Genomic DNA, 115343 nt, shown 5'->3' with positions numbered 1-115343 from the left:
AGGCTTGAAAAGACCTTGTCGCCAGGGGCGCAAAGGAGTGCTGCACATCGCAAGGGAAGCCAGTACAAGGCTTTTCATTAGCGGACCTTTACGCAACTCTGCGTCCTTTGCCGTAAACAGAACCCGTGCTTGCCCCGACTTCCCTTATGCAAGAGTACTTCTCGCTTTTCGGATTGCCTGAGCGTTTTGCCATCGACCCGGCTCAGCTGGAAGTCGCTTACCGGAACGTACAGGCACAGGTCCATCCTGATCGCTTTGCTCATCGCCCAGAGGCAGAACGCCGTGTAGCCATGCAATGGGCTACGCTGGCCAATGAGGCTTTCCGTACCCTGAAAAATCCACTGGCACGTGCCCGCTATCTGCTGAGTCGGCGTGGCGTCGAGATCGACGCCGAGCGCAACAATGGCATGTCGCACGCTTTCCTGATGCAGCAGATGGAGTGGCGCGAATCGGTCGAAGAGGCCGCTGACGACGCCGAGGCCTTGCAGCGTCTGGAGCGGGATCTGGCACGCGACGAACGCGTCATGCTGGACGACGTGAAGCATGCGATCGATGAAGAAGTCGATTTGGTTCAGGCTTCGGAGCTGGTACGTCGCCTCATGTTCATGGAAAAATTGCGTCGCGAAATCGACGAAGCACTGGCTTTACTGGAAAACTGATGGCTCTTCTGCAGCTCTCCGAACCGGGAGAATCCCCTGATCCGCATCAGCAACGGCTGGCGGTAGGTATCGATCTGGGTACGACCAATTCACTGGTGGCGACCATCCGTCATGCCGTGCCGGAATGCCTGGCCGGTGATGGTTGCGGCATCATTCTGCCCTCCGTGGTGCGTTATCAGAAAGATGGCTCAACCATCGTCGGGCAGGCCGCCCTGGCTGCCCAGACAATTGATCCGCGCAACACGATTGCCTCCGTGAAGCGCCTGATGGGGCGTGGTCTGGCGGATGCGGATGCGGGGATGCGTGGGCGCTATGACCTGGTCGATACCGGCGACATGGTGCGCATCAATACCGTCGCGGGGCAGCGCACGCCGGTAGAGGTGTCGTCTGAGATTCTCAGGGTATTGCGTGAGCGGGCAGAAGCTTCGCTGGGGGATGAGCTGGTGGGCGCCGTGATCACGGTGCCAGCGTATTTCGATGATGCCCAGCGCCAGGCGACCAAGGATGCGGCGCGTCTGGCTGGCCTTAATGTGCTGCGTCTGCTCAATGAGCCGACTGCGGCAGCCATTGCATACGGTCTGGATGAAGGCGCAGAGGGCATCTACGCAGTCTATGATCTGGGCGGAGGAACCTTCGATTTCTCGATTCTGCGTCTGTCGCGTGGGGTCTTCGAAGTCATGGCGACCAGTGGCGACTCCTCGCTTGGCGGGGATGATTTCGATGAGGCACTGGCCGCCTGGCTGCACAAAAAAGCCAGCGGTGTGGATCTGGATTGCTCCAAATCGCGCGCCTTGCTAGTTGAGGCACGCCGCGTCAAGGAGGCGCTGACGCTCTCGGCAGAATGCGTGGCACGCGTACCGGTGGCTGCCGATGGCATCAAGGATGTCACGATTACGCTTGGCGAATTTCATGAACTGACGCAGGCACTGGTCGAACGGACCCTCCAGCCGGTGCGCAAAGCCCTGCGCGATGCCGCGCTCAAGGTCGCAGACATCCAGGCTGTGGTGCTGGTTGGCGGCGCCACGCGCATGCCGCATGTACGCAGCGCGGTGGCAAAGATGTTCGGGCGCGAGCCCTACACGGATATAGACCCGGACAAGGTCGTGGCGATTGGAGCCGCAATCCAGGCCAATGTGCTGGCCGGCAACCGTCGCCCCGGCGAGGACTGGCTGCTGCTGGATGTGATCCCCTTGTCGCTGGGCCTGGAGATGATGGGCGGACTGACCGAAAAGATCATCCCGCGCAATTCCACCATCCCGGTTTCGAAGGCGCAGGATTTCACGACCTACAAGGACGGCCAGAGCGCCATGGCCATTCATGTGGTACAGGGCGAACGCGAACTGGTGCAGGACTGCCGCTCGCTGGCGCGCTTCGAGCTGCGCGGCATTCCGCCCATGCCGGCAGGCGGCGCACGCATTCGTGTGACCTTTCAGGTTGATGCGGATGGATTGCTGTCGGTTTCGGCCCGTGAACAGACTACCGGCGTGGAATCCCACGTTACGGTGAAGCCCAGCTATGGTTTATCGGATGATGAAATCACCGGCATGCTCAAAGCCGGTTTCGAACACGCCGCGGAAGACATGCAGGCCCGTGCCCTGCGCGAGCAACAGGTTGAAGCCGAGCGTCTGATTGAAGCGGCCCGCCAGGCACTTATTGAAGATGCCGGGCTGCTGAGCTCCAATGAGCAGGCCGGCATTGAAGCCGCCATCAAGCGGCTTGGCGAGTTGAATCTGGGTAACGATCACCTTGCCATCAAGGCGGGGATTGATGCCTTGTCTGCCAGCACCGGAGAGCTTGCTGCGCGCCGCATGGACAAGGCGATCCGCCAGGCACTGACGGGTAACCGCATTGATGCCTTGCCATTGTAGGAGAGTACCCATATGACCCAGATTGTCGTTCTGCCCAATGTCGATCTCTGCCCCGATGGCGCGGTGATTCAGGCCGAGCCGGGCCAGACCGTATGTGACGCCTTGCTGGCCAACGATATCGAGATCGAGCACGCCTGCGAAAAATCTTGCGCCTGCACCACCTGCCACGTCATCGTGCGCGAAGGCTTCAATTCGCTGGAGTCCGCCGACGAGCTGGAAGAAGACATGCTCGACAAGGCCTGGGGCCTTGAGCCGCAATCCCGCCTGTCCTGTCAGGCCGTGGTGACGGACACCGATCTGGTGGTCGAGATTCCGCGTTACACCATCAACATGGTCAGCGAGGGCAAAAAATGAAGTGGACCGATACGCTGGAAATAGCCATTGCGCTGGTCGATACGCATCCCGATGTCGATCCGGCACGCATCAATTTTGTCGACCTGATGAACTGGGTGAAAGCCTTGCCCGGATTTGACGACAAACCCGAGCATTGCGGCGAACGCATCCTGGAGGCGATTCAGGGCGCGTGGATCGAAGAGCTTGAATAAGTCATTCGCCGCTGCGTGAGGGCATCCCTTCGGGAAGCCGCTACTGGCATGGATTTCAGGGCGCTCCCATCGAAGACGCGCGTGAAACAAGCCTCCCGAAGCATGCTCCTCGCAAAGCAAGTGTGCATGCGGCTTTTCGGGCCTAGCCGAATCAGTCCGGGCGGGAGTCAGCCAGCTCGTTGAGGCTGAGCCAGTACAGCCCGAGTTGCCCGACCGTAAACAGGAAGCGCTCGAAATCCACCGGTTTGCGGATATAGCTGTTGGCGCCGAGGCTATAGGCCTCCTGAATATCCTGCAACTCACGCGAAGTTGTCAGGACGACCACCGGGAGCAGGGCGGTGCGTGAGTCGGCGCGGATACGGCGCAGCACTTCGAGACCGTCGATGCGCGGCAGCTTCAAATCGAGAAATACCACCGCGGGCTGTACGGAGGTGTCGCGGCCAGCGTGCCGCCCCATCCCAAACAGATACTCGACAGCATCAATCCCGTCGCGCGCCACGACAACCTGATTGGTGATCTTGTTCTTGCTGAAGGCCCGCAGGGTCAGCGCTTCATCATCCGGATTGTCTTCAACCAGCAGGATCGGTCTATCGGTAGCCATGTCATTTCACACGTGTTTGTGTCAGTCCTCAACTCTTATCGGCAGAAGAACGCCCAAATAAAGGTTTGCTACATCGCTGCGCTTGCCGCCAGTCAGGATTGTTCAGCGGATGAACAATCCTGACTGGCGGATTCTACGCGATTTCACGAAGCAGGCTGCCGGGGCAGTCCTCAAGCCTCGATTAGTTGATCCGCGCGCAAAAGGAAAACTTTTTCCTCTTCGCTGGCGTTGGTGAGCCAGACGAATTCGAGTTGCGGGAAGGCCGCTTCAACCAAATCACGGTTGTGCCCGACTTCAACGACCAGAATCCCTTCACTGCTCAGATGACGCCGTGCACCGCCAATGATGCGCCGCACGATGTCCATGCCATCGTCACCGGCGGCCAGGGCCATGCGTGGCTCGTGCAGATACTCATCCGGCAGGGCTTGCATGGATTCTTCAGTCACGTAGGGCGGATTGCTCAGGATCAGGTCGTAGCGCTCATCACCCAGCGCGTCAAACACATCGGATTTGATCAGGCGTACCACGTCCTGCAATCCGTAATCCGCTACGTTCTGGCTGGCTACGTCCAGTGCATCATCGGAAAGGTCGATCGCATCAATCTGCGCATTCGGGAAGTGATGCGCGAGCAGGATCGCCAGGCAGCCGCTCCCGGTGCACAGATCCAGTGCGCGGGTAACTGCCGCTGGTTCGCGAATCCAGGGCTCGAATCCTTCTTCGAGCAGTTCGAAGCAGAAGGAGCGTGGCACGATCACCCGTTCGTCCACGTAGAAGCGGAAGTCGCCCAGCCAGGCTTCCTTGGTCAGGTAAGCGGCCGGGATGCGCTCATTGACCCGGCGTTCAATGATCTCCAGTACCTCGGCGCGTTCGGCCGTCGGAATACAGGCGTCAAAGAAGGGCTCCAGCCTGTCGATCGGCAGGTGCAGGGTATGCAGAACGAGATAGACCGCTTCGTCAAAGGCATCGGTTGTTCCGTGCCCGAAGAAAAGATGGGCCCGGTTGAACTGGCTGGTGGCGTAGCGGATCAGATCGCGTACGGTGACAAGCTCCTCAAGCGGGGAGTGTTCGTGATGATCATGATCACAATTTTCGTTACAGTCGTGCTCGTGCATGCAGGGCTTTCAAATGCGCGCGGCGCCCGGGGCGCCGCAAAAGTCAGTGACAGGAAGGCGTTTCAGCCCGCTTCATCCATGTGCAGGGTGAATGAACTGAAGGAGGCTCCATCATCTTCGGCAGGTTCAAACTCGACGATGCTGTCCAGTTGTGAGGGCGCTTTGGGAGCAGTGCTCTCACCTTCAGCGGGTGCGTTGTTGACCAGCCATGAGAAGTTTGTGGGCGAATCCGAGTTGGCCAGCGCCTCTTCCAGGGTAATGACCCCGGATCGGTACAGACGGAAAAGATCCTGCTCAAAGGTCTGCGAGCCCGGTGCCAGCGATTTTTCCATGGCCTCGCGCACATCGCCGAACTCGCCGCGCTCAATCAGCTCGGCAATATGCCGGGTGTTCATCAGGATCTCGGCTGCCGGCACGCGCGCACCGTCGGGCTTCTTAACCAGGCGCTGCGAGACGACGCTGCGCAGGGACACGGCGAGGTCAAGGAAGAGCAGGGGGCGGTTCTCCAGCGGAAAGAAGCTGGTGATCCGGTTCAGGGCATGGTGTGCATTGTTGGCGTGCAGCGTGGCCAGCACAAGGTGACCCGACTGCGCATATGAAATGGCGGCTTTCATGGTTTCCAGATCGCGGATTTCGCCGATCAGGATGCAGTCCGGCGCCTGACGCATGGCGTTTTTCAGCGCGTCATTCCAGGAGTGGGTGTCAAAACCGACTTCGCGCTGATTGATCACCGAGCGTTTGTGGCGGAACAGATACTCGATCGGATCTTCCACGGTCAGGATATGACCCGATACGTGTGAGTTCCGGTAGTCCAGCATCGACGCGATGGTTGTCGACTTGCCGGAACCGGTGGCACCTACAACCAGCACCAATCCGCGTTTCTCCATGATGATATCGTAGAGAACCGGCGGCAGACTGAGGGACTCCAGTGCCGGGATCTCGCCCTGGATGTAACGCACTACGATACTGACGCTGTTGCGCTGCCAGAAAAAGTTGATCCGGAAATTTCCCAAACCACGACGGCTGAAGGAAATGTTGAGTTCCCGGGCGCGTTCAAAAATCGCGATCTGCTCGGGATTCATGATCTCGTAAGCCATGCGCTGGATTACGGCGGGATCCATGACCTGCTGATTGATTGGCAGAACAACACCGTCGATCTTGATGTGGATCGGCGCACCTGCGGACACGAAAATGTCCGAAGCGCGACGCTCGGCCATCAACTGGAACAGCTTGTCGAAAATCATGAAGCGTCTCCCGGATTCAAGAGGGGGCCTCTCGGGCCCCCTTCATTCTTAAGCTTAGTCGCGCAGCAATTCGTTGATGGAGGTCTTCGAACGTGTCTGAGCGTCGACCTTCTTGACGATCACGGCACAATACAGCGAATACTTGCCATCTGCCGAGGGCAGATTGCCAGAGACCACAACCGAGCCTGCCGGGATACGGCCATAGCTGACTTCACCGGTGGCGCGATCGTAGATCTTGGTGCTCTTGCCGATGTAGACGCCCATCGAGATCACGCAGTTGTCTTCCACAATCACGCCTTCCACCACTTCGGAGCGGGCGCCGACGAAGCAGTTGTCGCCGATGATGGTCGGATTGGCCTGCAAGGGTTCCAGCACGCCGCCGATACCGACGCCGCCAGAAAGATGCACGTTCTTGCCGATCTGGGCGCAGGAGCCTACGGTGGCCCAAGTGTCGACCATGGCTCCGTCATCCACATAAGCACCGATATTCACGTAGGAAGGCATCAGGACCACGTTCTTGCCGATGTAGCTGCCTTTGCGGGCGACGGCATTTGGTACCACACGGAAGCCGCCGGCGCGGAAGTCAGCCTCGGAGTAATCGGCAAACTTGGTCGGCACCTTATCGAAGTAGCGCACCGAACCGCCTTCCATCACTGCATTGTCATGCGTACGGAAATACAGCAGCACGGCTTTTTTCAGCCACTGATGGGTCACCCATTCGCCATTGATCTTTTCGGCAACACGCAGACGGCCAGAATCCAGCTCGGCAATGACTTCCTCGATGGCTTTGCCCAGAACCGGGTCAAAGGAGGTCGGAGTAATGTCAGCACGACGTTCAAAAGCTTCTTCGATAAGGGGCTGCAGCGGGTGTTGGGACATGTTGATTCCTGATGAAATTAACGAACTGGAAAAATCACTTCAGATGACCGACGATTCGCTGGGCTGCAGTCAGGCATTCCTGCCTGGAAGCAACCAGCGCTATACGGATGAAACCCTGCCCAGGGTTGCGCCCATGCGCTTCGCGCGCCAGATACTGGCCGGGCAACACGGTGACATGGGTTGCGGCCAGAAGATCACGGGCAAAGGCGGTGTCGTCCCCGGCAGTCTTTGCCCACAGATAAAAGCCTGCGTCCGGTCGCGAAACGCCCAGCACGGGCGAGAGCATCGGCACCAGTGCGTCGAATTTTTCGCGGTACATGGCACGATTGGCTTGTACGTGCGTCTCATCCTTCCACGCTGCGATACTGGCGGCCTGCACCGTCACACTCATCGCACAGCCGTGGTAGGTGCGGTATTTGAGGAAGCCGGCGAGCACCTTCGCATCCCCCGCCACGAAGCCCGAGCGCAGGCCCGGCACGTTGGAACGTTTGGACAGGCTGGAAAACACCACCAGTCGCGGGAAGCCCTTGCGCCCTAGCTTGTGGGCTGCTTCCAGCGCGCCCAGCGGAGGATTCGCTTCGTCGAAATAGATTTCCGAATAACACTCATCCGAAGCAATCACGAAGCCGTACTTGTCGGAAAGCGCAAACAGTTCGCGCCATTCATCCAGACTCATGACCCGGCCGGTCGGATTGCCTGGCGAGCAGACAAAGAGCAGTTGCACCCGGGCCCATTCGGCTTCGGAGAGCGACTCCCAATCGAAGCCGAAGTTGTTTTCCGGCGTCTGGTTCAGGAATACCGGCTGTGCACCACCGAGAAAGGCTGCGCCTTCGTAGATCTGGTAGAAAGGGTTGGGGCAGACCACCAAGGGCGCCGGGCGGCTGGCGTCCAGCACGGCCTGGGCAAAGCTGAACAAGGCTTCGCGCGAACCATTCACCGGCAATACTTGAGTAGCCCAATCGATTTCCGGCAGCGCATAACGACGCGCAATCCAGCCGGCAATGGTTTGACGCAACTCGTCCGAACCTGCTGTGGTCGGATACACCGCCAGCCCGGAAAAAGCTTCAGTCATCGCCTTGAATATCAGATCTGGCGTGGCGTGCTGTGGCTCCCCTATGGACAGGCGAATGGCCGGCAAATCCGGCGTTTTTACGCCTGAAAACAGGGCGCGCAGCTTCTCGAAAGGGTAGGGCTGAAGACGGTCAAGCAACGGGTTCAAGATCAGTTTCGCTTTATCGTTGTGTTGCCGCTGCTGCGCTTGGTTGCGGGCAATGACGGCCGGATCAGGGGTGGTATTATAGCCCGCCCTTAGCCGGGCTGTCCTTTCGCCCTGAACCCTGTTTCCGTTTCGCAACGTGCGCCTTTCCAAGCTCAAACTCGCCGGATTCAAATCCTTTGTCGACCCGACCACGGTGCTTACGCCGGGTCAACTCGTGGGCATCGTCGGCCCGAATGGCTGCGGCAAATCCAATGTGATCGACGCCGTTCGCTGGGTGCTGGGCGAGTCGCGCGCCTCAGCCTTGCGTGGCGAATCGATGGCGGACGTGATCTTCAACGGCTCCACCACGCGCAAGCCGGTATCGCGCGCCAGCGTCGAGATGATCTTCGACAACGCCGAAGGGCGCGCTGCCGGGCAGTGGTCGCAGTACGCCGAGATTTCGGTGAAGCGTCAGGTCGACCGCAACGGAGGTTCGGACTACTTCATCAACAACGTGTCGGTGCGCCGCAAGGACGTGATCGACCTCTTTCTCGGCACCGGCTTGGGCCCCAAGGCCTACGCCATCATCGAGCAGGGCATGATTTCGCGGGTCATCGAAGCCCGCCCGGAAGAGGTCCGCGCCTTTCTCGAAGAGGCCGCCGGCATCACCAAATACAAAGAGCGCCGGCGCGAGACGGAAGGGCGCCTGTCGGACGCACGTGACAATCTGGCCCGCGTCGAAGATATCCGTGCCGAGCTCGGTCAGCAGATCGATAAACTCGCGGCACAGGCAGAGATTGCCTTGCGTTACAAGGATCTGTCCTCGCAGCTCTCGCAGAAACAGGTGCTGCTCTGGCGTTATAAGCACACGGCAGCACAACGCGAACAGACTCAGCTGCGCGAAGCCATCGCCCAGACCCAGACTGCGCTGGAAGAGAACAACCACAAACTCATCGAAGCCGAAACGCACATCACCCTGGCGCGTGAGGCGCATGTGGTGCACACCGAAGCGGTCAGTGCGGCGCAGGGCGACGTGTTCACGATCGCCAACGAAGTTACGCGCATCGAAAGCGAGTTGCGCAGCCTGCGCGACACGCACGCCCGCATCACCCAGCGCGGCAGTCAACTGCTGGCCGATGAAACGCTGTGGCAGGAACGCCTGAATCGCTCGCTGGCCGAGCAGGAAGCTCGCATCGAACAGGGGGCGATCGCCCATGAAAAGCTGGAATTGAGCCTGCTGCAGGTGGCGGAAGCTGAAGAGCGTCTGCCCGAAGCCGAGGACGCCTGGCGCGACGCGCTGGCCGCCCTGGAAGAGACGCGCCGGTCGCTGAGCCAGATAGAGCAGCACGTTCGCGTGGAAGACACCAAGCGCATCGCAAGCGAACGTGCGCTGGAAGCGCTGGCCCAGCGCCGCAGCCGCATGGAAGCCGAGCGTGCTGGCCTGCGCCCGGAAGATGAAGCCGCCCTTGCCGCGCTCGAACTCGAAGTTGCCGAGCTCGTTGCCCAGCAACAGGAAGCCGAACTCCTGCTGGGCAGCCAGCAAGAGCAGCTCGAAGAAGCGCAAGCAGCCTTGCTCTCCGGGCAGGCTGCCCTGCAAGCCGCGTCCAGTGCGCTTACGCAGCAACGTGCCCGGCTCGATGCCCTGCGCGGGCTGCAATCCAGCTTGCGCGACCAGGGCGACCTGGCCGGCTGGTTGCGTGCCGCCGGGCTGGCCGATGAAGCCCGGGTCTGGCAATCCCTGCAGGTTGATGCTGGCTGGGAGCTGGCGGTAGAGGCTGTTTTGCGCGAACGCATTGCCGCGATCGGTCCGCTGACAGGCGATCTCGCTGCCGTGACGGCGCAGGCCGCGCCGTCGAGCATTGTGCTGCTGCGCAAAGGTCAGCCGCCCGCGCCACGGGGAACGCCATTCACCGCTAGCTTGCTGGAAGAACATGTCCGCTGCCAGCGCGCAGAGCTTGCGCCACACCTCGCGCACTGGCTGGATGGCGTGTATGCCGTGGATGACATTACGCCCTGGCTGGACGGCGAACGTGAATTGCCTTCGGGCGTGCTGCTGGTCAGCCGCAGCGGCCAGATTCTCGGCGCCAGTTCCCTGAGCCTGTTTGCGCCGGACGCCGGCACGCACGGCGCGATCGAGCGTCAGCGCGAGATCGAAACCCTGGAGCATGCCATCCTGCCTGCGGAAGCGGCGCTGGAAGAGCTCCACAGCCGCGTTGCTGACGATGAGGAAGACGTGAAGACGCTACAGGCCGCGCTGGGTGACACACGCCGCGTGCAGCAGCAACTCCAGTCCCGTCTGCATGAACGTCAGCTGGCTTTCGTCAAGGTTCAGCAGGAGCAGGCACGTCACGTCGAGCGTATCGAGCAGCTGGCGCGCGAAGCCGCCGAACTGTTGCGCCTTGAAGGCGTGGAACATGCCCACCTCGAAGAGGCTGAACTGGCGCGCCTCTCCGCGGAGGAGCGGCTGGAAGCCTTGCAGGACGCCGCTCTTCAGGCATCGGCCCGTACAGCCAATACAGAAGCGGCTCTGCGGACTGCTCGCGAGGCATTGGCAAGCTGTCAGCACGCCCGCCATGAGGCCGAACTTGCCGTCCGGGAAGGCAACGCCAAGCTCGACGAACTGAATCGTACGGCAGCGCTGGCGCAGGCTCAGCTCGAAAAATTAGCCGTCGAACGCAGCCAGCTCAGCGAGGAGCAGGGCGCGCTGGATGACTCAGCCTTGCAGACCTCGCTACAAACCGCGCTGGACCTGCGCCGGACGCGTGAAGCTGTTGTTGCCCAGCGGCGCGAAGAACTGGAAGCAATCGGCCAGCAGCTCAAGGCCCTGGAGGCCAGTCGGCATGCCAGCGAGCAGACGCTGGCGCCAATGCGTGATCAGCTCGCCGACCTGCGCCTGAAACTCCAGGCCGCCGAGCTGGGCAGCGCCCAGGCCGCCGAGCGCCTGGGCGAACTGGGGGCTGAAGTGCTTGCGCTGGATGAGGCGGTGATGGCCGAGATCCGCGAACTGGCACTGTCCCGCGAGGTCAGTCGTTTGGGCCGTGAGATCGCCGAAATGGGCGCGGTTAACCTTGCCGCACTTGCCGAGCTGGACTCCGCCAAGGAGCGCAAGAACTTCCTCGACATGCAGTTCGATGATCTGATGCGCGCCATCGACACGTTGGAAAACGCCATCCGCCGCATCGACAAGGACACGCGCGAGCAGCTCAATGAAACCTACGCCACGGTGAACCGCCATTTCAGCGAACTGTTCCCGCGCCTCTTCGGTGGCGGCCGGGCCGAGCTGGTGCTGACCGGCGACGACTTGCTGGATGCGGGCGTGCAGATTGTCGCGCAGCCGCCGGGCAAGAAAAACAGCTCGATCCATTTGCTCTCCGGTGGTGAAAAGGCCCTCACCGCCATCGCGCTGGTGTTCGCGATGTTCCAGCTCAACCCGGCTCCTTTCTGCATGCTGGACGAAGTCGACGCCCCGCTGGACGACACCAATACCGAGCGTTACTGCGAGATGGTCAAGCACATGTCGGCCGTCACCCAGTTCATCTTCATCAGTCACAGCAAGATCACCATGGAAATGGGCCAGCAGCTGATCGGCGTGACCATGCAGGAGCAGGGGGTTTCCCGTGTGGTTGAAGTGGATATTGAAGCTGCCCTTAAGCTGGCACAGCCCGAAGCGGCTTGATGCCATAATGCGCTGCCTTCCTTTGCGAACTCATACTGACGACCACACATGATGTCCGGAAACGAATTGCAATACAGCCTGATCGGTCTGGGAATTCTCGCCATCCTCGGGCTGGTGATCTACAACCTGTGGCAGGAGCGCAAGGCACGCAAGCATGCCGAACAAGCCTTCCGCTCAAATCATCATGACGTGTTGCTCGACGGTGATGTAGAACCCGTCATTCCTCCCGCGCCGGGAGGGCGCATGGAACCCGGCTTGCGTCCGCTCCAGAGCGATCCGGCTCCGGCCATTCCACTGCCCGTCAAGCCGGTACGCAGCAGCCAGAGCTCCCAGCGGGTGCAGGAACCCGTTCTTGGTTTCGAGGATCAGGCCATTGACTGTGCCGTGAGTATCGAAGCTCCTGCCGGCGTGTCTGCGGCAGCCTTGTTTTCCGCCGCACAAGAGGTCTTGGCCGGGGTGACTCGTCGCCTGCAGTGGTATGGCTGGAGTGACCTTGACAGCAACTGGTTCCTGATCGATGCACGCACGCCCGGCAGCATCAACCGCGCTTGCGTCACGCTACAGCTGGTCGACCGGCGCGGCTCCGTCAGCGAAAGCGAACTGGATCGCTTCTATCAGCAATTGCAGCGGGTCTGCGAACAGTTTCTGGCCGTACCGCGATTGCCTGCACGCACGGAGGTTCTCGGGCATGCCGAGGAAATTGACCGGTTTTGCTCTGAAGTGGATGTGCAGATCGCGGTTAATGTCATTGCCCAGAAGACCAGTTTTGCCGGAACCAAACTGCGCGGCCTGGCAGAAGCTGCTGGCTTGCAGCTAGGTACCGACGGGACTTATCACGCACTGGATGAAGCGGGGAAAACCCTGTTCGTTCTCGCCAATCAGGAATCAGTGCCGTTTTCCGGCGAGCAACTGCGGCATTTGCAGACGCACGGCTTGAGTCTGGTGCTCGACATGCCTCGCGTTGCCGCCCCGGTACTTGCTTTCGATCGCATGGTGACCCTGGCGCAGCATCTCGCCGATTCGCTTGACGGTGCTGTGGTGGACGATAACCGTTCCGCACTGTCAGATCGCTCCATCGGTCTGATCCGCAGTCAGCTTGCCCAGTTCGAGCTGCAGATGGAGCGCCAATCAATGCCGGCGGGTGGCGAAATCGCGCTGCGGCTATTTGCCTGACAGGCTCTGGTATGGATCTTTTTTCGCAGGCGGATGACGTGGCTCGCACCAATGAGTTGCGGGCTACGCTGAATCATTACGCACATGCCTATTACGTGCTTGATGCACCCCTGGTCCCGGATGCTGAATACGACCGGTTGTTTCGTGAGCTTCAAGCACTCGAAATAGCGCATCCCGAGCTGATCAGTCATGACTCACCAACCCAGCGAATTGGTGGCGAACCACTTGCAGGTTTTAATCAGCTGACGCATGTGGTGCCAATGCTGTCGTTGAATAATGCATTTGAAGAAGAAGATCTGATCGCTTTCGACCGGCGCTGTCGCGAAGGGCTGGGCGCGGTCGAGCCGCTGGCCTACGCCGTGGAGCCGAAGTTCGACGGGCTGGCGATCACCCTGATCTACCGCGACGGCGTGTTCGTGCAGGGCGCGACGCGCGGCGATGGCGTGAGCGGCGAGGACGTGACGCAGAACCTGCGCACCATCGGCTGCATCCCGTTGCGCCTGCAGGGCGAAAATGTGCCGAGCCTGTTGGAGGTGCGCGGCGAGGTGCTGATGTTCCGCGCGGATTTTGATGCCATGAACGCACGGCAGCTAGAGGCGGGCGAGAAGACCTTCGCCAACCCGCGCAACGCGGCGGCTGGCAGCCTGCGCCAGCTCGATTCGCGCATCACGGCCCGCAGGCCGCTGCGCTTCTTTGCCTACGCGGTGGTGCGGCTGGAAGGCGCGCCAGCATTGGCTTCCCACGGGGCCACGATGGAGATGCTTGCTGCGTGCGGCTTTCCGGTGTGCGAGCTGCGCGATGTGGTGCGCGGCGCCGAGGGGCTGCTGGCCTATTACCGCCGTATCGAGGCGGCGCGTGACAGTCTGGCCTTCGACATCGATGGCGTGGTCTACAAGCTCGACAACTTTGCGCAGCAGGAGGAACTCGGCTTCGTGTCGCGTGCGCCGCGCTGGGCCATCGCCCACAAATATCCGGCGCAGGAAATGCTGACCGAGCTGCTCGACATCGAGATTCAGGTAGGCCGCACCGGTGCGCTGACGCCCGTGGCGCGGCTCAAGCCAGTGTTCGTGGGCGGCGTGACGGTCACCAACGCGACCCTGCACAACGAGGATGAAATTCGCCGCAAGGATCTGAAGATCGGATGCTCCGTTGTCGTGAGAAGAGCAGGGGATGTCATACCCGAGGTTGTTGGGCGCGTTATTACGCTCGACAGCATTGGCAAAGAGTTCCCTGATTTTGTGATGCCAACCGTGTGCCCGGTGTGCGGCAGCCACGTGGTGCGCGAGGAAGGCGAAGCCGTGGCGCGCTGCTCCGGCGGGCTGGCCTGTCAGGCGCAGCGCGTGCAGGCGCTGATCCACTTCGCCGGGCGCCGGATGATGGACATCGACGGTCTGGGCGACCGCTACATCGAATCGCTGGCCGAGTTCGACTACCTGAAGAGTCCGGCCGATCTGTACCGCCTCAAACTGGACGATCTGCTGGAAATGAAGCGCCGCGCCGACGAGCGCGATGGCGTGGTGCCGGAGACCGTGCAGCAGGGCAAGATCGCCACCAAGTGGGCGGAGAACCTGCTCGACGCGATTGCCGCCAGCAAGCGCCCGCCGCTGGCGCGCCTCTTGTTCGCGCTGGGCATCCGCCACGTCGGCGAATCCACGGCGAAGATGCTGGCGGACTGGCTGGGCAGGCTGGACTTCATCCGCCGCGCGCCGCTGGCGCTGTTCGCCGCGCTGCCGGATGTGGGCGCGGTGGTGGCCGAGTCGCTGCATGAATTCTTCGCCGAGCCGAACAACGAAAAGGTGCTCGACGATCTGCTCACCGCCGGCGTGACACCGGCCGATGAACACGCTCCTGTCGCGCGGCTGGCCGAACGCCTGAGCCCGGCCGCGTTGCTGGTGGGCCTGCGCATTCCGAAGCTCACCCAGATCCGCGCCCAGCAACTGGTGGAGCAGGGGCTCGACCTCGCCGCGCTGGCCGAGTTGCCAGCCGATCAGGCCGCCGCGCGCGGCCTGCCGGCGGAAGTCGGCGCGAGCCTGTCTGCCTGGCTGGCGGAGGAGCAGAACCGCGCGCAGTTGCGGGCGCTCGCTGCCTTCCGCGCCGAACTGCTGGCCGCGACGCCGGCGGCTGAAGCCGGCGCCGCGCTGCCGTTTGCTGACAAGACATTCGTGCTCACCGGTACGCTGCCGACGATGAGCCGTGACGAGGCCAAGGAACTGATCGAGCGCCACGGCGGCAAGGTCAGCGGATCGGTGTCGAAAAAGACGCACTACGTGGTGGCGGGCGCTGATGCCGGCTCCAAGCTGGCAAAGGCTGAAGAACTTGGCGTGACGGTGCTCGATGAGGTTGGGCTGCTGGCGCTGCTTGGCGGGTAGGCTGACTCTCAAGGAACGCAAACGAAAATCTGGAATGCCCGCTTGAAGAGCTTCTGTAGGCGGGCATCTCTAGATGGGCATACCCAGAAACAAGGATGGCGGCAGATATTCAGCCAAGCGTGCTGGAAAGCAAGGATGGGCGCAGATCTTCGGCTAATACGGTTTGTGCCATGTGAGCTCAGGATTCAGTGAGGCGCACTAAACAGTAGTCCGTACTGAATCTTGAACTGTTCTCTTTTCCTAAGCGACTGATTCCTGAGACCCGTTTTCAAAGCGAGCATGTTTCAGTGCATGAGCATGCTCGATTCTGCACGCATTCAGATTCACGTCGGTACTGAAAAGTAAACTTTGTGCGCGAGCCAAACAGGGGCTTTGCACTAAAAATGTACTTTGTCAGCAGAGCCAAGCCTACTAAGACAAAAAGCTAGCAGCGAGAGTTACGCATATGAACTCTCACGGAAAGCTATAGGCAGGCTAAAAGTTCAACTGCGCAAAGTGCGTCTGTGGGGCGTGCATTAGCGATCGAGCCCCTCTCTTGCTTGCGAGACGACGCAGCAATACATCAACAAAAACGGCATCACCCTTTGCGGATGATGCCGAAACAATACTTTTAATCAGCTTACGGCGCACGGGCCCTGGAAGTTCGGACGCCAGCTGTGCTCCCAAGCGAAGACCACGAGGGGCAGGCAGAAGCTGAAGACGCTAGGACGTATCTGTGACAGCAGACCGACGAGCTTCGTCTGTTGTCTTTATGGGGCTAAGTTGATAGCCATTTCGCCTCGAAAGTTTCCCGCCTCTCGACGCTTCTTTGATTTTCATCCAAAAAACATTAAAAGGCAAAATTGGCATCCACGCCTAGTTTCACGTCACGACGACAAAAACGCTACGGTGCGGTTTGTGTTCGCCATTCCGAAGTCTGTAAGGTCGTGAGAGTTCATATGCGTAAGGTGCGGGTTGTTATGCGGGGCGTGCATGGAGACCCCAAATATGCCTCAACCCTGCGCCTGCTGCGGAAATCCTTTCGAACCCCGTCCGCAAATTCCGGATCAAACGTACTGCTCTGCGCCCGACTGTCAGCGCGCCCGAAAGCGCCAATGGCAGCGGGCCAAACTCCAGTCTGATCCCGATTACCTGGCAAACCAGCGTGCCGCTCAGCAGGCGTGGTCGCAGCGTAATCAAGATTACTGGCGCAACTACCGGAATGATCAGCCCGACTATGCGCTGCGCAACCGCGAGCAGCAGCATCGGCGTGACGCCAATCGGGCACGCATCAATCTTGCAAAGATGGACGTGTGCGCACTGCCAACCGGGCTGTACCGCATCAAGCTAAACCCAGCGTTTCCAAGGAGGAGCGCCGATTCCTGGATCGTCGAGATCGCGCCGGTCTGTGTGACGTGTCCGTGCAAGATGGACGTGTCAAGAGAGGACTTGATCGACAACCCGGCGACCCGTTCCTAATTTCAATTTCGAACTGGCTCTCGCATGTTCTGCATGACAATGATTCCGGCTGTGTGTTCCGCCTCCGTGGCGTGGCTCCGCGTTCATTGAAAAGCGTGACGGACCTGAGAGCTCCAATTACAGAGTGACCGGGCCTATGCAAACGAGCGAACCTTCTCCATACCCGCCGGGGGCTGGCTCGGTGTTCCGGGCCGCACAGTACGTGCGGATGTCGACCGAGCACCAGCAGTATTCAACGGAAAATCAAGGCGACAAAATTCGAGAGTATGCGGCACGGCGCAACATCGAAATCGTTCGCACCTACGCCGACGAAGGCAAGAGCGGTCTGAGCATCGATGGTCGGCTGGCTATCCAGCAGCTGATATCGGATGTTCAGTCCGGCAAGGCCGACTTTCAGATCATCCTCGTCTATGACGTGAGCCGGTGGGGGCGCTTTCAGGACGCGGACGAAAGCGCCTATTACGAATATATCTGTCGCCGTGCCGGGATTCAGGTCGCCTACTGCGCCGAGCAATTCGAGAACGACGGCTCTCCTGTGTCCACCATCGTCAAGGGAGTCAAGCGTGCGATGGCCGGCGAGTACAGCCGCGAATTGTCGGCAAAGGTTTTCGCGGGGCAGTGTCGCCTGATCGAACTGGGTTTCCGCCAGGGTGGGCCGGCAGGCTATGGCCTGCGCCGCGTACTCATTGATCAGTCTGGCTCCGTGAAGGGGTTTCTTGCGCGTGGCGAGCAGAAAAGCCTGCAAACCGATCGAGTGATCTTGCAGCCTGGTCCTGACGAAGAGATCGCCGTCGTCAATCAGATCTACCGCTGGTTCGTCGAGGATGGTCTGTTCGAGTCGGAGATTGCGGACAGGCTCAACACCACGGGCATTGCCACTGATCTGGGTCGGGCATGGACACGGGCCACGGTGCGCGAAGTACTCTCCAACGAAAAATACATCGGCAACAACGTCTACAACTGGCGTTCATTCAAACTCAAGAAAACAAGGGTTGTGAACGACCCGGAAATGTGGATCAAGAAGGAAGGCGCGTTCGAAGGCATTGTCCTGCCAGGCCTGTTCTACACGGCGCAGGGCATCTTGCGCGAACGGGCCCACCGATTTAGCAATGAGGAGCTAATCGAGAAGTTACGGCGCCTCTTTCAGCAGCACGGCTACCTTTCTGGCCTGATCATCAATGAGGCTGAGGGCATGCCCTCGGCGGCAGCCTATGCTCATCGACTCGGCAGCCTGATTCGTGCCTACCAGACAGTGGGATTTACGCCGGATCGGGACTATCAGTATCTCGAGGTCAATCAGTTCTTGCGTCGCCTGCATCCGGAGATCGTCAGCCAAACAGAAAGGATGATTGCTGAGGTGGGTGGCTCGGTCGTACGTGACCCGGCAACTGACCTGATCACCGTCAATCGCGAGTTCACCGTCTCGCTGGTGCTCTCCCGATGCCAGTTGCTGGAGAACGGCCGGCGCCGATGGAAAGTGCGCTTTGACACCAGCCTGACGCCCGACATCACGGTAGCGGTTCGACTCGACGAGACCAACCAGGCCGGACTCGACTATTACTTGCTGCCTCGTCTGGACTTTGGCCAGGCCGGCATCCACTTGGCCGATCACAATGGCCTCGAATTCGAGAGCTACCGCTTCGATAGCCTGGATTACCTTTACAGCATGGCTGCCGTTGCAAAAATCCATCGAGATGGGGGCGTGCCTTGGTTCGGCCACGTTGGTCGCTCCAATAACGGTGGAGCTAAGCCAACCACCACTTCGAATAATGCAAAGGAGAGAGAATGCTTCCCTGGCAGAGAGCTGCCAAGGCGAGACGTTTTGCTCTGAGTACTCCCATCTTTGCAAACAAAACGCTTTGACAGCCTCACTTCGTTTCTTGACTGCAAGTTGGCGGAGAGCATCTCGGCGTTCAACGCAGTGGATGCAGGCGCAGTCATTGGCATTCAGATGTGCGCAATTTCTGCATCGAACTATTGGCTTTCGATAGCGGGATCCCGTAGATCGCCCTTGAAACTGCTCGACCAGCAGATATCCGCATGCTGGGCAGGTTTTTCCTGTGGATCTGGGCGGTAAAAGCCTCCAAAGCTGTCCTGGCCGGCAGCTTATTCTGTATTCACAGATGAAGGATGTTGCGCGCTGGCTGGCTGAACAGCAACGAGCGGCCGTCGTCAATCTGGACGGCATAAATTCTGATGCATCAGAAACGAAAGGGGATGCGTAGTTTCCGGAGTTGAAAAGGAAAAGGCCTGCGAGCGCCAACTCACAGGCCTTTTGAAATTGAGCGAACGATCTCCCATCCGCTTGGCTCAAGCTTCGTCTTTTCACTCCTCGATGTCAACTGACTTCAGGAGCTATCTAACTCGTCTGAACACCTTGTTCTGACCGGTTGTGACTGCACCTGTGAAGTCTTGTCGCTGATCGAAACAATACTCGATTTCGACTAACACATGAGCGGAGCAGAAGATGAAAGTCCAGACTGAAAGAACAGTAGCAAAGTCACTTACGCTGAGACAGCTAGTAGGGGTATGACCGGGATGAAGCCGAAATTCCACCATTCAGCCACCTAAGTGATTGATTGGATTGGAATTGCAGTCACCGTGCTGGCGGCTTTATGATGTCGCTTCCACCCGTCCAGTGAGAAGCGGAAATGGCACAAATTGAGCGAACAGCTTATCCGACGTTTGCCAGCAACTATGGCACTGCAGAGCTTCTTCGCTATTTCACGCCAACCGAGGCCGAGATAGCTTGGGGTGCAACGCGTGCCAGAAGCGCGCAATTGCGGCTTGGGCTAATGGTGCTTCTTAAAGTTTTTCAGCATCTACGCTATTTCCCTGCCCTCTCGGCAATCCCTCCGGAGGTTGTTGCACACATTCGGGCCTCGCTTGGCATGGTTGAGCGGGTGTTGATCGATTACAGCGCCAAGCACACCATCTATCGACACATGGCCGCTGTTCGCGAATATGAACGTGTCACGCCAGTCTATGGCGAGGACGGCCTGAGAATCGCTGAACAGCTTGCTTCTGAGGCGGCACTCCTGCTTGACCAACGCGTAGATATCATTAACGCGGTCATAGAAGACCTGGTTCTCAAACGTTTTGAGCTTCCTGCCTTTCGTACCCTAGATGAGATAGCCGAACGTGCCCATGCAGATGTGCAGGCAAAATTGTTTGCAGTCGTGACAGAACGATTGACCGTTGCACAACGGCAGGCAATTACAACGCTGTTAGATACAGACTTGGAACATCGTCAGAGCGAATTCAACGACCTCAAGAAATCGGCTCGCCGCCCTACACGCAAACATTTGGAAATCCTGGTCGATCATCTCGAGTGGCTAGAATCCATTGGCGACATGGATGTTGTGCTTGCAGGATTTTCGGATACAAAAATCCGTTTTTTCTGCGAACAGGCCATGAACTACGATGTTTCTGAGCTCAAAGAGTGCGCAGAGCCGAAGCGCTATACCTTGATTGTCGCCCTTATCCACCGCATGCAGGTTCGGGCGCGTGACCAGCTCGCCGAAATGTTCCTTCGGCGTGTGGCAACGATTCATAAGCGCGCTAAAGACGACCTCGAACAGATTCGCTTCAATCAGCGTGAGGAGGTCGAGCGCCTGATTTGTACGCTTGACGACGTTCTGACCATTCTGGAGTTGGAGCCAGACAATGCCGCAGCGGGAGGGAGGATACGTGACTACCTTTTGCCTGAAGGTGGTACCGAACCAATCCGGCAAAGCTGCGCCAAGGTACAAGCCACGAGCGGCAACAACTACTTACCCCTTGTCTGGAAGCAGTTCAAAAGCCACCGCTCCATCCTTTTCCGCTTGGTGCATTTGCTGGACATCCAGCCGACCAGCCAGGATCGCACGCTTATTGACGCGCTGGATGTCATCAAGAGCTATCAGGACAAACATCGCATCGAGTGGATTGATGAACCCCTCAACCTCACCTTTGCGTCTGATCGTTGGCGCAAATTGCTGCGTGATGGGAATGATGCCGAAAGCTTTGGCCTGGGGGTCAGTCGGCGAAATCTGGAAATCTGTGTATTTTCTTATTTGGCTGAAGAGTTGCGGTCGGGAGATCTCTGCATCGAAGGCTCCGAGGAGTTTGCTGATTATCGCAAGCAACTCCTGTCATGGGAGGAGTGCCAAGCGTTACTGCCGGCCTACTGTGAAAAAGTTGGCTTGCCGGACACTGCAGCGCAGTTTGTGGAGACCCTGCGCAATGATCTGACAAAAACAGCTGAGCATTTGGATGCAAAATTTCCAGAGTGCCATGGAGATATTGCGCTTAATGCGCATGGGGAGCCCGTATTGCGCAAGCCTATTGCGCGGGAAATCCCAACCCATGTCATTGCGCTTCAAAACGCACTCAGTCAGCGCATGCCCAGCAGGCATGTACTCGATGTGCTGACCAACATTGAGCACTGGATGCGTTTTAGTCGGCATTTTGGCCCACTGTCTGGGAATGAGACAAAGCTCAAGCAACCTGTCGAACGCTATCTCATGACGATTTTTGCTATGGGCTGCAATCTAGGCCCCAGTCAGGCCGCTCGGCATCTTGCAAAGAGTAAAAACAGCGCCGCTGAGGTCAGTGCGCACATGCTCTCCTTCGTGAATCGGCGCCATTTTTCATTGGACAGTCTAGAGACCGCCCTGCGGGAACTGAATGAGGTTTATCTGCGACTTGATTTGCCGAAGGTCTGGGGGGATGGCAAGACCGTTGCGGCAGATGGTACGCAGTACGACTTCTATGATGAAAATCTACTGGCGGGTTATCACTTCCGTTACAAAAAGATGGGCGCTGTCGCCTATCGTCACGTGGCCAACAACTACATCGCTCACTTTCGCCATTTCATTCCACCTGGCGTATGGGAGGCCATCTATGTCATTGAAGGTCTCCTCAAGGCTGGATTGTCGGTAGATGTGGATACCGTACATGCCGACACGCAGGGGCAGTCTGCAACGGTTTTTGCCTTTACGCATCTGCTGGGCATCAAACTGATGCCGCGCATTCGCAACTGGAAGAATCTGATTCTTTACAAGCCGGACAAATCGGTGAAGTACGAGCACATCAATCGACTGTTTGGCGATAGTGTGGATTGGAAGCTGATCGAGCGGCATTGGCAGGATCTGATGCAGGTGGCGTTATCCATCTACGCCGGCAAAATTTCGTCAGCCACGCTATTGCGCAAGCTGGGCTCCTATAGTCGCAAGAACCGTCTGTACTTCGCTGCCCATGAATTGGGGAATGTCATCCGCACCGGCTTCTTGCTGGAGTGGGTAGGCAGCCGTGAATTGCGCCAGGAGATTACCGCCAACACCAACAAGATCGAGTCCTATAACGGCTTTGCCAAGTGGCTGTCGTTTGGCGGCGATGTGATTGCGGTGAACGAACCCGACGAACAGCAGAAACGTCTGCGCTATAACGATCTGGTCGCTTCATCCCTGATCTTGCAGAACACAGTCGACATGATGCGCACGCTCGGCAATTTGCAAAAGGAAGGCTGGAAAATCACCGAAGAGGATGTGTCTTTCCTGAGTCCCTATCAGGTCGCCCACGTGAAGCGTTTTGGTGAGTACAACCTGAAGCTCAAAGACAAGCCTGAAGCGTGGATCAAGGATGAAACCTTTCAGCAAGCCGCCGCGTCGGTGCAAGACATGCAGCGACCGACACGGAAGGCATGAGCATGGAGATTCCGACGCCTGATTTTGCCGTCACGCCTTATGGTGATGTCGATGCCGCAGCGCTCACGCGTCTGCGGCAGGATTTCGATACGGCGCTGTTGCTGGAGCTCGTCGAACGACTGACGCCTGTTGCACAACGCTTCAAGGCGCATGGCGGACTCAGGGATGACATACTCCGCTTGCATCGCATGGCTCACACAGTCATCAATGGCGCCAATTTGAGCGAGCCGACGTCTGAAGATTTGTGGGAGGTTGCTGCGGAACTCATTGACGAGCTGCGGCAAACGGCCGAGACCTGTCTGGAGATCGCTTCAGCGCTGCAACCCTTGGCCGACCTGCAGCCGAATCAGGACTGAGGTGTCCGCAATGTAGGTGATCGGAACCCTGGATTACCAGTTAATCTCGGATGCATGTTTTTCAAACCTGACAGAGAAAGCCATCATTTCCTTTCTGTTGTCTTGTGGGCGCAGGCAGGCACGAGCACAGGAAGCAACGATGTCCTGATAGATGTGAGTCGGAACCTCTTGTGATCCCCTGAAGTTCATGAAGCTGGTTTTGTCCATTCTGGACGCAATGGCGCTCCCACGCGGCACCATGATGATGCTGATTTGTTGGCCATGCGCACCAAAAACCAGATATCGCCAGCTTGGGTCAGCCAGCCCCTTGCATGGAAGGGCTTCGAAAGAAAATTTTAAATCACCGCCGCATGAAAGATCTTCATAGGCCTCCGTGACCGACGGACTTTTGGCGACCAATACGCAAGGCCCGACACAATCATAATAAGCGTGAAAATTTCTCCTTTCGACGCCCAGCATGGACAACAGCCGGGTCCGCTCACTCTGCGCAAGCGGCGCTTCGGCGCCTGCAAACCAGTTCAACTCACGCAAGGTAATGCCTAGCGCCTTGGCTATTTCGACCGGTGGATTCGGCCAGTTCGCGACAAGAAGCTTGACCTTCTTCGCTGCATCGTAGAAATCCTGAGGAAGAAACTCATCCTCATCGAGGATTGGTTCTTCATCATGGATCATGAACTTGACGCCATTGGAATCAAGCATTTTCAAAGCGGGCGCAGGCGGCAAATCGTTTTCCCATGCGTGTAACCATTTCCCGCTTAACCAAGGGACATCATGAGGCAACGTGGTTGTGAGCGGACGTACGGGCAATGCCATCCACGCCTGCGCCTGTTCAGCAGCTTCGTGGCCTGAGCGATGTCGTCCTTGAGAGCGATACAGCGCATCGCTTGCGGCGTGGCTCGATGCGGCAGCATCCAGGTCGGCCATAGAGGTCAGAATCGTTCCTTTGGATAAGCTGACCGACCAGAAAATCTCCAGCACAGTTTGGTGCGTGTATCGCAGAACGGCTGCAAATTGCTTGTCCTTTCCGTCAGCCACGGCCAGTTGAACGCCGAGCTTTTTTATGTTGTCGACAAGCTCAGGGCATGCGCGATCAACATTGCGACTGATCTTCAGCACATCAGGCCTGCCTCTCAGTACCGGAGATGTGCGCCACAGATTCTGCAGCATGGTCAAAAATGATAAAGGCTCGTTGGCCGGCGCAAAGACCAGATGACGGAGCCCGGCGCCGGCCACCGTAACGCCGTAAACGACAATCGGCCGCAAACCATAACGCGCAGCAGTCGTCAGATCGAAAGTGTCACGTGCGAACACAATCCCGAAATCAGGGTGTTCAAACACATGTCTTGCAATGGCAACAGAGAACCAGTGTTCCCTTAATGCAGACCCTGCAGGGGTGGCATTTGGCATCAGATCATCTTTTTTAAATGCAGAAGGCGTGGGCGCATCAATCCGCTCAAGACCTATGGGCGCCATTGCTTCCCATTCTTTCAGAATTTCAGGTGCAGCACTGCCGTATTCAGCCAAGATCTGTTTACGCATTCGCCTTCTGGTTTCAGGCGAGGATGGCTTTGGAGCTGAATCCTCATCTCTGTCTCGGTCGTTCATTGCAACCTTTCCCTACCGAGATCCCGACTCGCAAGCGTCTGACAGTGCCTGCTCGATACGCTGCTGTCCAAAGGAGTCTGCCGTATCGATGTAACGCATGGCTGACTTCATATCCCTCCAGCCAACATACTCCATCAGGCTTCTCACATCCCAGCCGTTGTCATTGGCCCAGGTTGCGAAGCCTCGGCGTAAGGAATGGCTGCTGAACTCTCCTGAGGACAACAATCCAGCCTGCTCCAGAATGCTGCGTAGCAGTGGCGTAATACTGTTGGCGTGCAGGCCCTGGGTACTGATGTGGCCCCAGCGATTCACCCCACGAAAAACCGGTCCATCCTCAATCTCGGCCAAGTCTGTCCATGCTGTGTAGGCCGTGACGGGGCACAGACGGGACAAGGCGGGGACTTTGAAGTGCTGCCCGACCAACTGACGATCCGCCTTCGTACGTGGCAAAAAACAGATCATGCCCTGGCCAGAAACGAGCTCGACATTTTGCGCTTCCAGGCTGATCAGTTCATCGCTGCGGAACCCTCGCCAGAACCCCAGCAGCAACAAAGCCTTGTTTCGCGTGAAACGTAATCGTTCCGCTGGATCGCACGTAAGCATGGCCGTATCTAGCCAGGCTACGGCGTGGGTCAATTGGTCAATCTGCAGTGGCACGGCCTGCTGTGGCTTTGCAGGATGCAGTGCCGAAATTCCCTTCAAGGTCTTGCGTACCAGAGGAGCCTTGGTCGGATCAGCAAACCCCTGATCCTGATGCCAGTGTGACAAGGCCGCCAGACGATGACGTAACGTGGCAATAGACAACTGTTCGGCATGCTGGGCCAAATAACGGGCAACGCTATCCGTCGTGGCCGGCAGAAACCCACCCCATTCCACCTCGAAATGACGCAAGGCCGATGCGTAACTGCGACGCGTGTTGGCACGCGTTGCTGCCAGCACATAGACATCGACATCGTTCATGGGGCTCTCGTAATAAAGACACGCTCAGCGTAACTTTGGCACGAATTTATTTCGAGAGCCACCAACCCAAACGAATGCAGGCGATAAGCACTTCGTGACAGCTCAAAATCGCTGACCCGCATGAAACTTGGCGGAGTAGCCAGAGCTGAGAAAGCACTCCTCATAAGAGGTTATCTCGGGCTTTCTTTCCGCAAGCCATATTGCTTGACCAAGCCATAGATTGCCGGAATCACGCACAGCGTCAGCAGGGTCGAGGAGATCATGCCGCCAACCATAGGTGCTGCAATGCGACTCATGACCTCTGATCCGGTGCCCGTGCTCCACATGATCGGGAGCAAGCCCGCCATGATGGCCACCACAGTCATCATCTTCGGACGAACGCGCTCTACCGCACCTTCCATGATGGCGTTGTAGAGGTCAGGCAGTGTGGGCGTTTGTCCTTGAGCCAGGCGCTTGGCGCGGACATCTTCCCAAGCATGGTCAAGGTAGATCAGCATGATCACGCCAGTTTCAGCGGCCACGCCAGCCAGCGCAATGAACCCTACGGCCACGGCTACGCTCATGTTGTAGTCCAGCGCCCACATCAGCCACACGCCGCCTACCAGGGCGAAAGGCACCGAGAGCATCACGATCAATGTTTCGGTCAGGCGTTTAAAGTTCAGATAGAGCAGCAAGAAAATAAGCAGTAGCGTCACCGGCACGACCACTTTCATCTTGGCGATGGCGCGCTCCATCGATTCGAACTGACCGCTCCAGGTGGCGTAGTAGCCGGCAGGGAACTGAACCTGTTCGGCTACCGCCTTGCGGGCTTCATTGACATAGGAGCCGATGTCCCGGTCACGGATATCGACATAGATGTAGGCGGAAAGCAGTGCGTTTTCGGTACGAATGCCGGGTGCGCCTTTGGCCACCTCCACCTTGGCCAGTTGCCCCAAAGGAATCATGGCGCCGTCCATGGTGGGAACCAGTACGTTGGTGGCAATCGATTGCGGATCGGATCGCAACTCGCGCGGATAGCGTACGGTAACCCCGAAGCGCTCACGCCCTTCCACCGTCGTGGTCACCATTTCTCCGCCCAGGGCCGTTGCGATAACATCCTGCACCGCGCCCACACTCAAACCATAACGTGCCAGCTGCTGCCGGTCAGGTTCGATGTTCAGGTAGAAGCCGCCGGTAATTCGCTCAGCAAAGGCGCTGGTTGTACCGGGAACGGTTTTCACGACTGCCTCAATTTCCTTGGCCAGGCGTTCCATCTCATTCAGATCTTTGCCGAAGACCTTGATCCCGATGGGGGTGCGGATACCCGTTGAGAGCATGTCGATGCGTGCCTTGATCGGCATGGTCCAGGCATTTGAAACCCCAGGGAATTGCAAAGCCTTGTCCAGTTCGGCGATCAGTTTGTCCGTCGTCATGCCGTCGCGCCACTCTGCTTCCGGTTTGAGGTTGATGACGGTTTCAAACATCTCGGTGGGCGCCGGATCGGTTGCGGTGTTGGCGCGTCCCGCCTTGCCATACACCGAAGCAACTTCCGGGAAGCTCTTGATGATCTTGTTCTGTGTCTGCATCAACTCGGCAGCTTTGGTGATCGACATGCCTGGCAAAGAGGCCGGCATGTACAGCAAGGTGCCTTCGTTGAGGGTGGGCATGAATTCACTGCCCAGCTTTGAGGCGGGCCAGATGGTTGCCAGGAGCGCCAGGGTAGCGATGGCGATGGTTGTTTTCTTCCAGCGCATCACCAGGGCGATGACGGGGCGATAGATCCAGATCAGGAAGCGATTCACTGGATTCTTTGACTCCGGCATGATGTGCCCACGGACGAACAGCATCATCAGCACAGGCACCAAGGTCACGGAAAGAAAGGCAGCGCCCGCCATGGCAAAGGTCTTGGTGTAGGCCAGCGGCGAGAACAGGCGTCCTTCCTGAGACTCCAGCGTGAACACGGGCAGGAACGAGACTGTGATGATCAGGAGCGAAAAAAACAAAGCAGGGCCGACCTCCTTGCACGCGGCAATCAAGGCCTCCGCACGAGACTCGCCGGGCTTGAGGCGCTCGATATGCTTGTGCGCGTTTTCGATCATCACGATGGCTGCATCGATCATCGCGCCGATGGCAATCGCGATTCCGCCAAGGCTCATGATGTTGGAGTTCATGCCCAGCAATCGCATCGCCAGGAACGCAATCAGAACGCCCACCGGCAGCATGAAAATAGCGACAAGTGCCGAGCGAACATGGAGCAGGAACACGATGCACACCAGCGCAACAATGATGCTCTCCTCAACCAGTGTTGCTTTGAGCGTTTCAATGGCACGATGGATCAGGTCTGAGCGGTCATAGACGCTTTGCACGCTGACCCCTTCCGGCAGCCCGCTGGAGACCTCTGAAATCTTCTCCTTGATGTTGTGAATGACCTCCAGGGCGTTCTGCCCATACCGGGACATGGCGATGCCGGACACGACCTCACCTTCACCGTTGAGTTCGGCAACGCCCCGGCGCTCGTCAGGCACCAACTCGACGCGCGCGATGTCGCGGATAAGGACCGGCGTTCCCTTTTCACTTTTGACGACCAGGTTCTCGATGTCGGAAATACCGCGCAGGTAGCCCTTGCCCCGGATCATGTATTCGGTTTCGGCCATTTCAACTACCCGGCCGCCCACATCCCGGTTGGATTCGCGGATCACCTTGGTAATGGTGTCCAGCGGAATCCCGTATGAACGCAGCCGGACTGGATCTACGGTGACCTGATAGGTCTGGACGAAACCACCAATGGAGGCGACTTCCGCCACGCCGGGCGCTTTGGCGAGCTGGTAACGCAAATACCAGTCCTGAATCGTGCGCAGCTCGGCCAGGGACTTGTTCTTCCCTTCAAGCACATACTGATATACCCAGCCCACGCCTGTGGCGTCAGGTCCGAGTTGCGGAGAGACATCCTTGGGCAGACGGCCGGATGCGAAGTTGAGATACTCCAGAACGCGGGAGCGTGCCCAGTAGATATCAGTGCCATCTTCGAAGATGACGTAAACGAAGGATGCTCCGAAGAAGGAGAAGCCTCGCACCACCTTGGATTTCGGCACTGACAGCATCGCACTGGTCAGCGGATAGGTCACCTGGTCTTCGACGACCTGAGGTGCCTGACCAGGGTATTCGGTATAAACGATGACCTGAACGTCTGAGAGGTCAGGCAAGGCATCCAGCGGGGTTTTGAGAACCGCCCAGGCGCCCGCCACGATGATGAACAAAGTGCCCAGCAGCACCAGAAAACGATTGCGTGCCGACCAGTCAATAATGGATGAAAGCATGCTTGCCTCGCCTTAGTGAGCGCTATGGGAATTGCCGGGGGCTGTCTGAGGACGCTTTGCTTGCGCCTTCATCCCGGTAATGACGTACTCCCCTGGAGCACGCTCCACGAACTCGAAATCCACGCCTTGGCCGGTCTTCAAGCCTTGGACGAGCGCTGGATTGGCAAGCTTGAACTCCATGCTCATGGCGGGCCACTTGAGCGAAGCAATGGCTTCATGCTTAAGCATCACAGTCATATTCGCCGGGTCCATCGACTCGATTTCGCCGATAGCTTGATGCACAACGGCTTTGGCTTGCCCGGTCTGCTTGGTCGCGTCAGCGGGGGCTGTTGTCGCGCCGGGTGCTGCAGCTCCATGCGCTGCGTGGCCAAAACCACCAATCGCCGCCTTGAGGTTGCTTTCTGCATCGATCAAGAAGTTCGCTGCTACCACGACCTCTTCGTTCGCTTGCACGCCTTCCAGCACCTGAGTGTATTGCTCGCCTCTAAGCCCAAGCTTCACTTCGCGGGGCTCAAAGCGCCCTTCAGCACGCTGTACAAGTATGAGCGCTCGCTTCCCGCTGTCGATCACAGCGCTGTTGGGCACCGTCAGCACAGGCGTACCTGCGCCCGTACTGACTTCTACCTGGGCAAACATTGCGGGCTTGAGCAGCAACTGTGGGTTGCTCAGCTCCACCCGGACCGGGATGGTGCGGGTTTCTGCATTCAAGCTGGGATAGATGTAGGACACCGTCCCCTGGAAACGTTTGTCCGGGTAAGCCGGGATACTCACGGACGCCTTGCTGCCAAGCTTGAGCTGGCCGATATCCTGCTCAAACACATCGGCAATGACCCATACCGAAGACAGGTCGGTAATCTGGTAGAGCGACTCACCCGGCTCGAAGCGCATGCCCTGGATGGCCTTCTTCTCCGAAACGATGCCCGACACCGGGGAGCGGAAGGTCAAGGTGCGGCGGCTCTCTTGCTGACTGGCCAGTGATTTGATCTGCTCTTGCGAAATATCCCAGTTCTTCAGGCGTGCGAGGCTGGCATCAGCCAGTGACTGCATCCCGCGTCGGGTTTCTTCGTTTCCGTCCTTGAGGGCCTGCACGCCTTGCGCGGCAATCGCGTATTCACGCTGTGCCGATACCAACTCAGGGCTATACACCTCAAACAAGGGCTGTCCTCGGCTGACCGCTTGCCCTGTCACATTGACATGCAGTTTTTCGACGTAGCCCTCGAACTTGGGGGAAATGGAGAAAGTCTTGCGTTCATCCGCTTCCACCCGGCCTGCCGCGCGTAGCTGTCGATCCAGCGCACGCATCGCAGCCGCTTCGGTGCGCACGCCCAATTTCTGGACTTTCTCTGTGCTGATCTTCAGTTCAGTGGAAGATCCCGCCGGCTCTTCCCCGTCATAAACCGGGATGTAATCCATACCCATAGGGTCTTTTTTGGGGACGGGAGACGTATCCGGCAGCCCCATGGGGTTGCGGTAATACAGGATCTTGCGCTGAGCCGTGGCGGACGAGCCTGCGGCAGTCTGGCCGATTTCTGCTGCGGGTTGCCCGTGTCCGGCAGGGCGAGCCCCCAGCCAATACCCCGCCCCCAAGGCGGCGAGCGTCAAAGTGGCAAGACCAAACGTAAGCGTGCGATTCATAGTGCTTCCCCAATCAGTTTCTCGATATTGGTCAGTCTGAGGTGTTGCTCTGCCTGTGCTTTCAGCATCGAAACGCGGGCTTGTGTGATCTGGCGCTGTGCCTCCAGCAGGGTGGCGAAATCGACTTTCCCGTTTTCATAGCCAGCCAGTGCAGATTTGAAGGAGAGTTCGGACTGCGGTAATACGCTGCCGCGCACCAACTCTTCTGACTGCTGGGCTGTTTCATAAGCGCTCAGGTTTTCCGCCAATTCGCCAAACAGGCGCTGGGTGGCTGCTTCCTGTCGCGCCCGCGCTGCGGCCAACATTGCGTTTGCTTCGCGCTCCTGGCTGCGACGTGCGCCTTGTTGCAACGGAATATTGACCTGCAGCATCAGCTCCCATTCATTGATCCGGTTGCCGGACTGAATGGGTGAAACCCCGAGACTTATGTCGGGGTAACGGTTCTTGTAAGTCAGCTCCCGATTTTGCTCAGCGGCTGTGATGCGATGACTTTCGACAACAACCTGCGGGTTGTTGCTGCGTAGTCGCTCGATCAACTCGCCCATGTTGAGCTTCTCTCGGTTTGGCGTGGCGGGCAGTTCCCCCGGGGCTTCCAGAGGGGCTGCCGTTGGCCGGTTGAGTACAGCGTTGAGCTTGGCGCCAAGTGCACGCCGCTCCCCGCTGACGCCAATGAGTTCGGCCCGCATGGCGTTCTGTTCAAGCTGAGCGCGAATCACATCCTGCTGCGGCGTCAGCCCTCCGGCGTAACGCGCCTGGGCGATCTTCTCCAGTTGCGCCATCTGTGCCAGCTGCTCTTGCACCAAGCGTTCGTTGCGGTCCAGGAAATAGCGTTGGAGAAAGGTCTGCCGGATCAGCGCGGAAAGCTCGGTCCAGTTGCTTTGCACCAAGCCCTCGGCCGCACGCGCCTCAGCCGTTGCCACACCCGTGCGCAGATCACGCTTGCCGTACCAGGGGAAGTCCTGCATGAGCAGGTAGCGCGTACTGCCAACCCGAGAAGGATCGAGCGTCGGATTCTGCTCACCCATCTTGGTAATGTCGCGCAACTCGACTTGAAGTTTTGGGTCAGGCAAGGCCCCTGCGGAGCCTATCCGTTCTGCGGCAGCCTCCGCCTCATGACGCATGGCGGAATATTCAACGTTGTGGGCTTTTGCGTACTCAAGCAAACCGTTCAGATCCGCTCCGACCGGTTTCTCTTGTGCTTGCGCATTGAATGCCATCGCTTGCCAGAACAGCACAATCAGCAAGGCCAGGGGGCGAACAGGAAATGAGTGTTTCACGCCATGCTCCACTTGATTCAGTGCTTGGCAAAAACGGAGGTGCTGCCATCCGCTTTGACCAGCAGTGAGTTATAGGGAATGGATTGAGGCCCATCCATGCCGGGCGAACCCGGCGGCATGGAGGGAACGGCTAAACCGAGTGCAGCGGGTTTTTCTGCCAGCAAACGCTTGATATCCTCAGCCGGTATATGGCCTTCAAGCACATATTTGCCCACTTGGGCGGTATGGCATGAAGCCACCGAAGTGGGCATGCGCAGGCGCTCTCTTTGCGCGATGACATCCTTGACTTCCGTGACCTTCATCTTGAATCCTGCCTGGCGCATGTGTTCGACCCATTTGCCACAGCAGCCACAGGATGGGCTCTTGAAAACCTCAACCGTTTCGCCGGCAGCCTGGGCAGGCAAACTTCCGATCAAACTCATCATGGCCATTGCGGCAAGCAGCAATTTGCGAGCGCTTGTGTTTCTGACAGCGTTTCTCATGGCGGACTTTCTTTAAAAGTGATGGGCTCATCATGCGCGGTGCTCTCTGTCAGCAAGCTGTCCTGAAGATTACGAACTTGTAAGGAAGTAACTGAATGAGTCGGAGTTGACGAACATCAAACCGAAGGAGTTGCGACAGAGAGGAAGAATGCAAAAAGGCCTGCGAAATATTTCACAGGCCTTCATCAGCTTATTTCCGCAATGCGCGTGTTTTAGGTGTTGCCGGAGCCTGCGCGTTGATAAAGCATCGCGCGGCTCACTTTTCCATCCGCGCCGAAATCCACGTCGAAACGCTGCGTCCAGTTGTCCGTATCGTAGGTCCAGGTTGTCGTGCCATTGAGCCAGACCGGCTTGCTGGCAGGTTTGCCCAGCGCATGTTCGACCTCCGCCGCGCTCACGCCAGATTTCACCACGGGCAGTTGAGCGAGTTTGATGGTCGGCGCGGGCGTTCCATCCTTGGCAAACAGTGCGGGGCTTGTTGCGAGAAAACCGGTGGCTACCAACGCGGCAACGCTTGAACGGATGAGGGTTGAGGCATTCATAATGATCTCCTGTGGATATTGGGGAGGCTTGTGGGCAAATGCCCTCAAGCACACGATCAGTATGGAGTTCATGAACTGACGACGCGGTGACCCGCGCATTACATTCACGTCACCTCGTCATGCGGTGACGAAATACTTTTCAACGCTTGCCCGAAGCTGGGTGCTCAATGTCTCTCCCGCCAGGCACGCCGTCTGTGCGTGCCATGCGTGCGCCCCCTGTTCGAAGACGGCGACGATGACAGGATCAAAATGCGTACCGGCATCTCGCTTGATGATCGACAGGGCGGTTTCAAAGTCCATTGCGGCTTTATAAGGGCGCTCGGAAGTCAGCGCATCAAACACGTCCACGACAGCAAAAATTCTCGCCAGGATCGGGATGTCGTTTCCGGAGAGTCCATCCGGATAGCCGCTACCATCAAAATGCTCATGGTGGGATCGAATAACTGCCGAAGCCCCTGTCAGCCAAGGGTTGCCGGCTACGATTTCAAGGCCAAGCAGAGGATGGCGTTTCATGACTTTGAACTCGGCCGAATCCAGCTTCCCGTTCTTGAGCAAGATGGCATCAGGAATCCCAATTTTCCCGATGTCGTGCAGAAACGAACCGACGATCAGATCCGCCATCCTGACGTAGGGCAGGCACAGTTTTTCAGCAAGAGCCACGGCATACAGCGTGACGCGGTAATTATGCAGGTCGGTGTCGGAATCCCGTTTGGCCGTAGCGCTTCCCAGTGCATGCAGCAGAGACAGATTAGCATCCAGAATGCGCCGGGATTGCTGGGACACTTGCTTCAGCAAGGTCAGGAATATCGGGAATAGCAACGCCGAGGTGCCGAAGACTGCGGCTATGGCCAGTAGAACACTGCGCCATACCTCCTGTTCCAGTTTTGAAGCGTCGAAGCGATAGACGCCCTCTAAATATCCGGAGAGGGCTCCGTCCCGTCCCGGCAAGGGCAAGACAATCAGAATTTGACGTTCGTTGCCAGCGCCGACCCAGCGTGCCACCCGCTCTCGCTGAGCCGGCCATGGATGAGCTTGCAAGAGAACCGCTCTTTGTGCAGAAGACGAAGCCTTCGCCCAGGATTCGTAAAGCAGCAACTTCTGGCTGCTCAATACGCGGACTCCGAGCAATTTTTCCGGATCAAGCAAGCGCTCAATCTCTGGGTGAATCGTCGTGGAAGGTGCAAGCAGTGCGGCCTGCATCGAGGGCGATTCAAAGTGCCTCACCCCTTCGAGAGCCCGCTCCAAGGCGGCCTGTTCGCCCTGACGGGTGCCCATGACATACACCATGGCGCCCGTCAGCACGCTGATCGAGACGGCAGCAACACTGAGCCTGAGCGCAAGTGAGCGCCTGAGCTGTCGAGGGGATTGAAGGCCTATACCGGCAGCGTCGGACATGTTCAGTGCGCCGGGAGCAGGCTCATAGCCGCTCCGGCGGTACTTGAATCACATGTCATTCATTTTCCATCGCGCGGATGGTAGTGCTTGCTCATGTCCTTGGCCGGGTTGGATTGCCCAACCTTGGGCTCGGCAGGCTTGGGCGCCATTCCGCCTTTTTCTTCCATGTGAGAATGCTTCTTCATGGCGGGCGCAGCTTTCTCTGCAGGCGTGCTGGCGGCAACTTTGGGCTCCTGCGGCTTGTCCGCGTCGGCGGCGTTAGCACCCATGGAGATCGCCATTACAGCAGCCGCCAAGGCCGGGTAGAGGATGGTTTTCAGTGTCATGACAGTTCCCTTCGTGATGAAATGAACGCGCAATGCGTCCGGATGTTGATTTGAAAACTTAATTCGCCCCGATTTTTGGCGGTTTCGCGCCGGCTCCCGCTGGGGCGTGAGAACAGCACCCGCCGCCCTTTGCATTCGCATGAGACGCTACATTGGTCTGCTGCCAGGCCCGAAAACTGGAGGCCCACCCTTTAAGCGCGGCACGGATCCCATGCCAGAATCTAGCGATGGCCATGACGTTGCTCTGCGGCCCGTGAGCTGGCGCTTGAGTTTTGCTCTGTCGGACGCTCTTCGCTGTTTACACAGCCGGCCAGAAATGCAGCCACAAGCAATGCCGCAATCCAAGATTTATGTTGGCTCATGACGACTTCCTTTTCCGTGGTTGAAATTGCTCTGGTTTCGCGTGCATCACCCTCTCGGGGAAATTTCACACTACTGTCAGTCCGTTACTTGGCAGGCTGAATGTCGGTGACGATCATTTTGCCGGCCTCATTCACGACCATGAACTTGACCTTGTCTCCCGGCTTCAGATTGTTCAGCAGGGCTTTATCCTTGACTGCAAACACCATGGTCATGCCGGGCATGTCCAGATTCTTGATCTCGCCATGCTTGAGCGTCAGCTTGCCGGCGGCCTGGTCGATCTTGCGCACCTCACCGTCGGTCATCATCGATGCCTCTTGCGACATGCCCATCTTGCTGTGATCCATGTTGGCCTGTGCCAATGCGGGCATGGAAAGGACAACACCCCAAGACATGGCGGTCAGGGTCAGAACGGTTTTGATGCTGTTCATAGCTACCTCGCGAACTAAAGAAAATACGTTTAACGATGGATGGGATGGCTTCGACATTCAGGAAATGTGCGCCTTGGTCTGCTTAACGCTTGACAACGCTCACCGCGCCTTTCATGCCTGCTTCGTAATGGCCGGGCATCAGACAGGCAAAGTTCACAACCCCCGCCTTGGTGAACTGCCAGATGATTTCGCCTTGCTTGCCGGGTGCCAAGGTCACCTTGCCGGGCTCGTCGTGTTCCATGTCCGGAAATTTCTTCATCGCCTCCAGGTGCTCCAGCAACTCCTTTTCGGTGCCAAGGCTCAGCTCGTGTTTGATCTGCCCCTTGTTCTTGACCACGAAACGGACGGTTTCACCTTGCTTGACCTGCACCTCGGCGGGCGTATAGCGCATGTTGTCGCTCATCTCGATAGTGATCGTGCGATTGACCTTCGCTTTTACGCCCGGCTTGCCGATGGCAGTTTCTTCGGCGCCGTGGCCGCCGGCATGACTGCCACTGGCCAGAGCTGTGCTCGACATGAATAGAACAGCCAGTACTGCGAAAATTTTCTGGCCGCTAAACAGTTTGTGTTGCATAACAGGATCTCCTGAGTTTGTTGGGGGAAAGGTGCTCAGTGACCGGTATGCGCATTGGGTTTGCGCACCCGAACCTCTGTGGGGGAGCTGGGTTGCGTGACACGTGGCATGGCCTGGTTGCCGGCGCTGTGGGCGCGATTGGGTTCAGCCAGCGAGCCCTTGAATTCATAAGCCACCGTGCCTGCCGGATGCTTGAACCAGCCGGGGTCTTTGTAATCGCCGGGTTTCTGGTCTTTGCGCACCTTGAGCGTAGTGAACATGCCACCCATCTCAACCGGTCCAAACGGCCCCTGGCCCGTCATCATGGGCAGCGTGTTATCCGGCAAGGGCATTTCCATCTCGGCCATGTCTGCCATGCCGCGCTCACCCATGACCATGTAGTCCGGGATGAGCTTGCGGATCTTGCTGGCGATGCCGGAATGGTCGACGCCCACCATGGTCGGCACGTCATGCCCCATGGCATTCATGGTGTGGTGGCTCTTGTGACAGTGAAAGGCCCAGTCGCCTTCTTCGTCTGCCAGAAACTCGATCTGGCGCATCTGGCCGACTGCGACATCGGTCGTCACTTCATACCAGCGGGTGCTCTTGGGCGTCGGGCCGCCATCCGTGCCAGTAACCAGAAACTCGTGTCCATGCAGATGGATCGGGTGATTGGTCATGGTCAGATTGCCAATCCGGATCCGCACCTTGTCGTTCAAACGGACATTGAGCGAATCAATGCCAGGGAAGGAGCGGCTGTTCCAGGTCCACAGATTGAAGTCGAGCATGGTATTGACCTTTGGCGTGTAACTACCGGGCTCCACGTCGTAAGCATTGAGCAGGAAGCAGAAGTCGCGATTCACTTCATCGATCAGCGGGTTCCGGATCTTGGGATGGGTTACCCAGAAGCCCATCATGCCCATCGCCATCTGCGTCATTTCATCGGCATGCGGGTGGTACATGAAGGTGCCGGGGCGCCGAGCGACGAACTCGTAGACAAAGGTCTTGCCCGGCTGGATTTGCGGTTGATTGAGCCCGCCGACACCATCCATGCCATTGGGCAGGCGCTGACCATGCCAGTGAATGGTTGTGTGCTCCGGCAGTTTGTTGGTAACAAAGAGCCGTACCCGGTCACCTTCCACCACTTCAATGGTCGGGCCAGGACTCTGCCCGTTATAGCCCCACAGGTGTGCCACCATGCCCGGCGCGATTTCACGCACCACAGGCTCCGCTACGAGGTGGAATTCCTTGACCCCGTTATTCATGCGCCAGGGGAGCGTCCAGCCGTTGAGGGTGACTACCGGGTTGTAGGGGCGACCGCTATTCGGAACCAAGGGCGGCATGGTGTCCGGTGTGGCCTGAATGACGGGCTCCGGCAATGCAGCCATGGCCACTCGGGAAACACTTGATGCAGCAACCACAAGACCTGCGCTGGCCAGGAAATCTCTTCTTTTCATCATGATCTGATCCTCGGTTCTGCGATCAATGTCCGCCATCGCCACCCGCGACACCCGCCACGGCAGGTTCACGAGAAGATGAGGCATTGAGGGGACGGCCAAGCACGGCGGCCTGCAATTGGGCGTCAGCCAGCCAGAAGTCGCGTTCAGACTCCGTGGCAGCCAGCACGCTGGCGACTTGTTCACGGGCATCGGCCAGCAGCTCGAAAACCCCGATCAACATGCCGTTGTACTTGAGCATGCGTTCATCGGAGATGGTCTTTCGCAGAGGCACGATTTCATCCCGATAATGGCGCGCCAATTCGTAGGCGGTTCTGTACGCCGAATATTGTTGGCGCAGTTGCGAGGCCGCGCTGACCGCCGTCTGCTGCGCCCGATGCACTGCGGCCATGTACTCGGCCTCAACTTGGGAACGTCGGGCATCACCGAAATCAAAGAGGGGAATCGGGAACTCCACCTCATAACCGCGTTGCGTGGGTTTGCCGCTTTCGGAATTGCTCACCAAGCCCACGTGAAGCCCATCCACAACGCTTTGCACGCGTGTCAGGCCGCGATTGCGCACCACGGTATCGAGTTCGAAACGCGCCATGCGCACATCCAGCCGTTCATCCAGTCCTTGCTGGAGAATGGAGGCCTCATCCTTGAGCGCCTTCGGAAGGTCCGGCAATCGATCCGGCAGCTTCAGCCTCTGCGCTTGCAAGGAGGTCAGCCCCAGAGCGCGCACCAGCGTTTCCCGTGTCTCCATCTTGCGCTGTTTCGCACGCTTCAGTTGGGCGGCGGCCTCGGCATAGAACTCATGTTCATGCGCCCGCTGCAGACGGCTGAAGTTACCAGCGGCCTGCATCCGGCGCGCCAGTTCGGCTCCCGCATCGGCGGCTTCGTACACCCGCTCGAAGTACGCGACAGACTGCTGCGCCGCCACTGCATTGACCCATGCCTGGCGTGTTTCGCTGATGGCCTGCACGACATCTCCGGCCGATTGCAGACGCAGGCGCTCCTGCGCGCTCTTGGCTATCCCGATCCGACTGGGCAGGAACAGCAGATCGAGCACGGAAAACGCCAGTGTTCGACCGATGTCCAGATCCCGTACGCCCTCTTCATTGCGCACCAGCTTTTCAAAGGAAAAAACGGGGTTGGGCAAGCGCGCTGATTGCGTGACACGCGCCGAAGCAGCGGCATTCTCCGCTAACAGGATCTGGAAGGCCGGGCTGTACGCCAAGGCCAAACGCTCTGCATTCGCTTGTGTCAGCGTTTGCTCCAGAAGGGTGTCTACCTCAGTCTGAGCCTCGCGCCGGGTCTCATCAGAGTCGAGCCTGCGCAGCTCATTCCCGTAGTTGCTTTTGGCAAACGTCGAGGTGTCCGACAAGTTCCGATCCACATCCAGGCTTGCGCAGCCCGACAGCACGAGAACCCCAAATAACACCCCCAGGCGGCCGACGGGCTTCATTTCCGGACCCCTGCGTTTGCGGGCGTTGCGTCTTGCGAGGTGGCCGGCCTTTCTGAAGGTAGCTGTTCGCGGGCATACACCTTCCACCCGCCAATGCGCTCAACCGCATCATTGAGCGCCCGCCAGTTCGCAGCAGGCTCGTCCTGAAACACTCGATAAACCTGCGAAGCGCTCTGGCTTGAAGCGTTCACAAGTGCTTGAGCTTGGGCCAACATTGGAAACGTCAAGACCGATATTGCGATACCAAAATTCCTCATGAAAACTCTCCTGCCGGGGTTGAGGGATACATCTCTATTCTTGTTAAATGCTTTTGCAGGATGTTGCAGCTTCGCGCCCGTCAGTCTGCTGACACTAGGATTACATGTTTGTAATCTGCAGTCCGGGCATGCTTCGTGGCGCACAATTGCGTTAGTGCCTATGAGGAAACAATATGAAAATCCTTGTCGTTGAAGATGAAACCAAGACCGGCGACTACCTGCGTCAAGGCTTGATGGAGGCCGGCTTCGTTGTCGACCTGGCGCGAGACGGTCTGGATGGCCTACATCTGGGGATATCCGAGGAGTACGACTTGGCGATCCTTGATGTGATGCTGCCGGAGCTGGATGGCTGGAAAGTTCTTCAGGGAATACGCAAAGCGGGCAAGCAGATGCCTGTGCTTTTTCTGACGGCACGTGATCAGATTGATGACCGGGTCAAAGGCCTGGAGCTGGGGGCCGATGACTATCTCGTCAAACCTTTCGCATTTGCCGAACTGCTGGCGCGCGTCAGAACCTTGCTGCGCCGTGGCAAGGGCAAAGAGCCTGAGTTACTTGAAATCGGTGATCTGTCCCTGGATTTGCGTCGTCGCCGAGTCACACGCGCAGGGGTGCGTATCGATCTGACCGCCAAGGAGTTTTTGCTGCTGGAACTGCTGATGCGCCGCCAGGGAGAAGTGCTGCCACGATCCCTGATTGCCTCTCAGGTCTGGGACATGAATTTCGACAGTGACACCAACGTCATCGAAGTCGCCATGCGGCGCCTGCGCGCCAAGATTGACGATGGTTTCGAGCCGAAACTGATCCGGACTGTGCGTGGCATGGGATACGTCGTGGAGGTTGGCGAATGAAGCATTTACTGCGTAGATCCCTGACAGTCAGGCTTACGCTGCTGTTCTCCTTGTCCGCAACCCTGGTGTTGCTGGCTTTGGGCTTCACTGTTGCCAGAGCCGTTGACCGCCATTTCGTCGAGCAGGATCTGGATGCCTTGAATGGAAAACTGACGCTGGTCAGCCACGCTTTCGCCCAGCTCCGGACAGAAGAAGATCTGGCCAAGCTTCCCGCTTTGCTCGACAGCTCACTGGTTGGACACCATGGCTTGGCGGTGGCAGTGATTGATCCTCAAGGCGAAGTCTTCTTTCGCACGTCCGGAGTGAGCTTTCCCAAGACCCTTCTAGAGAAGCCGCAATCTGCAGACCGTCGCGGGCCAGTCGTCTGGCAGACGGGAGAGGGGCACTTCCGAGGCATCGCAGGGCAGGTTACGACGCAGCTCCCGGGGTGGCCTGAGGGAATCGTAGCCGTCAGCACGGAAATATCAAATCACGAAGCCTTCATGCAGGCGTTCCGGCAAACCATGTGGATCATCGTCGCACTTGCCGCCGTACTGCTGGGATTTCTGGCCTGGGTTGCAACACGGCACGGCTTGAACCCACTGCGACAGTTGATTGCGGGAGCTTCAGAAGTCACAGCCAGTCGGCTGGATTACCGGTTACCGACTGAATCAATTCCTATCGAAGTGGCGGAACTTGCCAGCACCCTGAATGACATGCTCGCCAGACTTGAAGAATCCTTCAAACGCCTGTCGGACTTCTCCTCAGATCTTGCCCATGAGCTGAGAACGCCGATCAGCAACTTGATGACGCAGACGCAGGTTTCCTTGTCTCGTGTTCGCAGTCCTGAGGCGTATCAGGAAGTTCTCTCATCCAACGCAGAAGAGCTGGAACGTTTGGCTCGAACCGTTTCGGACATGTTGTTTCTGGCCAAAGCCGACAACTGTTTGATTGTGCCGACGCAAGAGCCCGTCAGGATGGAAGACGAGGTTCAAGATTTGTTTGATTTCTACGAAGCGCTGGCCGAAGCCAAGGGCATCCGGCTGGCTCGACAAGGACACGGGCAAGTGTGTGGGGACAAGCTGATGCTGAGACGTGCGATCAGCAACCTGTTGTCCAATGCCGTGCGATACGCAGACGCGGACAGTACTGTTTCAGTCACGATCAGTGAAAAAGTCAAAGTCATTGATGTGTGTGTGCAAAACACAGGCCCGACGATCCCTCCGGCCCAACTCCCACGGCTGTTTGATCGCTTTTATCGGGCGGACACTTCACGTCACCGCACGACAGAAGGGGCTGGGCTGGGATTGGCAATCGCGGCGTCTATAGTCCGAGCACACGGAGGCTATGTCGGCGCCTCTTCGGATTGCGGGACGACTCGTTTTACGCTGTCATTCCCGGAAAGCCCTTCTGGGGCAACAGATCAAACGTGAGGCTAAAAGCCTCGCTTATGCACCTCACCATCAGCCACGCGATTGGCCCTGTTGTCAGTGCCAGCCCCTCTAGGGTATCTGAGTCGAGGTAATCAAATCGCGACAGCAACAACATCCGAGATAGTATTTGCCACGATGCCACTCCATACACCAAGTTTTACTGAAGATCTGATCGAGCGCTACAAAGCCGACCCTGAGTCGGTCTACAACACTTGGTTTATCGGCAGCGAATCAAGGATGAAAGCGTTTCGAGCCATCCGACGTGGCGTCAAAGACACCGTGGACGCGATTGCGGCTCGCCGCTTTGGGAATGATTTCAAAGGCTCCTTACTGGAGATCGTGCTGAATGCGATCACAGAACAGAAGCAGGTTTTCGAAGGGGCGGCACATCCGTTTTACTGGAAACCCAAGTTGCGCATCCCGGATATCTACGAAAGTGACGCGAATCAACAGCGTTTCGGTGCATTCCTGAATGCCTGTATGGGAGCGACCACAGAGGCCCAATTGCTCAAGGAAATCGGCCTGTTGGCTGCAGCCAACATCAAGGGACTGGGTCCAGCAGTCGCCAATATCCTTTACTTCCTGCACCCTACGCTGATTCCGCCTTTCAATACCGCGATCCTCAATGGCTTCAACGCCCTTTACGGCTCACGGCAAAAGCTAGGCTCATGGGACTGCTACCTGTCGATGCGCGAGACGATACTGGAAACCAATGCAGCGCATCGCAATGCATTGTCCAAAGACTTGGGGGCAATTGCAGGCCTGCTGTTCGAGCTTGGCAATGGTCGCTTGGTCATCCCCGGCAATGCCGAACGTGTACTGGACGGGCTGGCGGAAAAAGCCGCCAAGCTCGCCACGCGGCGACATCAACAGGTGCAGTTAGACGCGAAGGAGGAGTCAGAACACACTCAAGTTCAGCACATGCTGATACGGATCGGCCGGTCAATGGGGTACGAGGTGTTTGTGGCACGCAACGACAGGCATCGCTCTTGTCATGGCAAGTCCTTTGCATTGCTGACTATCCCGGAGCTTCCCGCGCTCCCGGCGACAGCCGATGTGTTCGATACCATTTCGCTGATTGACGTGATCTGGCTCAAGCGAGACCTGACGATGGATACTGTCAGTATCACGTGTGCCTTCGAAGTTGAAAAGAGTACGTCGATCTACTCCGGCATGCTGCGGATGAAAGATCTCGCGCGCTCACTGACACAACCAGACTGCCACTTTTATCTTGTGGCTCCGGACGCGCGCGAACAGGAAGTAATGGCCCAGATGAGTCGTCCCTCTTTTCGCGATGACGCCAAGGATTTTCCACTGGCGTATTTGCCTTTTAATGCACTCCGACAGCACTGCGACGCAATGTGCGCCTTGGGTGACGATAGGCGCATGCTCAAAAAAATTGCACGTTTCGGGCTGCAATCAAGCACGGTTATTTAGTGGCAGATGCCGAGCCCGGAGCTTCGTGCGCGCACGCAAGGCCTCTTTTTTGTTGCATGTAGTCGCAGGTGCGCTTGACCAGGTCCAGAACGAAGGCGCGTTCTTCTGGTTCCAAGGGGCGCATCCAGGCCAAGACCGTTTCTACTTGGTCTGATGGCGATGAAGATCCTTCTGAGAACAGATCCGATATCCGAAGGTTTAACACTTCGGCGAGTTCCTGCAACTTCGAAAGTGAAGGCACCGTTACGCCACGCTCGAAGCGAGAGATTGTGTCAGGCGCCAGAGCCACTTTCTCGGCAAGCTGACCCTGACTCCACTGCAAAGCCTTACGCCGAGTGGATATCTGTTTTCCCACGTGTTTTGTTAGTGCTTTTGAACGCTTACTCACACAAGCCCTCGAATGAATGATGTCTTGTCCAGGTATTTTCTAAAAGTCAAAAAGTCGGCGCACACTCATCAAGAATGCACGCCGGAAAAACGTCTTATATAGAAACAGACTGATTAAATGGGGTCAAGTGTTCCCAGAATTGGCACGCTTGAAAATGATGGTCCCCTTGACTTTGCCATCAGCCCCAAAGTCAACGTCACAGCGCTCTGTCCAGTCATCGGTTTCATAAGTCCAAGTACTCGTTCCATCTAGCCACTTAGGCTTGGCTGTTGGTTTTCCCACCAAGCGCTCAACCTCCGCGCCAGACATGCCAACTTTGATGACGGAAACGTGAGCGCCGTGAATGGTTCCCGGATTCTTTGCAAAGCTGGCCGGACTTGCTGCAAGAAAACCAAATACAGCCAGAGCTATGGCGCTAGAACGTATAAATGTTAAGAGTTTCATTCTATTCTCCTTCGTCCGTTGAATAAATGCTTGTAGGGTTTTTCCTTCAAACATACAAACAATGGTAGATCACGAAAACCACCTTGTTGATTACAATTTTGTCATGTATTTGCAAGCTTTGTTCTTTGATGCCACGAGAGGCCTAGCCATGCATTTCCACGACAAGCGGCATACAGTCTCTATGAAAATGTAATCTCTACGTCATGTAAATGACAGCTGCCACGATGCAATCTGTCAATGCTGCACTCGCTTAATAAAGGTGCTGGATCTATGCTCAAAATCATCTTGAACCGTGGAACACTCATCCCGTCGGCGGTTGAAACTACGCTTTCGTCAAAATGGATTCACGCGCTCAGCTCCCTGCAGAGGAAGACGCCATATGCCGCCGATTTCAGTATCTCCTCTCCAGCAACCTGGTAGCAGCGGGCAAGGTGAACGTGGTGGTCAGCTTCCCGCCAATACCGCTACAGGACCATCCTTTGCGTCCGCATTAGCCTTGGCCTCGGGGCAAGCAAGCACCGATGACGCACATGCGGGGCATGGCAGCACTGCCGGAAATTCAGTCGCGTTATCGAGTGCAAGCGGTGGATCACATGCATCGGGACATAGCTTGGGTGTCAGCCCTTCCGGTGGAGGCTCTCACTCAGGGGAAATGCCCGCAGGTGGTGCAAAACATGGCAGCGAGCACAGTTTTCAAGAAACAGCGTTAGGGTTGCGAGCTTATCGTCAACAACTGATAGCTTCCAATATTGCAAATGCTGATACACCGGGCTACAAGGCAGTAGATATCGATTTTCAAGAAGCACTTCGGATCGCGCAATCTGGTGGAACGCCACTACCGATGGCAACGACCTCTGCCAGCCACATCATGGGGCAAACGCCGAACGCCTCCTCATATCCGCTTAAATACCATGTTCCATCTCAAGAAAGTGTTGATGGGAATACCGTGGAAATGGATGTAGAGCGCGCAAAATTTGCTGAGAATTCGATCATGTATGAGTTCACGCTGGACCGTGTGAGCGGTCATTACAAAATGATGTCGGAGTTGTTTCAAAGTCTGAAATAAATATTGTTTAGTACTGGCCTCAGCTATATCAAGCAGAAAAATCGCGGCATCGGCGCATTACTTGTGCCAGGAGAGTTGATCATGTCCGGCCTTCTCAGCATTTCCCTTACTGGGCTCAATGCCGCTCAAGCAGCGCTGAACACGACCAGCAACAATATCGCAAATGCCAATGTCACCGGTTATAACCGGCAGCAGGTGGTTCAGACCACAGCTGATCCGTTGTTTACGGGAGCGGGTTTCTTTGGTCAGGGAACGGAAATTTCGACCGTCAGGCGCATATATAGCCAGTTTCTGAGTGAGCAAGTACTCGCGGCGGACACCTCACGGGTACAGTACGACACGTATTACAACCAGATCAAGCAGGTGGACAACCTGCTGTCTGACGCTACTGCTGGCTTAAGCCCGGCACTGGAAGAGTTTTTTCGCGGTGTGCAGCAGGTGGCTGCTGACCCGAGCAGCGTGCCTTCGCGTCAGTCCATGCTATCGACCTCCGAAGCCTTGGCTACGCGTTTTCAGGCCATGGATGCGCGCTTTCAGGAAATTCGCGGCGGTGTCGAAACGCAGATTGGCCAAGCGGTGAATGACATCAACACCTTGGCCAAGCAGATATCCAGTTTAAATAACAAAATCGTTAGTGCCCAGGCTGCCGGACCAAATGTGCCAGCCAATGACTTGCTAGACAAGCGTGATGCGGTAGTTGCTCAGCTCAACCAGCAGATCAGTGCAACGGCAACCACCAATTTAGATGGCACGCTCAATGTGTTCATCGGTTCCGGGCAGCCATTGGTGATGGGTAGTGATGTTTTCAAATTATCAACTACCGCTTCGACGACCGATTCGAGTCGTTTTAGTGTCGGCATCAAGTTACTGGGCGGCGGGGTGGTGCCGATCCCGGAAAACCTGTTGTCCGGCGGAGTTTTGGGAGGGCTACTGGGTTACCGCTCTGATTCGTTAGATAGCGCCCAGAATGCCTTGGGACGCATCGCGTTGAGTTTGGTGACCGGGTTCAACGCGCAACACGCATTGGGACAGGATCTTGATGGGCAGATGGGAGGCAATTATTTCACAGCCTTGGCCCCCGCCCAGCAAAACTTGCCGAATCTGCTGACTTCAGCGCCATCGGCTGCGACGATCACCACAACGGTCAGTAGTGTGGCCGGACTGACGACCGATGATTACGTGCTGGCTTACGACGGGACGAATTACGCGCTGACGCGTACTTCCGACAGTGGTGTTGTTTACAGCGGTGCGACGTTGCCGATCAATGTGGGTGGCCTGACCATTACGGGCACCATGACGACAGCGGGTGATCGCGTACTGATCCAGCCCACGCGTAACGCTGCGCGCGACATATCCGTCACGATAAAGGACACCCGTCTGATTGCCGCTGCTTCACCGGTCCGTTCAAGTGCCGCCAATACCAACACCGGTACGGGCGCGGTAACACAGCCCGTGGCCAACAGCCTGACCGGCATCCTGGCGAGCCCGGCCGCGCATATCGCCACGCCGATCACCCTGAGCTTCGACTCGACGCTGAACCAGTTCAACGTGACGGGCGCGACGCCAGCGACGATTGCCTATAACCCGACGAGCAATGCCGTCGGCACGAGCATTACGCTGACCAATCCGAACCTGAATTTCTCGATTTCCGGCCGGCCGGCCAATGGCGACACTTTCACGATCACCACCAATGTCGACGGCACTAAGGATGGTCGCAATGCCAATGCACTGTATTCGCTGCAATCGGCCAAGGATCTGCTCGGCGGCACAGCAACCTTGGGCTATGCCTACTCACAGCTGGTCAGTGATGTGGGCAGTAAGACCAATGAAGCCAAAGTTAATGCCGACGCCCAGCAAGGTTTGCTGGACCAGGCTACCGCTACGCAGCAGGGGCTTTCCGGGGTGAGTCTGGACGAGGAAGCTGCAAATCTTTTGCGATTCCAACAAATTTACCAAGCATCCGCTCGTAGCATCAGTGTGGCGAACTCCCTTTTTGAGGATATTCTCGCCATCATGAAGTGATGCAAAAGCATCACTTCACTGAACTATGGATCTAGTCAGGAGCGCGAGGTGCCATAGGTTCTTCACACTTCAGAATATTTGCGTAAACGAGATCGCCTTTCTTTACGGTTCTCTCTTCGGGTTGCAGCATTAGCTGACTACGCCAACGCCCACCATTTGAGTAACCGACAATTGCGCCCTGCTTGCCTTCGATTTTTTCGGGAGATTGCCGGCAGGTATAGCCATAGTTTTTGGCAAGCTTGTTAAACGGACCAATTTCCTGGACGCGTGCTTTGCGCCAGCCATCATGAAAGTCATAGCGTTGCTCATAAACAGTCGCGCAGGCTGAAAGCAGCAAGACAGCCAAAAACATAGAGATGGTTTTCATCATCTGTTTTCCTCTTCGCCCATCCGTCATGGAGTGAAGGATTGAGAGGCAGCGCTTCAAGTTTTGGTATTTATTGTTAACCGAAGCGCTGCGCCGTTTTACTTGACGACGTCAATCGAGGTGATCGTTTTCGCTCAGGTATTTCCAGTGCTGTAGACTTGATAAAGACCAGCCCTTGTAACTTTACCGTCTGCACCGAAATCCACATCGTAGCGTGTGGAATAGCCGATATCCGTTGAGTAGCCCCACGTACTGCCGCCACTCAGCCATTTTGGAGTATTTGCGGGCTTGCCAAGCACGTGCTCAACCTCTGATTTAGTCATGCCAAGCCTAATGTCGGGTAGCTTTTGAGCTTTGACGAGGCTTGCGGGCATGCCGTCCTGGCTGAAACTGACCGGGCTAACAGCAATGAGGCCGAGAGCCAACAGGCTGCTGAGTGCAATACGTGAAATGTTTTTGAATTTCATGGTGTTTCTCCTGGATGTTAAGGGGGAAAGGGTTTACTTCGTGTCACGCGGACGAGCCGGGCGTTTTTTCATCATGTCCCTGTCTTGCTGCGTGATTTCTGCGGCAAATAGAGGTGATGAGACTCCCATATAGATACTGACGGGTTTAGTCAGCATGGCATTAGGACTGACTGTCTCAGGCACAGAAACCATCGATCCCACAGCCCATGAAGGTGCGGTTAGCGCAATGGAAAACATTGCAGCAATGAATGCAGATTTCATGATCTCCTCCTTTGTGGATTAAGGTCGTGAGTGGAGCTCGTTCAGATGACGCCCCATTCACAACTTCATTCTGGAAGATGAACGTCAACGCAACAGTGACGCGGGGATTACATCTCTGTCAGCAATGACGATTTGCGCTTCATTCCGTCGTTTGTTTGACTGTGCGCTGACGAATTTCTTGTTGGGGTCGCCTCAGAAAACGGAAAATAAAGCACGCTAAGCCGGTTGCAGCGGTCGTAGCGGCCTGAACTTGCCCGCGCCGATCTTGGCGCTGCTGCGCCAGAGGTAATCGCCGGTGAGGTTGATGTGCTCCCAACCGAGCGGCGACAGGTACTGCAACAGCGCGTCATCAACGGCATGGCCGTTGCCACGCAGCGCGTGCGCAGCCCGTTCCAGATAGACCGTGTTCCACAACACGACGGCAGCCGTTACCAGATTGAGGCCGCTAGCCCGGTAGCGCTGCTGCTCGAAACTGCGGTCGCGGATTTCACCCAGGCGGTTGAAAAACACTGCCCTGGCCAGCGCATTGCGCGCCTCGCCCTTGTTCAGGCCGGCATGCACGCGGCGGCGCAGTTCCACGCTTTGCAGCCAGTCCAGGATGAACAGCGTGCGCTCGATGCGGCCCAGCTCGCGGAGCGCCACGGCCAGGCCGTTCTGGCGTGGGTAGCTGCCGAGCTTTCGGAGCATCAGGGAGGCCGTCACCGTGCCCTGCTTGATCGAGGTGGCCAGCCGCAGGATTTCGTCCCAATGGGCGCGGACGTGCTTGATGTTGAGCGTGCCGCCGATCATGGGTTTCAGCGCGTCATAGGCGGCGTCGCCCTTCGGGATGTAGAGCTTGGTGTCGCCCAGGTCGCGGATGCGCGGCGCGAAGCGGAAGCCCAGGAGGTGCATCAGGGCGAAGACGTGATCGGTGAAGCCCGCCGTGTCGGTGTAATGCTCCTCGATCCGCAAGTCGGACTCGTGGTACAGCAGGCCGTCGAGCACGTAGGTCGAATCGCGCACGCCGACGTTCACGACCTTGGTGTGAAATGGCGCGTACTGGTCAGAAATGTGGGTGTAGAACGTCCGCCCTGGGCTGCTCCCGTATTTCGGGTTGATGTGGCCGGTGCTCTCGGCCTTGCTGCCGGTGCGGAAGTTCTGGCCGTCCGACGATGAGGTGGTGCCGTCGCCCCAGTGCTCGGCGAAGGGATGGCGGAACTGTGCGTTGACCAGATCGGCCAGCGCCGCCCCGTAGGTTTCGTCGCGGATGTGCCAGGCTTGCAGCCAAGCCAGCTTGGCGTAGGTCGTGCCGGGGCAAGACTCCGCCATCTTGGTCAGGCCCAGGTTGATCGCGTCGGCGAGGATCGTGGTCAGCAACAGGTTCTTGTCTTTGGCCGGGTCGCCCGATTTCAGATGCGCGAAATGCCGAGTGAAGCCCGTCCATTCGTCCACCTCCAGCAGCAGTTCGGTGATCTTGACGTGCGGCAGGATCATTGCCGTCTGGTCGATCAGCGCTTGGGCGGTGTCGGGTACCGCCGCGTCGAGCGGCGTGATCTTCAAGCCTGACTCGGTGATGATGGCGTCCGGCAGCTCGTTGGCCGTCGCCATACGGTTGACGGTGGCAAGCTGTGTTTCCAGCAGCGTCAGCCGGTCGTTCAGGTACCGGTTGCAGTCGGTGGCCACGGCCAGCGGCAATTCGCTGGCCTGCTTGAGGCTGGCGAATTTCGCGGGCGGCACCAGGTAGTCCTCGAAGTCCTTGAACTGGCGCGACCCCTGCACCCAGATGTCGCCGGAACGCAACGCGTTCTTCATCTCCGACAGCGCGCACAGTTCGTAGTAGCGCCGGTCGATGCCGGTGTCGGTCATGACCAGCTTCTGCCAGCGCGGCTTGATGAACTCGGTCGGCGCGTCGGCGGGCACCTTGCGGGCGTTGTCGCTGTTCATGCCGCGCAGCACCTCGATGGCGTCGAGCACGTCCTTCGCGGCGGGAGCGGCCCGCAGCTTGAGCACGGCAAGGAATTCCGGCGCGTAGCGGCGCAGCGTGGCGTAGCTTTCGCCGATGCGGTGCAGGAAATCGAAGTCCTCGGGCTGCGCAAGCTTCTGCGCTTCGGTGACGCTCTCGGCGAAGGCATCCCAGGACATGACGGCCTCGATGGCGGCGAACGGATCGCGGCCCGCCTGCTTGGCCTCGATCAGCGCCTGGCCGATGCGGCCGAACAGCCGCACCTTGGCGTTGATCGCCTTGCCGGACGCCTGGAATTGCTGCTGATGCTTGTTCTTGGCGGCGTTGAACAGCTTGCCCAGGATGCGGTCGTGCAGGTCGATGATTTCGTCGGTGACGGTGGCCATGCCCTCGATGGCAAGCGCCACCAGGGTGGCATAGCGTCGCTGCGCCTCGAACTTGGCCAGGTCGGCGGGCGTCATCTGGCCACCCTCACGGGCGATCTTGAGCAGGCGGTTCTGGTGCACCGACCGCTCGATGCCAGAAGGCAGGTCGAGCGCCTGCCACGCTTTGAGGCGTTCGATGTGTTCCAGCATGTGCCGCGAATTCGGTTTGACGGGCGATTGGCGCAGCCAGGCCAGCCAGGTCGTTTTGCCGTTGTCCCGACGCTTGAGCAGATCGTCGAGGCGGCGGCGATGCGCGTCCGACAGCGGTTCGGCCAAGGCATCGTAGATGCGCCGGTTGGCGCGGGTGATTGCTTCGGCGCTCGCCCGCTCGACGGCGTTGAGGGCAGGCAGAATGACCGACTGCTGCCGCAGGTGCTCGATCAAGGTGCTGGCCAGCACGATGCCCTTGTCGGTCTGCAAGGCCATCTCGGTCAGCAACTGGACGGCCTGCCGGTAGTGGCCCATGGTAAAGGGCTGGAAGCCGAACACCGTTTGCAGTTCGACCAGGTGCTCGCGCCGGGTCTGCTCCCGCTGCCCGTATTCGTCCCAGCTTTCGACGCTGACCTTGAGCTGGTCGGCGACCAGTTTCAACAAGGGCGGAAACGGCGGCTCATCGACGCCCAGGATGACACCAGGAAAGCGCAGGTAACAGAGCTGCACGGCGAAGCCCAGCCGGTTGGCCGGGCCGCGCCGCTGCCGGATGATGGAGAGGTCGGTTTCGCTGAACGTGTAGTGACGGATCAACTCATCCTTGGTGTCCGGCAACGCCAGCAGGCTTTCGCGCTCGGCGGCGGACAGGATTGAACGACGTGGCATATTTACTGATCCGTTCTCAAGTATTGATACAGGGTTTCGCGACTGATTCCGAATTCACGAGCCAGCTTGGTCTTTTGCTCGCCAGCCTCGACACGTTGGCGCAGTTCGGCAATACGCTCAGACGACAGGGATTTCTTCCTGCCACGGTAGGCCCCGCGCTGCTTGGCGAGCGCGATGCCCTCGCGCTGCCGCTCGCGGATCAAGGCGCGTTCGAACTCGGCGAACGCGCCCATTACCGACAGCATCAGGTTCGCCATCGGCGAGTCCTCGCCGGTGAAGGTCAAATGCTCCTTAAGGAACTCGATGCGTACGCCGCGCTGGGTGAGGCCCTGCACCAGGCGGCGCAGGTCGTCGAGGTTGCGCGCCAGACGATCCATGCTGTGCACCACGACCGTGTCGCCTTCGCGCACGAAGGCGAGCAGCCGTTCCAGTTCGGGCCGCCGTGTGTCCTTGCCCGACGCCTTGTCGGTGAACACTTTATCCACCTGGATCTGTTCGAGCTGCCGTTCTGGGTTCTGGTCGAAGCTGCTGACGCGGACGTAACCGATGCGCTGACCGTGCAAGGTATCCTCCTGAGGGAAATGTGTCAGGAAGAAATCTATGACCCTTGACGGCGTATGTCAATCAATTCGGAAGGCAACTCTATTCTGACGATTTAGCGCCGGATGGTCTGACGCCAAGTTAGGGTATGCCTCAATCTGACGGTAGCGAGTCGCAGGCGTTCGGATCGGCATCGGTTTCGTTCCCTGTCTTGGCACGCGCTTCGAAGCGTTGATAACACTCCAACCCGCAGAAGTGCTCGACGTATTCCGCGCCTTCCGGGGTGAAGGCGGCATCGAGCGGGATTTCCTTGCAGCACACGCAGCAACTGGTGGTGGTCGAGTCACTTGCATTCATGGTGGCACCCCTCCATTGACTGACGAAGACGGCGAATGCCGCCGCCGGCATTGGCTTCGCGAACAGGAAGCCTTGTCCTGTGTCGCAGTCCGCTTGTCGCAATAGATCAAGACTCGCCGATGTTTCCACGCCTTCAGCCACCACATCCATGCCCAGCCCGTGCGCAAGCTGAATCACGGTGTGCACGATGGTTTGGTCGCGGCGGTCGTTGGCGAGCCCGGCGACAAACGATTGGTCGATCTTGAGCGTGCTGATTGGGCAGCACTTCAGATGTTGCAGACAGGAATACCCCGTCCCGAAGTCATCGGCGGCGAAGCGCACACCGATCTGCCGCAAGGCGTCCAGGGCGGGGAAGATCGCCGGATCACCAAACGCGACCGATTCGGTCAGCTCGATTTCGAGATACTCGGCGGGCAACTCGGCATCAGCCAGCACGCCCTTTACCCACCCGTCGAAGTCCGGTCCCACTTGGCTCGCCGAAACATTGACGGCCAGCCGGAACGGTCGCCATGCCAGCATTCGCCAGTCACGCATCTGGCGGCAGGCTTCGCCCAGCACCCAAGCGCCGATTTCAGGCATCAGGCCGGACGATTCGACCACGGGCAGGAACTGGCCCGGTGGCAATAGTCCAAGCGTCGGATGACGCCAGCGCAACAGGGCTTCCGCGCCGACAATCCCACCACTGCGCAGATCGACGACGGGCTGGTAGTGCAGTTCAAGCTGCCCGCGCTCGACCGCTTGGGCCAGTTCCGGCGTCGTCCATCCATCCGGCCGGAAAGCGCTCATTCTCTTTCCCTGAATGCCCGCAACGCCCGCGACAGGGACAGAAGGAACAGGCCGGTCAAACCGAGCGCCGCGATGACCCAATGCTCGCCGAGGAAAGCACCGGCGGTTGTGCCGGCCAGCACGACAGCGAGGATGGGCAGGTGGCAGGGGCAAGTCAGCACAGCCAGTCCGCCCCACAGGTAGCCGGTGATCGGTTTGTGCGTCTCGGACGGCAAGCGCTCGGGGTTGTTCATGGCAGACTCTCCGCGTGCTGTGCCGGCTCGGTCGGCAGGGTGGCCAACTGCACTTCCAGATCGGCCAACGCTTCGCGCCGACGCTCGACGAACTGACGCAGCAGGGCAAGCTGCGCGGCCGCTTCGTCGCCGTCCGCCGCATCCAGCGCCCGGCACAGCCGCGCCAGCGCGTCGAGGCCGATGCCCGCCTCGAAGGCCGCCCGCACGAAGCACAGCCGTTGCAAGGCGGCGTCATCGAACAAGCCGTAGCCGCCTGGTGTGCACGCCACCGGGCGCAGCAATCCGCGCAGCAGGTAGTCGCGCACGATATGCACGCTCACCCCGGCATCAAGAGCCAGCCGGGACACCGTGTAGGCGTTCATTGAACACCTCCTTTTTCTCACCCGGCGCAGCAGGAAAGCTGCTTCACATCCTTGTTGAAGGTCTGCGCCGCGAGCTTCAACCCCTCAACCATCGTCAGGTAGGGGAACAACTGGTCGGCCAGTTCCTGCACCGTCATGCGGTTGCGAATGGCCAGAGCCGCCGTCTGGATCAGTTCACCCGCTTCCGGCGCGACCGCCTGTACGCCGATCAGCCGATGGCTGCCTTCCTCGATAACCAACTTGATGAAGCCGCGTGTGTCGAAGTTGGCGAGCGCACGCGGCACGTTGTCCAAGGTCAAGGTGCGGCTGTCGGTCTCGATCCCGTCGTGGTGGGCTTCCGCCTCGCTGTAGCCCACGGTCGCCACTTGCGGATCGGTGAACACCACGGCCGGCATTGCGGTCAGGTCGAGCGCCGCATCGCCGCCGGTCATGTTGATCGCGGCACGGGTGCCGGCCGCTGCCGCCACATAGACGAACTGCGGCTGGTCGGTGCAGTCGCCGGCCGCGTAGATGTTCGGGTTGCTCGTGCGCATGCCTTGGTCGATGACGATGGCACCTTGCGCATTGACAGTGACCCCCGCTGCGTCCAGCGCGAGGCTGCGCGTGTTCGGTGTCCGACCGGTGGCAACCAGCAGTTTGTCGGCGCGCAATTCACCGTGCGTGGTGGTCAGCACGAATTCACCGTCCATATGGGCGACCTGGCTGGCTTGCGTGTGCTCCAGCACCTCGATGCCCTCGGCACGGAAAGCGGCTGTCACCGCCTCGCCGATGGCCGGGTCTTCACGGAAGAACAAGGTATTGCGCGCCAGGACCGTGACCTTGCTGCCCAGCCGGGCAAAGGCTTGCGCCAGCTCCAGCGCCACCACCGACGAGCCGATTACGGCAAGGCGTTCGGGAATGGTGTCGCTCGCCAGGGCCTCGGTGGAAGTCCAGTAGGGTGACTCTTTCAAGCCCGGAATCGGCGGGACCGCCGGGCTGGCACCCGTGGCGACCAGGCAGCGGTCGAACATCACGACGCGCTCGCCACCCTCGTTCAAACGGACGGTAAGGCTCTGGTCGTCCTTGAAGCGCGCCTCACCGTGCACAACGGTGATGGCCGGATTACCGCCCAGGATGCCTTCGTACTTGGCGTGCCGCAGTTCGTCGACGCGGGCCTGCTGCTGGGCCAGCAGCTTACTGCGGTCAATCGTAGGCACAGTTGCCGCAATACCGCCATCGAACGGGCTTTCCCGGCGCAGATGGGCGATGTGGGCGGCGCGGATCATGATCTTGGACGGCACACAGCCGACATTGACGCAGGTGCCGCCGATGGTGCCGCGCTCGATCAGCGTGACCTGCGCGCCTTGCTCGACGGCCTTCAGCGCCGCCGCCATCGCGGCTCCACCGCTGCCAATGACCGCTACCTGCACCGGGGGCTCGTTGCCACTGTGCTTTTCGGCGGCGGCCATCCATCCCCGCACCTTGTCGAGCAGTCCGACGCGGTTGTCCGCCAGTGGCGCATCGGCTAGCGTTGCCTTGTAGCCCAGTCCGGCCACGGCGGCAGTCAGCGCGTCCGGCGATGTGCCCGGCACGATGGCGAGTTGCGCTGTGCCCTTCGGATAGGACACCAGCGCCGACTGCACGCCTGGCACTTTTTCCAGCGCTTCCTTGACGTGCGCCGCGCACGAGTCGCAAGTCATGCCGGTGATTTTTAGATGGGTCATGCAACAGATCCTTTATCGTTTGTGGCGCCAGACAATGACGTCCGTTGTGCTGCGGTGCCGTTTTCAGTGACTCACTGCTTGACGCTGGACGGATAGCCCGCGTCTGCGGTTGCCTTGGTCAGCTTCTGCACGCTGGTCTTGGCATCGTCGAAGGTGACGACCGCTTGGCGTGTCTCGAAAGTCACGTCAACTTTGCTGACGCCTTCGACCTTGGAAATCGCCTTCTTGACAGTGATCGGGCAGGCGGAGCAGGTCATGCCCGGTACGGACAGCGTGACGGTCTGGGTGGCGGCCCAGACGGGGGCAACAACGGCGGCGAGGGCGAGGGAGGCAAACAGTTTCTTCATGGTGAACTCCGATCAGTAGAAAAATGGCATGACGTAGGGAAATCCGAGCGCGACCAGAACCAGCGCGGCCACGATCCAGAAAATGAGCTTGTAAGTAGCTCGCACTTGGGGAATCGCGCAGACCTCACCCGGTTTGCAGGCCGCTGCCTGCCGGTAGATGCGCCGCCAGGCGAAGAACAACGCCACCAGCGCCACGCCGATAAAGATGGGGCGATAGGGTTCCAACACCGCCAAGTTGCCGATCCAAGCGCCGCTGAACCCCAAGGCGATCAGAACCAACGGCCCGAGGCAGCAAGCCGAGGCGAGGATGGCGGCAAGCCCTCCAGTGAAGAGCGCGCCGCGCCCGGTTTTTGGTTCAGACATGCGCTTGTCCTTTCGAATTGAAATTGGATAGCGTAACCTTACTTCCGTACTCATGTACGGAGTCAAGCGATATGGAAAACAATTTGGAGAACCTGACCATTGGCGTTTTCGCCAAGGCGGCCGGGGTCAATGTGGAGACCATCCGTTTCTATCAGCGCAAGGGCTTGTTGCTGGAGCCTGACAAGCCCTATGGCAGCATCCGCCGCTATGGCGAGGCGGATGTAACGCGGGTGCGCTTCGTGAAATCAGCCCAGCGGCTGGGCTTCAGCCTGGATGAGATCGCCGAGCTGCTGCGGCTGGAGGATGGCACCCATTGCGAGGAAGCCAGCAGTCTGGCCGAGCACAAGCTCAAGGACGTGCGCGAGAAAATGGCTGACCTGGCGCGCATGGAGGCCGTGCTGTCTGAGTTGGTGTGCGCCTGCCATGCGCGAAGGGGGAACGTTTCCTGCCCGCTGATCGCGTCACTACAGGGTGGAGCAAGCTTGGCAGGTTCGGCTATGCCTTAGCGTGCTTTATTTTCCGTTTTCTGAGACGACCCCTTCAAGGTCTTACGTACCAACGGAGTCTTAGTCGGATCAGCAAATCCCTGATCCTGATGCCAATGTGACAAGGCCGCCAGACGGTGGCGTAACGTGGCAATGGACAGCTGTTCGGCATGCTGGGCCAAATAACGGGCAACACCATCGGCGCTCGCGGGTAAAAAGCCACCCCATTCGATTTCAAAATGACGGAGCGCAGAAGCGTAGCTACGGCGCGTATTACTACGCGTTGCGGCTTGCACATACACGTCAACGTCGCTCATGGTTCCCCTTGTTCAAACAGGAATTTGTATAGTCGCAGCATGGATCAATGGCGTCATTTTCGCACGCAAACCAGACGTGTTTCGTTCATGCCGCTGCAACGAGAGTCAGGCCCGCAGCAGCCGGAGCCCGTTTGCAACAACCAATAAGCTCGCCCCAACATCGGCAAACACCGCCATCCACATGGTGCCGGTGCCCGCCAGGGTGAGGACGAGAAACACTGCCTTGATGCCCAGCGCCAGCACGATGTTCTGCACAAGCAAGTTGTGGGTGTGGCGTGACAGGCGCACGAAGCGTGGCAGCTTGCGCAGATCGTCGTCCATGAGCGCGACGTCGGCCGTCTCTATGGCTGTGCCGGTTCCTGCTGCCCCCATTGCAAAACCGATATCTGCTCTGGCCAGTGCGGGGGCATCATTGATGCCGTCGCCGACCATGCCGACGGCTGCGCCTTGTGCCAGGCGTTCTTCGATCAGGCGGAGTTTGTCTTCCGGTAGCAGGTCGCCACGGGCTTCGTCGATGCCGACTTGCTGCGCGATGGCGCGCGCCGTGTGGGCGTTGTCGCCGGTCAGCATCAGGGTCTTGATGCCCAGAGCGTGGAGTTCCGTGATGGCCTGACGGCTGCTGTCCTTGACGGTATCGGCAACGGCGAAGAGTCCATGCACGCGCTGCTCGTCCGCCAGCAGGATGACGGTTTTACCTTGCTCTTCCAGAGCGCCCAGGCGGGCTTCCAGCTCATTGGAGCACAGGCCTCGCTCATGAATCAGGCGATGGTTGCCCAGACAATACCGTTTGCCATCGATCAGGCCTTGCGTGCCACGCCCCGGCAAAGCTTCAAACCCTTCGACTTCCATGAGCGGAATGCCGTCCCGTCCGGCCGCTTCGCTGAGCGCGCGGGATACAGGGTGGTCCGAGCGCGCAGCCAGGCTCGCGGCCAAGCTGCGTATCGTGGTGGCCTCAAAATCATTCAGGGCAGCAAAATCAGTCTGCGCGGGTTTTCCGTGCGTGAGGGTGCCGGTCTTGTCCAGCGCCAGCCAGGCGAGCTTGCGTCCTTCTTCCAGATACACGCCACCCTTGACGAGGATGCCATGGCGCGCAGCGGCGGCCAGGCCGCTGACGATGGTGACGGGGGTCGAGATCACCAGCGCACAAGGGCAGGCAATCACCAGCAGCACGAGGGCCTTGTAGATCCACGCGAACCACTCACCGCCGAAGAACAATGGCGGCGCAATCGCCACCCCCAGCGCGATGGCAAACACGATGGGCGTGTAAACGCGGGCGAACTGGTCAACGAAACGCTGCGTCGGTGCGCGCGCACCTTGTGCGGCCTCGATGGCGTGGATGATGCGCGCCAGCGTGCTGTCGTTCGCCACAGCGGTGACGCGGTACTCGAAGGAGCCTGATTCGTTGATGGTGCCAGCGAAGACCTGATCGCCTTCTGCCTTTTCCACCGGCAAGCTCTCGCCAGTAATCGGTGCCTGGTTGATAGCCGAGCGTCCGCTGACGATGCGCCCATCGAGCGCGATACGTTCGCCGGGTTTGACGCGCACCCGCGCATCGAGCGAGACAGTTTTGGCTTCAGCCGTAAGCCAGCTTCCGTCTCCCTGCTGCACCATTGCCTGTTCGGGAGCCAGTTGCATCAGCCCGGCAATCGCATTGCGGGCGCGATCCAGAGACTTGGCTTCAATCAGCTCGGCAATCGTGAACAGCACCATCACCATTGCCGCCTCCGGCCACTGCCCCAGCAGCAGCGCGCCGGTCACGGCGATGCTCATCAGTGCGTTGATGTTGAGATTGCCGTTGCGAACGGCGATCCAGCCTTTCTTGTAGGTGGTGATGCCACAGGCCAGCACGGCAACAAGCGCCAGTGATGCTGCAACCCATCCAGGAAGGCCAACCCATTGCACGGCTTCGGATGCCAGCGCAGCGAACCCGGCCAGCATCAGAGGCCACCACGGTTTGGCGGGCTCTGCTGCAGGTTCGGCTGTAACCGAAGCTTCGTCAGCCAACTCTGGCGTGAATCCCAGCGAGCGGATAGCAGCGAGAATGTCATCCAGCGTTGCCGGTGTGTGTGTAACCGTCAGGACACGCTGCATCAGATTGAATTCCATGCCAGACACCCCGGCCATGCCGCCCAGCTTCTTGCGTAGCAGGCCCTCTTCGGTTGGGCAATCCATCTGCATGATCCGGATGGCTGTCTGCAGCCCTGTCGCACTGGTGACAGACTGAGGCAAAGTCATCATTGCGTCGCCTCGACCGGAAGAACAGCTCCCACTACCGCAACAGGATATTTCCTGTTCGACCGGCGCGCAGCAACTCTTGGCGGCAGGTTCGGCGTGATCGTGATCATGGCTGCAGCCGTTGGCGTGATGGTGTTCGTGATCTGAATGCTTGTCGGTGGCGGACATAACTCACTCCTGATGGGGGTTAAATATATTCAACACCCTGAAGCAACTACAGAGTCAACAGGTATTAAAACAGGCGTGGCGCCATTACAAATGCGCCACGCCCGAGTGCTGCTTTACTCCGCTTTGCGTGGAATCATGGGCTCGGCACACTGCTTGATATTTGCGTACACGAGATCATCCACTTTGAAATCGGCCTTGTCTGCTTTCTCCTTCTGATCGGTTTTGTCCGACAACAGCATGAGCTGAGTGCGCAGTCGCCCACCCCCTTGATAACTCACGACCGCAACGGGCGTCTTCTTGTCTGCCTTATCGGCCTGGGGGCAGGTATAACTTGTGCTCTCCAGTCGTTCAAGTGAGCCGACAGCCCGAACGCGTGCCTTGCGCCAGCCGTCTTCGTGGCGGTACTTGCCCTCGTAAGGGGCGATGGAGCAGGCGCTGAGCAGTGCTAGTGACAAAGCTGCGATGAGGCTTAAGGTCAAGTTACGGGTTTTCATGTTCATTCTCCTTTTCAATCAATACGCACCGCCGAAGCGATATCCACGACATAAATCCAGCCCGCTTGCCGGCTGCCGGTATGGGCGGCTTGCCGAATGACGGCCACCAGCGCATCGACGTGTGCGTCTTCGCACAGCATTTCGAGCTTGTACTCATTGATGACTTCCTCACCCAAAACCATCGAGTAGTGGCGTTCGCTGGAGTCGAGCGCCAGCAACGAACCCTTCACGACGTAAGCAGTGAGGTTGTGGCGGCAGGCGCCATCGTCGCCGCCAAAAGCCTCGGACTCCTTCAGTGCCTGAATGACCGCAGCAACGCGGTTTGCATGCACATAGGCTTTGATCTCCTTCATAGGTCTTCTCCTTCTGAGTTGTTTTCAAGTGCGAGCTTGCGTGCGGCGCGTGTTTCAGCCCACTCATACATAAGTGGCAACAACAACAGCGTCAGCAAAGTAGAGGTGATGAGGCCACCGACGACGACGGTCGCCAACGGCCGCTGCGTTTCAGCACCGACGCCAGTTGAGATCAGCATCGGCACCAGGCCCAGAATGGCGACCGAAGCGGTCATCAGCACGGGACGCAAGCGCAGTGCTGCCCCCTCAAGTACAGCTTCTCGTATAGATCGCCCCTGTCGCTGTAAGTCATTCAGGAAAGTGATCATCACGATGCCGTTAAGCATCGCCACACCAAACACTGCGATGAAGCCAATGGCTGAAGGAACGGACAGGTACTGCCCGCTGATGAATAGCGCAACAATCCCTCCGATGATGGCGAATGGCACATTGGCGATGATCAGGGTGGCGTGCCTAACAGAGTTGAACGCGGTGTATAGCAGGATGAAAATCAGGCCGATGGTTAGCGGCACAATCACGGCAAGACGAGCCATGGCGCGTTGTTGATTCTCGAATGCACCGCCCCATTCCACCCAGTAGCCTGGTGGCAGCTGGACCTGCGCCTTGATTGCTGCGGCAGCATCTTTTACGAAGCTGTCGACGTCCCGTCCTTTTACGTCCATTTGCAATACGGCATAACGTTGTAATTGTTCGCGACGAATGAAAGAGTAGCCTTCCTCTATCGTGATCTTCGCGACTTGCGAAAACGGGATTTGCGCTCCCTCGCTGGTCGTTATTGGAATGGCGCCGATGGCATCGGGGTTGTTTCGGAACTCATCAGCCAAGCGTACGGCGATGTCGAAGCGCTTCGTTCCGTCTATGAGTGTCGACACTGAGCTGCCGCCAATACCCGACTGCACGACCTCAAGGATGTCTTCGGCATTAATGCCATAGCGTGCCGCAGACTCCCGGTCTACTTTGATAACCAGCTGTGGTTTGCCGATGTTTGCTTCGGCAGAAAGGTCAGCAACTCCGGGCACCTTGTCGAGCACACCTTTCAATTGTGCAGACAGCCTGTCCAGGGTCGCGAGATCTTCACCGTAGAGCTTGAGTGCCAGCGTTGCTCGAACTCCCGATATCAACTCTTCCACGCGAGACTGAATGGGTTGGGTCGGGGTAAAGACAGCGGTGGGCACAACTTTTTCAAGCACTTCTTGCATCTCGCTGGCAAGCTCAGGATAGGTGATCTTCTTTGCCCACTCGGACCGGGGCTTCAGGTCGAGAAGCACCTCCATGTAGTTCACATCTGTCGTCTCGCCTCCCTCGGCGCGGCCGATTGTGGCCAGCACCGAATTGACCTGAGGAAACTGCTTGCGTAGCGTGGCATCCATGAGGTTAGAGACCCGGACCGACTCTGCAAGAGAAGTCGATGGAATGCCGGTTACGCGGAACATGACGGTACCTTCCTGTAACTGCGGCATGAACTCGGTGCCTAGCAGGGGGAACAACGCCAGCGAGACGGCGAGCGAAACGACTGCCATAGAAATCACCAGCGCCTTGCGGGGCAAAGCCCAGTCGAGCAACGGTAGATAAACCCGTTTGGCATGTCGGATGAGGAAAGTGTCGCGCTCTTCCTTTGGCTTAAGGATAAGTGAAGCTAGAACCGGAACCAGCGTCAGTGATAACAGGAGAGATCCTGCCATCGCAAAAGTGATGGTCAGCGCCATCGGCTTGAACAGTTTTCCTTCCAGTCCAGTGAGCGAAAACAAAGGCAAGAAAACAACGATAATGATAAGAATCGCGAACGCGATCGGATTAGCGACCTCGCAAGCAGCGTGCAGGATGATGTTCGTGCGATGGATCGGCCGGCCTGATTCTCTCGCATGAGACAAAAGGCGAAAGGCGTTCTCCACCATCACGACCGCACCGTCCACCATCATGCCGGTGCCGATTGCCAAACCGGCCAGCGACATCAAGTTGGCCGACAAGCCAAACTGTTGCATCAACATGAATGCAATAAGCATAGCCAAGGGCAGTGTGATAACGACGACAATGGCCGAGCGGATTTCACCGAGAAACAGAAAGAGGATGATAGCGACCAGTATCGATCCTTCAATCAGCGCACTTTCCGCAGTCTTCAGCGCTTTGGCGACGATATCCGTGCGGTCATAGACCGGCTTGAGCGTGACTCCTTCTGGAAGGGCCGCTTGTGCAATCGAAAGCTTTGTCTTGACAGCGTCAACCACGTTCTTCGCATTTTCGCCAACTCGGGCTAAGGCCATGCCAAGCACGGCTTCGCTGCCATTGCGCGTTACGGCGCCGAAGCGGAATGCAGGAGCTTCCTTCACCTCAGCCACGTCACGCACGTAAATCGGCGAACCCTTGCGTTCCGCCACAACAATCAAGCCTATATCTGCGGTATTTGTGACGAGACCGAGGCCTCGTACAAGGTACTGTTCAGCGCCCAAATCAATGGACTGGCCTCCCACCTGGCGGTTATTGGCTGTCAGCGATTCCATGACTTGCTTGAATGTCAGGCCATATTTGATAAGTTTGCGTGGATCAATTTGCACTTGATACTGTTTTTGATCCCCCCCCCACGAGATGACATCGTCAGCACCCGCTGCTGTGCGCACAATCAAGCGCACTGACCAGTCATGCAAGGTGCGTAGATCCATCGCGGAAAGCTTTTTGTCGGCGGACTCGACTGTGTACCAAAACACTTGGCCCAAACCTGAACTGTTAGGGCCAAGTACCGGCTCGCCGTAGCCTTGAGGAAGTCGTGCCTTGGCTTCCTGAAGCTTTTCACCGACAAGACGGCGGGCGAAATATATGTCAACGTTATCCTTGAAGTTGATGCCGACATACGACAGACCAAAAAGCGAAACTGATCGGACTGCCTCAACGCCTGGCAAACCTGCCATGGCGCCCTCAATAGGCGTGGTCAGTAATCTTTCAACATCCTCTGCAGCAAGGCCGGGGGACTCGGTATAGATATTCACCTGAATCGGCGTGACGTCCGGGAAGGCATCTACCGGCACCTGCCGGAACGCCTGAATCCCTAGGCCGATCACTACCGCGAAAACTACGAGCACCAGCACTTTGTAGCGCAGGGCCGCATCAACAATTGCATTTAGCATGTTATATATCCCTTATTCGCTGCTGATCTGTGACTTGAGCATGCGTGCCTTGAGCTCGTAGCTGCCCGCTATCACGACTGAATCGCCTGCGACTAGCCCCGATTTGATGACGGTGCGCCCGCCCAGTTTCTGTCCTGCCTCTACGGCCTTGGGCTCGAAGCCGCCATGCTCGGATACGAACACCGTCGGCTGCCCTTGCAGCAGAACAATCGCCTCATCTGGCACGATCAGGGCTTGACCTGACTTGGCTCCAGTTTCGATCATCGCGGTGGCGAACATCTCGGGCTTCAGGCGCCCATCTTTGTTATCGATTTCGATGCGCGCCTGAACCGTGCGGGTTTCCTTATCGAGCACGCTGGCGATGTAGGTCACTTGACCCTGAAATTTTTCGCCCGGATACGCCGTCACTGTCACGCTCGCCTTGTTGCTCGTGCGAACCTTTGCCAACATCGCTTCAGTCAAGTTCGCTTCGATCCACAGCTTCGAGAGATCCGCCACCGTAAATAGAGCGTCACTGGGCGTTGCCAACTCACCCAGCGTAGCTTTCTTCTCGATGACAGTTCCGCTAAACGGAGCCGTCAACGAAAAGATCGAAGCTGTGTTCGCGTCCCCCGATTTTGGGGCCGCTCCAAGCAAGCGCAGCTTGCCTTCCGCTGCGCGCAACTCTGCCGAGGCTTTTTCGAAATCGGCCTTCGCACGCAAGAAATCCTTTTGCGAAATAATTTCGTCGGCACTCAGGGCTTCGGCACGTTTGAAGTCAGCTTGCGCGACACGGTGTGAACTCTGTGCTTGCATCCAGACCGCCTGCGCTTCACCCAGTGCGATGCTGTCGAGCGTGGCTAGCGCCTGGCCTGCGCTGACTTGTTGTCCCAGACTGGCGGTAACACCAACCAGTCGCCCTTCAACACGGGGGGCGACTCTGGCAATACGATCCTGATTGGGCCGAATCGTTGCTGTCACGGTGAGGGTTTCGCCCAGATCCTCTGGCTGGATCTTGGCAATGTGCAGCCCTGCGCGTTTGGCTTCGTCCTCGGAGAGTTTGAGTCCGCCTTCCTGGTGTTCGGAGGACGCCTCAGCGGTTGCCTTGCTTGACTCAGCAGGCGCAGCCTCATTTTTGTTGCAGGCACTCAGCGCCAGCACGCATGCGCCGAGCATGAGCAAGCGCCCAAGTGCGGGGCTTGTGGCAATGTTTTGCGAGGATTGGGGTTTCATGTTTTTCATGATGATGGGTCTCATGGCTGCACGCCCGCAGCCTGTTCCAGGGCGGTACGGGTGATGATGTAGTCGGATTGCGCATCCAGCAGGTCGCGGCGCGCATCGAGGGTTTGACGGGTGACGACAATCATTTCAAGCAAGCCAATTTCACCTGCTCTTTGCGATTTGCCGGCGAGATCCTGATTGCTTTCCAGCGCAGGCAATACTGTGCCTTGCAGGCGCTTTACCCGCGCCTCCACACTTTGCAGCTTTACCCACAGCCCTCGAACCTGAGCAGCGCTATCGCGTACAGCGGCCTGTTGTTCGATTTGCGCCTGGGTCAGGTCGCTGGAGGCTTGGCCAATCCCCGTTGCGTTGCGCCGAAACAGCGGCAGGGGCAGTGATACCGAAAGCATGGTGACTTTTTCCCGGGCATCCATTGCGCCCTCGCGGGCGACGCCCAAGCCAACTGTCAGGTCAGGATAAACACTGGCTCGCTGGAGTTTCAAACGGGCACTGGCTGTATCCACGCGCGCGGACAAGGCGCGTAAGCGCGGTTGTGAAGGAAGCTGCTCAAGTAGTTGGCCCAAGGTGAAAGGCATGGCTTTCATTGCCAACTCGCCAAGCGCTTCCGGCACACTGCTAGAGGGTAGTTGCAGACTGGCCGCCAGATCATCGCGCGCGCTTGAGAGTTCTTCTCGCACTTGTGCCAGTTGGTTGCGCGCTCTTTCAGCTTCGACCAGTGCTACATTGGCATCCAGACGCGTGTCCTCGCCTGCGGCTCTGCGTTTCTGCATGGCATTGGCTGTACTCTCAAACAAGCTCAGGGCCTGTGCTTCGATTTCCAGCCTTTTTTGCAGTGCCAACACTTTGAAGAAGCGTTGTGAAACGTCGGCTCGCGTTTGGCGCTGGGCTTCATCTATTTCTGCCTGGATCGCATTCAAGGCGGCATCAGCAGCATCACGACGATAAGTACCCTGGCCGGCAATTTCAAAAGTCTGTGAGAGATTTGCCCCCCATTCTTTCTGGCGGTCTGAGGGTGACTCGGCAGAGGGGATCTGGCGTCTGGCGCGCTCCAGCGATAGTGTGGGGTTGTTGTAAAGCAGAGCCCCTGCATCGGTTCGCTCCCCCTGCGCGGCGTCCAGCAAGGCGCGCTTGCTGCGCAGAGCCGGGTTGGCTTTTTCAGCAAGATCCCAAGCCTGAAGCTCTGTCAGTCGAACGGTTAGTGTGTCGGGAGCATGGACTCCCACTGAGCTATTGCTGGCCTGTATGAGTGGCGATTGCGCCAATACGGGCGTAACAAATAACGCGCCTGTTGCCAGTGCGCAAGACAAAATGAGTCGCATCGAACATTCCTTACATGTTGAAAAATCAAGCGAGGTAATGTCCGGCGGAATGTGCCGTGTTGGGAACTACGGGAAAGAATGGAGGGCACCCGCCGGACTAGCCGACGGAACGCCAATTGGGCTTGTCAGGCCCATCGTGGAAAAGAGATTGCAACTCAAGAGAAGTTGGAAAATCAGGTAAAAAAACGGGAGGGGATATTGTCAAAGAGGAGTCCAGCCAAACCACATCAGCAAGATGCTGATGGCAGGAGTCACAATCCTGATGCTTGGCCGTTGGCAACAGACCATCCGAAGACTGGTCACTTGTAGCGCGGTGCTGATGGGAGTGATGCCCCAAGTGCTTTGCTGTACTACCTGTTTCATGCTCGCAATACGCACTGGCCAACACCCAAGACGATTGGAATGGCACGCATAGCAAGAGGAAAATGAACAACAGGCGGCGCATAAGTTGCAATATTAAAACGTCTACTTTTAGTGGCTCTGAGAAATGAGAACCGTCATTTCTGACGGTTCTCACCTGAATGATTATTAAATAATCAAAGTAATGAAGTACCCATCACGGATGATCAAGTGTTGCCAGTCTCATTAACTCGATAAAGCCCGGCACGAACCACTTTTCCATCGCTGCCAAAATCCACGTCGTACCGCATGCCGGAATCGAGGTCTGTCTGATAGGCCCAAGTGCTAGCGCCACTCAACCATATCGGTGCGGCGGCAGGTTTTCCCAGGATTTTCTCCACGTCAGCTTTTGTCATTCCAGATCTGATGTCAGGAAGTTTTTGTGCCTTTACAACCTGATGTGCTGCCTGGCTTTGCGCAAAAAGAGAGGGGCTGGCCGCAACCAAACCGAGAGCCAGAAAACCACTGAAAGCAATCTGTGAGATTTTTGCAAACTTCATATTGAATAACTCCTGAACAATTCATTATTAAATTAAGGCGCTGGAGTATCTCTCAGCTAGGCCTTGAGTGTGGTTTTTCAAGAAGTGTCCTTGCTTGATTGAAACTTGCCTCAGACACTCTTGAAATAATTTCAAAATAAACATGCGTATCCAGAGAGTTGACGCCACAACTAATTCAGTATGCGGCCACTTGCTGGATCAAGGCTGGCAAGCCATTTAGGTCGCTCAGGGCCGGACTGAAAGGCGGACTCAGGTTCATGAGGAAAAAATTTCACCATGCCCGAGAGCCGATTGTTTGAAGCCAAATCCGATTCAGGAAAAAGTACGCCTGTCAAATGAGAGTGGCATGCCTCACAGTCCTGATGATTCAGACTTTGTGAAGACTTCTCTGTAGAAGGATCATTGGCGTCACGATGTTCATGAGTATGGTGGCCAAGGTGTTGGGCGACACGTCCCGTTTCGTGCTTGCAATAGGCACTGACCGCAGCCCAAGACGACTGGAGCGGCAGGCACAACAAGAGGAAGATAAACAACAACCGGAGCATGAGGCGAATTCAGAATGAAGGTTGTAAATCGGACTAACCGCAAGCACGGACTGTATGCGTCACATTTAAAACCCTGAAGCTGCTACAGAGTCAACCCTGTCTTTGTTAAAAAAATCGGACAAGAGGTCTAGGATCGCATCCTAATAAGCTTTTGTTACGCACATAACGCGCCACTAATAGGCCGCGCCAATTTCTTCGCGTAGCTGAGATCTCAAGCCCTCCTGACCAAAATTGCGCAATGGTTTGCCGTTGATGAAGAAAGTGGGCGTCTGGCGCACGTTGAGTGCCGCGATGTCTGCGGCGTCTTGCTGCAGTCGCGCGACAATTTCCGGGCGCTCCATGTCGCGTCGCGCACGTTCAATGTCCAGACCTGTAGCCGCGAGGACGCCCCACACTTTTTGCGGCTGCGGGCGCCCATGCTCCGCCCACACCGGCTGCGCGTCGAGTGTCGCTTCCAGCGCTTTCTGGTAGACATCCTGACCTTGCAGACGGGCCGCTTCAAGGATCTTGACCACGTAGTCGGAGCCGTCATGAAAGGCCGCGTAACGCAAGGTTAAACGCACCTTGCCAGCGTGCTGAACGATCAGCTTTTTCACTTCGGGATAAAAGGCCCGGCAGGCTTCGCAGGCGGGGTCGAAGAACTCCGTGATCTCGACCTTTGCAGCAGGGGTCCCCATTGAAGGGGAGTTTGCTCGTTTGAAAGGCGAGTCGACTGATTGCACCGCCTGTGTGACTTCAGAATTCTGACGAGAGGTGTAGACATAAGCGCCCGCGATAAACGCGACGACCAGGGCTACTGCCGCACCTGCGACGATAAGAGGCTGTTTCATTTTTTGATGCCTTTCCGCACTGCCCACAGCAGCGCAATGATGAGAGTAAAAGCGAAGAGGGATAACAAAGGAATAGTGACGAAACTGAACAGCTCCAGTTTCACGTCAGCACACGAGAGACCTTGCGTGCAGGGCTGCAAACTCTTGGGGATAAAGCCGATGTAGAGCAGGCAGTGATAAAGCGCGAAGCCCCAGCCGGTGACAGCGAGCGGCAAGGCATACCGCACGCTGCGTGGGTCAAATGGCAGCAGGCCGACACCGAGAACAAAAACCAGCGGGAACATGAAGATGCGTTGATACCAGCACAGCACACAGGGTGTTCGCTGCATCACTTCGCTGAAAAACAGGGCGCCCAGGGTTGCCACACTGGCCATCAGCCAGGCAGCGAACAGCAGGTTCCAGTGAAAGGGTTTGGAGATGGGTTCCACCTCATCGGCAGTGCTCATGATTGCTCCATTTTGTTCAGGAAGGCGCGCTCGGCAATCGCGTTGGATGACAGCGCTTCCATGGCGTGCTTGATATCTGCAGAGAGTGGCAGACCGAGGCCGTGCTCAATCAGCTCAACTAGCCGCGCATGGTTGCGCAACATCGCGCGCACGTAGCTTTGCTCGTTATCCGGAGCAATGGCCAGCTGACGTACCGGCGGGACTTGCTCGGGGATACGTTTGCCTAATTGCTGCAGGCGCGAACGACTTTTCTTGAGCTCTTTGTCTGCAAACTTCCGCAGTGCCGGGCTGCGCCCCTGAAACTGCTCCGAAGTGGTGATGGCATGCTGCAAGGTCAGCGCGACGGCCTTGATCAGATCAGCTTCCGCACGTAAGGACACCGGCTCCTCAAGCACGTCACGTGCCGCGCTCAGTGGCATGCTGGCCAACAGGCAAAGGCTGACGAAAAACCAGGAAAGTTGTCTGCTCATGCAGCCTCCCCGCCACGGTCTTGTCCAAACCGGCTCTGGCGCCAGATCCCCAGCAGCATCGCCAGCACGCCGATGTTGATCGCAATGTCGGCAAAGTTGAACGCGGGCCAGTGCATGCCTTGCCAGTGAAAGTCGAGAAAATCCGTCACCGCGCCACGAAAAACACGATCCACGACATTGCCCAGCGCTCCGCCAATGATCATGGCGTAAGCGAAACATTCCATGCGACTCGTTTGACCTTGCCGGATCTCACGCGCCATCCAGACGCTCACCGCGATGCCCAGCACCGAAAACGCATAGCGTTGCCAGCCTCCTGCATCGGCAAGAAAGCTGAACGCCGCTCCGGTGTTGAGTACATGAACGAGATTGAAGAACTCGGTCAGCGCGATGCGGTCGCCCAGCAACAGGCCGGATGAGACCCATGCCTTGCTGCCCTGGTCGGCCACCAATATCGCCGCCGCCAGCACAAACCACGGCCATGTCGTGCGCGGCATGGCCGCAAACGCCTGTATCAGATTTTCTTTACGGTTCATTCCCACCCCTTGCACGCGAATGGCGTGCAGATGAATGCAGATCTTCCAGCACCATGCTGGAAGCTGCCTTTTCAAATGGGCGCTACGGGAATTGTCCGCGCGCCCGCTCAGGCGAGCGCGTACCAGTTAGGCCGTTCAGGCCGCGCGGTAGGAGAAAGGAGGCTGGGGAAGTGCGCGAACGCGATGGGCGGTAGGTCTGCTGTCGCAAAGCCCAGCACATACAAGCCGGACAATGCCAAGGAGTGGCCGGCATGGCAGGGCGAGCAATCTCCGTCGTGAGAGACGGAGTTCTTGCCATCAGGACTGGATGAATCCGACGCTTGCTTCAGCAGACAGTCGTCGGCGCAGTGCGCGCCATTGCTTGTCACCTCGGACTGACAATAGATATCCACTGCCGCCCAGACGGACTGGAGCGGCAACAACATCACGAAGAGGATCAGCAGAAAGCGCTTCATCGGGGGCGGAGCCTAACAGAAAAATCTGACACGCATCAACTTGCGCGCGGCGCGAAATAAATTAACCCCGCACCGACCAGAACCAAGGCGCAGCCCGCTAAATCCCAGCGATCCGGCACGATGCCGTCGACCCGCCACAGCCATATCAGGGACACCACCACATATACGCCACCATAGGCGGCATAAACGCGTCCAGCAGGGTGAGGGTGCAGGGTCAGCAGCCAGGCGAACAGGGCCAAGCAGGCTGCAGCGGGAAACAGCCACCATGCTGACACTGATTTCTTGAGCCACAGGTAGGGCAGATAGCAGCCGAAAATTTCGGCAACGGCGGTCAGAGCATAAAGCGCGAAAGTTTGTAGTGTTGTCATGGTGAGAATGCTTTGGCTGGTCAGCGGGCGGCCGCTGAATGAACGTCAATGATTTGCAGCAACACAGCACAACACGTTACTCAGCCTAGATGTGTATGCCGCTCATGCCGGGCCTCTGTCTCCATTGCAGCCAGGCCCTGCAAGATGCCACAGGTATCAACGGCTTGCTCTCCTGCGCAACGCTGGCGCAAGGCGCTGAGCTGTTCCTTGAGCTGCGCCAACTCGCGAATACGCTCATCCACATGGACGATGTGCTGGTCAAATACGGCATTGACCGCACCGCATCCCTCAGCAGGCCGGTCTGCCAGCGCCAGCAGGTTGCGGATTTCATCGTGGCTCATGTCCAGCGCTCGGCAATTGCGGATAAAGCGCAGGCGTTCGATGTGCGCAGCTCCATACAGCCGAAAATTGCCCGCCGTGCGTGCGGGTGCAGCCAGCAAGCCTTCTCGCTCGTAGTAGCGCACGGTCTCGACCGTGCATTGCGCAAGCTGCGCCAGTTTGCCGATTTTCATACCGATCTCCAGAGAACACTTTTCTCTATAGTAACTTCAGGTTGTACCTATGTCCCTAGCAACGACTCACCTAACTGAGATGAGATGTCGCGTACTGCAAAATGACTTTTTGCGAAACAAATGAGATATTACGCGTGATAACTCCCTATTATCGATCTTTATATTTACCCATGATTTAGACTTGTCTTGACTCCTTGTTAGTATGTACTAGCATGGTACGTATATAGTACGAAATAAACAGCAAGGGATCAGTGCAATGGCTAGAAGCGGGCTATACAAGTCAGAGGTGAAGAAAGCGCGTGACGCACTGATCGTTCAAGGGAAATACCCCTCAATCGATGCAGTACGGGCTGAGCTGGGAACAGGCTCCAAAACCACCATCCATCGATACCTGAAGGAGCTGGAAGAGGAGGAAGGGGGCGGCGTCGGCGGAGGAATCGCGATTAGCGAAGCCCTGCAAGATCTCGTGGGAAGGCTGTCAGCACGGCTGAACGAGGAAGCGGATGCCCGTATCGCCGAGGCTCGTGCAACATGGGATGGTCAGCGTCAGCAACAAGCGAGCGAGATAGAAAAACTCCAGCAAGAACTTGGCGCCACAAAGGCTCGATTGGCGAAAACCGCCCAGTTACTTGCCGATGAGCGCGAAGCCCACGCGAAGTCTGGCCAGCTGTTGACTGCCGCGCGCATGGAAGGCGAAAGGCTGACGCAGCAAGTCCAAGACATGGCGGAGCGCCTGCGCGACAACGAAGCACACAGGCAATCCCTCGAAGAGAAGCACCAACATGCTCGCACAGCCTTGGAGCACTACCGGGAATCCATCAAAGAGCAGCGCGATCAGGATCAGCGGCGCCACGAACAACAGGTTCAGCAAATTCAGGCCGAACTTCGGGCGAACAATCAATCACTGTCGGCGAAGCAGGGCGAAATCACAAAGCTCTACGGCGAACTAGCCAAAACCACAGCCGAACTGGCCGCAGCCACAAAATCTCTGCATCAAGCCGAAAACCAGTTGCATCGAGCTGAGAAGCTAACGGACGAACTTCGTCAGGCTATTTCAGAGCGTGAACATGCCGTAGCCACGCTGACAGAGCGCGCTGACCAGGCCGCTACTGCCAAGCAACAGCTTCACGAGGCGCTGGGACAGCGTGATGAGCAATTGCGGCAGCTGGACATCGAGCGAGCTCAGCTTCTGGCCATTCGAGACGGACAGGACACTTTACTTGCCGGGTTGCGCACGCAATTGGCCGAGTTACAGCAATTCAAGAACGAGTCGTGACGTTGCATGAGAGTTCATATGCGTAACCAGAGCTAAGTAACAACATAAATAAAAACAGATGGTTACGGATTTAAAGTCCTAATTTTTGCTTCACCCCGATCACACCACAGGTTCGCCGGCAGCGAGGTCCCTCGCCATCGGCCGAACGGCCACCTCAGCGCAAAAGGCCACTGCGCTGAAGCGCCGCCGCGAAAGCCAGGGCAGGCGACGACTCAAGATCGTCGGTGATCTCCCTTAGTGTCTGGTTCAGGTGGTGTGACAAGCAGGGCAGCAGTACTTGCAGCCATTGATCCGCGCATTCCCGTACTTGGCCTTGGCGAGTGCCACGGCGCCGGCACAGCTCGGATGTTCTCCGAGATCGATCTGGTTTTCCAAAGCCGGCATGTAATTGCAACTGGTCGTTTTGTTGTGGACTTCGTTGTCACCATTCGGCTGCTGCTTCTGGTTCAAGATGAATTTGGGCATTTGCTCCTCCGATGTATGTGGCGTGAGCTGGGTCGTTACAGACGAAGCGCCTGTGTGGACTACAGCCGTTGGCCAGCATAGGCAGCAATTTAGGGCGCAAGAACCCGGACAAGAGGGCGGGTTTGCGATGGGTCAAGATCACCAAGTCGCCACGCAGTGGCGACTCGCGAGCCTCGGTTTTCTATTCATCGCAGCAACACCACAGCCCAAACCACGCTCAACAAATCAGATACTTAGGGTGGTGTATGGTGGAATTCCGGCTTCATCCCGGTCATACCCCTCTATCGCACACCCAGTGCCTTATCTGGCGCGACACGCGCAAGGCTTGCCCGTAGCGCGTGGCCGCGCCAGCGGCCGGCAGGACGGCGAAGCCGGCCCTAGATTAATACTAAGGACACAACTCAACCAATCAGCCCCGCGTGCCCATCCCGTGGGGCTTCCCGGTTGGTGTCAGGGTCTTTAAACTCCGGTTTTTCTCCGTTTGGGGGTGGGTCGTGGATCTCGTCTTGGCGTGGTTTGCTGTAGCCCTCGGTCTTTTTCTGATCCTTCTTGCCGTTTGGCTCTCTCGAAGATCTTCGCCCGCCGTTTTGCCTTCGGGTTTGCCGTCGCCGGACACGTCCTCTGATTTTCGTGCCTTGACGGTCGCCTTGCTGGGCGACGTAGAACAGGCTGAGCGTCTTGTGGCTCATGAATTGGACCGTGACGCGTCGTTGTCCCGATCCGTGGCTGTAGAGCGCGCTTTATGGCGTCTGGAGCATGACAGGGCGCGTGACTGGTGACGGTGCTGCCTCAATCCATGCTGGATAGGGCGTGGCGGCTGGCTCACGCTGAGTTTGCGAGCTGCTGGCGTCTTCGTGGGTATTACTGGCGACTCAGGGCGTCTAGGTGGCCTCGTCAGCGGCGCATGTGGTATCGCCGTGTCCAGGGCGAAAAAAAACGCCTGCAGGCTGCAGGCGTCGATTTTGAGGGTTTGCGTTTGTACTGTCGCTGGCTCTCAAACCCCAAGGATGAGGGCAGGTTGTCGAAGCTTGGCCAGTATCTCGCGCAGGGCCGCCTTGATCTTCGATAGCGCCTTACGCAACTTGACATAATAAAAATTATGGTTGATTGTGCGGATAGACTGCATGACTTTTCCCCCTCAAAAATGGTTTTGTTTCCAGAGTTCCCGGCTATAACGCTTGGCCTGCTGGTTGCATGGCTTCGCGCCGTACCGAAGATCGAGCCCGAATCCCCACGATTCGGGTACTACTGCCGCTACTGGAATGTGCCTTGGAAAATCCAGAGACGCACCGACAGTCGCAACATGCCACCCGAGGTACTCACTTGCACCGTCACCGATGCCGACCTAAGTACCGCGCTTGATTCACTTACTCACTGCGGCCTGTTTCCAGACCTTGCACACGAACCAGAGCAAGGCGATCTGTTCGCCGCGCCCACAGCCACGCCGGCAACGGCGCGACCAGACATTACGCCCAAAACACCGTTTGAGCCCACCATGGCATGAAATATCGCGCCACGACAAAAACCACCGGGGCCGCCCACCTGGCGGCCGCAAGCCGCTGCACGTTTTCCGGCGCCACGACCCGGCGCAATTGCTTGACCACCAGCCCGACAAAAAACCAGACGAGCCACAGAATCGAAAAATGGAAAAGAGCCCATGGCACCAAGAACACCAACGTGACCATTGCCAACGATACGCCGCCGCCAGCACCAAACAAAGCCCCCGCCAATTCAATCATGGCGATCGAGAAAATAGCCACCAGCGCAACCGGCCAAAGCGGCTTTTCCTTGCGCTTCCAGCCCCAAAACGCGACCGATGCAGCGGCCAGCAGGTACAGCGCATCAAAGATCCAGTCAGCCATGACCAATTCCTCCAAGTCGCGAGTGTAGATGATGCGTCATTCAAAAAACAAAAAAACCACAGCTAAACGCGCGTGAATTTATTCTTTGGGGCTTTTTTTGATTTCAGATGATGCGTCATCTGAAACCGGAATTTTCGAGAGCCCTACCAGCTGCGTAACTATCTGATGTCCCGGGCGTGGGGGCACTTGAAACGTTGAGGGCGCGGAATTAACTCTCGCAGCTTGAGTAGCTCCTACGCATATGAACTCTCACGACCTTACAGACTTCGGAATGGCGAACACAAACTGCACCGTACCGTGTTTGTCGTCGTGACGTGAAGCTAGGCGTAGATGCCAATTTTGCCTTTTAATATTTTTTGGATGAAAATCAAAAAAGCGTCGAGAGGCGGGAAACTTTCGAGGCGAAATGGCTATCAACTTAGCCCCATAAAGACAACAGACGAAGCTCGTCGAGCTGCTGTCATAGATACGTCCTAGCATCTTCGGCTTCTGATTACCCCTCGTGCCGTTTTTGTTGATGCATTGCAGCGTCGTCTCGCAAGCAAGAGAGGGGCTCAAACGCTAATGCACGCTCCGCAGACGTACTTTGCGCAGTTGAACTTTTAGCCTGCCTATAGCTTTCCGTGAGAGTTCATATGCGTAACTCTCGCTGCTAGTTTTTTGTCTTAGTAGGTTCGGCTCTGCTGACAAAGTACATTTTTAGTGCAGAGCCCTTGTTTAGCTTGCGCACAAAGTTTACTTTTCAGTACCGACATGAATCTAAAAGCGTGCAGAACCGATCGTGCTCATGCACTGAAACATGCTCGCTTTGAAATCGGGGCTTAGGAATCAGTCGCTTAGAAAAAGAGAACAGTTCAAGATTCAGTGCGGACTACTGCTGAGGCTGAGTCGGGCTCCCGAAAGGGTTTGAACTCGCTCTCGACCTTTAATGCATTGCCTTCCACACGAACCACACGCGCCCGGCTGCCTGCATTTAACTTTGCATCAGCTATACACATCCAGCGATCAGAACCCATAAGCGGACGCTGGAAAAGAATCTCGCCAGGAGCAAAAGGCATTACGTCTCGTACCAGCAAACCGACTTCACCGATGGCTGCATCAGAGATTCCAATGCGCATGCTTTGGTCTTTGTCGCGAAAAATACGCAACCACAAAAAAACCAGTGCTGTAGATAAAACGATCCAAACAAGCAACTGTGCTGTCAAGGACAACGGCACAAGCAACAGTAAAAGTCCAAGCAAGAGAGCGGCAAGCCCAAGCCATACCAACACAAAGGCAGGCACCACCAACTCGCTGAGACACAGAAAAAGACCGATTACCAACCAATGCCACCACTGCATACTTAAGACCCAAGGTGAGCTACTTGCTGCCTGTTGCAGCAAGTTCAACAACGTTTGAGTGCTCTCCCGAATCACCAAGTCGAGTCAGCTTTCCATCCACTGTCGCACCACAATCCATTCTCAATTGGTAATAGCTGATATTTCCCGTAACCCTTGCACTTGCTTGCAGTTCCAAAAAGTGTGCCACTTCGAGATCCCCGACAATGTGCCCGTTGATCACGGCATCATAGGTGCTGACATTTCCAGAGATACTGCCTTGATCGCTGAGGACAAGAAGACTTTTTGTTCCAGACTTAGAAAGAACGCTGCCTTTGATATGGCCATCCACACGCAAGCCATCCAAAAAATGCACATCACCGCTCACTTCCATATTGTTTGCAATCAGACTGGAAAGCTTGGTGAGTTCAATCTGCGAATCTTTTTTCTTGCCAAACATTTGCTTGTCTCCAAAAATCTTCATTGCCCTTGACGAGCGGCATTCTCACGATAAAAAGATAAATCCTTACGTGCTTTCTTGAGCTCCTCGCCTTGCATGGCAAGCTGACGCTCCACCGACTCACGGGTCGCTTGCTCATGCTGAAAGCTCATGCCCTGCTGCTTCAACTCCTGAGTCAAGCGCAGGTTCTCCTGCTTGAGATTTTCGATGGTGGTGCGCAAGGACAGCTCTGGGGAGGCCTGACTGGGCAAAAAAGCGTAAACGGCACCAGATAGAATTAGTGCCAACAAGGGGATAATCCATAATTTCCGACGCTTGTCCGAGACGACCAATGAATACGAAGCGCCAGAAAGAGTTTTGGTAATCGACGACTGGCTGTTCTTACGCATTGGGTTGCAAAGCTCCGATACTCAGATAGTGCATCGGATCAACAAAACGTCCGTTGTGCAATATCTCGAAGTGAAGGTGCGGGCCAGTTGAACGTCCAGTCGATCCAACTGCTGCGATTAGTTGGCCCGGCGTAACGATATCACCAGCCTTGACATACATTTTTGACGTGTGAGCATATCTTGTCATCAAGCCATTTCCATGCTCAATTTCTACAACAAAACCCAAGTCCGAAACCCAGGCAGCGGTTTTTACGCGCCCTCCCCCAGCAGAGCGAATTGGTGTCCCGGTAGATGCGTCGAAATCTATGCCTGAATGAAACGCCAAATGACCGTTGAAGGGATCTGCACGATTGCCGAACGGCGAACCGATTCTGGTGGCGTCAACCGGCTGTTGCGTTGGGATCGCCATATATGCAACGCTGCGTCGAGATGCGGCGGCCTCTACCCGACCCAATAGTTCCTGGAGACAAACAAGAGATTTTTCGGTGCTATCGATTTTCTGCCCCTCAACGCTACCATTCTTGATTTCGTCAGAGGAACATCCTTGAGGCGCCAATACTCGCCCTCCTGCCGCGCCTGAAAGAGATGGAGAGGAAACGACTGGGCTGCCTGCCGTAACGGGTTTGCCAGCATTAAGCTTGCCAAGCTGGCTTTCGAGTGCTTCAAGCGCGCTTAATTTCTTGACCAGTGACCGTGCGTCAGTTTCGAGCTTGACCAAGCGACCGGCCATTTCACCAAGACGGTCAAAAGTGAACCGTTCTTTTGCTGGATCTGCATGCGTTACTGGCAAGTCGCTTCCCTGCCCTGCCTTCAGATATTGGCCAGCAATAACGCCAGCCCCAAAAGCCAGTAATACCAGCAGGATGCCCCCTGAGATACCCGCCAATATCAACTGACGCAATGAAAGCATGCGCACACCTGATCGCGAAATCGAGCGGGTTGTATGCAGAATGAAGGCCATCGGGTCTCCTCGTGGTTGGCACTACTACGTGTAACTAAATCAGGTACACGCAATCGTGCCCACTTATCCGGTTATGCCAAATCGTAAATTTAAACCAAAAAGCAAGATAGATCCTTGCGAATCAGCTTAAACTAATATAGGCATGTTGGCGGATAGTAACACCTCAAGAGCGACTTTCGGCAAGCGCGAGCTTCCCAATGGAAGTCCTGATGAAGAGAAAAGGGGTCAGTTCAGGGGAGGCTTGGTAAGATGCCGGGCCAATTTCAACCATGTATCAACCACGGTATCGGGGTTCAGTGAGATGGTTTGAATCCCTTCATCCATCAACCACTCTGCAAAATCGGCATGGTCCGAAGGGCCTTGCCCACAAATTCCTACATACTTCCCCAGGCGGTTGCACGTAGAAATTGCTGCGGACAACAAGACCTTGACCGCAGGATCTCTCTCATCAAAAGCATGCGCTACAAGTCCTGAGTCTCTATCAAGGCCCAGCGTCAGCTGGGTCAGATCATTGGATCCAATCGAGAAGCCATCAAAATACTGCAAAAATTGTTCCGCCAGCAACGCATTGGACGGGATCTCGCACATCATGATGAGCTTCAGATTATCAACGCCACGTCTCAGGCCACTTTCGTCAAGCAATCGCACTACTTCACGCGCTTCCTCCACGGTACGCACAAAAGGAACCATCAACTGTACGTTGGTCAGCCCCATCTCGTTTCGTACCTTCTTCATTGCCAGACACTCCAGCTCAAAGCAATCGCGGAAGCTGTGCGCGATATAGCGGGAAGCCCCACGAAACCCAATCATGGGATTCTCTTCCTCCGGTTCGTAAATATCCCCCCCGAGGAGCTTTCTGTATTCGTTTGATTTGAAATCAGAAAGCCGAACAATGACTGGCTTCGGCCAGAATGAAGCCGCAATGGTGGCTACACCCTCAGCTAGCCGATCTATGAAGAAAGTGCGTGGAGTGGCATAGCCACGGGATTTTCGGAGAACCTCTTCGCGCATGCTGGCCGGCAACTGGTCGACTTCCAGCAGTGCCTTGGGGTGAACCCCGATCATGTTATTGATTACAAACTCCAATCGCGCCAGTCCAACCCCCGCGTTAGGAATCTGAGCAAACTCAAAAGCCAGCTCCGGATTACCGACGTTCATCATGATTTTTACCGGAATATCGGGCAGATTCCCCATGTCAGTCGTAACGATTTCGTACTCCAGACGTCCCCGATAAACATAGCCGGTATCGCCCTCGGAACAGGACGCCGTTACAGAGTCCCCTTCCAGCAAAACGTCCGTTGCATCTCCGCAGCCAACTATTGCCGGAATACCCAGCTCGCGGGCAATGATTGCCGCATGGCAAGTACGACCACCGCGGTTGGTGACGATGGCAGAAGCCCGTTTCATGACAGGCTCCCAATTTGGGTCTGTCATGTCTGTAACCAGAACATCTCCCTCTTGCACCCGATGCATCTCAGAGGCATTACTGATAATACGAACCGGTCCCTGTCCGATTTTTTGACCGATAGCTCTTCCCGATGCAAGCATGCGCCCGTGCTGCTTGAGACGGTATTTCTCTACAACAAGGCTATGTTCGCATTGCGACTTCACGGTCTCGGGTCGAGCTTGCAGGATATAGAGTTTTCCGTCATGTCCATCCCGGCCCCATTCGATATCCATGGCTCGGCCATAATGCTTCTCGATGATGCACGCGTATTTCGCGAGTTCAAGAACATCTGAGTCAGTGATTGAAAACTGGTGACGTTCTGCCTCGGAGACTTCTTCCATGCGTGTCGAGCGTCCGGCATTCGTAGACTCGGAGAAAACCATTTTTATCAGTTTCGAGCCGAGATTACGCCTGATCACCGCATTTTTACCCTCAGCGAGCATGGCTTTGTGAACAAAGAACTCATCGGGATTGACCGCCCCTTGAACAATTGTCTCACCCAGCCCATAAGACGACGTTATGAAAACAACATTCTTGAATCCGGACTCTGTATCCAGCGTAAACATCACCCCCGACGTACTCTTGTCAGAGCGAACCATGCGTTGAATGCCTACTGACAACGCGACATCAGCATGTGTAAAGCCTTTATGCACCCGATAGGCTATTGCGCGGTCGTTATATAGCGACGCAAACACTTCTCGTATTGCATGCAGCAAATTGTCGAAACCACGGATATTGAGAAAGGTTTCCTGCTGCCCGGCAAAAGACGCATCAGGCAAATCCTCCGCTGTTGCAGAGGACCTAACGGCAAAGCTGCCATCCCCTTCTGCAGCCAGCGGCTCGTAGTGAGCGCGGATTGCCGCCTCAAGGGCTGCCGGAAGCGGAGTTTCAATAATCCACCGACGAATCTGGGCGCCAACGCTGACAAGTCTGGTTACATCATTGATGTCCAGCAAAGAAAGTTCGGCATTGATCCGCTGGGCGAGCCCTTGATGGGCCAGAAAATCCCGGTAAGCATCCGCGGTTGTAGCAAACCCTCCTGGAACACGTACGCCAGCACCCTGCAATTGGCTGATCATCTCGCCCAAAGAAGCATTTTTTCCCCCAACGTTTGCCACATCGGTCATGCGCAAAGCATCGAAAGGGATCACATATTGGCTCATGGAACTATCTCTCTGTGGTTGATTGTTGGTGTTTTGCGAGTCATTCTATAGAGCAATATGTTGCGCCGCATCAGAAACAACCCGTACGACCAATCACGCAGACAAGTGTTTGTTAGAAATGGATTTATTCATGCAAAAAGCTCCATTGAGAACGGTGTTTTTTATCTCGGACGGAACGGGAATAACGGCTGAAACGCTTGGTCACAGTCTGCTTGCACAGTTTCCCGACTGTCGTTTTCGTCAGGTACGCCTCCCCTTTATTGAAACCATCGAAAAGGCACAGGACTGCGTCCTTCAGATACGGGAAGCGGCAAAGCGGGATGGTTGCAGACCTATTGTGATCAGCACCCTGGTTAATGGCGTGATCGTTTCAGAGCTACGTCAGGCTGATGCACAATTTCTGGATTTGTTTGAGCAGTTCATCGGACCGCTGGAAGCAGAACTAAGCGTCAAATCCACACATACGGTCGGACGCTTTCATGGGATGGCTGAAAGCGAAGACTACAAATCACGGATTGAAGCGATCAACTTTACGCTTGCACACGACGATGGCCAGAGCAACGCAAAACTTGAAGAAAGCGATGTCATTCTGGTGGGAGTGTCACGATCAGGAAAGACTCCGACCAGTCTCTATCTTGCTCTGCAATTTGGTGTCAAAGCCGCCAATTATCCGTTGATCCCGGAGGACTTTGAACGCAACAGATTGCCCGCAGACCTGATCCCCCACCGCAGCAAGCTGCATGGCTTGACCATCACCCCGGAACGGCTTTCCCAGATTCGCCAGGAGCGGCGCCCGAACAGCAAATATGCGGCAATCGACAATTGTCGATACGAAATTGATGCGGCTCAGCGTTTGATGCGCCGTGAGGGGATTCCTTTCATTGAGTCCACAGCACGTTCCATTGAAGAAATCTCCGCGAAAATCCTGCAGGAAATCCGCATTCCTTACACCGGCTATTAAGCCTGACTACATTCCTTCGAGGGTGCTCTGTTGTTTTGGGGCGCCCTTCTTCTTTTGTGCACCGCACTCATGACAGGAGTTTGAGCCCCGTCAACCCTTATAGGCAGATGCGTAAGAACAATGCGATTTCCCGGAACGTTGACTTATTTTTTGGACTACGCCGGATAACAAGTAGAACGCATGGTTTTTGTTGAACGAAGCATCTATCAGGAGGCGGTTATGTCATTTGCAAGTATGGCCCGCAGTGCCGGCGCATCGTTGTTTGCGCCTGGAAGCAAGGGCTTTGTCCGTCGTTTGCAATGTCTTTTGACGTTGGCACTCGGCACAGTATCTCTTCCCAGCCTTGCAAATGGCGGAGAAGCGAATCTCGTTCTGCCCAACCTGAACGACCCGGCGCTGGCCACGTTTTTTGGTGGACTGACGGGCAGTACCCTTCTCAGTTATGGCCTCATCATCTGCGTACTGGGTCTCGCCTTTGGCGCGGTCATCTATGCACAAGTAAAGAAAATGCCCGTGCATCGTTCAATGGCAGAAGTCAGTGAACTGATCTACGAAACCTGCAAGACCTACATGCTCACGCAAGGCAAGTTCCTGCTGGTGCTGGAAGCCTTTATTGCTGCAGTCATCGTGGTTTATTTCGGTTTTGTGGCACAAAATGCCCAAGGCGGCGCAGGCCTTCCCGCAAGTGAAGTCGCGCTGATCCTGGCGTTCTCGCTGGTCGGTATCGCCGGCTCTTACGGCGTAGCCTGGTTCGGTATCCGCATCAACACCCTGGCCAACAGCCGCACGGCGTTTGCTTCGCTTGAGGGCAAAGCTTTCCCTGTGTATGCGATTCCGATGAAGTCGGGCATTTCGATCGGCATGCTGCTGATTTCGACCGAACTTCTGATCATGCTGTGCATCCTGCTGTTCATTCCGGAAAGCTTGGCTGGCAAGTGCTTCATCGGCTTCGCCATCGGCGAATCCCTGGGTGCTGCAGCCCTGCGTATCGCAGGCGGCATCTTCACCAAGATCGCCGATATCGGCTCTGATCTGATGAAGATCGTCTTCGGTATCAAGGAAGATGATGCACGCAATCCTGGCGTGATCGCCGACTGCGTGGGCGACAATGCCGGCGACTCGGTTGGCCCGACTGCTGACGGTTTCGAAACCTATGGCGTAACCGGCGTTGCCCTGATCACCTTCATCATGCTGGCTGTGCCCGAAGCTGCCGTTCAGGTGCAGTTGCTGGTGTGGATCTTCGTGATGCGCGTGATGATGATCATCGCATCTGGCGCTTCCTATATCGGCAACGAAATCGTCATGAAGTCCATCTACGGCGCCAAGGATCGCTTCAACTTCGAAGCACCTCTGACTTCGCTGGTATGGGTGACGTCGATCGTTTCCCTGATCCTGACCTTCATCGTCTCCAAAGCCCTGATCGGCAACATCGCCATCGCCGGCAAGGTTTATGGTGATCTGTGGTGGCAACTCTCCCTGATCATTACTTTCGGCACGCTGGCTGGAGCCATCATCCCCGAAGTCGTGAAGGTCTTCACCTCCACCCACTCGCGTCATGTGAAGGAAGTCGTGACGGCTTCCCGCGAAGGCGGCGCCAGCTTGAACATTCTGGCGGGTCTGACGGCAGGTAACTTCTCCTCCTTCTGGATGGGCGTGATCATTGTCGGTCTGATGACCGGTGCCTATCTGGTGTCGCAGGCGGAACTGGCCCAAGTGATCAACCCGGATCATGGAGCGACCATGGCCGCCGTGTTCTCCTTCGGTCTGGTGGCTTTCGGCTTCCTGGGGATGGGGCCGGTAACCATTGCCGTGGATAGCTATGGCCCTGTGACGGACAATGCCCAGTCGGTGTATGAGCTGTCGATGATCGAAGCCATTCCTGGCATCGAAGAAGAAGTGAAGAAAGATTTCGGCGTTGCCCTGAACTTCGACAAAGCCAAAGATCTGCTCGAAGAAAACGACGGCGCGGGCAACACCTTCAAAGCGACTGCCAAGCCGGTGCTGATCGGCACGGCCGTGGTTGGTGCGGCAACGATGGTGTTCTCCATCATCTTCATGCTGACAGGCGGTCTGGTCAGTGATGTACAAAAGCTGTCGATGCTTTATCCGCCCTTCCTGCTCGGTCTGATCTCTGGTGGTGCAACGATTTTCTGGTTCTCCGGTGCTTCCATGCAGGCCGTGTCGACCGGTGCCTATCGTGCCGTGGAATTCATCAAGCAGAACATGAAGCTGGATGCCGGCGCAACCAAGGCCTCGCTGGAAGACAGCAAGAAGGTTGTAGCCATCTGCACGCAGTACGCGCAAAAAGGCATGTTCAACATTTTCATGGCGGTGTTCTTCGGTACCCTGGCTTGTGCTTTCGTTGAGCCTTTCTTCTTCATCGGTTACCTCGTGTCGCTCGCCATCATCGGCCTGTATCAGGCTGTGTTCATGGCCAACGCCGGCGGCGCCTGGGATAACGCCAAGAAGATCGTCGAAACCGAACTGCGCGCCAAGGGCACGGAGTTGCACGCTGCAGCCGTGATCGGTGACACCGTGGGTGATCCTTTCAAGGACACCTCATCGGTTGCCATGAACCCGATCATCAAGTTCACCACCCTCTTCGGTCTGCTGGCCGTGGAAATGGGTGTTGGCATGGTGGCCCACGGGCAACAGACGCTGACCTACGTCATGGCAGGCGCTTGTCTGCTGGTCAATTTGTACTTCGTGTATCGCAGCTTCTACGGCATGCGCATTGAAGTTCTGGAGGCCTCTTCGGACAGCAAGTAAGGGTCTGAAGCTCTATGAAAAAGCCGGCCGATGTGCCGGCTTTTTCTGTTGACGCGCCCACTTATCCTTGCTCATCGGCTACATTGGCAACGATCATCCGGACTCACACTCATGCCTAGCAACTCATCTCTTTCGCCGTTCCCGATCTGGCCCGATAGCCCCCCCGGCAAGCAGGCTTTGCAGCTCACAGAAACCGCCAGTCAGCGTCCTGGCGGAGATCTCTCGATCACGGGAGTCAGCACCCCGACCCTGACTCCGTTTTTACCCGCACACCCCAACGGAACAGCGGTAATCGTTCTGCCCGGCGGAGCCTACTCTCAACTGGTTTTCGACAAGGAGGGGAGCGAAATTGCCGAGTGGCTGAGCCGGCAAGGCATCAGCGCCTTCCTGCTCAAGTATCGTCTGGCCGTCGAAGGGCACGAAGCTCCTCATCTGGTCGCGTTACAGGATGTGCAACGAGCCATACGTCTGATAAGGGCGCGCAGCAAGGATCTTGGGCTGGATCCCGCGAAGATCGGCATCCTTGGCTCGTCTTCAGGGGGGCACCTCGCAGCGACTGCGGGGACGGCCTTATCCAGACAATCCTATCCCAACCAAGATACGACAGATCAATGCAGCGCACGCCCTGATTTCATGCTGCTGCTGTACGGCCCTTACACGGGCAACATGCATTTCAACCATGCCAGCAAAGAGCAATTGTTCTTCCCTGACGCGGCCAAAAACCAGCTCTATGCAACGTTTCCGGCGGTCCGGCAGGTCACTCCTGAAACACCACCCACGTTCATGGTCGCCGCAGGCAACGACATGCGCGTGAGCGCCGAAAACAGTTCTGCACTTTTTCTGGCCCTGCGTAATGCCGGGGTTCCTGTACAGATGCATATATACGATGATGGTGGCCATGGCTTCGCCTTGCGAGCACCAGAAACCCAGACCATCGCAGCCTGGCCGAGTGCCTGCCGGGACTGGCTGCAAAGGCACGGCCTGCTCAGTGCTCCTGATTCGACCGAAAGAGGGACATGCCCTAAAATGGCGCCCCACGCCCTTTCCGGTTCACGTCTTGATGTCTCGCGCCCCTACTGCGCAACTGGCCCTGCAGCAACAATTAGCCGATCTTGACGCCAGAGATCTGCTGCGTCGTCGTCGTGTGCAGGCACTCCCCTGCAGTCCGGCTACGCTCAACGATGGCAAGCCGTTGCTGGCGTTTGCCAGCAACGATTATCTCGGGCTGGCAAATTCTCCCGAACTGATCGCTGCCGCACAGGATGCTGCAATGCGCTGGGGGGTGGGCTCTGGCGCATCACATCTGGTCAGTGGCCACACCGAGGCGCACGAGGCACTGGATCAGGCTCTGGCCGATTTCGTTGGCTGCGAGGCCGCTCTGAGCTTTTCCACCGGCTATCTTGCCAATCTCGCCGTCATGCCTTCACTGCTCGGGCGGGGCGATGCCATTTTCGCCGACAGGCTCAACCATGCTTCGCTGATCGACGGCGCCCTCCTCAGCCGGGCTGATCTTCACCGTTATGCCCACCTCGATATGTCCATGCTGGCAAGTCAGCTCGCAGCCTCAACGGCCAAACGCAAACTGATCGTCACTGACAGCGTGTTCAGCATGGACGGTGACATTGCGCCGCTAAAGCAATTACTTGCGCTGGCCGAATTGCACGATGCGTGGTTGCTTGTCGATGATGCGCACGGCTTTGGCGTACTCGGCCCACAGGGGCGCGGAGCTCTGGCGGAAGCCGAGCTTCAATCCGCGCGTCTGATCCTGATGGGCACCTTGGGCAAGGCTGCTGGCGTGGCCGGAGCATTTGTCGCAGGAACCCGGACTGTCATCGACTGGTTGATGCAAACCGCGCGCCCCTACATCTTTACAACAGCCGCCCCACCCTTGCTGGCTGCGACATTGCTGCGAGCGCTTCAGTTGATCGAGCACGGAGACCGGCGCCGCGAGCATCTCCAGTCCTTGATCGGGGCGCTGCACACAGGTCTGGAAGGCACCCGCTGGCAACTGCTCTCATCGCGTACGGCCATTCAACCCATCCTGATTGGCGACAACATGCAAGCTTTGACTGTGGCACGCCAGCTTGAGGCACGCGGCATTCAGGTGCCGGCTATCCGGCCTCCCAGCGTGCCGGCGGGGACTGCACGATTGCGTGTATCCCTGTCGGCAGCTCACTCATTGGACGACGTACAGGCGCTGTGCACCGCCTTGCGTGCAATCGCCCCCGGACAGGACGCAGAATGAGTCAAGCGCTGGTTCTGCTCCACGGCTGGGGGTACACCCCAGGCTTATGGGACACACTGCAAGCTGAGTTGCCGGAGTTGGCGATCACTGCTCCTTTTGTTTGCCCAACCAGCCCTGATCTGAGGTCGTGGACGGCCGACATCTCGGAAACCCTGCCTGACAATGCCTGGATTCTTGGCTGGTCACTCGGCGCCACGCTTGCCATCAGCCTTGCAGCACACCATCCAGAGAAGGTCCGAGGACTATTTTTGATCGGTGCGACACCGCGTTTCGTCGCTGACGAATACTGGAAAAATGGTCTGGAAAGCGAAGTGGTAGAAGCCTTCCGCACGACACTCCGCCGCAGCCCCGAGCGCATCCAGAAACGATTTCTGGCGTTGCAGTTACTGGGAGATCGGCAGCCCGACGGATTGGTTTCACACCTTGGCAGCGCATTGGCGGATATCAAGGATCATGTCACTGAGCTGGAAGCAGGACTGCAGATCCTGGCCGAAACAGATCTTCGCACTCTTGCCCTGCCTCCCGGTTTACCCGTGCAATTTCTGCATGGCCGCCATGATGCGGTGACCCCGCTCGCTGCTGCACAGTACTTGCATGCGTGCCTGCCCGGTGCGGGTCTGCATGTTTGCGAAGAAGCCGGGCATGCGCCACTGCTGGCTCAGCCCGTGGCTCTGGCCGCATTGATCCGCGAGTTCGTCAATGCCCGGCAAGATTGAAAAGCAGGCTATACGTGCAGCCTTCGGGCGCGCGGCTACACGTTACGACACGGTTGCCGAAGTACAACGGCGGATCGCCCGTATCCTGGTCGAACGCACCCCTGTGTTGTGCGCGGGCAATATCCTCGATGCAGGTTGCGGTACGGGTTTCGGCGCCACGCACTTGCGCCGGCAAGCAGCTGCGGGACGCATTTTCACCCTGGACGCGGCGCACGCCATGTGTGTTCAGTCTGCCAATCCACTGACGGTATGCGGTGACATTGAAGCCTTGCCACTGGCGAACTCCAGCATGGACCTTTACTGGTCGAGTCTTGCATGGCAATGGACCCGTCCGGTGCTGGCAATAGCCGAGGCCGCACGTATACTCAAGCCTGGTGGCTTGTTGCGGGTCGCAACCCTTGGACCCGAAACCCTTCACGAACTGCGATGTGCTTTCTCCTCCGTAGACGAGCATCCGCACGTACGTGATTTCGACGCACCAGAACTGTACGCCGAACTGCTGGCCTCTCACGGTTTTCGCGCCATCACGCTGGAGCGCTCGCGCGAGCAAACATTCTCTTCTGATCTGGCGGCCCTCCTGCGCGACATCCGGACGCTTGGCGCTCACGAATTGGGGCGATCACGTCGTCCAGGCCTGCTGGGGCGTCGAGCATGGATGCGTCTGCTTTCAACGTATGAATCCTTCAGAGAGGCGGCCGGTCTGCCTGTCAGTTACGATGTGATCATGCTTTCTGCCACACGTATTTCTTGATGAATCACGCCTTCTTTCTCACCGGTACCGATACCGAAATCGGTAAAACCTTTGCCAGCTGTGCCTTGCTTCATGCATGGCGCTCGCAAGGTTTGCGGGCGGTTGGCTACAAACCCGTGGCGGCCGGGGCAGATCTGATTGACGGGAGATTCTGCAACGAAGACGCTGTGCGCTTGCAACGTGCCAGCAGCACAGGCTTCGAACTCGACGAGATAAATCCCTTGTGCCTGCGGGCCGCCATTGCCCCCCATCTGGCCGCACAGGCAGAAAACCGTAGCATTGAGCTGGCGCCACTCCTGCAGGGGTTTGCTCATCTGCGTGCCAGCGCTGAACGCGTGGTCGTCGAAGGAGTCGGAGGCTTTCGTGTGCCACTCGGGGCTGATTTTGACAGTGCCGATCTCGCAGCCAGGCTGGGTTTGCCGGTCATTCTGGTCGTCGGAATGCGCTTGGGCTGCATCAATCATGCATTACTGAGTGTCGAAGCCATCGCCGCCCGCGGACTGACGCTGGCGGGCTGGATCGGCAACTGCCTTCAAGTGCCGATGCCATCTCTGGCAGAAAATCTGAAAACACTGAACGATGCACTGCCCGCTCCCTGCCTGGGGGTATTGCCGTATATTCCGACAGGAGATGCCGCGAAAGCCGCGCCCCACCTCGCTCTGCCATGAGCATGCCTGAAGAGGTCCTGCAGAAGCCGCTCTTCAGGCACGCATGTATTCAGGCCATGCCACACGCGCCAGAGCGGACAACGCGAATCCGGTGATAGCCAACCGTTGTAAACTGACTTCCATCATCACCCCGCCACCATGCAAGTGAATCCGCTTCAGCCCACAAGCCTTCAGCTCTCGCCAGAGGGAACCCCATGGTCTGATACCTATGGCGACGTCTATCACACGGTGGCCGGTGCCCTGGCCCAAGCCGAGCACGTTTTTCTGCGTGGCAACGGTTTGCCGCAGCGCTGGCAGAATCGCGAGTCTTTTGTCATCGTCGAAACCGGGTTTGGTCTTGGTCATAATTTTCTGGCCACCTGGGCGGCCTGGCGCGCAGACCCATCGCGCAGCACACGCCTGCATTTCATTTCAGTCGAAAAACATCCATTTTCTGTGGCCGATTTGGCTACGGCCCATGTGGCTTCTCATGCTCCGGAAGACTTGTCAGCCGAGCTACGGGCCGCATGGCCCCCATTGTTGCCGGGCTTTCATCGCCTGGAATTTGACGCAGGGCACGTTGTTCTGACACTGCTTTTCGGTGAAGGCCATGAGCTTCTGGGGCAGACTGTCGCGCGCGCGGACGCAATCTATCTGGATGGTTTTTCCCCTGCCCGCAATCCTGAACTCTGGTCTCTTCCCGTGTTCCGCGCACTGGCGGCGCTCTCGGACACCGACACAAGCCTGGCCACCTGGTCGGTATCTTCTTCAGTGCGCGAGGGACTCGTAAGCGCCGGCTTTGCGGTGCAGAAAGCCCAGGGCTTTTCAGGAAAACGTGAAATGCTTCGCGGCCATTATCGCGGAGTGCGGTCGCGCGCCCATCCATTGACAGACCGGCGTGTAATCGTCATTGGAGCCGGCCTGGCGGGAACCGCAATTGCTGAACGTCTGGCGATCCGTGGCATGCAGGTAGAGCTCCTGGAGGCGCAGGAAGATGCGGCTCAAGGTGCTTCCGGCAATCTGGCAGGCGCTTTCCGCCCCATGCCGAGCAAGGATGACAATCGACTGTCACGCATCACCCGGGCAGGCTTCATATATGGCTTGCGTCACATTGCTGCTTTGACCGGCGATCACCATGAAGTGCTGTGGGAGGCTTGCGGCGTGCTGCATCTCGCACGAAGTCAGGATCAGGAGCTGAAGCAGCGTCAGGTTGTCGAAGCCTTGCAGTGGCCTGATGAGTTTTTGCGCTGGGTGGACGCTGCACAGGCCACTCACCAAGCCGGACACACGGCGAGTTTTGGGGGCTGGTGGTTCCCGCAAGGAGGCTGGATTCAGCCGGCGAGCCTGTGCACTGCAAATCTGGCCCGCGCAGGAGAGCGGGTTCATCTGCGCACAGGTGCGGCCGTCGCCAGTATCCATCGTGAAGCAGATCTCTGGCAGGCATTGAATCCCGCAGGGGAAGTCATTGCCAGTGCACCACAACTGGTTCTGGCCAATGCGCACGATGCACGTCGTCTGGCTAACGCAGATTGGCTTCCCCTGCGTGCCGCACGTGGTCAAGTCAGTCATCTGCCGATGGCTCAGCTGGCGCCGCTGGGGGTTGTAGTCTGTGGTCAAGGCTACATTACGCCCGGTATTGGCGGTCATGCTGCACTGGGGGCCAGTTTTGTCGTCGATGATTTTGACCTGAGCTTGCGTGAAGACGAGCATGCGGAGAATCTTCTCAAACTCGAACGCATGCTGCCCGGCTTTGGTAACTCCCAGATAGCGGAAGGTCTCAGCGGGCGGGTCAGTCTGCGCCCTGTCACGCTTGATCGTTTGCCAGTGGTTGGGCTGTTGCCAGCCCTGACAAAGGGAGAGGGCTACAACCTTGATACATTGCCTCGGCAAAACGGCTTGTGGGTTCTCACCGGCTTTGGCGCACGTGGGCTGGTATGGTCAAGTCTATGCGGAGAACTGCTGGCTGCGCAGATGTGCAACGAGCCCCTTCCTCTGGAGCGTGATCTGGCCGCATCCATGGACCCGGCCCGCTTCATCATTTCACCCCCGAAAACCCTGAAATTCTCTGCTGAATGAAGGCGTGACCGTTAACGAAAAATGGCGCGAGAGCTCTGACTCCCGCGCCATTTCTGATTCGATGCCCAAGTCTATTTCTTGGCTTCGTTGATTTTCACTCCCAGGCGGGTGCGGACACCGCTGATGAAAGCGCGAAGATCCTCTTCACCCAAAGCCATGGCGTAGCGCTGGCGAATTTCCTTGATACGGGCAGCGTCTTCATCGGCTTTCGGAATATTGACCGAATCAATCCGGTAGATCACATAATCCTGATCATGAACCAGTCCTGCGTAGACAGGCAATTTGTCAGCCTTGGCACCAAAAATTGCTTTACGGGCACGTGGGTCAAGCTCGCGGCTTGAGCGTTTGACACTTTTCCCTGCTCCCCAGGAAATCCCTTTGAGCTCTTCGCCAGCCTTCAGCTTGCCAAGGGTCTCCTCACCCTTGGTACTTGCCAGCTTTGCCGCTTCTTCAGCCTTGGCTTGGGCTTCTGCCACCGCAGCAACCTCCTCAAACGGCCGAACGCTGGCTGCCTTGTAATCAAGGATCCTTGCCGAAGCAACGGTGCCATCTCCCAAGTCAATGGCTTCCGTGTTGCGGCGATTCGTCAGCGAATCACTCGAGAAAAGCGCTGCTTGCAGTTTGGGGTTCTGCAATACACCCGTAGACAGCGCATTGCGCGGCAGCCAGTCGGTCTGAACCAGCTTCAGTCCAAATTTTTCAGCGGCGGGTTTGAGAGAGTCAGGCTGCTCATACACCAAGTCACCGAAGTTGCCTGCCAGATCCGCGAAGCGCTTGTTAGCCGCCTGTTTACGGGCATTTTCGAACGCCTCAGCCTTGAAGTCTTCAAAGCTCTTTGTCTTGCCACCATCGGTACGCATGATGATGTGATAGCCAAACTCGGACTCCACCACACCGGAAATTTCCTTGTCTTTCAGCGCGTATGCCGCGTCAGAGAATTCCTTGACCATCAAGGGGTAGGTGAACTTGCCAAGATCTCCGCCCTTTTCAGCGGAAACCTTGTCATCCGAAGACTCCTTGGCAATCGCTGCAAATTTTTCAGGCGATGCTTTTACGCGGGCCAGAATGTCTTCTGCTTTCTTGCGTGCTGCTGCGCGCTCTTCAGGTTTTGCGCTGGCATCGACCTGCACCAAGATATGGCTGGCGCGACGCTCTTCGCTTTGCTCAAGATTTTTGACGTTCTCGGCATACCAGTTGCGTGCATCTTCTTCACTAACCTGAACCTGCTTGCTTACATCGCCAACGCTGAGAACGACATACTCAAGTTTCACCTGTTCGGGCGACTGAAAACCCGCTTGATTCTTTTCGTAATACTGCCTGGCTGCATCTGCAGGCAGCGTCACTGAGCCCGCCAGACTTTTTGCATCAAAAACCAGCTCGGAGATACGTCGTTCCTCACCATCCAGAGCAATCCAGCGTTCAGCCGTTGCAAGAGGGGTCACAGCAGACTGAACAATTGGAGCCAGCAGCTGATTCTGGGCAATACTCTCACGCACGGTCTGCTGAAATCCGTCACGGGTCTTGCCCTGGCTGGCAATGATTGCGTCATATAAACGCAGGGAAAACTGCCCGTTTTCCTGAAATTCGGGGCGTGCCTTGATGAAGTCCTGCACCATCGCGTCAGGTACAACCATCTTGCTTTGCTGAATTGTCGTCTTCACTGCGGCTTCATTGATCAGACGATCCAGAACGCTGCTACGAAACTCGGGAGACTCAAGCACGGCACGATCAAAATTGGCCCCCATCTGTTCGCGCAGCGAACTCTCCTGTTCACGAATGGCAAGATCCAGCTGTTGATTCACGATTTCGACTGAACCGACTTGGGCGGCGACATTCTTGCCTGCGCCGTTGTCGCGGAAATAGGAGTCAATGCCGAAAAGGGCAAAGGGAAGCGAGATCACCACCAGGAAAATCTGAACAAATTTCGGATTGTTTCGAACAGCATCAAACATGATGAGCGACCAGTATTTGAAATTTTATATATGAAAAAGGCGAACCAACGTTCGCCTTTTTGCATTCTGGCGGAGTGGACGGGACTCGAACCCGCGACCCCCGGCGTGACAGGCCGGTATTCTAACCGACTGAACTACCACTCCACTGAAGCCAAGCAACTCGGCAGATCTCTGGTGGGCGCTGACGGGCTCGAACCGCCGACATCCTCCTTGTAAGGGAGGCGCTCTACCAACTGAGCTAAGCGCCCCCTACCAGAGCGCTGCCGCGCCCGGAAAGTCGATTAGTTTACCGCATCTTTCAATGCTTTGCCAGGGCGAAACTTCGGCACCTTGGCAGACTTGATCTTGATAGTAGCGCCGGTACGTGGGTTGCGGCCATTACGCGCGGCCCGCTTGCCAACCGAGAACGTGCCGAAACCAACCAGCGTTACATCATTGTTTTTCTTCAGTGATTGCTTGATTGCAGCAATCGCTGCATCCAGAGCACGGCCAGCTGCTGCCTTTGAGATTTCTGCTTGCTTCGCGATAACTTCAACCAGTTCGGATTTGTTCACAACAACCCCCTCAGTGTTATCCAGCCTTGAATAGACGAATGCAATGCACTCAAGCGCCGGGCTGCCTTATGTGCACCCAAAGCCTGCGTTGTCTGCGGAAAGTTTTATAACAAGCCCCATTTGATTGGTCAAGCGGCTATGCAGCGTAGTTGCGGGTTTCCGGCACAAAGCACGAGCTCAGCCGAATTTGCGTTGGAGAAAAGCCACAGTTCAGCGTATGGCGATACGCCGATACACAGACAACAGCATCTCTTCAAGGAACAGACGCTGATTGAGAGGGTGACTGGCCATGCGTCGATGCGTTTCGATTTCACGATATGCGTTCAGCCAGGCCTCACTTCGTCCCTTTGCCTGGCGAGTCAGATCTGTCGTGTAATCAGCAAAGAAACGTGCAGGATGCCCTCCTGCAACACGAACACCGTCACTAAGCCACCGCTGCAACCAGTTGATAAGGATCGGCATGGTGAAGCCTCCTTCCTGCGCCCCCTTGGCTTTCAGGCTGCTTTCCCAGTCAGCAGAGAGCTTCAACGGATCACGCACACCAAGCGTAGCCAGGTCCGAAGCCACTTTTCTGCGAGCCTCAAACAAAACGCCTTTGGCATAATTCCGCGCCGCAAGCGGAAGGCCGCTGACGAATCCAAGCAGAGCCTCATTTTCTATACCTTCACCTCGCATCCACGCAACAGCTTGCCCGGTGTCGGGACGGGGGAAATCAAGCACCTGGCAACGACTGCGAATCGTGGGCAGCAGGCGGCGAGGAGCATTGCTCAACATCAAGTACACAGTGCTGCCGTTCGGCTCTTCCAGCGCCTTGAGCAGGGCATTCGCAGCCGCCATGTTCATTGCTTCAGCCGGATCCACAATAACCAGCCGCCGACCTCCCGCATGTCCTCCAGCACCTACTTCCAGCGAAGCCTGAAGGCTGCGCACTTGATCAATGACGATCTGTGTCGATTTCGCCTTCTCTTTCTTGCCAGACTCAGCGCCACCATCTCCCTCCTCCTCTGCCGCAGCTTCATCCGCAGCCGGAATCAGCGTGAACATATCCGGGTGATTGCCAGATTCGATCCACTTGCAATCGGCGCAGGTTCCGCAAGAAAATCCCCGGTCATCCGGCGACTGACATAGCAGCGCCCGTGCCAGATGTTCGGCAAAAAGGCGCTTGCCGCTGCCTTCCGGACCGGAAAGCAGCAAAGCATGTGGCAATCGCGTGCCACGCTTGTGCAAATCCTGCCACAGCGGCAGCAACCAGTCTGGCAAGGTTTCCAGCCTCATGCGAAACGATCCTCCAGTTGCTTCACCACATCCTTGCAAATAGCCTGAATGTCGCGTGCTGAATTGATGACCGCAATGCGCCCGGCGCTGGCTTCAGCACGTTCGAGATACGCGCTGCGCACCCGCTCGAAAAAATCGCGTTGTTCGCTCTCGAAGCGATCCGCCTGCTCGCGCCCGCGAGCCAGACGCTGCGCAGCCATTTCCGGCGGTAAATCAAAGAGAAAGGTCAGATCGGGTTGCAAGCCTGGGTGCACCCAGGCTTCAAGTGCGCGGAATTTCTCGGCAGACAAGCCACGTCCGCCCGATTGGTAAGCGAACGTGGCGTCACTGAAGCGATCACATACCACCCAGCAACCATCCTTCAGCGCGGGTTCAATCACTTTTGCCAAGTGTTCGCGGCGCGCAGCAAACATCAGCAATGCTTCGGTCTCCAGATGCATCGGTTCATGCAATAGCAATTCGCGCAGTTTCTCACCCAAGGGGGTGCCGCCAGGCTCCCGCGATTGCACAACCTCCAGACCACGCTTGCGCACCCAGTCGATCGTTGCCGCAATCTGGGTACTCTTGCCGGCCCCGTCGATGCCTTCAAAAGTGATGAAGCGTCCTCGTAAACTCATTGCTTTCTGCCTGCTCGTTGATATCGCGTCACTGCACGATTGTGTTCTTCAAGTGTTCGCGAAAACTCGCTGCTACCATCACCGCGCGCTACAAAATAAAGATAATTGCCTGGCTCAGGATGAAGTGCTGCCTGCAGCGCAGCAGCGCCAGGCATGGCAATCGGCGTAGGTGGCAAACCACCGCGCGTATAGGAATTGAATGGTGTATCCGACTGCAGATCCCGTCTACGGAGGTTTCCATCGAAATCGGCCCCCATTCCGTAGATAACCGTCGGATCGCTCTGCAACGGCATCCCGATACGCAGACGATTGATAAACACCGACGCGATCCGCCCCCGATCTTGGGCTTTCCCTGTTTCCTTCTCAACCACTGACGCCAGGATCAGTGCCTCATAGGGCGTTCTCAGGGGCAAATCAGAAGCTCTGCCCTGCCACTCTCGCTGCACGATCTGAGCCATGCGCTGCTGAGCACGCCGCAAGACATCCAGATCACTGCCCCCGCGAGAAAAACTATAAGTATCAGGCGCGAACATCCCTTCAGGCGGCACTCCCGGCAGATCAAGTCTTGCCATCAACTCTTCGTCACTCAACGCCTGCGTATCATGAGTCATGTCCGGGTGGGTATTGAGCGTCGAGCGTACCCGCGAGAAACTCCAGCCTTCAATGAAACTGATGTCGGCATAGGCATTCGCACCGGTCGACATCAGTGCAACCAGATCCCAGGCCGCAATAGGCTTGTCGATACGGTAACTGCCTGCCTTGATGCGAACGGAGTGGCCGGAGAGGCGAGCCAGCCAGATCAGCGCAGGTGGCCATACATCGACTCCGGCATCTGCTACCTTTCGTGCAATCTGCTTCATCGATTCGCCACGCGCCACCTCAAAATCGACCGTGGGTTGGCGCAAGGATAACGGCTGCAGCACATACCAGGCCCCGGCTGCCACCGACACTATCAGCAAAAACAGACTCAGCTTGAACAGACGGGAAATCGTGCGCAGCATCGGCAAAATGGATTCAAAGCAAAGGCCGGACAAAGCCGACGGCGCCCTATAATAACGGAAACAACAGCCCCCTCGACAGGACCCTGCAATGAGCACTCCCTGGATCAATTTTCTGCAACAACACGGCGCCAGCATCGACGCGACACAGCCTGCTCGGATCTGCTTCAAGTCCCCACGCGAGGAGGCGGTGCTCGCCGCGAGTTCAACAGTAGTGGTCCCGCTCACACATCTGGGGCTTATTCATGCAAGTGGTGATGAAGCCTCCAGCTTCCTGCAGAACCTGGGCTCGAACGACATCAAGAAACTTGCGCCTGATCGTGCCCAGCACAACAGTCTGAACAGTCCAAAGGGCCGCATGCTGGCAAGTTTTATCGTCTGGCGAAGCGATGGGGATTACCTGCTCGCCTTGTCGGCCGATCTGCACGCGAACATCCTCAAGAAGCTTTCTATGTATGTATTACGCGCCAAGGTCAAGCTCCGCGATGGTGGTGATGAGCGCTTGCTGCTCGGGCTGGCGGGCACTCACGCTCTAATGGCATTGGAAGCCGCCGGGCTCTCCGCGCCAGCAGAAACCCTGGGGGTAATACAGGGCCAGACACGCGTGATCCATCTGGATGGCGAGCGCTATATCCTCGACTGTGCTGCCGACACCGCTCCGCAGGTCTGGACAGCATTGGTCGACGCCGGCGCACAGGCTGCAGGAACTGCCGCTTGGCGTTGGCTCGATATTCAGGCAGGTTTACCGTTGGTGACAGCACAAACCCAAGACGAATTCGTCGCACAGATGCTGAACTTTGAATTGCTGGGCGGCGTAAACTTCCAGAAAGGCTGCTACCCCGGTCAGGAGATCGTCGCCCGCACGCAATATCTCGGCAAACTCAAGAAACGCATGTTCCGGGCACACGTAGCAGATGCCGGTGCGGCACAGGTAGGGACAGACCTTTATGCTCCCGAATTCGGGGCGCAATCCTGCGGCAAAGTGGTTGCAGCCGTTGAGTCTCCCGAGGGAGGGGCCGATCTGCTGGCTGTAATGCAGATTTCTGCCCATGAAGCAGGGGAAGTGCATCTGAATGGAGTTGATGGTCCCAGGCTGGTTTTGAGCACCCTGCCCTATGCTGTGGATTAGATTGGCAAACGCTCTTGAATCAATAAACGCCGCCCCTGAAAATCAAAAGCCGCACAATGTGCGGCTTTTGATTTTCAGGAAACAGTGGCAACTCAGCCCAGATTTTTTTTGAGAAAATCCAGCGTGCGCTGCCAGGCCAGCTTCGCAGCTGTCTCGTTATAGCGAGCCGCATTAGTGTCGTTATTGAAGGCGTGATTCACATCCGCGTAGATAAATAACTCATAAGGGGCTCCTGCAGCCTTGAGTGCGGCTTCGTACGCAGGAATCCCCGCATTGATGCGCTCATCAAGCGAAGCGTAGTGCAGCTGCAGTGGAGCCTTGATCTTTGCGGCATCAACTGCGTTTGCCTGCATTCCGTAAAAAGCGACCCCTGCATTCAGATCGGGAGCCAGCGTCGCCAGTTGGTTAACTGCGGCCCCACCCCAGCAAAAACCTACAACCCCGACCCTGCCAGTTGATTGCGGATGATTCTTGAGATAGCGCAGAGCGGCCAGTGAGATCGCACCAATGGACTTGGCGTCAAGTTTCGCAAACATGTCGCGGGCTTTGTCTTCATCAGCCGGCGTCCCTCCTAGCAAAGAGAGATAGTCCACGCCCAAGGCAAGGAAACCCGCCAGCGCAAGGCGACGGGTAATATCTTCGATATGTGGATTGAGGCCCCGATTCTCGTGAATCACGATCACGGCCGGCAACTTCCCTGTCGCGCCTTTTGGAGTAGCCAGATAGCCTTTGATGTCACCGCCCTCACTGGGAAAGCTGAGACTCTGGGCACTGATGCGGGCATCATCTGCTGCGAGCATGGCGGCCTGCGCGTAATTGTTCTCCAGTACAGGCAACAGCGCGCTGGCTGCAACCGTGCTGCCGGTAATAGCGGTCAGTCGCTTCATGAACACACGGCGCGGCAATGGCGCGTGCGTATATTCGTCGTACAGCGCGATGATTTCCTGGTTGATGACGGGCATTCGGCCCTGCTGCTTGCTCATGGCACTTCCTCTCTTTTTGGGGTTATCTGGGTAGGACAGCTGGTCACCTGAGGATGACTCTCGCCTGATATGGATACACCCGGAGGCCTAGAAGTTCAAGCAAGCAGTTTCAAACCTCGGAAGCAGCCTCCAATTCATCCCAGTCCACATCGCCGCAGACTACAAACGGCCGACCATCGACTTCAACCTGAATCGAGACCGTCACGCAGATATTACCGGTCGCGACCGACAGGTAAGGACGCGTAGACTGCGGCTTGCCCGGATCATGCATGGCGCGGATGAAGTAAGCCCGCCGGGACCAGCGTGCACCAGACATATGCCCCAAACCCAGGGTCACCCGTCGGCGGCTTGTGGTCGGAGCATTGAGATTCCGCCCGACCTGCAGACCCGCATCATCCAGCATGTAAAGGCAGGCCACGTGCGGCAAACCAAGGTAGGCATCCGCCGCATCTTCGAGCGATGCCCCTTCGGCGATACGCTGCGCCGTGCAGGAAATTGCCTCAAGATACGGCGCCATGATGCGGCGGCGTGCATCCCAAGCCTGATCGGCACGTTTGCTCTGCTGATCCCACACGGCGTCCAGCGTGGGCTTAAGCACAAGAGGATCCTGAAGCGGCGCGGGAGCCGGGCGAGCAAAGTACCATCCCTGGCCGAAATCAATGTTTGAGTCCATGGCAATACGGGCCTGCTCTAGGGTTTCAATACCTTCAAGCAGCACGAGCGTACCCGCCTCATGAAGGATCCCCACGATTTGAGGCAACAGACGACGCACCGAGCGATCAGCCTCGGCTCGTGCGGCAAAGGAGCGGTCCAGCTTGACCACATCCGGACGGATTTTCCAGACCCGATCAAAGTTGGAATGGCCCGCGCCAAAATCATCCAGTGCCACGCCCAGGCCCAGAGCGCGCAGCGCCGCAACGCCCTCTTCAAAATGGATGTGATCCGTTATTTCTTCCTCTACAAGTTCAATGACGAACTGGGAAGGCGACACGCCCACAAATTCACCGATCGCTTGCGCGATAGGCAGGGAGTCCTTGTTGAGCAGGCTGCCAAAAAGCTCCGGATGCAGGTTCAGAAAAAACCAGCCGGGCGAATCGCAAACATTCAGGATGTGCATCATGCGGCTGGTGCGGTCCAGACGCAGCACATCCTCGGTTGTCTCCAGCGATCCAAACAGTTCTGGCGGAGATACAGGCCTGCCAGAAGGAGCGACGGCACGCAACAAAGCCTCGTGCGCCACGATACGGGAATGACTGAAGCTGACAATAGGCTGGAATGCGCTGGATAGACGGTGCTGCTGCCAATTCAATTGCAGCTGTCCGTCGCGCCATTCGCTGTTTGCGAGATAGGGTTTGAGAATTTCGGGAACATCATCCATGCGGGAGTTCCACGCCCTGGCAGGCGTGCGTGCCGCCTGCAAAAACTCGTTGCCCATGAACATGCATCCCCCGAACCCGTTTTTTTGAAAAATCCGGGAGCGCCGCACTCCGTCGGCAAACCCGGCAAGCATCGACCCAATACAGGCCTATCCGGGATTACGGCAGGAAATTCTAAGACTTTAGTAGCAAAGTAATAAAAATTCACGCTTTCAGGATAAACAGAGGCTAGTGCATCAGCCCTTCGGGAAGCCGCGTGTAGCCTTGATCTGCAGTGCAGGCGCCTAAAACCCAAGCGCAGCGCGGGCGTTGGCGCTGGTTGCCTCGGCAATGGCTCCAGCAGCCTCTTGGCGAAGCACGGCCAATTCCTGGGCAAACCGCGCTACGTTCGCCGGCTCATTGCGAACACGCGGAGCCCAGGCTGGCGGGATATCCGGTGCGTCAGACTCAAGCACGATGGTGTCGAGTGGCAGATGAGCAGCCAGGGCTCTTATCCGCGTGGAGCCGGCATAGGTCATCGCTCCACCGAAACCGAGCTTGAAACCCAGTTCGACGAAAGCATGCGCCTGCTGTTCGCTGCCGTTGAAGGCATGCGCGATACCACCGCGTACGGGATGGCGGCGCAGGTATTTGAGAATGCGGTCCTGGGCACGGCGAACATGCAGGATCACGGGTAGATCGAATTCCCGGGCAAGTTTGAGCTGTTCAACAAAGAACCACTCCTGACGTTCGGGGTCGGTTTCTTCCTCGTGACCATCCAGACCGATTTCACCAACAGCAACGGCCTCTCGCGTCGCCAGCAAATCGCGCAGGCGGCCAATATCCTCGTCACTGGCTCGATTCACATACAAGGGGTGAATGCCGAAGGCGCACACGCTACCCGGCAGTTGCCGCGCCAGATCGCGTACCGCTCCGCAGTTGGCGATCTCGACAGCTGGCAGCACGAACCGGGTGACACTCGCGGCCTGAGCCGCACGAATAACCCATGCCCGGTCAGCGTCAAATTCGGCAGCATCGAGATGAAGGTGGGTATCGATCAGCATCAGAACGGCTTACCTGGTCGCTTACTGCTGCAGACAGAATTGCTCGATATCACCCGCAATCCAGCTGGATGTCAGATCAGCCAGCTCAGTCACTGCTTTGCGCAGCCCCATGGCCTCACCTGCTGGATCGACGCTGCTGACAGGAACGCGTACATCCACGATGCGCTTGAAAACAGAATTCCTGCCATCCAGAGAAATGCGCAAGGTGCCTGCCAGCAACGCAGAGCCTGCACCCTGTTCATTGATGTCGAGAATGAAGTCGGAAAGCAGGAAGCTCAACCGGCAGCGTCCCGTTGGTTCCACCGGCAGCAGTCTGCTCAGGGCTTGATCGACAAGGTTGGCAGGCGGCGCAGCCCAGCGATTGTAAGTATAGGAGCCACGCATGGTTGGACGACTGGCTTCGCGGTAATGCATGTTCAGCCCTGCAACCACAGGTGTGGCCGAGACGCTGAGCGTACGCAGCGGTAAAGGCTTGCGCGCCAGAGTCCGGAAGCCGCTGCCCAGATCATGCTGCACCAGCGCCGGCGTAGCCTGTGGTGCAATGCTGCAGCCAGACAGCAGGAGGACTGAAACCCGGAATATGGACAGGATTTTCATGGTCTGGCGGGAATGGTTTCGCCCGGTCCGGGCGTTTGTTGGCGTTTGCCCAGCAGCAGGAGCTGGGGCGAACGTTCGATATCATCGAGTACACGACTGAGTTGCTGGGTATTGGTCTGCAATTCAAGCATCAGCTGATTGACGCGAGGCAAAGTGTCCGCTGTCAGACTGGCCTGTACGTCACCACCAAGCTTGTCGATCCGGGTTCCAGCTGCATCCACTTTGGCCAGAGCCTTGCGGAAATCATCCACAGCCGGGCTGAGCTGCTTGCTCATGGTCTGAATCTGTTCCAGTGTCGCCGTCAGGCGCTCGGCATTTTCCGGTGAGGAGAAGCGACGCATATCGGCAGCCAGTCCGGCGGTCTGGCTCAAGGCTTTTTCCAGACTGGCAGAACTGGCCGCCAGATTTTTCAGAGTCTGATCGATGCGTGCAACGTTCTCGGGACTGAGCACCTGCTCCATGCGCTCGGACGACTTGCGCAGTCTTCCAATGATTTCCTGAGCACTATCCGTGGCCTGATCCATCAAGCCGGGCTGCATGGGGATGAGTCCGGGTCCCCCGGCAATGATGCTCTTTGGGGGGGCCGGGTCGCTGCCATCGTCGTCGAGCTGGATGAAACCTTGCCCGGTCAGACCCTGAGTGCCGATTCTGGCACGCGTTCCACGGGTAACCGGCACATCGGAATCTATGCGGATGAGAATGCTGACTTCACGCGAGTCCTGCAGGTCGACATCGATCACCTTGCCTACCCGCACGCCACGATAACGAACCGCAGCCTGGGGATTCAGACCAGTGACGCTCTTGGGCGATATGATCAGATATTTCGTAGTGTCCTGAGCTCCACCCGACACCCACCAGAATGCCATGATGGCGGCAGCACCAAGGCAGATCACAAACAGGCCGACCATCAGCGGGTATGCGCGGTTTTCCATATCAATGGCTAATCAGCGGGCTGTTCATCTACCGTGGTCCGGTAACGGAAGAATTTCTGAATGAAAGGATGTTTGCATGCATGGATTTCATCCAGCGTGCCAATGGCAAGTATACGGTGTTCAGCCAGTACCGCAATGCGGTTGGCCAATGCAGTGAGCGTATCCAGATCGTGGGTCACGAACACGACTGTGAGCCCCAGACTGGCGTGGAGTTCCCGGATCAGGCGCACAAAACCGGCGCTACGCTCGGGATCCAGCCCGGCGGTTGGTTCATCGAGGAGCAGGAGTTCAGGCTCCAGGGCCAGGGCTCGCGCCAGCGCTGCACGCTTGATCATCCCGCCAGAGAGCTGTGCCGGCATCAGACCGGCGTGCTGCGGCTTGAGTTCAACCAGTTCCATTTTGGAGAGGACCAATGTCCGGATTTCCTCTTCATGCAAACCACCAAACTCGCGCAGCGGGAAGGCAATGTTGTCGTACAGCGTCAGCGCCGAATACAGGGCACCCTGCTGGAACAACACCCCCATGCGGCGCAGGCGGGCAAAACGTTCAGCGCGCCGGCCCGCGCGCAGGTGCTCCCCAAACAGCAGCACGTCACCCAGCGTAGGCTCCTGTAAGCCAATCATCTGACGTAACAGTGTGGTCTTGCCTGCCCCGGAACCACCCACCAGCGCCAGCAGGTCGCCGCGCTCCACCTGCAGGTCAACATTCTGATGAATCCACTGTCCGCCCAGACGGGTGCATACATCGCGTAGTTCGATAACAGGTCCCGCAGTCATCGCAGCGGCACTCCGATGCCACGGGTCAGCATGGCAAACACGGCATCCAGCAGGATCACGGCGGTAATTGCCGTCACAACCGCCGCCGTGGTGTTGCGCGACAGACTTTCAGTGTTGGGCTTGATGCGCAGACCGAAGTGGCAGGAGATGAGTGCAATCGCCACACCGAACACAGCCCCCTTGGCAAAGCCGATATACAGATTCTGGACTGGCACGACATGCGGCAAGGACAAGGCAAAGAAGCGCCAGTCGATCTCGAGTTGCAGCTGTGCTGCAAGCATGCCACCTGCCAGTGCGGCAGCAGAGGTCCACAGCACCAGCAAAGGCATGGCAATCGACATGGCCAGAACCTTGGGCCAGATCAGACGTTGATGGATGGAGACGCCCATCGCCGCCAGCGCATCGATTTCCTCGGTGACACGCATCACCCCAAGCTGGGCAGTGATCGCCGAACCTGAGCGTCCGGCAACGAGGATGGAAACCAGCACCGGCCCCAGTTCTCGGATGATGCCGATGCCGAGAATGTTGATGATCAATGCATCCGCGCCAAAGTTGCGCAACTGCAGGGCGGAAAGATAGCTGAGCACGATCCCGATCAGAAAGCCGACCAGTGCTGAAATCGGCATGGCCTGCACGCCGGTCTTGTAGAGCGCGGCCGAGAATTCCTTCATCGGAATGCTGCGCGGCTCGACAAACAGGCGCGCAGCCTCAATGCTGACCATGCCGAGCATGGTCGCAAATGCCCGGCAATGCGCGACAGTCGCAAGTACGCCGCGCCCCAGTTGCTCAACCGGCTGCAGCCAGTCAAACCGTGCCGGCTCGACCTGAATTCCAGCTACGCTGCGCACCCGCTCGAAAGCTGGATGCAACTGCGATGCAAGGATCAAGCTTTCGGGCTCCTGCAGCCCCCAGGCGCGCCACAACAGCAAGGCTCCGAAAGTGTCCATGCGAGTCACCCGCGACAGATTCCATGCTTTGGCGGAATGCCCGTGGAACAATAGTTTGGCCCGCAGCATGATCAGGCGCGGCTTGAGTGCAGACAGCGTCCAGTCGCCAGACAGCACGCACAGATCTCCTTCGTACAGCAAATGCGGCGGTGGAGACTTTGCGAGCTCGAGCGCGTGAGCCTTGTCCTGCATGCTCAATCCTCGCCACGCATGGCACGCGGGGCCTTGACTCTGAGCACTCGATCCAGGCGCGCCCATTGCTGTACTTCGTCGTTCAGGGCTGCTGCAGTCAGCGGCGCATCCTGCAACCAGCCCGGAGGCAGCATGATGGTGAATGTTCCGCGCTTGTCATGTTCCAGTTGAACGGGCAATTCTCCACGTGCGGTACGCGAGCGGCGCAGGATTGCGGCCAGACGCAAACACAGGATCAACTGCCAGTCGTGACTATGCGGATCCAGCGCCTGTACGCGCTCCAGCTTGCCGCGATGTGCCAGCGCAATGCGGGCCAGACGCCCTTGGTCCATGCGCGAGAAACCTGGCATGTCAGCATTGGCCAGGATGTAGGCAGTGTGCTTGTGGTAACTCGAGTGCGCCACTGACAGGCCGATCTCATGCAGCAATGCCGCCCACTCCAGAAAACGGCATTCAGCGGTTCGCAGCGCATCATCTTCATCGGCCAGCAGCGGTGCCAGCAGTTGTAAAGCAGTGTCAGCGACACGTCGCGCCTGGGCTGCATCAACCTGATAGCGGCGCATGAAGTTGTTGACCGTCGCATCACGCAAATCGTGGCGGTGGTAGCGTCCCAGCAGATCGTAAAGTACGCCCAGGCGGAGTGCCCCGTCTGAAAACACCATGTGCTCCAGATCGAACTCCTTGAACAGGGCGGACATGATCGCGAAACCGCCGGCAAAAACCGGCAAACGGTCAGACTTGAGGCCCTCAAGCTGCAGGTTGTTGATATGACCGGCCTTGAGCAGCAATTGACGCAACTTCTCCAGCCCCTCGCGCGTGATGCCGGAATGTGCCAGACCATTGAGTTCCAGCACATCGCAAAGCGCCTTGGCGCTGCCGGACGAGCCCACAGCCAGATCCCAGCCGGTTTCACGGTAAGCGTGCGAAATGGCTTCGAGCTGTGCGCGCGCGGCCAGCTCGGCTTCCTTCATGGCACTGCGCCCGATCAATCCGTCCGGGAAGTAGCGCATGGTGTAGCTTACGCAGCCCATGTACAGGGATTCCAGGTGCAGAGGTTCAAAATTGCGGCCAATGATGAACTCTGTGGACCCACCGCCAATATCCACCACCAGTTGCTGCAACCCCGGATCAGGCAGAGTGTGAGCCACCCCGACATAGATCAGTCGCGCCTCTTCACGCCCGGCGATCACCTCGATAGGGAACCCCAGCGCTTCTTCGGCCCGGATCAGGAACTCCGGCGCATTCTTGGCCACTCGCAGCGTATTGGTGGCCACCGCCCGCACGCCATCGGCCCGAAAACCACGCAGGCGCTCATTGAAACGTCGCAAAGCCTCCAGCCCGCGCGTCTGGGCGGCCTCGTCCAGAACCTTGTCCACGCCCAGACCTGCGGCCAGGCGCACGGGCTCCTTCAAGCCATCGAGAGGATAGATCTGGTCTCCCTGGACCCGTCCCACCATCAGGCGAAAGCTGTTGGAACCCAGGTCGACGGCACAAACGAGTTCTTGAGGCATGAAAGCTACGCAAGTGAAATAAGGCTGAAGCTGGTGGATTCTAGCCGGTCTGGGCAAGAAGCAGTGTGACGATACACCCAGAGCCTGCCCGGACAGGGCACTGCCCTTGTCATCATCCTGTCACTAAAATGTCACATCATCAGGTGATGCAAAGTACATCGCCCCCATCCGGTGAAGCCACCATGTATTCAAATCAGCCCTACCCTGTCGCCCCCCCCGACACTCTCCTCAATCGAGAACTGGCCATTCTCGGCTTCCAGCGCCGCGTGCTGGCTCAGGCAGCCGATACAAATGTGCCCCTGCTTGAACGGCTCAAGTACCTGTGCATCGTTTCGAGCAATCTGGATGAGTTTTTTGAGATACGCGTGGCGGGACTCAAGGAACAGGTCAAACAGGGCGTCAACGCCCTTGGCGGCATCCAGCCATTGACCCTGTACAGACAGCTCGGTCGCGAGATACACGGTGTCGTGGCGGAACAATACCGCCTGCTCAATGACGAAATCCTGCCCGCACTGGCCGCCGAGAACATCGTTTTCCTGCGCCGCTCACTATGGACCGAGGCACAGTCCGCCTGGATCCGCGAATATTTTGAAAATGAAGTCATGCCGGTTCTGACCCCGGTCGGACTGGACCCGGCGCACCCATTCCCGCGCCTGCTGAACAAGAGCCTGAACTTTGCCGTCGAACTTGAAGGCAAGGATGCCTTCGGGCGCAGTTCCAATGCGGCCATCGTTCAGGCTCCACGTGCATTGCCCCGCGTCATCAAGCTGCCGGCCGAGCTGACCGGTGTGGAGCATGGCTTCGTGTTCCTCTCCTCCGTCCTGCACGCCTTTGTCAGCGAGCTGTTCTCGGGCATGAACGTTCTGGGGTGCTATCAGTTCCGGGTGACTCGCAACAGCGACCTGTTCGTCGACGAAGAAGAAATCAAGGATCTGCGCAAGGCTTTGCAGGGGGAATTGCAGCAGCGCAACTTCGGTGGAGCGGTACGCCTTGAAGTCGCCGAGACCTGCTCACCGCAGATGTGCGAATTCCTCATGCAGCAGTTCGGCCTTGAGCGCGAAGAAGTCTACCGTGTCCCTGGCATCGTCAATCTTGTCCGCCTGATGCAGGTGCCGGACTGGGTCGATCGCCCGGATCTGAAATTTCCGGCTTTCCAGCCCTCCCTGCCGAAAAGCCTGGACAAGCGTGCCGATCTGTTTGCCGAAATCCGCACACGCGACATCCTGCTGCATCATCCCTTCCAGAGTTTTGCGCCGGTCATTGATCTGTTGCGCACAGCAGCGGATGACCCGCAGGTCGTGGCCATCCGCATGACGGTGTATCGCACCGGCACCGATTCGGTGCTGATGGAAAACCTGTTGCGTGCCGCACGCAAGGGCAAGGAAGTCAATGTCGTTGTCGAACTGATGGCGCGCTTTGACGAAGAGGCCAACATCAACTGGGCCGCACGCCTGGAAGAGGCCGGTGCGCATGTCGTATATGGCGTAGTCGGCTACAAGACGCACGCCAAGATGCTCCTGATCGTGCGTCGCGAAGAAGAGCGCAACGGTCACTCCATCCTGCGCCGTTACGTGCATCTGGGCACTGGCAACTACCACCCGCGCACAACCCGCTTCTACACTGATTTCGGACTGCTCACCGCCAACGAAGAAATCGCGGATGACGTCCATGAGATTTTCAAACAGCTCACCGGTCTGGGGCGCGCCGAAGAACTCAAGCACATCTGGCAGGCACCTTTTTCGATGCAGTCCAGCGTGATCGCCGCCATCGATGCCGAGGCTGAAGCCGCTCGCCAGGGCCGCAAGGGACGCATCATCGCCAAGATGAATGCCCTGCTGGAGCCACAGACCATCCAGGCCCTTTACCTGGCATCGAACTCCGGCGTGGAGATTGACCTTATCGTGCGCGGAGCCTGCGCCTTGCGACCCGGCGTTGCCGGTTTGTCAGAGAACATCCGGGTCCGCTCGGTCGTCGGACGTTTTCTTGAGCACTCGCGTATTTTTTACTTCTACGCCGATGGCGAGGAAAAGGTTTGCCTGTCGAGCGCAGACTGGATGGACCGCAACTTTTTCCGGCGCATCGAGGCCTGCTTTCCGATACTCGACGCCAAGCTCAAGCGCCGCGTCATCCGCGAAGGTCTCAAACCGTATCTGGCCGACAATTGCCAGGCTTGGGAAATGGATGAAAACGGCGATTACAAACGTCGTTCTCCACGCACGGGTTGCGCACGCCATAACGCCCAGGACATGCTGCTGACCGAATTCGGTTCCTGACTCATGACCTGAAGAGCCGCCTCTGACGGGCTTCTTCAGGCATGCCACAGGCAGAGCCAGGCGGGAAGCGGCACTCCGACCCTGCTCCTTGAAGAAGGCCGCCAGAACTGGCCTCTGGAGCAGGCTGCGAAAACCGCCGCCCTGAACCATCTCAAATCGCCGTGTCTTGTATGCCCGAAAAGGCAGGCAAGGCCGTTGATCCAGCCAGTCCGGACGCTTGGCGCCAGTCACGAAAAACCGCGTGCCAAACGCGGTCAATACGCTTACGAAAGGCTCTCGCCGGAGCCGCCGCTGTCGGCATCATCTTGCGCAGTGCAGCACATCGGAACCTATCCGGTGGCGCACTGCCGCGAGCGGCCATTGGCCATCGCGCCATCTACCAATAAAAGACTAAGGAGACATGATGAATCTGCACAAACCAGCAATTGCCGCCGTACTGTTCATTGCCCTGACGGGTCTTGCTCAGGCGGCCGACTTGCTGTCGGCCTCGTTTACCACCGACAAGGTCTTTTCCCCGGCATTCAAGGCCTTGCCTACGGACGCCAGCAAACCCTTCTTTGCCGTAACGTTCGGCGAACCGAAGGTCGAGGCGGGAAAATTACTGCTTGCGAATGGACGCATCACGCTGGGCGCTGTCGCCGACGCTGCAGGCGTGATTCCTGAATCCACGGCCTCCAGTCGTCCGGAAGGCGTGCTTGACCTGAGCAAACCCTACAAGATCACGGTCAAGATCAGCGAGGCCAGCACGACGATTGCAGGCAAGGACACGTTCTTCATCTATGTGAACAACAGTACCGCCAAGATGGTCCAGTCCCCACTGGGTGAGGCGTCGGTCATCGTGCGCGCGCCGGTCAGCGAACTCAAACCAGGCGAGAACGTATTCACCGCCACACTGGGTGACGCCAAATCGTTCCTGCAGATTCGCGCCGAATCAGGCGCTGTGCTGAAAATTGAATCGATCAAGGTCGAGTCGATCTGAAGCATCGCCAACCAGAAAAGCCGGGACAACCCGGCTTTTTTTGCGTCCAGAATCCATGAACGCTTGTCTGATCATTTGCAGGACAAGCCGCGCGGGAAGAAGATACCGGTCTGGTTGAACCGGTTCGGAGAGCCCGCATGGAGAACACGCCTTTTCAACGCATCATTCTGACCGGCGCCGCCGGGCGACTGGGCAAGGCACTACGCCCAGGCTTGCGCGCACTATGCGAAACCCTGGTGCTGTCAGACCGCATTGAACTTGATGAAGCTCCTGCAGCCGGCGAAGAGTTCATTCCCTGTGAGCTTGCCGACCACCCGAGCGTCAGCCATCTGCTCGAAGGCGCAGACCTGGTTGTACATATGGGCGGCATTTCACAGGAATGCAGTTTTGACGCGCTCCTGCACAGCAACCTCATCGGGCAGTTCAACCTCTACGACAACGCACTGGCGCATGGGGTCAAACGCATCGTGCTGGCCAGTACCAACCATGTCACCGGCTTCTATCCGGTGGAACAGCTCGTCACCCCGCACATGCCTGTACGGCCTGACAGCCTGTACGCCATCAGCAAATGCTATGGCGAAACCTTGGCGCGCTTCTTCCATGATCGCCACGGGCTCGAATCGGTGTGCTTGCGCATCGGCAACTGCAGCCCTCGACCACTCAGCCTGCGGGCCCTGAGTTGCTGGCTGAGCCACGCAGATCTGTGCGAACTGGTGCGTTGTGCCGCCCTCACCCCACACGCTGGTTTCGCCATCGTTTACGGCACCTCCGCCAACGCAGCAACGTGGTGGGATGGCGATGACGCAGCTCGCATCGGGTACCGGCCGCACGACAGTTCCGAAATTTTTCGTGCCGAGCTGCTTGCGACGGCCGGCAACCAAGCAAAGTGCGTTCATCAGGGAGGCAATCCCCTGAATGTGGATTATCGCCAGCCTGCCACCTGGAACAACCGGCGATTGAGCAGATGACGCTGCCGCCACGAATCAGCTAAGCTCAGCCCATGCTGCAGCAAGGAGCCCAAACCGACATGCCTGACTCAAGCCCCACCAGTCCATCCGTCCGTTACACGCCAGTATCGGCGCGCATCCGCGAGCGCATCCAGAAAGCACAGCAGCGCTTCCACGCCAACGACAACATCTCCGCGTTCATCGAAGCCGGCGAGCTGGAAGCCCTGCTTGATGAAGTGGAAGGCAAGATGAAAGGGGTGCTGGAAAGCTTGGTTATCGACACGAGCAGCGATCACAACACGCAAGACACCGCGCGCCGTGTAGCCAAGATGTATCTGACCGAGGTATTCCGTGGTCGTTACGTGCAACAACCCCCGGTCACCGAGTTCCCCAACGCTGAGCATCTCAATGAACTGATGATCGTCGGCCCGATCACCGTGCGCAGCGCCTGCTCGCACCACTTCTGCCCGATCATGGGGCGCTTGTGGATCGGCATCATGCCCAACGAACACTCCAACCTGATCGGCTTGTCAAAATATGCCCGTCTGGCTGAATGGGTGATGAGCCGTCCGCAGATCCAGGAAGAAGCCATCGCCCAGGTCGCCAATCTGCTGATGGACAAGGTCAGCCCGGACGGGCTGGCTGTGGTGATGGAGGCTGACCACTTCTGCATGCACTGGCGGGGCGTGAAGGACAATGACAGCAAAATGATCAACAGCGTGATGCGCGGCTCTTTCCTGAAAGATGCCTCGCTGCGTCGCGAATTCCTTTCGCTTATCAACCTGAAACCCTGACGGAGCCAGCCATGCTCGTTCGATTGCTCTACGCCAGCCGTGCCGCCCAGACGCTGACTCCGGACCTGATTGATGCGATCCTCGTCCAGTCGCGCACCCACAACGCCGAACTCGGCATTACCGGCATCCTCTGCTACAGCGGCGATATTTTCATGCAGGTCCTCGAAGGTGGTCGCGATGCCGTCTGCGATCTCTACAACACCATCGTGCGCGATGATCGCCATCGCAATGTCCGCCTGCTGTCTTATGAGGAGATTCGCGAGCGGCGCTTTGCCAGCTGGACGATGGGTCAGGTCAATCTGGCCAAGGTGAATCCATCGCTGATGCTCAAATACGCCGAGAAGCCTGAACTCGACCCCTTCAATTGCAGCGGAGCCGCCTCAATGGCGCTGCTCGATGAGTTGATTGCAACCGCCTCGGTTCTGGGGCGGGCGGGCTGAGTCCTTGGCTTCTTGAACGCACTGCATTACAGCGCGCGTCAGGAGGTCTTGGCCTTGGGGGTGTGCAGGTGTCTGGCGGTCAAAACATCACCAGCGCAAGACCAGATCCGGCCCGGTGAAGTTTGAACTTTGCGCCCTGAAAACCTTTTGTGCCGAAGGGCGCCTTCAGGGCACTCGGGCCAAGCCGACTTCAAAAAAACCTGGCGGGATCGATAGCTTCAACAGACGCCAGATGCTTATGCATTGTTTTTGTTATTAGCAATTCTGTTTTTATTCGTTCTCCTGATAAGCAAGCTTCCATAGAGTGTCCCTGTCGCTTCACCCCAATATCGAAAGGACACTCAAATGAAATTCCCCTTGCACAACAAATGGATCGCGGCAGCACTGCTGGGCCTGCTCAGCACGAGCCACGCATTGGCCGACGTAACCCTTCTCAACGTCTCCTACGATCCGACTCGCGAGTTCTACGAGGACTTCAACAAGGCGTTCGCGGCTGACTGGAAAGCCAAGACCGGCGAAACCGTTACCATCAAGCAATCTCATGGCGGCTCAGGAAAACAGGCACGCGCCGTGATTGACGGGCTTGAAGCCGACGTCACCACTCTTGCGCTTGCTTACGATATTGACGAGATTTCAAGCATCAGCAAAACCATTCCGGCGGATTGGCAAAAGCGCCTGCCGCACAACGCATCGCCCTACACCTCGACCATCGTTTTTCTGGTTCGCAAGGGCAATCCTAAAGCCATCAAGGACTGGAACGACCTGACCCGCAAAGGCGTCGACATCATCACCCCCAACCCCAAGACTTCCGGCGGCGCCCGCTGGAATTACCTCGCCGCCTGGGCCTATGCCCTGGCTCAGCCAGGAGGCAATGACGCCAAAGCCAAGGACTTCGTGAAATCGATTTTCTCGAACGTCAAGGTTCTCGATTCCGGCGCGCGAGGCGCCACCACCACCTTCGTTGAGCGTGGCATCGGTGACGTACTGCTGGCTTGGGAAAATGAGGCTTTCCTTGCTGTGAAGGAACTGGGTCCGGACAAGTTCGATATCGTCGTTCCCTCGCTTTCCATCCTGGCCGAGCCTCCGGTTACGGTAGTGGACAAGGTGGTTGATCGTCGCGGCACCCGCAAGGTTGCCGAAGCCTACCTGAAATTCCTCTACACCCCGGCTGGTCAGGAACTCGCCGCCCAGAACTACTATCGTCCGATCGATCCGGCCATTGCCAAAAAATACGAAAAGCAATTCACCAAGGTAAAACTGGTCACCATTGATGAAGTCTTCGGCGGCTGGCAGAAGGCCCAGAAGACCCACTTTGCGGATGGCGGAGTGTTTGATCAGATCAGCGTGCGCTGAGCGCTCCCCTCTCGCCTGATAACGGCAATCCAGAAAGAAGGGCTGCGCGAACGGAAGTTCATGCAGCCCTTTTTCCGGACTTTGTCGCAGCACAGCAAACGATACAAAGATATCAAGAGCCGGATCCGGCAGACGAAACAGATGGTTCGCAAGGCCTTGCATTCTTCATCTCGCAAGCCTGCGCTTCGACCAGACCCGGCTGAATGCTGAACAAGCCCCAAACAGGAGTCTTTCCTATGTCAAAAATACTGATTGTTCCGGGCCTTTACAGCAGCGGAGCGTCTCACTGGCAAAGCTGGTTTGAGCAAAAACTGCCGAACACCTTCCGTGTCGAGCAGGATGACTGGTCAGACCCCTATCTGCCGCGCTGGGCTGGAGCAATACGCCACGAACTGGATCGGGCCAAAGGCCACGTCTGGATCATCGCGCACAGCTTCGGTTGCCTGGCAGCGGCACACGCCTCCACTGATCACCGCGACAAAGTAGCCGGCGTCATGTTTGTGGCCCCGGCGGATCCAGACAAGTTTGAAGTGACCAACGTGCTTCCCGCCGAGCGCCTCGGCTTTCCAAGTGTCGTCGTCGCCTCAAGCACTGATCCCTGGATGCGCCTGACGACCGCTGCCTACTGGGCAGATCTGTGGGGTTCCCGTCTCATCAGCATCGGAAATGCCGGGCACATCAACGTTGATTCAGGATTTGGCCCCTGGCCTGATGGGCTTGCCATTTTCGAGCAACTTCGCCGCACTCAATCCGATCTGCCCCTGGGCTCACTGGATCCGGACTTTCGTTTCTCCAGCAGGAAAACTCCGGGCATCACGCGCAAACCCGGAGCACTCAAAAAGCGTCTGGCCCTGAACTGGAATCAGTGGTTGCTTGGTGATGCCGGGCCTGATGCAGTTCCGGCGGAGTAACGCAGTAGCCATTCTTCTCAAGAAGCTTGCGGGCTCGTATCAAGCGGGCCTCTAGCCGACAGAAGCGCAAACTTGTGGAGTAGTTGGCCGGACTGTTCAGCAGGTCCAGGCCCTGCGCAGCAAGCCACTCCCGAATGATATCCAGACTCTTGCCTCCCACGCCCGGCATGCGCGCCAGAAGATGGTAATCCAGCGCAGCCACGTCTTCCGCCGTGAAATCACGCCGCTCCAGCAGCATTCGCAAGGCATTGACTTGGCGCGTTTTAAGCCCTTCCTGCATCGACACCAGCTTTCCATTTCCGTGTTGTGGCAACCTCATGCAAAGACCGCGCATGACATGAGTTTTCCCAGAGGGAAACCGCTGAGACCCAGAATGATCATAGCCAGTCATCCAGGTGAAGACGAACGACGAATTCTGCATGAGCATATTCACAATTTCACGCCGTCGGAACGATGGATGCTGGCTCGGCATCCACAAGCCCTCCACGCATTGAGTTTCTCCATCGCCAAAGACCTTTGGCATGGCTGTACGGGATTCAGTAATTTGTAAATCACAAATCCTTCTCTCCCGCAGAAAGTCTTTGATAATGCAATGACAACACTTTCTGAGCGGTTATCTGCATCCGCCTCTCATGGCATTCATCAAGGAGTCTTCTCATGAACCGCGCCCTCCCTACATCCCCTTGTCAGGGAAGGAGCAAACCACATGAGGCTGTCCTGAACGCCATCTCCTGATGGGGAGGGTTCATTTGGCGCACCCATGGCATCATTCCGAACGATCCGAATCAGCGAGCTCGCCATGCCCATTCACTCCAAACTACCCTCCGTCGGCACCACCATCTTCACCGTGATGAGCGCGCTCGCCGCCGAGCATGGCGCGATCAATCTGTCGCAAGGCTTTCCGGATTATCCTTGTGACCCGGCGCTGCTCGACGCCCTCGCGACGGCGGCCAAAGCCGGCCATAACCAGTACGCGCCAATGGCGGGCCTGCCTGCCTTACGCCAGGCGATTGCGGCCAAACTTGCGCTGCAGCATCACATCAGCGTCGATCCGGATACCGAGATCACCGTCACTGCAGGCGCCACGCAAGCCCTGTTCACGGCCATCGCCACCGTGCTGCACGCCGGCGACGAAGCCATCCTGCTCGACCCGTCCTACGACAGCTACGCCCCCAGCATCTTGGCGCAAGGCGCGAAACCGGTACATATCGCTCTGGCAGCACCAGACTTTTCCGTGGATTGGAACGCGGTGGAAGCGGCCGTGACCCCGCGCACAAAGCTCATCTTGGTCAACAACCCGAACAACCCGGCCACATCGGTGTTTTCCAAGGCTGATCTGGATGCGCTGGCCGCGATTGCCGAGCGCCACAAGCTGATCGTGCTGGCGGATGAGGTCTATGAGCATCTGGTGTACGACGGTCTTCAGCACCAGAGCGTGCTGGCCCACCCCGCATTGCGAACCCGCAGCTTTGCCGTGTATTCCTTTGGCAAGACCTTCCATGCGACCGGCTGGAAGGTCGGCTATTGCGTTGCCCCGCCCTCCCTCACGGCAGAGTTCCGCAAGATCCACCAGTTTCTGGTCTTTGCGGTGAATACCCCGGCCCAGCACGCGCTCGCCGCGCACCTCGCAGAACCCGCCAGCTGGCAAGGCCTGCCGGCTTTCTTCCAGACCAGGCGTGCCCTGCTCGCAGCAGGGCTGAGTGCCGCCGGCTTCAAGTTGCTGCCCAGTCAGGGCACCTACTTCCAGCTGGCCGATTACTCGGCGATCCGCCCGGATCTGGACGACATCACCTTCGCCCGCTGGCTAACCACCGAGCACGGCGTGGCCAGCATTCCGGTTTCAGCGTTCTATCAGAAAGCGCCCGATCAGAAGATCGTGCGCTTCTGTTTTGCCAAACAGGAGCAGACATTGCAGGCAGCCATCGCTCGTTTGGGTAAACTACGCCCTTGAACTCAACCAGCACACCACAGACAACATGACCGAAGTCGCCACCACCGAAGCTCCCGCCACCGAAACCCCGGCGCCTTCCGCCCGCGATCTGCTGAAACAACTGCAACAGGAATACAAGGTTATCGGCGAGCATCAACCTCTGGCCATCGGCATCGACAAGCAACTGCTGGCCGCCCGCCCCACGATCAATCGCAAGCAGCTGCGCGCCGTGCTGGGCATGCACACGAAATCCGTGCGCTATCTGAAAGCCCTGCAAGCCGCCAGCCAGCGCTTTAACCTGGACGGCAGCGCCGCCGGCGACGTCAGTGAAGAACAGCGCGGCATGGCCAGCAAGGAATTGATCGAACGCTTCAAGAAACGCGCCGAAGAACACAAGGCCGCACAAGCCGCAAAAGACAAAGCCGAAAAAGAGGCAAAGGCTGAACAGCAGCGGCTGGAAAAGCTTACGCAACTGGCGAACAAGTTCTCGCGGAAATAGGCAGCTGACAGTCAGGAGCGGACGTCCGGATTTGCCGCTACAAAGCAGCCATTCGATGTTCTGGAACTGAAATCTGTAGAGTGAGGTTTTTGTCGACTCTGTTAATGCGGCTCTTCTGCACAGCAGAATCGTGCAAAGCCAGTATGGAAACCATTCTTCGCCATGTGGCCGTGCCTTGTTAGGGAGCATGCACCAATGCTGGGTGGCAAAACTGCTTCCTATAACAAGTTAGAAGCCATGATCTTTGCCCTTTCCACGGACGACAAATCCCTGATGGTTTTTGCCTCGGAGGTCGAAGCAACAGCCTACTCGGAAGGCATTGACGTTGAAGACGGCGTTTGGCTGTTTTTTGATGATTACGATTTTCCGCTTGCGGCCACGTTCACTACTCCGAACAAATGCGGCAGTTTCTCCGTTACATCGGGTACTTATCATCTACAGCCCGGCCAAGGCCAAAACCTTTCCGAGTACCTGCCCCAGATTGCCTCTGTTGAAGGCTTGGCTCCGCTAAATACTGTAGCCGGGGGAATGGAGCGCTTGGCGTCTAACCTTTCGTATATGGACTCCCCCGAAAATCAAGGCTGATCGAGGTTTGGTTTTTTCGGGTTAAATCACCTGCAGTCGTATA

105 protein-coding genes and 2 tRNA genes are annotated in these 115343 nt (G+C 57.4%); 37 read left to right on the top strand and 70 right to left on the bottom strand.

Annotated elements, in window-relative coordinates:
• Positions 1-146 precede the first annotated feature (146 nt).
• Genes hscB through iscX form a run of 4 tightly spaced genes read left to right on the top strand, consistent with a single transcriptional unit; the run spans position 147 to position 3072 of the window.
• The gene (gene hscB / locus Q9Q94_RS08305) at positions 147-659 is read left to right on the top strand and encodes a Fe-S protein assembly co-chaperone HscB (RefSeq protein WP_305979593.1); all 513 of its coding nucleotides are present in this window, start codon (positions 147-149) and stop codon (positions 657-659) included.
• Positions 659-2527, top strand: a complete 1869-nt coding sequence (gene hscA, locus Q9Q94_RS08300) for a Fe-S protein assembly chaperone HscA (protein ID WP_305979592.1) — start codon at positions 659-661, stop codon at positions 2525-2527. Before hscB ends, hscA begins: the two co-directional genes overlap by 1 nt.
• A 12-nt stretch (positions 2528-2539) precedes the next feature.
• Entirely contained in the window at positions 2540-2881 is a 342-nt protein-coding gene (fdx, locus tag Q9Q94_RS08295) for an ISC system 2Fe-2S type ferredoxin (protein ID WP_305979591.1), read from the top strand.
• On the top strand, positions 2878-3072 hold the full coding sequence (iscX, locus tag Q9Q94_RS08290) for a Fe-S cluster assembly protein IscX (RefSeq protein ID WP_305979590.1): 195 nt from the start codon (positions 2878-2880) through the stop codon (positions 3070-3072). The genes fdx and iscX overlap by 4 nt, the downstream gene beginning before the upstream one ends.
• A 151-nt stretch (positions 3073-3223) precedes the next feature.
• Here the strand turns inward: iscX and Q9Q94_RS08285 are convergent, their stop codons facing one another.
• The 5 genes from Q9Q94_RS08285 to dapC form a co-directional block, all read right to left on the bottom strand.
• Positions 3224-3673: a response regulator gene (locus Q9Q94_RS08285; RefSeq protein ID WP_305979589.1), complete on the bottom strand. Its 450-nt coding sequence runs from the start codon at positions 3671-3673 to the stop codon at positions 3224-3226.
• A gap of 170 nt (positions 3674-3843) precedes the next feature.
• Entirely contained in the window at positions 3844-4785 is a 942-nt protein-coding gene (gene prmB / locus Q9Q94_RS08280; RefSeq protein WP_305979588.1) for a 50S ribosomal protein L3 N(5)-glutamine methyltransferase, read from the bottom strand.
• 62 nt (positions 4786-4847) lie between these two features.
• On the bottom strand, positions 4848-6029 hold the full coding sequence (locus Q9Q94_RS08275) for a PilT/PilU family type 4a pilus ATPase (RefSeq protein ID WP_305979587.1): 1182 nt from the start codon (positions 6027-6029) through the stop codon (positions 4848-4850).
• A gap of 54 nt (positions 6030-6083) precedes the next feature.
• Complete coding sequence (gene dapD / locus Q9Q94_RS08270) at positions 6084-6908, bottom strand: 2,3,4,5-tetrahydropyridine-2,6-dicarboxylate N-succinyltransferase (protein WP_305979586.1); 825 nt, start codon at positions 6906-6908, stop codon at positions 6084-6086.
• A 34-nt stretch (positions 6909-6942) separates the two neighbouring features.
• Positions 6943-8127 carry a succinyldiaminopimelate transaminase gene (gene dapC, locus Q9Q94_RS08265; protein ID WP_305979585.1) on the bottom strand — a complete coding sequence of 395 codons (1185 nt, stop codon included), beginning with the start codon at positions 8125-8127 and terminating at the stop codon, positions 6943-6945.
• A 136-nt stretch (positions 8128-8263) separates the two neighbouring features.
• On the opposite strand from dapC, the gene smc reads away from it, so the two are divergent.
• The 7 genes from smc (at position 8264) to tnpC (ending at position 22825) form a co-directional block, all read left to right on the top strand.
• Positions 8264-11782 (top strand): chromosome segregation protein SMC, encoded by a 3519-nt coding sequence (gene smc / locus Q9Q94_RS08260; RefSeq protein ID WP_305979584.1) that lies wholly within the window; start codon positions 8264-8266, stop codon positions 11780-11782.
• Between the two features lie 48 nt (positions 11783-11830).
• Positions 11831-12955, top strand: coding sequence for a cell division protein ZipA C-terminal FtsZ-binding domain-containing protein (locus Q9Q94_RS08255; protein WP_305979583.1), 1125 nt, complete (start codon positions 11831-11833; stop codon positions 12953-12955).
• Positions 12956-12966: 11 nt separating this feature from the next.
• Positions 12967-15324, top strand: a complete 2358-nt coding sequence (gene ligA / locus Q9Q94_RS08250) for an NAD-dependent DNA ligase LigA (RefSeq protein ID WP_371929833.1) — start codon at positions 12967-12969, stop codon at positions 15322-15324.
• A gap of 987 nt (positions 15325-16311) precedes the next feature.
• A complete protein-coding gene (locus tag Q9Q94_RS08245; RefSeq protein ID WP_305979581.1) occupies positions 16312-16782 on the top strand; it encodes a hypothetical protein in 471 nt (156 codons plus the stop codon).
• Positions 16783-16918: 136 nt separating this feature from the next.
• A complete protein-coding gene (locus tag Q9Q94_RS08240) occupies positions 16919-18613 on the top strand; it encodes a recombinase family protein (protein WP_305979580.1) in 1695 nt (564 codons plus the stop codon).
• 820 nt (positions 18614-19433) lie between these two features.
• A complete protein-coding gene (locus Q9Q94_RS08235; protein ID WP_305979579.1) occupies positions 19434-22469 on the top strand; it encodes a Tn3 family transposase in 3036 nt (1011 codons plus the stop codon).
• A 2-nt stretch (positions 22470-22471) separates the two neighbouring features.
• The gene (gene tnpC / locus Q9Q94_RS08230; RefSeq protein WP_305979578.1) at positions 22472-22825 is read left to right on the top strand and encodes a Tn3 family transposase post-transcriptional regulator TnpC; all 354 of its coding nucleotides are present in this window, start codon (positions 22472-22474) and stop codon (positions 22823-22825) included.
• 33 nt (positions 22826-22858) lie between these two features.
• On the opposite strand, the gene Q9Q94_RS08225 is transcribed toward tnpC, so the two are convergent.
• From Q9Q94_RS08225 to Q9Q94_RS08165, 13 genes are all read right to left on the bottom strand, one after another.
• Positions 22859-24364, bottom strand: a complete 1506-nt coding sequence (locus tag Q9Q94_RS08225; protein ID WP_305979577.1) for a hypothetical protein — start codon at positions 24362-24364, stop codon at positions 22859-22861.
• Positions 24365-24442: 78 nt separating this feature from the next.
• Complete coding sequence (locus Q9Q94_RS08220; protein ID WP_305979576.1) at positions 24443-25390, bottom strand: site-specific integrase; 948 nt, start codon at positions 25388-25390, stop codon at positions 24443-24445.
• A 170-nt stretch (positions 25391-25560) separates the two neighbouring features.
• Positions 25561-28686 carry an efflux RND transporter permease subunit gene (locus Q9Q94_RS08215; RefSeq protein ID WP_305979575.1) on the bottom strand — a complete coding sequence of 1042 codons (3126 nt, stop codon included), beginning with the start codon at positions 28684-28686 and terminating at the stop codon, positions 25561-25563.
• 12 nt (positions 28687-28698) lie between these two features.
• Positions 28699-30321 (bottom strand): efflux RND transporter periplasmic adaptor subunit, encoded by a 1623-nt coding sequence (locus Q9Q94_RS08210; protein WP_305979574.1) that lies wholly within the window; start codon positions 30319-30321, stop codon positions 28699-28701.
• Complete coding sequence (locus Q9Q94_RS08205) at positions 30318-31598, bottom strand: TolC family protein (protein WP_305979573.1); 1281 nt, start codon at positions 31596-31598, stop codon at positions 30318-30320. Before Q9Q94_RS08205 ends, Q9Q94_RS08210 begins: the two co-directional genes overlap by 4 nt.
• A 17-nt stretch (positions 31599-31615) precedes the next feature.
• Positions 31616-32080: a DUF411 domain-containing protein gene (locus Q9Q94_RS08200; RefSeq protein WP_305979572.1), complete on the bottom strand. Its 465-nt coding sequence runs from the start codon at positions 32078-32080 to the stop codon at positions 31616-31618.
• A gap of 212 nt (positions 32081-32292) precedes the next feature.
• Positions 32293-32622: a hypothetical protein gene (locus tag Q9Q94_RS08195; protein WP_305979571.1), complete on the bottom strand. Its 330-nt coding sequence runs from the start codon at positions 32620-32622 to the stop codon at positions 32293-32295.
• A 117-nt stretch (positions 32623-32739) separates the two neighbouring features.
• Positions 32740-34017, bottom strand: a complete 1278-nt coding sequence (locus Q9Q94_RS08190) for an HD-GYP domain-containing protein (protein WP_305979570.1) — start codon at positions 34015-34017, stop codon at positions 32740-32742.
• Positions 34018-34076: 59 nt separating this feature from the next.
• Positions 34077-34343, bottom strand: coding sequence for a hypothetical protein (locus Q9Q94_RS08185; RefSeq protein WP_305979569.1), 267 nt, complete (start codon positions 34341-34343; stop codon positions 34077-34079).
• 446 nt (positions 34344-34789) lie between these two features.
• On the bottom strand, positions 34790-35134 hold the full coding sequence (locus Q9Q94_RS08180; RefSeq protein WP_305979568.1) for a copper-binding protein: 345 nt from the start codon (positions 35132-35134) through the stop codon (positions 34790-34792).
• Between the two features lie 82 nt (positions 35135-35216).
• Positions 35217-35708 (bottom strand): cupredoxin family protein, encoded by a 492-nt coding sequence (locus Q9Q94_RS08175; protein WP_305979567.1) that lies wholly within the window; start codon positions 35706-35708, stop codon positions 35217-35219.
• A gap of 35 nt (positions 35709-35743) precedes the next feature.
• Positions 35744-37147 (bottom strand): multicopper oxidase family protein, encoded by a 1404-nt coding sequence (locus Q9Q94_RS08170; protein WP_305979566.1) that lies wholly within the window; start codon positions 37145-37147, stop codon positions 35744-35746.
• A 22-nt stretch (positions 37148-37169) separates the two neighbouring features.
• The gene (locus Q9Q94_RS08165; protein WP_305979565.1) at positions 37170-38678 is read right to left on the bottom strand and encodes a TolC family protein; all 1509 of its coding nucleotides are present in this window, start codon (positions 38676-38678) and stop codon (positions 37170-37172) included.
• Positions 38679-39021: 343 nt separating this feature from the next.
• On the opposite strand from Q9Q94_RS08165, the gene Q9Q94_RS08160 reads away from it, so the two are divergent.
• The 3 genes from Q9Q94_RS08160 to Q9Q94_RS08150 all read left to right on the top strand — a co-directional run bounded on the left by Q9Q94_RS08160 (position 39022) and on the right by Q9Q94_RS08150 (position 42545).
• Positions 39022-39696: a heavy metal response regulator transcription factor gene (locus tag Q9Q94_RS08160; protein WP_305979564.1), complete on the top strand. Its 675-nt coding sequence runs from the start codon at positions 39022-39024 to the stop codon at positions 39694-39696.
• The gene (locus tag Q9Q94_RS08155; protein ID WP_305979563.1) at positions 39693-41108 is read left to right on the top strand and encodes a heavy metal sensor histidine kinase; all 1416 of its coding nucleotides are present in this window, start codon (positions 39693-39695) and stop codon (positions 41106-41108) included. The genes Q9Q94_RS08160 and Q9Q94_RS08155 overlap by 4 nt, the downstream gene beginning before the upstream one ends.
• Before the next feature lie 135 nt (positions 41109-41243).
• Positions 41244-42545, top strand: coding sequence for a hypothetical protein (locus Q9Q94_RS08150; protein ID WP_305979562.1), 1302 nt, complete (start codon positions 41244-41246; stop codon positions 42543-42545).
• Here Q9Q94_RS08150 and Q9Q94_RS18030 read toward each other — a convergent pair.
• Positions 42538-42900, bottom strand: coding sequence for a helix-turn-helix domain-containing protein (locus Q9Q94_RS18030; RefSeq protein ID WP_371929843.1), 363 nt, complete (start codon positions 42898-42900; stop codon positions 42538-42540). The two genes, Q9Q94_RS08150 and Q9Q94_RS18030, sit on opposite strands and share 8 nt — an antisense overlap.
• 156 nt (positions 42901-43056) lie before the next feature.
• Positions 43057-43377: a hypothetical protein gene (locus tag Q9Q94_RS08145; protein ID WP_305979561.1), complete on the bottom strand. Its 321-nt coding sequence runs from the start codon at positions 43375-43377 to the stop codon at positions 43057-43059.
• Between the two features lie 379 nt (positions 43378-43756).
• Between Q9Q94_RS08145 and flgB the strand changes: the two genes are divergently transcribed.
• Both flgB and flgK read left to right on the top strand, forming a co-directional pair.
• Positions 43757-44443, top strand: a complete 687-nt coding sequence (gene flgB, locus Q9Q94_RS08140; RefSeq protein WP_305979560.1) for a flagellar basal body rod protein FlgB — start codon at positions 43757-43759, stop codon at positions 44441-44443.
• 81 nt (positions 44444-44524) lie between these two features.
• Positions 44525-46465: a flagellar hook-associated protein FlgK gene (gene flgK / locus Q9Q94_RS08135; protein ID WP_305979559.1), complete on the top strand. Its 1941-nt coding sequence runs from the start codon at positions 44525-44527 to the stop codon at positions 46463-46465.
• Between the two features lie 31 nt (positions 46466-46496).
• Here the strand turns inward: flgK and Q9Q94_RS08130 are convergent, their stop codons facing one another.
• The 11 genes from Q9Q94_RS08130 to merT all read right to left on the bottom strand — a co-directional run bounded on the left by Q9Q94_RS08130 (position 46497) and on the right by merT (position 55434).
• Complete coding sequence (locus Q9Q94_RS08130; protein ID WP_305979558.1) at positions 46497-46835, bottom strand: hypothetical protein; 339 nt, start codon at positions 46833-46835, stop codon at positions 46497-46499.
• Positions 46836-46966: 131 nt separating this feature from the next.
• Positions 46967-47299, bottom strand: a complete 333-nt coding sequence (bamE, locus tag Q9Q94_RS08125; protein ID WP_305979557.1) for an outer membrane protein assembly factor BamE — start codon at positions 47297-47299, stop codon at positions 46967-46969.
• 33 nt (positions 47300-47332) lie between these two features.
• Positions 47333-47560 carry a hypothetical protein gene (locus Q9Q94_RS08120; protein ID WP_305979556.1) on the bottom strand — a complete coding sequence of 76 codons (228 nt, stop codon included), beginning with the start codon at positions 47558-47560 and terminating at the stop codon, positions 47333-47335.
• A 216-nt stretch (positions 47561-47776) separates the two neighbouring features.
• Positions 47777-50743, bottom strand: coding sequence for a Tn3 family transposase (locus Q9Q94_RS08115; protein ID WP_001138070.1), 2967 nt, complete (start codon positions 50741-50743; stop codon positions 47777-47779).
• A gap of 2 nt (positions 50744-50745) precedes the next feature.
• Entirely contained in the window at positions 50746-51306 is a 561-nt protein-coding gene (locus tag Q9Q94_RS08110; protein WP_003124096.1) for a recombinase family protein, read from the bottom strand.
• A gap of 130 nt (positions 51307-51436) precedes the next feature.
• Complete coding sequence (locus tag Q9Q94_RS08100; RefSeq protein WP_003132006.1) at positions 51437-52426, bottom strand: DUF3330 domain-containing protein; 990 nt, start codon at positions 52424-52426, stop codon at positions 51437-51439.
• Positions 52423-52659 carry a broad-spectrum mercury transporter MerE gene (gene merE / locus Q9Q94_RS08095; RefSeq protein WP_003132004.1) on the bottom strand — a complete coding sequence of 79 codons (237 nt, stop codon included), beginning with the start codon at positions 52657-52659 and terminating at the stop codon, positions 52423-52425. The genes Q9Q94_RS08100 and merE overlap by 4 nt, the downstream gene beginning before the upstream one ends.
• Complete coding sequence (gene merD, locus Q9Q94_RS08090; RefSeq protein ID WP_000995360.1) at positions 52656-53021, bottom strand: mercury resistance co-regulator MerD; 366 nt, start codon at positions 53019-53021, stop codon at positions 52656-52658. The genes merE and merD overlap by 4 nt, the downstream gene beginning before the upstream one ends.
• Before the next feature lie 17 nt (positions 53022-53038).
• The gene (gene merA, locus Q9Q94_RS08085; RefSeq protein WP_003156770.1) at positions 53039-54724 is read right to left on the bottom strand and encodes a mercury(II) reductase; all 1686 of its coding nucleotides are present in this window, start codon (positions 54722-54724) and stop codon (positions 53039-53041) included.
• A gap of 71 nt (positions 54725-54795) precedes the next feature.
• Positions 54796-55071 carry a mercury resistance system periplasmic binding protein MerP gene (gene merP / locus Q9Q94_RS08080; RefSeq protein ID WP_003131987.1) on the bottom strand — a complete coding sequence of 92 codons (276 nt, stop codon included), beginning with the start codon at positions 55069-55071 and terminating at the stop codon, positions 54796-54798.
• A gap of 12 nt (positions 55072-55083) precedes the next feature.
• Positions 55084-55434 carry a mercuric ion transporter MerT gene (gene merT, locus Q9Q94_RS08075; protein ID WP_003131974.1) on the bottom strand — a complete coding sequence of 117 codons (351 nt, stop codon included), beginning with the start codon at positions 55432-55434 and terminating at the stop codon, positions 55084-55086.
• Between the two features lie 71 nt (positions 55435-55505).
• Between merT and Q9Q94_RS08070 the strand changes: the two genes are divergently transcribed.
• Complete coding sequence (locus Q9Q94_RS08070; protein ID WP_003131969.1) at positions 55506-55940, top strand: mercury resistance transcriptional regulator MerR; 435 nt, start codon at positions 55506-55508, stop codon at positions 55938-55940.
• Here the strand turns inward: Q9Q94_RS08070 and Q9Q94_RS08065 are convergent.
• From Q9Q94_RS08065 to cadR, 15 genes are all read right to left on the bottom strand, one after another.
• The gene (locus Q9Q94_RS08065; RefSeq protein WP_305979555.1) at positions 55937-56236 is read right to left on the bottom strand and encodes a hypothetical protein; all 300 of its coding nucleotides are present in this window, start codon (positions 56234-56236) and stop codon (positions 55937-55939) included. The two genes, Q9Q94_RS08070 and Q9Q94_RS08065, sit on opposite strands and share 4 nt — an antisense overlap.
• Before the next feature lie 105 nt (positions 56237-56341).
• On the bottom strand, positions 56342-58639 hold the full coding sequence (locus Q9Q94_RS08060; protein ID WP_371929832.1) for a heavy metal translocating P-type ATPase: 2298 nt from the start codon (positions 58637-58639) through the stop codon (positions 56342-56344).
• Positions 58640-58752: 113 nt separating this feature from the next.
• Complete coding sequence (locus Q9Q94_RS08055) at positions 58753-59133, bottom strand: hypothetical protein (RefSeq protein WP_305979553.1); 381 nt, start codon at positions 59131-59133, stop codon at positions 58753-58755.
• 14 nt (positions 59134-59147) lie between these two features.
• Positions 59148-59486 (bottom strand): P-II family nitrogen regulator, encoded by a 339-nt coding sequence (locus Q9Q94_RS08050; protein ID WP_305979552.1) that lies wholly within the window; start codon positions 59484-59486, stop codon positions 59148-59150.
• Entirely contained in the window at positions 59483-62605 is a 3123-nt protein-coding gene (locus Q9Q94_RS08045; protein ID WP_305979551.1) for an efflux RND transporter permease subunit, read from the bottom strand. The genes Q9Q94_RS08050 and Q9Q94_RS08045 overlap by 4 nt, the downstream gene beginning before the upstream one ends.
• A gap of 12 nt (positions 62606-62617) precedes the next feature.
• Positions 62618-63841 (bottom strand): efflux RND transporter periplasmic adaptor subunit, encoded by a 1224-nt coding sequence (locus tag Q9Q94_RS08040; RefSeq protein ID WP_305979550.1) that lies wholly within the window; start codon positions 63839-63841, stop codon positions 62618-62620.
• Positions 63838-65145: a TolC family protein gene (locus tag Q9Q94_RS08035; protein ID WP_305979549.1), complete on the bottom strand. Its 1308-nt coding sequence runs from the start codon at positions 65143-65145 to the stop codon at positions 63838-63840. Before Q9Q94_RS08035 ends, Q9Q94_RS08040 begins: the two co-directional genes overlap by 4 nt.
• Positions 65146-65711: 566 nt before the next feature.
• A complete protein-coding gene (bamE, locus tag Q9Q94_RS08030) occupies positions 65712-66044 on the bottom strand; it encodes an outer membrane protein assembly factor BamE (protein WP_305979548.1) in 333 nt (110 codons plus the stop codon).
• Between the two features lie 718 nt (positions 66045-66762).
• Positions 66763-67419, bottom strand: a complete 657-nt coding sequence (locus tag Q9Q94_RS08025; RefSeq protein ID WP_305979547.1) for a thioredoxin domain-containing protein — start codon at positions 67417-67419, stop codon at positions 66763-66765.
• Positions 67416-67865, bottom strand: coding sequence for a disulfide bond formation protein B (locus tag Q9Q94_RS08020; RefSeq protein WP_305979546.1), 450 nt, complete (start codon positions 67863-67865; stop codon positions 67416-67418). Before Q9Q94_RS08020 ends, Q9Q94_RS08025 begins: the two co-directional genes overlap by 4 nt.
• A complete protein-coding gene (locus Q9Q94_RS08015; RefSeq protein WP_305979545.1) occupies positions 67862-68335 on the bottom strand; it encodes a hypothetical protein in 474 nt (157 codons plus the stop codon). Before Q9Q94_RS08015 ends, Q9Q94_RS08020 begins: the two co-directional genes overlap by 4 nt.
• A complete protein-coding gene (gene lspA / locus Q9Q94_RS08010) occupies positions 68332-68868 on the bottom strand; it encodes a signal peptidase II (RefSeq protein ID WP_305979544.1) in 537 nt (178 codons plus the stop codon). The genes Q9Q94_RS08015 and lspA overlap by 4 nt, the downstream gene beginning before the upstream one ends.
• A 107-nt stretch (positions 68869-68975) precedes the next feature.
• Entirely contained in the window at positions 68976-69323 is a 348-nt protein-coding gene (locus tag Q9Q94_RS08005) for a hypothetical protein (protein WP_305979543.1), read from the bottom strand.
• 35 nt (positions 69324-69358) lie between these two features.
• Complete coding sequence (locus Q9Q94_RS08000) at positions 69359-69691, bottom strand: YnfA family protein (RefSeq protein ID WP_305979542.1); 333 nt, start codon at positions 69689-69691, stop codon at positions 69359-69361.
• A gap of 80 nt (positions 69692-69771) precedes the next feature.
• On the bottom strand, positions 69772-70203 hold the full coding sequence (cadR, locus tag Q9Q94_RS07995; protein WP_305979541.1) for a Cd(II)/Pb(II)-responsive transcriptional regulator: 432 nt from the start codon (positions 70201-70203) through the stop codon (positions 69772-69774).
• 286 nt (positions 70204-70489) lie between these two features.
• On the opposite strand from cadR, the gene Q9Q94_RS07990 reads away from it, so the two are divergent.
• The gene (locus Q9Q94_RS07990; RefSeq protein ID WP_305979540.1) at positions 70490-71479 is read left to right on the top strand and encodes a DNA-binding protein; all 990 of its coding nucleotides are present in this window, start codon (positions 70490-70492) and stop codon (positions 71477-71479) included.
• 246 nt (positions 71480-71725) lie between these two features.
• Here Q9Q94_RS07990 and Q9Q94_RS07985 read toward each other — a convergent pair whose 3' ends face one another.
• The 8 genes from Q9Q94_RS07985 to ppsA form a co-directional block, all read right to left on the bottom strand.
• Positions 71726-71944, bottom strand: coding sequence for a hypothetical protein (locus tag Q9Q94_RS07985; RefSeq protein ID WP_305979539.1), 219 nt, complete (start codon positions 71942-71944; stop codon positions 71726-71728).
• Between the two features lie 401 nt (positions 71945-72345).
• Entirely contained in the window at positions 72346-72633 is a 288-nt protein-coding gene (locus tag Q9Q94_RS07980; protein WP_305979538.1) for a hypothetical protein, read from the bottom strand.
• Positions 72634-73410: 777 nt separating this feature from the next.
• Positions 73411-73806, bottom strand: coding sequence for a hypothetical protein (locus tag Q9Q94_RS07975; RefSeq protein WP_305979537.1), 396 nt, complete (start codon positions 73804-73806; stop codon positions 73411-73413).
• 854 nt (positions 73807-74660) lie between these two features.
• A complete protein-coding gene (locus Q9Q94_RS07970; protein WP_305979536.1) occupies positions 74661-75197 on the bottom strand; it encodes an NfeD family protein in 537 nt (178 codons plus the stop codon).
• The gene (locus tag Q9Q94_RS07965) at positions 75166-75582 is read right to left on the bottom strand and encodes a polymer-forming cytoskeletal protein (RefSeq protein ID WP_305979535.1); all 417 of its coding nucleotides are present in this window, start codon (positions 75580-75582) and stop codon (positions 75166-75168) included. The genes Q9Q94_RS07970 and Q9Q94_RS07965 overlap by 32 nt, the downstream gene beginning before the upstream one ends.
• A gap of 20 nt (positions 75583-75602) precedes the next feature.
• Positions 75603-75971, bottom strand: coding sequence for a hypothetical protein (locus tag Q9Q94_RS07960; RefSeq protein ID WP_305979534.1), 369 nt, complete (start codon positions 75969-75971; stop codon positions 75603-75605).
• Entirely contained in the window at positions 75964-76932 is a 969-nt protein-coding gene (locus Q9Q94_RS07955; protein WP_305979533.1) for a M23 family metallopeptidase, read from the bottom strand. Before Q9Q94_RS07955 ends, Q9Q94_RS07960 begins: the two co-directional genes overlap by 8 nt.
• Positions 76933-77157: 225 nt before the next feature.
• On the bottom strand, positions 77158-79542 hold the full coding sequence (gene ppsA, locus Q9Q94_RS07950) for a phosphoenolpyruvate synthase (protein WP_305979532.1): 2385 nt from the start codon (positions 79540-79542) through the stop codon (positions 77158-77160).
• A 130-nt stretch (positions 79543-79672) separates the two neighbouring features.
• On the opposite strand from ppsA, the gene Q9Q94_RS07945 reads away from it, so the two are divergent.
• From Q9Q94_RS07945 to mnmC, 8 genes are all read left to right on the top strand, one after another.
• Positions 79673-80503, top strand: coding sequence for a pyruvate, water dikinase regulatory protein (locus tag Q9Q94_RS07945; protein WP_305979531.1), 831 nt, complete (start codon positions 79673-79675; stop codon positions 80501-80503).
• Positions 80504-80722: 219 nt separating this feature from the next.
• Positions 80723-83272 (top strand): sodium-translocating pyrophosphatase, encoded by a 2550-nt coding sequence (locus Q9Q94_RS07940; protein WP_305979530.1) that lies wholly within the window; start codon positions 80723-80725, stop codon positions 83270-83272.
• Positions 83273-83383: 111 nt separating this feature from the next.
• Positions 83384-84388: an alpha/beta hydrolase gene (locus Q9Q94_RS07935; RefSeq protein WP_305979529.1), complete on the top strand. Its 1005-nt coding sequence runs from the start codon at positions 83384-83386 to the stop codon at positions 84386-84388.
• A complete protein-coding gene (gene bioF / locus Q9Q94_RS07930) occupies positions 84333-85517 on the top strand; it encodes an 8-amino-7-oxononanoate synthase (protein ID WP_305979528.1) in 1185 nt (394 codons plus the stop codon). The genes Q9Q94_RS07935 and bioF overlap by 56 nt, the downstream gene beginning before the upstream one ends.
• Entirely contained in the window at positions 85514-86233 is a 720-nt protein-coding gene (locus tag Q9Q94_RS07925) for an alpha/beta fold hydrolase (RefSeq protein ID WP_305979527.1), read from the top strand. Before bioF ends, Q9Q94_RS07925 begins: the two co-directional genes overlap by 4 nt.
• The gene (locus Q9Q94_RS07920) at positions 86217-86984 is read left to right on the top strand and encodes a methyltransferase domain-containing protein (RefSeq protein ID WP_305979526.1); all 768 of its coding nucleotides are present in this window, start codon (positions 86217-86219) and stop codon (positions 86982-86984) included. Before Q9Q94_RS07925 ends, Q9Q94_RS07920 begins: the two co-directional genes overlap by 17 nt.
• Entirely contained in the window at positions 86984-87652 is a 669-nt protein-coding gene (gene bioD, locus Q9Q94_RS07915) for a dethiobiotin synthase (protein ID WP_305979525.1), read from the top strand. The genes Q9Q94_RS07920 and bioD overlap by 1 nt, the downstream gene beginning before the upstream one ends.
• Positions 87653-87790: 138 nt before the next feature.
• Entirely contained in the window at positions 87791-89707 is a 1917-nt protein-coding gene (mnmC, locus tag Q9Q94_RS07910; protein ID WP_305979524.1) for a bifunctional tRNA (5-methylaminomethyl-2-thiouridine)(34)-methyltransferase MnmD/FAD-dependent 5-carboxymethylaminomethyl-2-thiouridine(34) oxidoreductase MnmC, read from the top strand.
• A 71-nt stretch (positions 89708-89778) separates the two neighbouring features.
• Here the strand turns inward: mnmC and Q9Q94_RS07905 are convergent, their stop codons facing one another.
• The 7 genes from Q9Q94_RS07905 to mltG form a co-directional block, all read right to left on the bottom strand.
• Entirely contained in the window at positions 89779-91659 is a 1881-nt protein-coding gene (locus tag Q9Q94_RS07905; RefSeq protein WP_305979523.1) for a SurA N-terminal domain-containing protein, read from the bottom strand.
• 67 nt (positions 91660-91726) lie between these two features.
• Positions 91727-91803: transfer RNA gene (locus tag Q9Q94_RS07900), tRNA-Asp, on the bottom strand.
• 28 nt (positions 91804-91831) lie between these two features.
• A tRNA-Val gene (locus Q9Q94_RS07895) sits at positions 91832-91907 on the bottom strand.
• A gap of 33 nt (positions 91908-91940) precedes the next feature.
• A complete protein-coding gene (locus tag Q9Q94_RS07890; protein ID WP_305979522.1) occupies positions 91941-92213 on the bottom strand; it encodes an HU family DNA-binding protein in 273 nt (90 codons plus the stop codon).
• A 210-nt stretch (positions 92214-92423) separates the two neighbouring features.
• A complete protein-coding gene (gene holB / locus Q9Q94_RS07885) occupies positions 92424-93488 on the bottom strand; it encodes a DNA polymerase III subunit delta' (protein ID WP_305979521.1) in 1065 nt (354 codons plus the stop codon).
• Positions 93485-94105, bottom strand: a complete 621-nt coding sequence (tmk, locus tag Q9Q94_RS07880; protein WP_305979520.1) for a dTMP kinase — start codon at positions 94103-94105, stop codon at positions 93485-93487. The genes holB and tmk overlap by 4 nt, the downstream gene beginning before the upstream one ends.
• Positions 94102-95106: an endolytic transglycosylase MltG gene (gene mltG / locus Q9Q94_RS07875; protein WP_305979519.1), complete on the bottom strand. Its 1005-nt coding sequence runs from the start codon at positions 95104-95106 to the stop codon at positions 94102-94104. Before mltG ends, tmk begins: the two co-directional genes overlap by 4 nt.
• 88 nt (positions 95107-95194) lie before the next feature.
• Here mltG and Q9Q94_RS07870 point away from each other — a divergent pair, with 88 nt between their 5' ends.
• A complete protein-coding gene (locus Q9Q94_RS07870; protein WP_305979518.1) occupies positions 95195-96232 on the top strand; it encodes a folate-binding protein YgfZ in 1038 nt (345 codons plus the stop codon).
• A 92-nt stretch (positions 96233-96324) separates the two neighbouring features.
• Here the strand turns inward: Q9Q94_RS07870 and Q9Q94_RS07865 are convergent, their stop codons facing one another.
• From Q9Q94_RS07865 to ppx, 8 genes are all read right to left on the bottom strand, one after another.
• A complete protein-coding gene (locus Q9Q94_RS07865; RefSeq protein ID WP_305979517.1) occupies positions 96325-97215 on the bottom strand; it encodes a dienelactone hydrolase family protein in 891 nt (296 codons plus the stop codon).
• Positions 97216-97324: 109 nt separating this feature from the next.
• The gene (locus Q9Q94_RS07860; RefSeq protein WP_305979516.1) at positions 97325-98650 is read right to left on the bottom strand and encodes an EAL domain-containing protein; all 1326 of its coding nucleotides are present in this window, start codon (positions 98648-98650) and stop codon (positions 97325-97327) included.
• Positions 98651-98875: 225 nt separating this feature from the next.
• Positions 98876-99634, bottom strand: a complete 759-nt coding sequence (locus Q9Q94_RS07855) for a TatD family hydrolase (protein WP_305979515.1) — start codon at positions 99632-99634, stop codon at positions 98876-98878.
• A 21-nt stretch (positions 99635-99655) separates the two neighbouring features.
• The gene (locus Q9Q94_RS07850) at positions 99656-100231 is read right to left on the bottom strand and encodes a hypothetical protein (protein ID WP_305979514.1); all 576 of its coding nucleotides are present in this window, start codon (positions 100229-100231) and stop codon (positions 99656-99658) included.
• A complete protein-coding gene (locus tag Q9Q94_RS07845; RefSeq protein WP_305979513.1) occupies positions 100228-101163 on the bottom strand; it encodes an MlaD family protein in 936 nt (311 codons plus the stop codon). Before Q9Q94_RS07845 ends, Q9Q94_RS07850 begins: the two co-directional genes overlap by 4 nt.
• A gap of 8 nt (positions 101164-101171) precedes the next feature.
• Positions 101172-101939 carry an ABC transporter ATP-binding protein gene (locus tag Q9Q94_RS07840; RefSeq protein WP_305979512.1) on the bottom strand — a complete coding sequence of 256 codons (768 nt, stop codon included), beginning with the start codon at positions 101937-101939 and terminating at the stop codon, positions 101172-101174.
• The gene (locus Q9Q94_RS07835) at positions 101936-103078 is read right to left on the bottom strand and encodes an ABC transporter permease (protein WP_305979511.1); all 1143 of its coding nucleotides are present in this window, start codon (positions 103076-103078) and stop codon (positions 101936-101938) included. Before Q9Q94_RS07835 ends, Q9Q94_RS07840 begins: the two co-directional genes overlap by 4 nt.
• A 2-nt stretch (positions 103079-103080) precedes the next feature.
• On the bottom strand, positions 103081-104589 hold the full coding sequence (gene ppx, locus Q9Q94_RS07830; RefSeq protein ID WP_305979510.1) for an exopolyphosphatase: 1509 nt from the start codon (positions 104587-104589) through the stop codon (positions 103081-103083).
• 182 nt (positions 104590-104771) lie between these two features.
• On the opposite strand from ppx, the gene ppk1 reads away from it, so the two are divergent.
• The 7 genes from ppk1 to Q9Q94_RS07795 all read left to right on the top strand — a co-directional run bounded on the left by ppk1 (position 104772) and on the right by Q9Q94_RS07795 (position 112286).
• Complete coding sequence (gene ppk1, locus Q9Q94_RS07825) at positions 104772-106862, top strand: polyphosphate kinase 1 (protein WP_305979509.1); 2091 nt, start codon at positions 104772-104774, stop codon at positions 106860-106862.
• Positions 106863-107262: 400 nt separating this feature from the next.
• Complete coding sequence (locus tag Q9Q94_RS07820) at positions 107263-107841, top strand: hypothetical protein (RefSeq protein WP_305979508.1); 579 nt, start codon at positions 107263-107265, stop codon at positions 107839-107841.
• 137 nt (positions 107842-107978) lie between these two features.
• Positions 107979-108809 carry an NAD(P)-dependent oxidoreductase gene (locus Q9Q94_RS07815; RefSeq protein ID WP_305979507.1) on the top strand — a complete coding sequence of 277 codons (831 nt, stop codon included), beginning with the start codon at positions 107979-107981 and terminating at the stop codon, positions 108807-108809.
• Positions 108810-108868: 59 nt separating this feature from the next.
• Entirely contained in the window at positions 108869-109582 is a 714-nt protein-coding gene (folE, locus tag Q9Q94_RS07810) for a GTP cyclohydrolase I (RefSeq protein WP_305979506.1), read from the top strand.
• A gap of 11 nt (positions 109583-109593) precedes the next feature.
• A complete protein-coding gene (locus Q9Q94_RS07805) occupies positions 109594-110022 on the top strand; it encodes a BLUF domain-containing protein (RefSeq protein WP_305979505.1) in 429 nt (142 codons plus the stop codon).
• 345 nt (positions 110023-110367) lie between these two features.
• Positions 110368-111375, top strand: a complete 1008-nt coding sequence (locus Q9Q94_RS07800) for a sulfate ABC transporter substrate-binding protein (protein WP_305979504.1) — start codon at positions 110368-110370, stop codon at positions 111373-111375.
• A gap of 236 nt (positions 111376-111611) precedes the next feature.
• On the top strand, positions 111612-112286 hold the full coding sequence (locus Q9Q94_RS07795; RefSeq protein ID WP_305979503.1) for an alpha/beta hydrolase: 675 nt from the start codon (positions 111612-111614) through the stop codon (positions 112284-112286).
• Here the strand turns inward: Q9Q94_RS07795 and Q9Q94_RS07790 are convergent.
• Entirely contained in the window at positions 112210-112809 is a 600-nt protein-coding gene (locus Q9Q94_RS07790; RefSeq protein WP_305979502.1) for a hypothetical protein, read from the bottom strand. The genes Q9Q94_RS07795 and Q9Q94_RS07790 overlap by 77 nt on opposite strands.
• Positions 112810-113085: 276 nt before the next feature.
• Between Q9Q94_RS07790 and Q9Q94_RS07785 the strand changes: the two genes are divergently transcribed.
• The 3 genes from Q9Q94_RS07785 to Q9Q94_RS07775 all read left to right on the top strand — a co-directional run bounded on the left by Q9Q94_RS07785 (position 113086) and on the right by Q9Q94_RS07775 (position 115300).
• Positions 113086-114237, top strand: a complete 1152-nt coding sequence (locus Q9Q94_RS07785; protein ID WP_305979501.1) for a methionine aminotransferase — start codon at positions 113086-113088, stop codon at positions 114235-114237.
• A 25-nt stretch (positions 114238-114262) separates the two neighbouring features.
• Positions 114263-114715, top strand: coding sequence for a ProQ/FINO family protein (locus tag Q9Q94_RS07780; RefSeq protein WP_305979500.1), 453 nt, complete (start codon positions 114263-114265; stop codon positions 114713-114715).
• 195 nt (positions 114716-114910) lie between these two features.
• On the top strand, positions 114911-115300 hold the full coding sequence (locus Q9Q94_RS07775) for a hypothetical protein (protein ID WP_305979499.1): 390 nt from the start codon (positions 114911-114913) through the stop codon (positions 115298-115300).
• Positions 115301-115343 lie beyond the last annotated feature (43 nt).

Origin of the sequence: Uliginosibacterium sp. 31-16 (assembly GCF_030730865.1) — a bacterium.
In the GTDB taxonomy this organism is placed as follows: domain Bacteria; phylum Pseudomonadota; class Gammaproteobacteria; order Burkholderiales; family Rhodocyclaceae; genus Uliginosibacterium.
This window is presented reverse-complemented; position numbering and strand designations above follow the sequence as displayed.

What these genes read in the sequence shown, in the direction of transcription:
- hscB (WP_305979593.1), top strand. Translation starts at nt 147, where the DNA reads ATGCAAGAGTACTTCTCGCTTTTCGGATTGCCTGAGCGTTTTGCCATC.
- hscA (WP_305979592.1), top strand. Translation starts at nt 659, where the DNA reads ATGGCTCTTCTGCAGCTCTCCGAACCGGGAGAATCCCCTGATCCGCAT.
- fdx (WP_305979591.1), top strand. Translation starts at nt 2,540, where the DNA reads ATGACCCAGATTGTCGTTCTGCCCAATGTCGATCTCTGCCCCGATGGC.
- iscX (WP_305979590.1), top strand. Translation starts at nt 2,878, where the DNA reads ATGAAGTGGACCGATACGCTGGAAATAGCCATTGCGCTGGTCGATACG.
- Q9Q94_RS08285 (WP_305979589.1), bottom strand. Translation starts at nt 3,673, where the DNA reads ATGGCTACCGATAGACCGATCCTGCTGGTTGAAGACAATCCGGATGAT.
- prmB (WP_305979588.1), bottom strand. Translation starts at nt 4,785, where the DNA reads ATGCACGAGCACGACTGTAACGAAAATTGTGATCATGATCATCACGAA.
- Q9Q94_RS08275 (WP_305979587.1), bottom strand. Translation starts at nt 6,029, where the DNA reads ATGATTTTCGACAAGCTGTTCCAGTTGATGGCCGAGCGTCGCGCTTCG.
- dapD (WP_305979586.1), bottom strand. Translation starts at nt 6,908, where the DNA reads ATGTCCCAACACCCGCTGCAGCCCCTTATCGAAGAAGCTTTTGAACGT.
- Q9Q94_RS08255 (WP_305979583.1), top strand. Translation starts at nt 11,831, where the DNA reads ATGATGTCCGGAAACGAATTGCAATACAGCCTGATCGGTCTGGGAATT.
- ligA (WP_371929833.1), top strand. Translation starts at nt 12,967, where the DNA reads ATGGATCTTTTTTCGCAGGCGGATGACGTGGCTCGCACCAATGAGTTG.
- Q9Q94_RS08245 (WP_305979581.1), top strand. Translation starts at nt 16,312, where the DNA reads ATGCCTCAACCCTGCGCCTGCTGCGGAAATCCTTTCGAACCCCGTCCG.
- Q9Q94_RS08240 (WP_305979580.1), top strand. Translation starts at nt 16,919, where the DNA reads ATGCAAACGAGCGAACCTTCTCCATACCCGCCGGGGGCTGGCTCGGTG.
- Q9Q94_RS08235 (WP_305979579.1), top strand. Translation starts at nt 19,434, where the DNA reads ATGGCACAAATTGAGCGAACAGCTTATCCGACGTTTGCCAGCAACTAT.
- tnpC (WP_305979578.1), top strand. Translation starts at nt 22,472, where the DNA reads ATGGAGATTCCGACGCCTGATTTTGCCGTCACGCCTTATGGTGATGTC.
- Q9Q94_RS08225 (WP_305979577.1), bottom strand. Translation starts at nt 24,364, where the DNA reads ATGCGTAAACAGATCTTGGCTGAATACGGCAGTGCTGCACCTGAAATT.
- Q9Q94_RS08220 (WP_305979576.1), bottom strand. Translation starts at nt 25,390, where the DNA reads ATGAACGATGTCGATGTCTATGTGCTGGCAGCAACGCGTGCCAACACG.
- Q9Q94_RS08215 (WP_305979575.1), bottom strand. Translation starts at nt 28,686, where the DNA reads ATGCTTTCATCCATTATTGACTGGTCGGCACGCAATCGTTTTCTGGTG.
- Q9Q94_RS08210 (WP_305979574.1), bottom strand. Translation starts at nt 30,321, where the DNA reads ATGAATCGCACGCTTACGTTTGGTCTTGCCACTTTGACGCTCGCCGCC.
- Q9Q94_RS08200 (WP_305979572.1), bottom strand. Translation starts at nt 32,080, where the DNA reads ATGAGAAACGCTGTCAGAAACACAAGCGCTCGCAAATTGCTGCTTGCC.
- Q9Q94_RS08195 (WP_305979571.1), bottom strand. Translation starts at nt 32,622, where the DNA reads ATGAATGCCTCAACCCTCATCCGTTCAAGCGTTGCCGCGTTGGTAGCC.
- Q9Q94_RS08190 (WP_305979570.1), bottom strand. Translation starts at nt 34,017, where the DNA reads ATGTCCGACGCTGCCGGTATAGGCCTTCAATCCCCTCGACAGCTCAGG.
- Q9Q94_RS08185 (WP_305979569.1), bottom strand. Translation starts at nt 34,343, where the DNA reads ATGACACTGAAAACCATCCTCTACCCGGCCTTGGCGGCTGCTGTAATG.
- Q9Q94_RS08180 (WP_305979568.1), bottom strand. Translation starts at nt 35,134, where the DNA reads ATGAACAGCATCAAAACCGTTCTGACCCTGACCGCCATGTCTTGGGGT.
- Q9Q94_RS08175 (WP_305979567.1), bottom strand. Translation starts at nt 35,708, where the DNA reads ATGCAACACAAACTGTTTAGCGGCCAGAAAATTTTCGCAGTACTGGCT.
- Q9Q94_RS08170 (WP_305979566.1), bottom strand. Translation starts at nt 37,147, where the DNA reads ATGATGAAAAGAAGAGATTTCCTGGCCAGCGCAGGTCTTGTGGTTGCT.
- Q9Q94_RS08160 (WP_305979564.1), top strand. Translation starts at nt 39,022, where the DNA reads ATGAAAATCCTTGTCGTTGAAGATGAAACCAAGACCGGCGACTACCTG.
- Q9Q94_RS08155 (WP_305979563.1), top strand. Translation starts at nt 39,693, where the DNA reads ATGAAGCATTTACTGCGTAGATCCCTGACAGTCAGGCTTACGCTGCTG.
- Q9Q94_RS08150 (WP_305979562.1), top strand. Translation starts at nt 41,244, where the DNA reads ATGCCACTCCATACACCAAGTTTTACTGAAGATCTGATCGAGCGCTAC.
- Q9Q94_RS08145 (WP_305979561.1), bottom strand. Translation starts at nt 43,377, where the DNA reads ATGAAACTCTTAACATTTATACGTTCTAGCGCCATAGCTCTGGCTGTA.
- flgB (WP_305979560.1), top strand. Translation starts at nt 43,757, where the DNA reads ATGCCGCCGATTTCAGTATCTCCTCTCCAGCAACCTGGTAGCAGCGGG.
- flgK (WP_305979559.1), top strand. Translation starts at nt 44,525, where the DNA reads ATGTCCGGCCTTCTCAGCATTTCCCTTACTGGGCTCAATGCCGCTCAA.
- Q9Q94_RS08130 (WP_305979558.1), bottom strand. Translation starts at nt 46,835, where the DNA reads ATGATGAAAACCATCTCTATGTTTTTGGCTGTCTTGCTGCTTTCAGCC.
- bamE (WP_305979557.1), bottom strand. Translation starts at nt 47,299, where the DNA reads ATGAAATTCAAAAACATTTCACGTATTGCACTCAGCAGCCTGTTGGCT.
- Q9Q94_RS08120 (WP_305979556.1), bottom strand. Translation starts at nt 47,560, where the DNA reads ATGAAATCTGCATTCATTGCTGCAATGTTTTCCATTGCGCTAACCGCA.
- Q9Q94_RS08115 (WP_001138070.1), bottom strand. Translation starts at nt 50,743, where the DNA reads ATGCCACGTCGTTCAATCCTGTCCGCCGCCGAGCGCGAAAGCCTGCTG.
- Q9Q94_RS08100 (WP_003132006.1), bottom strand. Translation starts at nt 52,426, where the DNA reads ATGAGCGCTTTCCGGCCGGATGGATGGACGACGCCGGAACTGGCCCAA.
- merE (WP_003132004.1), bottom strand. Translation starts at nt 52,659, where the DNA reads ATGAACAACCCCGAGCGCTTGCCGTCCGAGACGCACAAACCGATCACC.
- merD (WP_000995360.1), bottom strand. Translation starts at nt 53,021, where the DNA reads ATGAACGCCTACACGGTGTCCCGGCTGGCTCTTGATGCCGGGGTGAGC.
- merA (WP_003156770.1), bottom strand. Translation starts at nt 54,724, where the DNA reads ATGACCCATCTAAAAATCACCGGCATGACTTGCGACTCGTGCGCGGCG.
- merP (WP_003131987.1), bottom strand. Translation starts at nt 55,071, where the DNA reads ATGAAGAAACTGTTTGCCTCCCTCGCCCTCGCCGCCGTTGTTGCCCCC.
- merT (WP_003131974.1), bottom strand. Translation starts at nt 55,434, where the DNA reads ATGTCTGAACCAAAAACCGGGCGCGGCGCGCTCTTCACTGGAGGGCTT.
- Q9Q94_RS08070 (WP_003131969.1), top strand. Translation starts at nt 55,506, where the DNA reads ATGGAAAACAATTTGGAGAACCTGACCATTGGCGTTTTCGCCAAGGCG.
- Q9Q94_RS08065 (WP_305979555.1), bottom strand. Translation starts at nt 56,236, where the DNA reads ATGAGCGACGTTGACGTGTATGTGCAAGCCGCAACGCGTAGTAATACG.
- Q9Q94_RS08060 (WP_371929832.1), bottom strand. Translation starts at nt 58,639, where the DNA reads ATGTCCGCCACCGACAAGCATTCAGATCACGAACACCATCACGCCAAC.
- Q9Q94_RS08055 (WP_305979553.1), bottom strand. Translation starts at nt 59,133, where the DNA reads ATGAAAACCCGTAACTTGACCTTAAGCCTCATCGCAGCTTTGTCACTA.
- Q9Q94_RS08050 (WP_305979552.1), bottom strand. Translation starts at nt 59,486, where the DNA reads ATGAAGGAGATCAAAGCCTATGTGCATGCAAACCGCGTTGCTGCGGTC.
- Q9Q94_RS08045 (WP_305979551.1), bottom strand. Translation starts at nt 62,605, where the DNA reads ATGCTAAATGCAATTGTTGATGCGGCCCTGCGCTACAAAGTGCTGGTG.
- Q9Q94_RS08040 (WP_305979550.1), bottom strand. Translation starts at nt 63,841, where the DNA reads ATGAGACCCATCATCATGAAAAACATGAAACCCCAATCCTCGCAAAAC.
- Q9Q94_RS08035 (WP_305979549.1), bottom strand. Translation starts at nt 65,145, where the DNA reads ATGCGACTCATTTTGTCTTGCGCACTGGCAACAGGCGCGTTATTTGTT.
- bamE (WP_305979548.1), bottom strand. Translation starts at nt 66,044, where the DNA reads ATGAAGTTTGCAAAAATCTCACAGATTGCTTTCAGTGGTTTTCTGGCT.
- Q9Q94_RS08025 (WP_305979547.1), bottom strand. Translation starts at nt 67,419, where the DNA reads ATGAAACAGCCTCTTATCGTCGCAGGTGCGGCAGTAGCCCTGGTCGTC.
- Q9Q94_RS08020 (WP_305979546.1), bottom strand. Translation starts at nt 67,865, where the DNA reads ATGAGCACTGCCGATGAGGTGGAACCCATCTCCAAACCCTTTCACTGG.
- Q9Q94_RS08015 (WP_305979545.1), bottom strand. Translation starts at nt 68,335, where the DNA reads ATGAGCAGACAACTTTCCTGGTTTTTCGTCAGCCTTTGCCTGTTGGCC.
- lspA (WP_305979544.1), bottom strand. Translation starts at nt 68,868, where the DNA reads ATGAACCGTAAAGAAAATCTGATACAGGCGTTTGCGGCCATGCCGCGC.
- Q9Q94_RS08005 (WP_305979543.1), bottom strand. Translation starts at nt 69,323, where the DNA reads ATGAAGCGCTTTCTGCTGATCCTCTTCGTGATGTTGTTGCCGCTCCAG.
- Q9Q94_RS08000 (WP_305979542.1), bottom strand. Translation starts at nt 69,691, where the DNA reads ATGACAACACTACAAACTTTCGCGCTTTATGCTCTGACCGCCGTTGCC.
- cadR (WP_305979541.1), bottom strand. Translation starts at nt 70,203, where the DNA reads ATGAAAATCGGCAAACTGGCGCAGCTTGCGCAATGCACGGTCGAGACC.
- Q9Q94_RS07985 (WP_305979539.1), bottom strand. Translation starts at nt 71,944, where the DNA reads ATGCCCAAATTCATCTTGAACCAGAAGCAGCAGCCGAATGGTGACAAC.
- Q9Q94_RS07980 (WP_305979538.1), bottom strand. Translation starts at nt 72,633, where the DNA reads ATGAGCCACAAGACGCTCAGCCTGTTCTACGTCGCCCAGCAAGGCGAC.
- Q9Q94_RS07975 (WP_305979537.1), bottom strand. Translation starts at nt 73,806, where the DNA reads ATGGCTGACTGGATCTTTGATGCGCTGTACCTGCTGGCCGCTGCATCG.
- Q9Q94_RS07965 (WP_305979535.1), bottom strand. Translation starts at nt 75,582, where the DNA reads ATGTTTGGCAAGAAAAAAGATTCGCAGATTGAACTCACCAAGCTTTCC.
- Q9Q94_RS07960 (WP_305979534.1), bottom strand. Translation starts at nt 75,971, where the DNA reads ATGCGTAAGAACAGCCAGTCGTCGATTACCAAAACTCTTTCTGGCGCT.
- Q9Q94_RS07955 (WP_305979533.1), bottom strand. Translation starts at nt 76,932, where the DNA reads ATGGCCTTCATTCTGCATACAACCCGCTCGATTTCGCGATCAGGTGTG.
- ppsA (WP_305979532.1), bottom strand. Translation starts at nt 79,542, where the DNA reads ATGAGCCAATATGTGATCCCTTTCGATGCTTTGCGCATGACCGATGTG.
- Q9Q94_RS07945 (WP_305979531.1), top strand. Translation starts at nt 79,673, where the DNA reads ATGCAAAAAGCTCCATTGAGAACGGTGTTTTTTATCTCGGACGGAACG.
- Q9Q94_RS07940 (WP_305979530.1), top strand. Translation starts at nt 80,723, where the DNA reads ATGTCATTTGCAAGTATGGCCCGCAGTGCCGGCGCATCGTTGTTTGCG.
- Q9Q94_RS07935 (WP_305979529.1), top strand. Translation starts at nt 83,384, where the DNA reads ATGCCTAGCAACTCATCTCTTTCGCCGTTCCCGATCTGGCCCGATAGC.
- bioF (WP_305979528.1), top strand. Translation starts at nt 84,333, where the DNA reads ATGTCTCGCGCCCCTACTGCGCAACTGGCCCTGCAGCAACAATTAGCC.
- Q9Q94_RS07925 (WP_305979527.1), top strand. Translation starts at nt 85,514, where the DNA reads ATGAGTCAAGCGCTGGTTCTGCTCCACGGCTGGGGGTACACCCCAGGC.
- Q9Q94_RS07920 (WP_305979526.1), top strand. Translation starts at nt 86,217, where the DNA reads ATGCCCGGCAAGATTGAAAAGCAGGCTATACGTGCAGCCTTCGGGCGC.
- bioD (WP_305979525.1), top strand. Translation starts at nt 86,984, where the DNA reads ATGAATCACGCCTTCTTTCTCACCGGTACCGATACCGAAATCGGTAAA.
- mnmC (WP_305979524.1), top strand. Translation starts at nt 87,791, where the DNA reads ATGCAAGTGAATCCGCTTCAGCCCACAAGCCTTCAGCTCTCGCCAGAG.
- Q9Q94_RS07905 (WP_305979523.1), bottom strand. Translation starts at nt 91,659, where the DNA reads ATGTTTGATGCTGTTCGAAACAATCCGAAATTTGTTCAGATTTTCCTG.
- holB (WP_305979521.1), bottom strand. Translation starts at nt 93,488, where the DNA reads ATGAGGCTGGAAACCTTGCCAGACTGGTTGCTGCCGCTGTGGCAGGAT.
- tmk (WP_305979520.1), bottom strand. Translation starts at nt 94,105, where the DNA reads ATGAGTTTACGAGGACGCTTCATCACTTTTGAAGGCATCGACGGGGCC.
- mltG (WP_305979519.1), bottom strand. Translation starts at nt 95,106, where the DNA reads ATGCTGCGCACGATTTCCCGTCTGTTCAAGCTGAGTCTGTTTTTGCTG.
- Q9Q94_RS07870 (WP_305979518.1), top strand. Translation starts at nt 95,195, where the DNA reads ATGAGCACTCCCTGGATCAATTTTCTGCAACAACACGGCGCCAGCATC.
- Q9Q94_RS07865 (WP_305979517.1), bottom strand. Translation starts at nt 97,215, where the DNA reads ATGAGCAAGCAGCAGGGCCGAATGCCCGTCATCAACCAGGAAATCATC.
- Q9Q94_RS07860 (WP_305979516.1), bottom strand. Translation starts at nt 98,650, where the DNA reads ATGGGCAACGAGTTTTTGCAGGCGGCACGCACGCCTGCCAGGGCGTGG.
- Q9Q94_RS07855 (WP_305979515.1), bottom strand. Translation starts at nt 99,634, where the DNA reads ATGCTGATCGATACCCACCTTCATCTCGATGCTGCCGAATTTGACGCT.
- Q9Q94_RS07850 (WP_305979514.1), bottom strand. Translation starts at nt 100,231, where the DNA reads ATGAAAATCCTGTCCATATTCCGGGTTTCAGTCCTCCTGCTGTCTGGC.
- Q9Q94_RS07845 (WP_305979513.1), bottom strand. Translation starts at nt 101,163, where the DNA reads ATGGAAAACCGCGCATACCCGCTGATGGTCGGCCTGTTTGTGATCTGC.
- Q9Q94_RS07840 (WP_305979512.1), bottom strand. Translation starts at nt 101,939, where the DNA reads ATGACTGCGGGACCTGTTATCGAACTACGCGATGTATGCACCCGTCTG.
- Q9Q94_RS07835 (WP_305979511.1), bottom strand. Translation starts at nt 103,078, where the DNA reads ATGCAGGACAAGGCTCACGCGCTCGAGCTCGCAAAGTCTCCACCGCCG.
- ppx (WP_305979510.1), bottom strand. Translation starts at nt 104,589, where the DNA reads ATGCCTCAAGAACTCGTTTGTGCCGTCGACCTGGGTTCCAACAGCTTT.
- ppk1 (WP_305979509.1), top strand. Translation starts at nt 104,772, where the DNA reads ATGTATTCAAATCAGCCCTACCCTGTCGCCCCCCCCGACACTCTCCTC.
- Q9Q94_RS07820 (WP_305979508.1), top strand. Translation starts at nt 107,263, where the DNA reads ATGATGAATCTGCACAAACCAGCAATTGCCGCCGTACTGTTCATTGCC.
- Q9Q94_RS07815 (WP_305979507.1), top strand. Translation starts at nt 107,979, where the DNA reads ATGGAGAACACGCCTTTTCAACGCATCATTCTGACCGGCGCCGCCGGG.
- folE (WP_305979506.1), top strand. Translation starts at nt 108,869, where the DNA reads ATGCCTGACTCAAGCCCCACCAGTCCATCCGTCCGTTACACGCCAGTA.
- Q9Q94_RS07805 (WP_305979505.1), top strand. Translation starts at nt 109,594, where the DNA reads ATGCTCGTTCGATTGCTCTACGCCAGCCGTGCCGCCCAGACGCTGACT.
- Q9Q94_RS07800 (WP_305979504.1), top strand. Translation starts at nt 110,368, where the DNA reads ATGAAATTCCCCTTGCACAACAAATGGATCGCGGCAGCACTGCTGGGC.
- Q9Q94_RS07795 (WP_305979503.1), top strand. Translation starts at nt 111,612, where the DNA reads ATGTCAAAAATACTGATTGTTCCGGGCCTTTACAGCAGCGGAGCGTCT.
- Q9Q94_RS07790 (WP_305979502.1), bottom strand. Translation starts at nt 112,809, where the DNA reads ATGCCAAAGGTCTTTGGCGATGGAGAAACTCAATGCGTGGAGGGCTTG.
- Q9Q94_RS07785 (WP_305979501.1), top strand. Translation starts at nt 113,086, where the DNA reads ATGCCCATTCACTCCAAACTACCCTCCGTCGGCACCACCATCTTCACC.
- Q9Q94_RS07780 (WP_305979500.1), top strand. Translation starts at nt 114,263, where the DNA reads ATGACCGAAGTCGCCACCACCGAAGCTCCCGCCACCGAAACCCCGGCG.
- Q9Q94_RS07775 (WP_305979499.1), top strand. Translation starts at nt 114,911, where the DNA reads ATGCTGGGTGGCAAAACTGCTTCCTATAACAAGTTAGAAGCCATGATC.